This window comes from Pseudoxanthomonas sangjuensis (genome assembly GCF_010211755.1).
GTDB classification, from domain to species: domain Bacteria; phylum Pseudomonadota; class Gammaproteobacteria; order Xanthomonadales; family Xanthomonadaceae; genus Pseudoxanthomonas_A; species Pseudoxanthomonas_A sangjuensis.
Genome location: NZ_PDWR01000004.1, coordinates 1 through 112,224, shown reverse-complemented (window position 1 = coordinate 112,224; position 112,224 = coordinate 1). Strand labels below are relative to the sequence as shown.

At 67.9% G+C, this 112,224-nt stretch carries 109 protein-coding genes and 2 tRNA genes (1 of these 111 only partly in view); 27 read left to right on the top strand and 84 right to left on the bottom strand.

Going from position 1 to position 112,224, the window contains the following annotated elements; translation table 11 throughout:
- The 3 genes in view from CSC71_RS03325 to pilG are tightly spaced (at most 59 nt apart) and all read right to left on the bottom strand, a layout consistent with a single transcriptional unit that may run on beyond the window.
- Positions 1-1,362, bottom strand: the 5' portion of a protein-coding gene (locus CSC71_RS03325; RefSeq protein ID WP_162372928.1) for a methyl-accepting chemotaxis protein. The gene continues 675 nt to the left of window position 1, outside the view; the window shows 1,362 of its 2,037 coding nt (coding positions 1-1,362); it begins with the start codon at positions 1,360-1,362; its stop codon lies off the left edge, out of view.
- Between the two features lie 59 nt (positions 1,363-1,421).
- Positions 1,422-1,955, bottom strand: a complete 534-nt coding sequence (locus CSC71_RS03320) for a chemotaxis protein CheW (RefSeq protein ID WP_162372927.1) — start codon at positions 1,953-1,955, stop codon at positions 1,422-1,424.
- Positions 1,956-1,975: 20 nt separating this feature from the next.
- Positions 1,976-2,377: a twitching motility response regulator PilG gene (gene pilG / locus CSC71_RS03315; RefSeq protein WP_162372926.1), complete on the bottom strand. Its 402-nt coding sequence runs from the start codon at positions 2,375-2,377 to the stop codon at positions 1,976-1,978.
- A gap of 204 nt (positions 2,378-2,581) precedes the next feature.
- Here pilG and gshB point away from each other — a divergent pair, with 204 nt between their 5' ends.
- The 3 genes from gshB to CSC71_RS03300 are packed head-to-tail and all read left to right on the top strand — an operon-like array spanning position 2,582 to position 5,246.
- Positions 2,582-3,529 carry a glutathione synthase gene (gene gshB, locus CSC71_RS03310; protein ID WP_162372925.1) on the top strand — a complete coding sequence of 316 codons (948 nt, stop codon included), beginning with the start codon at positions 2,582-2,584 and terminating at the stop codon, positions 3,527-3,529.
- Positions 3,530-3,587: 58 nt separating this feature from the next.
- Entirely contained in the window at positions 3,588-4,466 is an 879-nt protein-coding gene (locus CSC71_RS03305; RefSeq protein ID WP_162372924.1) for an energy transducer TonB, read from the top strand.
- Between the two features lie 12 nt (positions 4,467-4,478).
- Complete coding sequence (locus CSC71_RS03300) at positions 4,479-5,246, top strand: GIY-YIG nuclease family protein (RefSeq protein ID WP_162372923.1); 768 nt, start codon at positions 4,479-4,481, stop codon at positions 5,244-5,246.
- Between the two features lie 309 nt (positions 5,247-5,555).
- Here CSC71_RS03300 and tsaB read toward each other — a convergent pair whose 3' ends face one another.
- The gene (tsaB, locus tag CSC71_RS03295) at positions 5,556-6,248 is read right to left on the bottom strand and encodes a tRNA (adenosine(37)-N6)-threonylcarbamoyltransferase complex dimerization subunit type 1 TsaB (RefSeq protein ID WP_162372922.1); all 693 of its coding nucleotides are present in this window, start codon (positions 6,246-6,248) and stop codon (positions 5,556-5,558) included.
- A 94-nt stretch (positions 6,249-6,342) separates the two neighbouring features.
- Positions 6,343-8,358, bottom strand: a complete 2,016-nt coding sequence (yoaA, locus tag CSC71_RS03290) for a DNA repair helicase YoaA (RefSeq protein WP_162372921.1) — start codon at positions 8,356-8,358, stop codon at positions 6,343-6,345.
- A gap of 270 nt (positions 8,359-8,628) precedes the next feature.
- Between yoaA and CSC71_RS03285 the strand changes: the two genes are divergently transcribed.
- The 8 genes from CSC71_RS03285 (at position 8,629) to dxs (ending at position 17,419) form a co-directional block, all read left to right on the top strand.
- Positions 8,629-8,829 carry a hypothetical protein gene (locus tag CSC71_RS03285; RefSeq protein ID WP_162372920.1) on the top strand — a complete coding sequence of 67 codons (201 nt, stop codon included), beginning with the start codon at positions 8,629-8,631 and terminating at the stop codon, positions 8,827-8,829.
- 161 nt (positions 8,830-8,990) lie between these two features.
- Positions 8,991-9,467, top strand: coding sequence for an LEA/WHy family protein (locus CSC71_RS03280; protein WP_162372919.1), 477 nt, complete (start codon positions 8,991-8,993; stop codon positions 9,465-9,467).
- A gap of 106 nt (positions 9,468-9,573) precedes the next feature.
- Positions 9,574-11,364, top strand: coding sequence for an acyl-CoA dehydrogenase C-terminal domain-containing protein (locus CSC71_RS03275; protein ID WP_162372918.1), 1,791 nt, complete (start codon positions 9,574-9,576; stop codon positions 11,362-11,364).
- A gap of 334 nt (positions 11,365-11,698) precedes the next feature.
- On the top strand, positions 11,699-12,760 hold the full coding sequence (locus CSC71_RS03270) for an alpha/beta fold hydrolase (RefSeq protein ID WP_162372917.1): 1,062 nt from the start codon (positions 11,699-11,701) through the stop codon (positions 12,758-12,760).
- A gap of 122 nt (positions 12,761-12,882) precedes the next feature.
- On the top strand, positions 12,883-13,662 hold the full coding sequence (mddA, locus tag CSC71_RS03265) for a methanethiol S-methyltransferase (protein ID WP_162372916.1): 780 nt from the start codon (positions 12,883-12,885) through the stop codon (positions 13,660-13,662).
- A gap of 69 nt (positions 13,663-13,731) precedes the next feature.
- Positions 13,732-14,604: an NAD-dependent protein deacetylase gene (locus CSC71_RS03260; protein WP_162372915.1), complete on the top strand. Its 873-nt coding sequence runs from the start codon at positions 13,732-13,734 to the stop codon at positions 14,602-14,604.
- Between the two features lie 89 nt (positions 14,605-14,693).
- Positions 14,694-15,362 (top strand): HNH endonuclease, encoded by a 669-nt coding sequence (locus tag CSC71_RS03255; protein WP_162372914.1) that lies wholly within the window; start codon positions 14,694-14,696, stop codon positions 15,360-15,362.
- 116 nt (positions 15,363-15,478) lie between these two features.
- Positions 15,479-17,419 carry a 1-deoxy-D-xylulose-5-phosphate synthase gene (gene dxs, locus CSC71_RS03250; protein ID WP_162372913.1) on the top strand — a complete coding sequence of 647 codons (1,941 nt, stop codon included), beginning with the start codon at positions 15,479-15,481 and terminating at the stop codon, positions 17,417-17,419.
- A 73-nt stretch (positions 17,420-17,492) separates the two neighbouring features.
- On the opposite strand, the gene CSC71_RS03245 is transcribed toward dxs, so the two are convergent.
- The 13 genes from CSC71_RS03245 to acnD all read right to left on the bottom strand — a co-directional run bounded on the left by CSC71_RS03245 (position 17,493) and on the right by acnD (position 30,569).
- Positions 17,493-17,963, bottom strand: a complete 471-nt coding sequence (locus CSC71_RS03245) for a cupin domain-containing protein (RefSeq protein ID WP_162372912.1) — start codon at positions 17,961-17,963, stop codon at positions 17,493-17,495.
- A 181-nt stretch (positions 17,964-18,144) separates the two neighbouring features.
- A tRNA-Pro gene (locus CSC71_RS03240) sits at positions 18,145-18,221 on the bottom strand.
- Between the two features lie 77 nt (positions 18,222-18,298).
- On the bottom strand, positions 18,299-18,655 hold the full coding sequence (locus CSC71_RS03235; protein WP_162372911.1) for a MerR family transcriptional regulator: 357 nt from the start codon (positions 18,653-18,655) through the stop codon (positions 18,299-18,301).
- Entirely contained in the window at positions 18,648-18,953 is a 306-nt protein-coding gene (locus CSC71_RS03230; protein WP_162372910.1) for an integration host factor subunit alpha, read from the bottom strand. The genes CSC71_RS03235 and CSC71_RS03230 overlap by 8 nt, the downstream gene beginning before the upstream one ends.
- 38 nt (positions 18,954-18,991) lie before the next feature.
- The gene (gene pheT, locus CSC71_RS03225; protein WP_162372909.1) at positions 18,992-21,367 is read right to left on the bottom strand and encodes a phenylalanine--tRNA ligase subunit beta; all 2,376 of its coding nucleotides are present in this window, start codon (positions 21,365-21,367) and stop codon (positions 18,992-18,994) included.
- A gap of 37 nt (positions 21,368-21,404) precedes the next feature.
- Positions 21,405-22,415: a phenylalanine--tRNA ligase subunit alpha gene (gene pheS / locus CSC71_RS03220; RefSeq protein ID WP_162372908.1), complete on the bottom strand. Its 1,011-nt coding sequence runs from the start codon at positions 22,413-22,415 to the stop codon at positions 21,405-21,407.
- Between the two features lie 121 nt (positions 22,416-22,536).
- Positions 22,537-22,896, bottom strand: a complete 360-nt coding sequence (gene rplT, locus CSC71_RS03215; RefSeq protein WP_162372907.1) for a 50S ribosomal protein L20 — start codon at positions 22,894-22,896, stop codon at positions 22,537-22,539.
- Positions 22,897-22,909: 13 nt separating this feature from the next.
- On the bottom strand, positions 22,910-23,107 hold the full coding sequence (gene rpmI / locus CSC71_RS03210; RefSeq protein WP_162372906.1) for a 50S ribosomal protein L35: 198 nt from the start codon (positions 23,105-23,107) through the stop codon (positions 22,910-22,912).
- Between the two features lie 279 nt (positions 23,108-23,386).
- The gene (gene infC, locus CSC71_RS03205) at positions 23,387-23,911 is read right to left on the bottom strand and encodes a translation initiation factor IF-3 (protein WP_211367838.1); all 525 of its coding nucleotides are present in this window, start codon (positions 23,909-23,911) and stop codon (positions 23,387-23,389) included.
- 97 nt (positions 23,912-24,008) lie between these two features.
- A complete protein-coding gene (gene thrS / locus CSC71_RS03200) occupies positions 24,009-25,907 on the bottom strand; it encodes a threonine--tRNA ligase (RefSeq protein WP_162372905.1) in 1,899 nt (632 codons plus the stop codon).
- A gap of 224 nt (positions 25,908-26,131) precedes the next feature.
- Entirely contained in the window at positions 26,132-27,328 is a 1,197-nt protein-coding gene (prpF, locus tag CSC71_RS03195; protein ID WP_162372904.1) for a 2-methylaconitate cis-trans isomerase PrpF, read from the bottom strand.
- 22 nt (positions 27,329-27,350) lie between these two features.
- Entirely contained in the window at positions 27,351-27,935 is a 585-nt protein-coding gene (locus CSC71_RS03190) for a 2'-5' RNA ligase family protein (RefSeq protein WP_162372903.1), read from the bottom strand.
- Positions 27,936-27,938: 3 nt separating this feature from the next.
- Positions 27,939-30,569, bottom strand: a complete 2,631-nt coding sequence (gene acnD, locus CSC71_RS03185) for a Fe/S-dependent 2-methylisocitrate dehydratase AcnD (protein ID WP_162372902.1) — start codon at positions 30,567-30,569, stop codon at positions 27,939-27,941.
- Positions 30,570-30,819: 250 nt separating this feature from the next.
- Here acnD and CSC71_RS03180 point away from each other — a divergent pair, with 250 nt between their 5' ends.
- The 4 genes from CSC71_RS03180 to CSC71_RS03165 all read left to right on the top strand — a co-directional run bounded on the left by CSC71_RS03180 (position 30,820) and on the right by CSC71_RS03165 (position 35,481).
- Positions 30,820-32,505: an electron transfer flavoprotein-ubiquinone oxidoreductase gene (locus CSC71_RS03180; RefSeq protein WP_162372901.1), complete on the top strand. Its 1,686-nt coding sequence runs from the start codon at positions 30,820-30,822 to the stop codon at positions 32,503-32,505.
- A gap of 135 nt (positions 32,506-32,640) precedes the next feature.
- The gene (locus CSC71_RS03175; protein ID WP_162372900.1) at positions 32,641-34,380 is read left to right on the top strand and encodes an ArnT family glycosyltransferase; all 1,740 of its coding nucleotides are present in this window, start codon (positions 32,641-32,643) and stop codon (positions 34,378-34,380) included.
- A gap of 19 nt (positions 34,381-34,399) precedes the next feature.
- Complete coding sequence (locus CSC71_RS03170) at positions 34,400-35,137, top strand: glycosyltransferase family 2 protein (protein WP_162372899.1); 738 nt, start codon at positions 34,400-34,402, stop codon at positions 35,135-35,137.
- A complete protein-coding gene (locus CSC71_RS03165) occupies positions 35,134-35,481 on the top strand; it encodes a lipid-A-disaccharide synthase N-terminal domain-containing protein (RefSeq protein ID WP_162372898.1) in 348 nt (115 codons plus the stop codon). The genes CSC71_RS03170 and CSC71_RS03165 overlap by 4 nt, the downstream gene beginning before the upstream one ends.
- An 85-nt stretch (positions 35,482-35,566) precedes the next feature.
- Here the strand turns inward: CSC71_RS03165 and CSC71_RS03160 are convergent, their stop codons facing one another.
- On the bottom strand, positions 35,567-36,064 hold the full coding sequence (locus CSC71_RS03160; protein ID WP_162372897.1) for a transcriptional repressor: 498 nt from the start codon (positions 36,062-36,064) through the stop codon (positions 35,567-35,569).
- Positions 36,065-36,074: 10 nt separating this feature from the next.
- Positions 36,075-37,481 carry a glutamate--tRNA ligase gene (gene gltX, locus CSC71_RS03155; RefSeq protein ID WP_162372896.1) on the bottom strand — a complete coding sequence of 469 codons (1,407 nt, stop codon included), beginning with the start codon at positions 37,479-37,481 and terminating at the stop codon, positions 36,075-36,077.
- Between the two features lie 114 nt (positions 37,482-37,595).
- On the opposite strand from gltX, the gene lpxH reads away from it, so the two are divergent.
- Positions 37,596-38,333 carry a UDP-2,3-diacylglucosamine diphosphatase gene (gene lpxH / locus CSC71_RS03150; protein ID WP_162372895.1) on the top strand — a complete coding sequence of 246 codons (738 nt, stop codon included), beginning with the start codon at positions 37,596-37,598 and terminating at the stop codon, positions 38,331-38,333.
- Positions 38,334-38,387: 54 nt separating this feature from the next.
- Here lpxH and CSC71_RS03145 read toward each other — a convergent pair whose 3' ends face one another.
- The 6 genes from CSC71_RS03145 to CSC71_RS03120 all read right to left on the bottom strand — a co-directional run bounded on the left by CSC71_RS03145 (position 38,388) and on the right by CSC71_RS03120 (position 44,491).
- Positions 38,388-39,185, bottom strand: coding sequence for a ferritin-like domain-containing protein (locus CSC71_RS03145; RefSeq protein ID WP_246191939.1), 798 nt, complete (start codon positions 39,183-39,185; stop codon positions 38,388-38,390).
- A 32-nt stretch (positions 39,186-39,217) separates the two neighbouring features.
- Complete coding sequence (gene purF, locus CSC71_RS03140) at positions 39,218-40,687, bottom strand: amidophosphoribosyltransferase (RefSeq protein ID WP_162372893.1); 1,470 nt, start codon at positions 40,685-40,687, stop codon at positions 39,218-39,220.
- Positions 40,688-40,723: 36 nt separating this feature from the next.
- Positions 40,724-41,356, bottom strand: coding sequence for a CvpA family protein (locus CSC71_RS03135; protein ID WP_162372892.1), 633 nt, complete (start codon positions 41,354-41,356; stop codon positions 40,724-40,726).
- A 63-nt stretch (positions 41,357-41,419) separates the two neighbouring features.
- Positions 41,420-42,358 carry an SPOR domain-containing protein gene (locus CSC71_RS03130; RefSeq protein ID WP_162372891.1) on the bottom strand — a complete coding sequence of 313 codons (939 nt, stop codon included), beginning with the start codon at positions 42,356-42,358 and terminating at the stop codon, positions 41,420-41,422.
- A 66-nt stretch (positions 42,359-42,424) separates the two neighbouring features.
- Positions 42,425-43,828, bottom strand: coding sequence for a bifunctional folylpolyglutamate synthase/dihydrofolate synthase (locus tag CSC71_RS03125; RefSeq protein WP_211367834.1), 1,404 nt, complete (start codon positions 43,826-43,828; stop codon positions 42,425-42,427).
- A gap of 18 nt (positions 43,829-43,846) precedes the next feature.
- Positions 43,847-44,491: a histidine phosphatase family protein gene (locus CSC71_RS03120; RefSeq protein ID WP_162372889.1), complete on the bottom strand. Its 645-nt coding sequence runs from the start codon at positions 44,489-44,491 to the stop codon at positions 43,847-43,849.
- A 160-nt stretch (positions 44,492-44,651) separates the two neighbouring features.
- Here CSC71_RS03120 and tdh point away from each other — a divergent pair, with 160 nt between their 5' ends.
- Complete coding sequence (gene tdh, locus CSC71_RS03115) at positions 44,652-45,686, top strand: L-threonine 3-dehydrogenase (RefSeq protein ID WP_211367832.1); 1,035 nt, start codon at positions 44,652-44,654, stop codon at positions 45,684-45,686.
- Between the two features lie 76 nt (positions 45,687-45,762).
- Here tdh and CSC71_RS03110 read toward each other — a convergent pair whose 3' ends face one another.
- From CSC71_RS03110 to CSC71_RS03085, 6 genes are all read right to left on the bottom strand, one after another.
- A complete protein-coding gene (locus CSC71_RS03110; protein ID WP_162372888.1) occupies positions 45,763-46,476 on the bottom strand; it encodes a TorF family putative porin in 714 nt (237 codons plus the stop codon).
- Between the two features lie 169 nt (positions 46,477-46,645).
- Positions 46,646-47,701: a sulfate/molybdate ABC transporter ATP-binding protein gene (locus CSC71_RS03105; RefSeq protein ID WP_162372887.1), complete on the bottom strand. Its 1,056-nt coding sequence runs from the start codon at positions 47,699-47,701 to the stop codon at positions 46,646-46,648.
- Positions 47,702-47,722: 21 nt separating this feature from the next.
- Positions 47,723-48,724 carry a sulfate ABC transporter permease subunit CysW gene (gene cysW / locus CSC71_RS03100; protein WP_246191938.1) on the bottom strand — a complete coding sequence of 334 codons (1,002 nt, stop codon included), beginning with the start codon at positions 48,722-48,724 and terminating at the stop codon, positions 47,723-47,725.
- The gene (cysT, locus tag CSC71_RS03095) at positions 48,721-49,566 is read right to left on the bottom strand and encodes a sulfate ABC transporter permease subunit CysT (protein WP_246191937.1); all 846 of its coding nucleotides are present in this window, start codon (positions 49,564-49,566) and stop codon (positions 48,721-48,723) included. Before cysT ends, cysW begins: the two co-directional genes overlap by 4 nt.
- Positions 49,567-49,576: 10 nt before the next feature.
- Entirely contained in the window at positions 49,577-50,602 is a 1,026-nt protein-coding gene (locus CSC71_RS03090; protein ID WP_162372885.1) for a sulfate ABC transporter substrate-binding protein, read from the bottom strand.
- A gap of 22 nt (positions 50,603-50,624) precedes the next feature.
- Complete coding sequence (locus CSC71_RS03085; RefSeq protein WP_162372884.1) at positions 50,625-52,076, bottom strand: OprO/OprP family phosphate-selective porin; 1,452 nt, start codon at positions 52,074-52,076, stop codon at positions 50,625-50,627.
- Between the two features lie 164 nt (positions 52,077-52,240).
- Here CSC71_RS03085 and kbl point away from each other — a divergent pair, with 164 nt between their 5' ends.
- Entirely contained in the window at positions 52,241-53,446 is a 1,206-nt protein-coding gene (kbl, locus tag CSC71_RS03080; protein ID WP_162372883.1) for a glycine C-acetyltransferase, read from the top strand.
- A 33-nt stretch (positions 53,447-53,479) separates the two neighbouring features.
- Here the strand turns inward: kbl and CSC71_RS03075 are convergent, their stop codons facing one another.
- The 3 genes from CSC71_RS03075 to CSC71_RS03065 all read right to left on the bottom strand — a co-directional run bounded on the left by CSC71_RS03075 (position 53,480) and on the right by CSC71_RS03065 (position 56,160).
- Entirely contained in the window at positions 53,480-54,235 is a 756-nt protein-coding gene (locus CSC71_RS03075) for a pseudouridine synthase (protein ID WP_162372882.1), read from the bottom strand.
- Between the two features lie 109 nt (positions 54,236-54,344).
- Complete coding sequence (locus CSC71_RS03070; protein ID WP_162372881.1) at positions 54,345-54,872, bottom strand: hypothetical protein; 528 nt, start codon at positions 54,870-54,872, stop codon at positions 54,345-54,347.
- A 262-nt stretch (positions 54,873-55,134) separates the two neighbouring features.
- A complete protein-coding gene (locus tag CSC71_RS03065; protein ID WP_162372880.1) occupies positions 55,135-56,160 on the bottom strand; it encodes an OmpA family protein in 1,026 nt (341 codons plus the stop codon).
- Between the two features lie 212 nt (positions 56,161-56,372).
- Here CSC71_RS03065 and CSC71_RS03060 point away from each other — a divergent pair, with 212 nt between their 5' ends.
- The 5 genes from CSC71_RS03060 to CSC71_RS03040 all read left to right on the top strand — a co-directional run bounded on the left by CSC71_RS03060 (position 56,373) and on the right by CSC71_RS03040 (position 62,142).
- The gene (locus CSC71_RS03060; protein WP_162372879.1) at positions 56,373-57,389 is read left to right on the top strand and encodes a zinc-binding alcohol dehydrogenase family protein; all 1,017 of its coding nucleotides are present in this window, start codon (positions 56,373-56,375) and stop codon (positions 57,387-57,389) included.
- Between the two features lie 6 nt (positions 57,390-57,395).
- On the top strand, positions 57,396-58,583 hold the full coding sequence (locus CSC71_RS03055; RefSeq protein ID WP_162372878.1) for a MalY/PatB family protein: 1,188 nt from the start codon (positions 57,396-57,398) through the stop codon (positions 58,581-58,583).
- A gap of 67 nt (positions 58,584-58,650) precedes the next feature.
- Positions 58,651-60,690: an NADPH-dependent 2,4-dienoyl-CoA reductase gene (locus CSC71_RS03050; RefSeq protein ID WP_162372877.1), complete on the top strand. Its 2,040-nt coding sequence runs from the start codon at positions 58,651-58,653 to the stop codon at positions 60,688-60,690.
- Between the two features lie 310 nt (positions 60,691-61,000).
- Positions 61,001-61,444, top strand: a complete 444-nt coding sequence (locus tag CSC71_RS03045; protein ID WP_162372876.1) for a cell wall hydrolase — start codon at positions 61,001-61,003, stop codon at positions 61,442-61,444.
- Positions 61,445-61,530: 86 nt separating this feature from the next.
- Positions 61,531-62,142 carry a glutathione S-transferase family protein gene (locus CSC71_RS03040; RefSeq protein ID WP_162372875.1) on the top strand — a complete coding sequence of 204 codons (612 nt, stop codon included), beginning with the start codon at positions 61,531-61,533 and terminating at the stop codon, positions 62,140-62,142.
- Between the two features lie 27 nt (positions 62,143-62,169).
- Here the strand turns inward: CSC71_RS03040 and CSC71_RS03035 are convergent, their stop codons facing one another.
- The 3 genes from CSC71_RS03035 to prpB form a co-directional block, all read right to left on the bottom strand.
- Positions 62,170-62,682, bottom strand: coding sequence for a hypothetical protein (locus CSC71_RS03035; RefSeq protein WP_162372874.1), 513 nt, complete (start codon positions 62,680-62,682; stop codon positions 62,170-62,172).
- Between the two features lie 288 nt (positions 62,683-62,970).
- Positions 62,971-64,122 carry a bifunctional 2-methylcitrate synthase/citrate synthase gene (prpC, locus tag CSC71_RS03030; protein ID WP_162372873.1) on the bottom strand — a complete coding sequence of 384 codons (1,152 nt, stop codon included), beginning with the start codon at positions 64,120-64,122 and terminating at the stop codon, positions 62,971-62,973.
- A 23-nt stretch (positions 64,123-64,145) separates the two neighbouring features.
- Positions 64,146-65,048 (bottom strand): methylisocitrate lyase, encoded by a 903-nt coding sequence (prpB, locus tag CSC71_RS03025; RefSeq protein WP_162372872.1) that lies wholly within the window; start codon positions 65,046-65,048, stop codon positions 64,146-64,148.
- Between the two features lie 141 nt (positions 65,049-65,189).
- Here prpB and CSC71_RS03020 point away from each other — a divergent pair, with 141 nt between their 5' ends.
- The gene (locus CSC71_RS03020) at positions 65,190-66,416 is read left to right on the top strand and encodes a citrate synthase family protein (RefSeq protein WP_162372871.1); all 1,227 of its coding nucleotides are present in this window, start codon (positions 65,190-65,192) and stop codon (positions 66,414-66,416) included.
- Between the two features lie 225 nt (positions 66,417-66,641).
- Here CSC71_RS03020 and prpE read toward each other — a convergent pair whose 3' ends face one another.
- From prpE to CSC71_RS03005, 3 genes are all read right to left on the bottom strand, one after another.
- Positions 66,642-68,543, bottom strand: a complete 1,902-nt coding sequence (gene prpE / locus CSC71_RS03015) for a propionate--CoA ligase (RefSeq protein WP_162372870.1) — start codon at positions 68,541-68,543, stop codon at positions 66,642-66,644.
- 243 nt (positions 68,544-68,786) lie between these two features.
- Positions 68,787-69,773, bottom strand: a complete 987-nt coding sequence (locus tag CSC71_RS03010) for a malate dehydrogenase (protein WP_162372869.1) — start codon at positions 69,771-69,773, stop codon at positions 68,787-68,789.
- 149 nt (positions 69,774-69,922) lie between these two features.
- Positions 69,923-70,417, bottom strand: a complete 495-nt coding sequence (locus CSC71_RS03005) for a peptidylprolyl isomerase (RefSeq protein ID WP_162372868.1) — start codon at positions 70,415-70,417, stop codon at positions 69,923-69,925.
- Positions 70,418-70,534: 117 nt separating this feature from the next.
- Between CSC71_RS03005 and typA the strand changes: the two genes are divergently transcribed.
- The 3 genes from typA (at position 70,535) to CSC71_RS02990 (ending at position 76,942) form a co-directional block, all read left to right on the top strand.
- Complete coding sequence (typA, locus tag CSC71_RS03000; protein ID WP_162372867.1) at positions 70,535-72,364, top strand: translational GTPase TypA; 1,830 nt, start codon at positions 70,535-70,537, stop codon at positions 72,362-72,364.
- A 123-nt stretch (positions 72,365-72,487) separates the two neighbouring features.
- Complete coding sequence (locus tag CSC71_RS02995) at positions 72,488-74,125, top strand: amidase (RefSeq protein ID WP_162372866.1); 1,638 nt, start codon at positions 72,488-72,490, stop codon at positions 74,123-74,125.
- A 99-nt stretch (positions 74,126-74,224) separates the two neighbouring features.
- Complete coding sequence (locus tag CSC71_RS02990; RefSeq protein WP_162372865.1) at positions 74,225-76,942, top strand: sensor domain-containing protein; 2,718 nt, start codon at positions 74,225-74,227, stop codon at positions 76,940-76,942.
- A gap of 16 nt (positions 76,943-76,958) precedes the next feature.
- Here CSC71_RS02990 and CSC71_RS02985 read toward each other — a convergent pair whose 3' ends face one another.
- The 43 genes from CSC71_RS02985 to tuf (CSC71_RS02775) all read right to left on the bottom strand — a co-directional run bounded on the left by CSC71_RS02985 (position 76,959) and on the right by tuf (CSC71_RS02775) (position 112,222).
- A complete protein-coding gene (locus tag CSC71_RS02985) occupies positions 76,959-78,356 on the bottom strand; it encodes a class II 3-deoxy-7-phosphoheptulonate synthase (RefSeq protein WP_162372864.1) in 1,398 nt (465 codons plus the stop codon).
- A 101-nt stretch (positions 78,357-78,457) separates the two neighbouring features.
- Positions 78,458-78,964: a disulfide bond formation protein B gene (locus CSC71_RS02980; RefSeq protein WP_162372863.1), complete on the bottom strand. Its 507-nt coding sequence runs from the start codon at positions 78,962-78,964 to the stop codon at positions 78,458-78,460.
- Between the two features lie 119 nt (positions 78,965-79,083).
- Entirely contained in the window at positions 79,084-79,455 is a 372-nt protein-coding gene (gene rplQ, locus CSC71_RS02975) for a 50S ribosomal protein L17 (protein WP_162372862.1), read from the bottom strand.
- Between the two features lie 191 nt (positions 79,456-79,646).
- On the bottom strand, positions 79,647-80,645 hold the full coding sequence (locus CSC71_RS02970) for a DNA-directed RNA polymerase subunit alpha (protein WP_162372861.1): 999 nt from the start codon (positions 80,643-80,645) through the stop codon (positions 79,647-79,649).
- Positions 80,646-80,700: 55 nt separating this feature from the next.
- Entirely contained in the window at positions 80,701-81,327 is a 627-nt protein-coding gene (gene rpsD / locus CSC71_RS02965; protein ID WP_162372860.1) for a 30S ribosomal protein S4, read from the bottom strand.
- 14 nt (positions 81,328-81,341) lie between these two features.
- Positions 81,342-81,737 carry a 30S ribosomal protein S11 gene (gene rpsK / locus CSC71_RS02960; RefSeq protein WP_162372859.1) on the bottom strand — a complete coding sequence of 132 codons (396 nt, stop codon included), beginning with the start codon at positions 81,735-81,737 and terminating at the stop codon, positions 81,342-81,344.
- 12 nt (positions 81,738-81,749) lie between these two features.
- On the bottom strand, positions 81,750-82,106 hold the full coding sequence (gene rpsM, locus CSC71_RS02955) for a 30S ribosomal protein S13 (RefSeq protein ID WP_162372858.1): 357 nt from the start codon (positions 82,104-82,106) through the stop codon (positions 81,750-81,752).
- Positions 82,107-82,450: 344 nt separating this feature from the next.
- Positions 82,451-83,803, bottom strand: a complete 1,353-nt coding sequence (gene secY, locus CSC71_RS02950) for a preprotein translocase subunit SecY (RefSeq protein ID WP_162372857.1) — start codon at positions 83,801-83,803, stop codon at positions 82,451-82,453.
- Positions 83,804-83,810: 7 nt separating this feature from the next.
- Positions 83,811-84,248, bottom strand: coding sequence for a 50S ribosomal protein L15 (rplO, locus tag CSC71_RS02945; protein ID WP_162372856.1), 438 nt, complete (start codon positions 84,246-84,248; stop codon positions 83,811-83,813).
- Between the two features lie 4 nt (positions 84,249-84,252).
- A complete protein-coding gene (gene rpmD / locus CSC71_RS02940; protein WP_162372855.1) occupies positions 84,253-84,441 on the bottom strand; it encodes a 50S ribosomal protein L30 in 189 nt (62 codons plus the stop codon).
- A complete protein-coding gene (rpsE, locus tag CSC71_RS02935; RefSeq protein WP_162372854.1) occupies positions 84,434-84,979 on the bottom strand; it encodes a 30S ribosomal protein S5 in 546 nt (181 codons plus the stop codon). The genes rpmD and rpsE overlap by 8 nt, the downstream gene beginning before the upstream one ends.
- 175 nt (positions 84,980-85,154) lie before the next feature.
- Complete coding sequence (gene rplR, locus CSC71_RS02930) at positions 85,155-85,511, bottom strand: 50S ribosomal protein L18 (RefSeq protein WP_162372853.1); 357 nt, start codon at positions 85,509-85,511, stop codon at positions 85,155-85,157.
- An 89-nt stretch (positions 85,512-85,600) separates the two neighbouring features.
- Positions 85,601-86,128 carry a 50S ribosomal protein L6 gene (gene rplF, locus CSC71_RS02925; protein WP_162372852.1) on the bottom strand — a complete coding sequence of 176 codons (528 nt, stop codon included), beginning with the start codon at positions 86,126-86,128 and terminating at the stop codon, positions 85,601-85,603.
- A 17-nt stretch (positions 86,129-86,145) separates the two neighbouring features.
- On the bottom strand, positions 86,146-86,544 hold the full coding sequence (gene rpsH / locus CSC71_RS02920; protein WP_162372851.1) for a 30S ribosomal protein S8: 399 nt from the start codon (positions 86,542-86,544) through the stop codon (positions 86,146-86,148).
- A gap of 148 nt (positions 86,545-86,692) precedes the next feature.
- Positions 86,693-86,998: a 30S ribosomal protein S14 gene (rpsN, locus tag CSC71_RS02915; RefSeq protein ID WP_162372850.1), complete on the bottom strand. Its 306-nt coding sequence runs from the start codon at positions 86,996-86,998 to the stop codon at positions 86,693-86,695.
- A 17-nt stretch (positions 86,999-87,015) separates the two neighbouring features.
- Positions 87,016-87,558 (bottom strand): 50S ribosomal protein L5, encoded by a 543-nt coding sequence (rplE, locus tag CSC71_RS02910; RefSeq protein WP_162372849.1) that lies wholly within the window; start codon positions 87,556-87,558, stop codon positions 87,016-87,018.
- A gap of 11 nt (positions 87,559-87,569) precedes the next feature.
- Positions 87,570-87,887, bottom strand: a complete 318-nt coding sequence (rplX, locus tag CSC71_RS02905) for a 50S ribosomal protein L24 (protein ID WP_162372848.1) — start codon at positions 87,885-87,887, stop codon at positions 87,570-87,572.
- A gap of 15 nt (positions 87,888-87,902) precedes the next feature.
- The gene (gene rplN / locus CSC71_RS02900) at positions 87,903-88,271 is read right to left on the bottom strand and encodes a 50S ribosomal protein L14 (RefSeq protein ID WP_162372847.1); all 369 of its coding nucleotides are present in this window, start codon (positions 88,269-88,271) and stop codon (positions 87,903-87,905) included.
- A 12-nt stretch (positions 88,272-88,283) separates the two neighbouring features.
- Entirely contained in the window at positions 88,284-88,550 is a 267-nt protein-coding gene (rpsQ, locus tag CSC71_RS02895; RefSeq protein WP_162372846.1) for a 30S ribosomal protein S17, read from the bottom strand.
- 12 nt (positions 88,551-88,562) lie between these two features.
- Complete coding sequence (gene rpmC / locus CSC71_RS02890) at positions 88,563-88,757, bottom strand: 50S ribosomal protein L29 (protein WP_162372845.1); 195 nt, start codon at positions 88,755-88,757, stop codon at positions 88,563-88,565.
- The gene (rplP, locus tag CSC71_RS02885; protein WP_162372844.1) at positions 88,757-89,170 is read right to left on the bottom strand and encodes a 50S ribosomal protein L16; all 414 of its coding nucleotides are present in this window, start codon (positions 89,168-89,170) and stop codon (positions 88,757-88,759) included. The genes rpmC and rplP overlap by 1 nt, the downstream gene beginning before the upstream one ends.
- A 6-nt stretch (positions 89,171-89,176) precedes the next feature.
- The gene (gene rpsC, locus CSC71_RS02880) at positions 89,177-89,902 is read right to left on the bottom strand and encodes a 30S ribosomal protein S3 (RefSeq protein WP_162372843.1); all 726 of its coding nucleotides are present in this window, start codon (positions 89,900-89,902) and stop codon (positions 89,177-89,179) included.
- Positions 89,903-89,920: 18 nt separating this feature from the next.
- Positions 89,921-90,256, bottom strand: coding sequence for a 50S ribosomal protein L22 (gene rplV, locus CSC71_RS02875; RefSeq protein WP_162372842.1), 336 nt, complete (start codon positions 90,254-90,256; stop codon positions 89,921-89,923).
- 12 nt (positions 90,257-90,268) lie between these two features.
- Positions 90,269-90,547, bottom strand: a complete 279-nt coding sequence (gene rpsS / locus CSC71_RS02870; protein ID WP_162372841.1) for a 30S ribosomal protein S19 — start codon at positions 90,545-90,547, stop codon at positions 90,269-90,271.
- Positions 90,548-90,553: 6 nt separating this feature from the next.
- Positions 90,554-91,381: a 50S ribosomal protein L2 gene (rplB, locus tag CSC71_RS02865; RefSeq protein WP_162372840.1), complete on the bottom strand. Its 828-nt coding sequence runs from the start codon at positions 91,379-91,381 to the stop codon at positions 90,554-90,556.
- 11 nt (positions 91,382-91,392) lie between these two features.
- Positions 91,393-91,692, bottom strand: a complete 300-nt coding sequence (rplW, locus tag CSC71_RS02860) for a 50S ribosomal protein L23 (protein WP_162372839.1) — start codon at positions 91,690-91,692, stop codon at positions 91,393-91,395.
- The gene (gene rplD / locus CSC71_RS02855) at positions 91,689-92,294 is read right to left on the bottom strand and encodes a 50S ribosomal protein L4 (protein WP_162372838.1); all 606 of its coding nucleotides are present in this window, start codon (positions 92,292-92,294) and stop codon (positions 91,689-91,691) included. Before rplD ends, rplW begins: the two co-directional genes overlap by 4 nt.
- Positions 92,295-92,305: 11 nt before the next feature.
- Positions 92,306-92,959 (bottom strand): 50S ribosomal protein L3, encoded by a 654-nt coding sequence (gene rplC / locus CSC71_RS02850; RefSeq protein ID WP_162372837.1) that lies wholly within the window; start codon positions 92,957-92,959, stop codon positions 92,306-92,308.
- Positions 92,960-92,970: 11 nt separating this feature from the next.
- Positions 92,971-93,282, bottom strand: coding sequence for a 30S ribosomal protein S10 (gene rpsJ, locus CSC71_RS02845; protein ID WP_011036122.1), 312 nt, complete (start codon positions 93,280-93,282; stop codon positions 92,971-92,973).
- 412 nt (positions 93,283-93,694) lie between these two features.
- Complete coding sequence (tuf, locus tag CSC71_RS02840) at positions 93,695-94,885, bottom strand: elongation factor Tu (RefSeq protein ID WP_162372825.1); 1,191 nt, start codon at positions 94,883-94,885, stop codon at positions 93,695-93,697.
- Positions 94,886-94,935: 50 nt separating this feature from the next.
- The gene (fusA, locus tag CSC71_RS02835; protein ID WP_162372836.1) at positions 94,936-97,026 is read right to left on the bottom strand and encodes an elongation factor G; all 2,091 of its coding nucleotides are present in this window, start codon (positions 97,024-97,026) and stop codon (positions 94,936-94,938) included.
- 175 nt (positions 97,027-97,201) lie between these two features.
- Positions 97,202-97,669: a 30S ribosomal protein S7 gene (gene rpsG, locus CSC71_RS02830; protein ID WP_162372835.1), complete on the bottom strand. Its 468-nt coding sequence runs from the start codon at positions 97,667-97,669 to the stop codon at positions 97,202-97,204.
- A gap of 18 nt (positions 97,670-97,687) precedes the next feature.
- Positions 97,688-98,062 carry a 30S ribosomal protein S12 gene (gene rpsL / locus CSC71_RS02825; RefSeq protein WP_162372834.1) on the bottom strand — a complete coding sequence of 125 codons (375 nt, stop codon included), beginning with the start codon at positions 98,060-98,062 and terminating at the stop codon, positions 97,688-97,690.
- Between the two features lie 245 nt (positions 98,063-98,307).
- Positions 98,308-102,528: a DNA-directed RNA polymerase subunit beta' gene (gene rpoC / locus CSC71_RS02820; RefSeq protein ID WP_162372833.1), complete on the bottom strand. Its 4,221-nt coding sequence runs from the start codon at positions 102,526-102,528 to the stop codon at positions 98,308-98,310.
- Between the two features lie 80 nt (positions 102,529-102,608).
- Positions 102,609-106,763 (bottom strand): DNA-directed RNA polymerase subunit beta, encoded by a 4,155-nt coding sequence (gene rpoB / locus CSC71_RS02815; protein ID WP_162372832.1) that lies wholly within the window; start codon positions 106,761-106,763, stop codon positions 102,609-102,611.
- Between the two features lie 338 nt (positions 106,764-107,101).
- Positions 107,102-107,473 (bottom strand): 50S ribosomal protein L7/L12, encoded by a 372-nt coding sequence (gene rplL / locus CSC71_RS02810; RefSeq protein WP_162372831.1) that lies wholly within the window; start codon positions 107,471-107,473, stop codon positions 107,102-107,104.
- Positions 107,474-107,521: 48 nt separating this feature from the next.
- Positions 107,522-108,049: a 50S ribosomal protein L10 gene (gene rplJ / locus CSC71_RS02805; protein WP_162372830.1), complete on the bottom strand. Its 528-nt coding sequence runs from the start codon at positions 108,047-108,049 to the stop codon at positions 107,522-107,524.
- Positions 108,050-108,474: 425 nt separating this feature from the next.
- Positions 108,475-109,173, bottom strand: a complete 699-nt coding sequence (rplA, locus tag CSC71_RS02800) for a 50S ribosomal protein L1 (RefSeq protein ID WP_162372829.1) — start codon at positions 109,171-109,173, stop codon at positions 108,475-108,477.
- A 4-nt stretch (positions 109,174-109,177) separates the two neighbouring features.
- The gene (gene rplK, locus CSC71_RS02795) at positions 109,178-109,606 is read right to left on the bottom strand and encodes a 50S ribosomal protein L11 (protein WP_162372828.1); all 429 of its coding nucleotides are present in this window, start codon (positions 109,604-109,606) and stop codon (positions 109,178-109,180) included.
- Positions 109,607-109,826: 220 nt separating this feature from the next.
- On the bottom strand, positions 109,827-110,384 hold the full coding sequence (nusG, locus tag CSC71_RS02790; protein WP_162372827.1) for a transcription termination/antitermination protein NusG: 558 nt from the start codon (positions 110,382-110,384) through the stop codon (positions 109,827-109,829).
- 10 nt (positions 110,385-110,394) lie between these two features.
- Complete coding sequence (gene secE, locus CSC71_RS02785) at positions 110,395-110,790, bottom strand: preprotein translocase subunit SecE (protein ID WP_162372826.1); 396 nt, start codon at positions 110,788-110,790, stop codon at positions 110,395-110,397.
- A gap of 70 nt (positions 110,791-110,860) precedes the next feature.
- Positions 110,861-110,936: transfer RNA gene (locus CSC71_RS02780), tRNA-Trp, on the bottom strand.
- Positions 110,937-111,031: 95 nt separating this feature from the next.
- On the bottom strand, positions 111,032-112,222 hold the full coding sequence (tuf, locus tag CSC71_RS02775; protein WP_162372825.1) for an elongation factor Tu: 1,191 nt from the start codon (positions 112,220-112,222) through the stop codon (positions 111,032-111,034).
- Between the last annotated feature and the right edge of the window lie 2 nt (positions 112,223-112,224).

Sequence of the window (112,224 nt, the reverse complement as noted above, 5' to 3'; positions counted from 1 at the left end):
CGAGTTCCTCGACACCTGGCCGATGGACGCCGCGATTTCGGTGATGCGCTCGGAGGCGTTGTTGATCTGGTCGGCCTGGTGGCCGGCGGCCTCGGCCAGCTGCAGCGCGGTGGCCTGGGTTTCCTGGGTCGATGCGGCCACCTGCACGGTGGCGTCGTTGATCGTGGTCACCAGGTTGCGCAGCTCGTCGACGGCGTAGTTGATGGCGTCCGCGATCGCGCCGGTCATGTCCTCGGTCACCGACGCCTTCACGGTCAGGTCGCCTTCGCCGAGCGAGGAGATTTCGTCCAGCAACCGCATGATCGCCTGCTGGTTGCGGCTGTTGAATTCCACCTGCGCCTGGTAGCGCGCTTCCTGCTCGCGCTGGCGGCTGCGGTAGAAGCTGTACAGGAAGCCGCCGATCGAGATCAGCAGCATGACGCCGCCGACCACCGACCACCAGAAGTTCGGGAAGATGCGCGTGTCGCGGGTCGAGCCGAACGCGGAGAACGCATCGAACACGCGGCCGCTGTCGGCGAGCATGCCGTCCGAGCCGGCGACCAGCGCGGCCGCCGCTTCCTGCGCGGCGAACAGCGGCTTGGAGTTGTCCTGGATGTTCTTCAGGTCGACGGCGATCGTCGTCCACTGCGCCTGCGCCGCGCGCACCGCGGCCTGCGCCGCGGGGCTGCGCAACGGCGCGATGCCCAACTGCGGGTTGCCCTTGCCGAGGCCGTCGAGCACGCGCCCGAACAGCACCGAGTCGCGCGCCAGCGACTCGCCGGCGCCGGCCGCGCCGGCGCCGCCCGCGCGGATTTCGGTCACCCGGCGCGCCATGGTGCTGGCCACGCCCACCTGCTGCAGCGCGGTGTACAACTGCGCCGAGGTCGCGCCGCCCTCGCTCATCGCGCGCAGCATTTCGCTCAGCTGCGACTGCAGCATCGGCATGCGCCCGGCGAACTGGTCGGCGGCGGCCGACACCTTCGACACCGCCTCGCGGCTGGCCAGCACGCGGTCGGCGCTGGTGCGCAGCGGCGCCCAGGTATCGACCAGGCGCTTGATCGGCCCGGATACGGTCGGCTCGCTGCCGTAGCGGCTGTTCAGCGTGGTGATGGCCTTTTCGATGCCGTCGCGGGTTTCCTTGAAGGAGGCGAACGCCTCGATCCGGCCGTCCACCGCCTCGCGGCCCTGGTTGGCCAGCTGCTGCGACAGCACGCGCAAGTCGGACGCGCCGGCGCTGGCGCCGGACAGGCGGCTGCCCATCCACGCCGACACCGCGGTGTTGGCGCCGAACAGGATCACCGAGATCGCCAGCAGGACCAGCCAGAAACTGGTGCCGAGGCCGCCGGTTTTCCTGGCGTTGGCGGTATCCGGTGCAGTGCTCATTTTTTTCGCTTCCCCAGTACTACGAAATTGAACGAATGTCGGTCAGTGCGCCCGCCGCGTCACAACGCGGCCTGGCGGAATTCGGGCGTGCGCGCCAGCAGCGACAGCGCGAACACGCCCCAGTCGTGGTCCTCGCTGCGGTACGCCTGCTTGACGAAGTTGGCGTAGCGGCCGCCGGCCAGTTCGCCCGGCTCGACCGCCTGCTCGGGATCGAAGCCGCGCTGGCCGTACAGTTCGTCGATGGTCAGCGCCACGTCGCCGCCGGGCTGGCGCATCACCAGCACGCGCTGGCCCTCGTGCAGCACGGTGCGCTCGCCCTCGAGGAACTGCTTCAGGTCGATCACCGGGAACAGGTTGCCGCGCAGGTTGCCGATGCCCAGCAGCCACGGCTGCGCCCCCGGCACCGGCGTGGTCGGCGGCAGGCGCACGATTTCGACCACTTCGTCGAAGCCGGAAACCAGGCGGCGGCGGCCGATGCGGTAGCCGACCCCGCGCCACTGCTCGCGCGCGGCCTCGCGCGCCGGCTGGGCCACGGCGTGGGCCAGGCTGCGGCGTTCGAAGTCCTCGAGGATGTCGAACGGCGATCGGTTCATGGCGCTGCCCCCTGCGGCGCTCAGTGGCTTACGTGGGTGCGGATCGCGTCGAGCAGTTCCTCGCGCGTGAACGGCTTGGTGAGGTACTGCTCGGAGCCGACGATGCGCCCGCGCGCCTTGTCGAACAGGCCGTCCTTCGACGACAGCATGATCACCGGCGTCGACTTGAAGACCTGGTTGTTCTTGATCAGCGCGCAGGTCTGGTAGCCGTCCAGGCGCGGCATCATGATGTCGACGAAGATGATCTGCGGCTGCTGGTCGGCGATCTTGGCCAGGGCCTCGAAGCCGTCGGTGGCAGTGACTACCTCGCAGCCCTCGCGCTTGAGCAGGGTTTCCGCGGTGCGACGGATGGTCTTGGAATCGTCGATCACCATCACCCTGAGGCCGCTGAACGCGCCGGCCGGGCTGTCTTTCTCGGTCATTAGCCTTCTCTGTTCCCCATGCATGGCGCCGTGCATCCCCGGCGCCATTGCGACAAGGCTTTATATTCCAGTCTTGGCACATACTGTCAAGACACGCGTTCCGGGGCCGCCGGGCCGGCCGCCGGGAAAACGAGAACTGCGTCGCAGTTGCCGCCTGCTACCATTTTCGCCCGTTTTCGTTGCCGGAATAAGGCGAAACCAGCCATGACCCTCGACGTCGTCGTCGTGATGGACCCGATCGGCTCCATCAAGATCGCCAAGGACACCACCTTCGCCATGCTGCTGGAAGCGCAGCGCCGCGGCCACCGCCTGTGGTACGTGCGGCCGGGCGGGCTGGCGGTGCGCGGCGGCACGCCGCTGGCCACGGTCGCGCCGCTGGCGGTCAAGGACGACAAGGCCGGCTGGTTCAGCCTGGGCGACTGGCGCGAGCTGGCCTTCGGCCCCGGCCAGGTCGTGCTGATGCGCAAGGACCCGCCGGTCGACGCCGAATACCTGCACGACACCCACATCCTCGACCTGGCCCGGCACGCCGGCGCGCTGGTGCTCAACGACCCGCGCGGCCTGCGCGACTACAACGAGAAGCTGGCGGCGCTGCTGTTCCCGCAGTGCTGCCCGCCGAGCCTGGTCAGCCGCCACGCCGGCGAGCTGAAGGCGTTCGTGCACGAGCATGGCGATGCGGTGCTGAAGACCCTGGACCTGATGGGCGGGCAGTCGATCTTCCGCGCCCGCACCGGCGACCCCAACCTCAACGTGATCCTGGAAACGCTGACCCACGGCGGCCGCAGCCTGGCGCTGGCGCAGCGCTACATCCCGCAGATCAGCGAGGGCGACAAGCGCATCCTGCTGATCGACGGCGAGCCGGTCGACTACGCGCTGGCGCGCATCCCGCAGGGCGACGAGTTCCGCGGCAACCTGGCCGCAGGCGGCCGCGGCGAAGGCCGCCCGCTCGGCGAGCGCGACCGCTGGATCGCCGCACAGGTCGGCCCGGAAATGAAGCGCAACGGCATGCTGTTCGTCGGCCTGGACGTGATCGGCGACTACCTGACCGAGGTCAACGTCACCAGCCCGACCTGCGTGCGCGAACTGGACGCACAGTTCGGCCTGAACATCTGCGCGAAACTGTTCGACGCGATCGAGGCGAAGGTAGGATGAGCGTCGACCGCCCTTCCCGCTTGCGGAAGGGACTGGCCCGAACGAACCCGTAGCCGCAATGTCCGCCACCGCCCCCGTCGCCCCGCCCAAGATCGGCGAGAACGAGCGCTTCAGCGCCACCCTGGCGCTGTCGCTGGTCGTGCACGGCATCCTGGTGCTGGGCACGGGCTTCGCGCTGGGCGAGGCCGCGCCGGTGCTGCCGACGCTGGACGTGATCCTCAGCCAGACGCAGACCCCGCTGACGCCGAAGGAAGCGGACTTCCTCGCCGCGGCCAACCAGCAGGGCGGCGGCGACAGCGACATCGCCAAGCGCCCGCGCGACAGCCAGGCCGGCTGGGTGCCGCAGGCGCAGACCGGGCTGGCGCCGCAGCCGCTGCGCGCGCAGTCGCCGGACGCGGTGCCGCCGCCGGAAGCGCGGGTGCTGACGACGAAGGACAGCGAGCTGAAGGTGCCGCCGCAGCAGACAAAGCCGCAGCCGGACACGCCGGACCTGCCGAAGGGCGAGGCGAAGATCGAGCACGATGCGGAGATGGCGCGGCTGGCGGCGGAGATCCACCTGCGCAGCGAACTGTACGCGAAGCGGCCGAAGCGCAAGTTCGTGTCGGCCAGCACCCGGGAATACGTGTACGCGAACTACCTGCGCGCGTGGGTCGACCGCGCCGAGCGCGTGGGCAACCTGAACTATCCGGACGAGGCGCGGCGCAAGCGCCTGGCCGGGCAACTGGTCATCACCGTGGCGGTGCGCCGCGACGGCTCGGTGGAACAGACCCACATCATCCAGTCCAGCGGCATCCCGCTGCTCGACTCGACCGCGCTGCGCATCGTCAAGCTGGCCGCACCATTCCCGCCATTGCCGGAAACCAGCGAAAACGTCGACATCCTGCACGTCACCCGCACCTGGCAGTTCCTGCCGGGCGGCGAAGTGCGGGACGAGTAGGGGGATTTGCTTATGGCGAATGATACGAGCGCCCCGCACGATCGAGCCGCTGAGGTCGAACGCTTGCTGGATTCAGACGAAACCATGCTCGGAAGGTTTTGGCAGTACGAAAAGCTCGGCCTGACCCCGCAGGAAATGGCGGAGCAAGAAGAAACCGCGACTTTCGGTTGGGTATATAACTGCAGGCGCCTAGTCCGAGTCCTCCGTGACGGCGAGGTTCCAACTGCCCCGGCAGTCGCACAACAAGCAGCCCGCAAAGTAAGAGCTTGGCTAAAGAACAACAGCCTTAGCAATCAGCTACGACTTCAGCTCGAAGACCAGGAAAAATTGCTTTCTTCCCGCGCGGAAGATCGTCAGGCCCAGACCGAAGAGACCGTAGCTGCGGTAAAGGCTTCCGAGTCTGCGGAGGCCGCAGGCACACCTGGAATTTACGTCTATACCTTGCCGCACTATCTACGGCACCCTATCGATCCAGACACTGGAAAAACGCTTCTTAAGGTTGGGCATTCGACCAAGGACGCCTATTACCGTGCCGGCTCTGCAAATCGCCTCACGGCTTTACCCGAAGACCCGATCTTGCTTCGCATCTATCCAACATCAGAGTCATCCGCAGCAGAGAAAGAATTCCACACATGGCTGCGTTCAGCCGACCATTCTGGTGCGCGCGGCAATCGGACTGGCACAGAGTGGTTTGTCACATCCCTTAAATTTCTTGACCGGATCGCCGCGAGTCTCAAGCTAGAAATTAGGGCAATTACTGACTTTGATCTTGTCGAGTAGCAAGAGCGTCATCGCACGCGGAACGGAAAGCAACCGAGCAAGTCCGGCTCTACAAAGAAGCCAGTGAAGGTGATAGCGGATTCTGGCGTCCTCCATCCCAACAACGGAGCCAGAGCAAATATTCGTTTCCATCCAAGAATTCACTTGGACCCAATTCAGCCACGCTCCGACTCGCCCACCGTGCGCAGCTCATCGACGTGGCACTGCAGTTCCGGCTGCCTCGCCAGCGGCCTCTTCCTTTGCCACGCGCAGACGGCTGCGCGGCCATGCGATGCGTACGGCGACGCGGCGTCCTTGCCGGCGCTTCGTTCACCTGGCGCGCAATGCCTTCTGCTCTTCCAGCGTCAACGCCACGTTGTTGCGAAGGTACGCCGGTTCGATCAGCTCCGCCGCAACCGCTTCGCCGCGCGCGTAAGCCAGTGCCGCCAGCTTCGCCACGTCGGCGGCATGCGGCAGCGAAGAGGCGTCGATGCGACTGAAACGGTCGTGCAGGCGCGACTGCAGCGCAGCGGATTCGGCGGCGAAACCGGTGCCGACACCGATCCAGTCGTCGTCCTGCCCCGGCAGCGCGCAATCCGCCGGTGCGACCACCACTTCGTCGCCGGTCGCCAGCACGTCGTCGCCATCGCGGCGGAAGGTGGCGGCATAGACCTCGCCCATGCGCGCGTCGATCGCGGCGAGGATGCGCCCGCCCTGCCCCTGCGCGGCCAGCGCACGCAGCGTCGACACCGGCACCACCGGCCGGTCCAGCGCCAGCGCGATGCCCTGCGCCAACGCGATCGCCAGGCGCACGCCGGTGAACGCGCCGGGGCCGCGGCCGACCGCGATGGCGTCGAGCTGCGACTTCTTCACGCCCGCCCCGGCCAGCAATTGCTCCGCCCACGGCAGCGACAGTTCCGCGTGCCGGCGCGGCGCGACCTCGAAACGCTCGACGACTTCGCCATCCAGGTAGAGAGCGACCGAACAGGCTTCGGTGGCGGTTTCGAAGGCGAGGAGTTTCATTGGCCAGAGGATCGTTATCGATTCGGGAGATTATCGCTTTTGCCCGTCGTTCCCGCTTTCGCGGGTATGACGGGCCGGAGATCGCAGGCCGCCGCTACCGGCCGCCGGCTACCGGTTCCTCTCTCGCATCCTCGCCTGCCATTGCGAAGAACGCCTCCACGTCGCGCACGTCCCGCGTCCGCGCGAACGGCGGCAGCGAGTCGAGGAACACCTTGCCGTAGGACTTGCCGCTCAGCCGCGGGTCGGCCAGCACCAGCACGCCGCGGTCGGTTTCGCTGCGGATCAGCCGGCCCACGCCCTGCTTCAGCGCGATCACCGCCTGCGGCAGCTGCTCGTCGCGGAACGGGTTGCCGCCGCTGCGGCGGATCGCGTCCAGGCGCGCCTCGAACACCGGATCGTCGGGCGCCGCGAACGGTAGCTTGTCGATCGCGACCACGCTGAGCGCATCGCCGACCACGTCGACGCCCTCGCGGAAACTCGCGGTGCCCAGCAGCACGCCGTTGCCGGATTCGCGGAAGCGCTGCAGCAGCGTCGCGCGCGGCGCCTCGCCCTGCACGAACAGCGGCCATGGCGCGTCGCGCAGCGACTCCGCCGCCTCGCGCAGCGCGCGGTGCGAAGCGAACAGGACGAAGGCACGGCCTTCCGACGCATGCAGCACCGGCAGCAGCGCCGCGACCAGCGCGGTGCCGTAGCCGCGCGAATTCGGCTCCGGCAGGTCCGCCGGGAAATAGCACAACGCCTGGTGCGCCCAGTCGAACGGGCTCGGCTGCAGCAGCGTATGCGGATCGTCCAGGCCCAGGCGCAGCGACAGATGGTCGAAGCTTTCGCCGACCGCCAGCGTCGCCGACGTGAACACCCACGCCGCGCGCGATTTCTCGCGGTGCTCGCGCAGCGGCCCCGACACGTCCAGCGGCGTGCGCTGGCAGCGGAAGCCGCGCTGGCTCAATTCGTACCAGTAGACGTCGCTGTCCTTCGGCTCGGTCCTGCGCTCGTCGAACTCCTCGTCCTCGCCGATCTCGAAGACGCGCTGCCCGCCCTCCATCCAGCGCTCGAGGCGCGACACGACGTCGACGTTCCGCGCAAGGCAGGAATCGAACCCCGGGGACGCTTCCTTCAGGGATTCCAGCACGTCGCGCAACTCGACCAGCGCCTCGAACAGGTTGTCGAAACCGGCCTCGACTTCGCGCTTCCCGAGCGCGCGCCCACGCGTCCCGCGCACCGGCAGGCCTTCCATCGCCGCGCGCAGCTCGCGCAGCGCCTGTTCGACCGCGCGCACGGCCGGCTGCATGCTTGCGAGCGCGCCGGGCACGTCCCTGCATTCGCCGAGGCAGTCGCGCAGCAGTTCCTGCAGCGGGCGCATGCCGAAGCTTTCGCCGAAGAAGTTCGCCGCCAGTTCCGGCAGCTGGTGCGCCTCGTCGATGACGAAGGCCTGCGCGCCGGGCAGGATCTCGCCGAAGCCCTCCTGCTTCAGCGCCAGGTCGGCGAGCAGCAGGTGGTGGTTGACCACGACCACGTCGGCGGCCTGCGCGCGCTGCCGCGCCTGCACCACGAAGCACTCCTCCCAGAACGGGCACTCGCTGCCCAGGCAGTTGTCGGTGGTCGAGGTGACCATCGGCAACAGCGGCGAATCGTCGGCCAGGCTGTCGAGTTCGGCCATGTCGCCGAACTGGGTGCGCCCGGCCCAGGCGACGATGCGCTGGAACTGGCCGATCTGCTCGCGCGTGGTGAAGCGCGGCTCGCCCCGGGTCTTTTCCAGCCGGTACTTGCAAAGGTAATTCGCGCGCCCCTTCAGCAGGGCCGACTTGTGGCCCACGCCCAGCGCCTTGCGCACGCGCGGCAGGTCGCGGTGGTAGAGCTGGTCCTGCAGCGCGCGGGTGCCGGTCGAGATGATCGTCTTCATCCCCGACAGCAGGGTCGGCACCAGGTAGGCGAAGGTCTTGCCGGTGCCGGTGCCGGCCTCGGCCAGCAGGGTGTCGCGCGCATCGAAGGCGTCGGCGATGGCCTCGGTCAGGCGCAGCTGTGCCTCGCGCGGGGCGAAGCCGTCGAGTTGGCTGGCGAGTGCGCCACCGGCGCTGAGCGCTTCGCGGCTGGCGGCGGCGAGACGGGACATGTTGCGGGGGAACCGGAAACGGAAAACCCCGGAAGCTTATCGCTTCCGCCCCGGCCGCGCCCCGGCCGCGCACGGCCGGGGCCTGCGCATTCGGATTTTTCCTACACGAGCCGGCAGCTTTTTCCGATACCCCGGCGGCGGCGGCGCGGCGATGCTTCGCCACGCCCCGCCGCCTTTACCGGCACGGACGTCCAGCAACAGGGATTCGGTGGAAAACCCTTCCACGGCTGGCCGGGGCGCTTCCTTCTTCCGTCCGGGTGGAGCATGTCCGTGTCCGTACTGCAGATCGTCGAATCCTGGGGCGGCTGGAGCCTGATCGACGACGGCAAGCCGTCGCTGTGGTTCCCCGAGCGCGAAAAAGCGCTGGAAATCGCCCACATCATGGCCGACGCGCGCAACCTGTTCGGCGGCATCAGCACCATCGTCCAGAGCGTGCACAACGGCAAGGTCGAAGTGCTGGCGAAGTACTGAGGCCGCGCCGGCCGGCACCGGCTAAGCAGCCTGCGTCCAGCCAGGACCCGCGGCGGCCGCGCGGGCCATGCTGCAGCACACCATCGCGCCGCCGGCAGCGTCGGGCCGCCTCCGCCATACGCCGTAGTATCCTTTGGCCTCCCCGGTCATGGAATCGCGGCATGTCGAACCTCTGGCGCCTGGCAATCCCGTCCGTCCTGTTGCTTGCGCTCGCCGCCTGTAGCGGCGGCCCGGTGCGGCGCGTCTCCGAGCCCGCGGCCAGCATCCAGCAACTGACCGTCAACGCCGATGGCAGCTGGAAGGTCGCGCTGCGCCTGCAGAACTACAGCAGCATCCCGATGCGCTTCGACAGCGTGGACCTGGCCGTCAGCGTCGGCGAACAGGACGCCGGCCGGCTGCGCGTCGCGCCCGCGATCTCGATCGGCCCCGAGTCCGCCGACGTGGTCGACGCCACGCTGGCGCCGTCGGCGATGGCGAAGATCGTCGTGGCCGACGCGCTGGCCGCGCGCCGCACCCTGAACTACGCGCTGAAGGGCAGCGTCACCGCGACGCCGGAAGAGCGCAAGGCCAGGACCTTCGACGTCGATTCGCACAACAGCCTCAACCCGGCGCCGGGCCTGGACGGCGTGTTGCGGTAAAGACGGAAATGCGTGGAGAGGCGTGAGGAACGAGAGAACCGTCCCTACCCTGCCTTCCGCTCCCTCACTTCCCACTCCCCTCCACTCACTCCTCACTCCGCACGACATGAGCACCTACAAAGCACCGCTGACCGACCTCCGTTTCGCCCTGTACGACGTGCTCGGCGTCGAGCGGCAGTTCGCCGAACTCGGCTACGAGGAAGCCAGCCGCGACGTCGTCGACGCGGTGCTGGACGAAGCCGCGCGCTTCGCCGAAACCGTGCTCGCCCCGCTCAACGCGGTCGGCGACGAAGCCGGCAGCAAGTTCGACAAGGCGACCGGCGACGTGACCGCGGCGCCGGGCTTCAAGCAGGCCTTCGCGCAGTTCGTCGAAGGCGGCTGGACCGGCCTGACCGATTCGCCCGAATACGGCGGCATGGGCATGCCGAAGGTCCTCGGCGGCGTGCTGACCGAGATGGTCGACGCGGCCAACCTGGCCTGGGGCAACTTCCCGATGCTGTCGCACGGCGCGGTCGAGGCGCTGAAGCGCTACGGCCAGGACTGGCAGAAGGAGTTCTTCCTGAAGCCGCTGGTCGACGGCCGCTGGACCGGCACGATGTGCCTGACCGAGCCGCACGCCGGCACCGACCTGGGCCTGCTGAAGACCCGCGCCGAGCCGAATGCCGACGGTTCGTATTCGATCACCGGCACCAAGATCTTCATCACCTGCGGCGAGCACGACCTGGCGCCGAACATCGTGCACCTGGTGCTGGCGCGGCTGCCGGACGCGCCGCCCGGGCCGAAGGGCATCTCGCTGTTCGTCACGCCGAAGTTCAAGGTCGGCCAGGACGGCGCGGTCGGCGAACGCAACGCGCTGCGCTGCGGTTCGATCGAACACAAGATGGGCATCCACGGCTCGGTGACCTGCGTGATGAACTTCGACGGCGCGCAGGGCTGGCTGGTCGGCGAGGCGAACAAGGGCCTGCAGGCGATGTTCGTGATGATGAACTCGGCGCGCCTGGGCGTCGGCGTGCAGGGCCTGGGCCTGAGCGAACGCGCCTACCAGAACGCGTTGCGTTACGCCCGCGAACGCCTGCAGACGCGGTCGCTGTCGGGCGCGAAGTTCCCCGACAAGCCGGCCGATCCGATCATCGTGCACCCGGACGTGCGGCGCATGCTGCTGGCGCAGAAGTCGCTGGTCGAAGGCGGCCGCCTGCTGTCGCTGCACGCGTACTCGCTGCTCGACGAGGCCGAGCACGCGAGCGACGCCGCACAGCGGGAGAAGGCCGAGACGCTGGTCAGCTTCCTCACCCCGATCTCGAAGGCCTGCCAGACCGAGTGGAGCATCGAGAACACCTACAACGCGATCCAGTGCTTCGGCGGCCACGGCTACATCCGCGAGCACGGCATGGAGCAGCTGGCGCGCGACGCGCGCATCACCACGCTGTACGAAGGCACCACCGGCATCCAGTCGCTGGACCTGATGGGCCGCAAGACCGCGGCCACGCAGGGCGCGGGACTGAAGATCTTCCTCGGCATGGTCGAGGAATTCGCCAAGGCGCACGAAGGCGACGCGGAACTGGCCGAGTTCATCGGCCCGCTGCACGCCAAGGCCGCCGAGTGGGCGCAACTGACCACCGGCATCCTGCAGCGCGCGGCGCAGAATCCCGAGGAAATCGGCGCAGCCAGCACCGACTACCTGTTCTATTCCGGCTACGTCGTGCTCGCCTACTGGTGGGCGCGCAGCGTCGCCGCGGCGCAGGCGTCGTCGCAACCCGAGGCGTTCAGGCAGGCCAAGCTGGAAACCGCGCGCTTCTACTTCGCCCGCATGCTGCCGCGCACGCTGGCGCACAAGGCCGCGATCGAAGCCGGCGCCGAGCCGTTGATGGCGATGGCAGCGGAGCGGTTCGGCGATTGAATCGCACGGGCAACGATCCGCATCCAACGGACCCCGGAGCACCGCCGGCTTGCAGCGGCGGCTTTCTTGCCTGCCGGCCCGCTTCGGCAATGCCGAAGCCGGGTAATTGGCCGTGGCCGGTTGTTTCAGCCGCCGCCTCCACGACCCGCGGCCCGGATGCCTGAACCGCGCGAGCCGAACGTACTCCACGGCTTCATCGATCGTCTCGCGCACCTGTTCATGATTGCCTGCGGCGATCCGCACCTCCCCGTCTCCACCAAGACCGTCCGAGACCGCAACCTTCGTTGATCATTAGGGACATACTGTCCGGGCAGGGACTTTGCGAGGATCGGCGATGAAGCAGCATGTCCGCTATGTCACTTCCTCCGACGGCGTCAACGTGGCCTGGGCCGAGCTGGGCCGCGGCATGCCGCTGGTCAAGGCGGCAACCTGGCTGACCCACCTGCAATACGACCTGGAAAGCCCGGTCTGGTCGCACTGGACCGGTTTCCTCGGCGAGCACTTCCGCTACATCCGCTACGACGAACGCGGCTGCGGCATGTCCGATTGGCAGGTGCCCGACCTCGCTTCGTCGACACACTGGCTCGACGACCTCGAGGCGGTGGTCGACGCGGCCGGCATCGACCGGCCGTTCGCGCTGCTCGGCATCAGCCAGGGCGCCGCCACCGCGATCCGCTACGCGGTGAAGCATCCGCATCGCGTTTCCCACCTGATCCTGTACGGCGGCTACGCGCTGGGCTGCAACCTGCTGGACGATCCGCCGAACGCGCGCGACACGTTCCGCGCCGTGCGCGAGGCGATGCGCGTGGGCTGGGGCAGCAACAACCCGGCTTTCCGCCAGTTGTTCACTTCGCGCTTCCTTCCGGACGGCACCCAGGCGCAACTGGACTGGTTCAACGAACTGTGCCGGCGCACGGTGCCGCCCGGCAATGCCTGCGCGCTGATGGACGCACGCGGCGATGTCGACGTCCACGGGTTGGTGCCGCAGGTGCGCGTGCCGACCCTGGTGCTGCACGCCCCGAGGGACGCCGTCGTGCCGTTCAGCCAGGGGCGCTACCTCGCCGGCAATATCCCCGGCGCCGGATTCGTCGAGCTCGACTCGGGCAACCACGTCCTGCTGGAGAACGAGCCGGCATGGGCCGAATTCCGCCGCGCCGTGCTCGAATTCACCGGTCTTGCCGCAACGGCGGATCAGGAGTCGTCGGCGCTGAGCCGCCGCGAACGCGAAATCCTCGCACTGCTGTGCGAAGGCGCCAGCAACGCGCAGATCGGCTGGAAGCTGGGCATTTCCGAGAAGACCGTGCGCAACCACGTGTCGCACCTGTACGCGAAGATCGGGGTGCGCAGCCGCAGCGAAGCCATCGTCCGCAGCCACCGCCACGGCCTTCCGGCCTGAACCGGGACATTTGTCCCGCGCTGGCGGGCACGGATGCCGGGAACGGGACAAATTTCATCTTGGCGCGCATTCGTTCGGCGCCCAGGCTGGCCGGGTCCGTTTCCGATCCCGAGACCGTTCCGATGTCCCGCTTCTTCGCCCTGCTCTACGGTGCCGCCTGCTATGCGGTGTTCTTCCTCACCTTTCTCTACGCGATCGGTTTCGTCGCTGGCCTGGGCGTGCCCAAGCACGTCGACAGCATCGCCACCGGCGATTTCGCCACCGCGCTGCTGGTCGATGTCGCCCTGCTCGGCACGTTCGCGCTGCAGCACAGCGGCATGGCCCGTCCCGGCTTCAAGCGTTGGTGGACGCGGCTGGTACCCGGGCCGATCGAACGCAGCACCTACGTGTTGCTGTCGAGCCTGGCGCTGATCCTGTTGTTCTGGCAATGGCGGGCGCTGCCGCAGGCAATCTGGCGCTTCAACGACGAAACCGTCCGGCTGGCGCTGTACGGGCTGTCGGCCATCGGCTGGCTGCTGGTGCTGAGCGGCACCTTCATGATCAACCATTTCGACCTGTTCGGCCTTCGGCAGGTCTGGCGCTACAGCCGGGGCCGGCACGAAGACGGCAGCATCCCGCCATTCGTCACCCGCGCCTGCTACCGCATCGTCCGCCACCCGCTGATGCTGGGTTTCCTGATCGCGTTCTGGTCCACGCCGACGATGACCCTTGGCCACCTGCTGTTCGCGCTGGCGACCACCGGCTACATCCTGATCGCGGTGAAGTTCCTCGAGGAACGCGACCTGGTCGCGACATACGGCGATACCTACCGCGAATACCAGCGCAACGTACCGATGATCCTGCCGCTGCCGAAGCGCAACCGTTCGGCGCGGGGCTTGCATGGCACGCCACAGGCACGATGAGCCGGACCGAATGACCGGTGCGGCGGCGATGCAGGCGCATCGCACCGGTTCGCGGCAGAATGGCGGCGCATGCACCACGTGGCCGCCGCCAACCTCGATGCCCTGCACGCCTTCATCGAAGGCCACTCGCGCCTGTTCGTGATCACCGGCGCCGGGGTCAGCACGGATTCCGGCATCCCCGACTACCGCGACCGCAACGGCGAGTGGAAGCGCACGCCGCCGGTAAGCTTCCAGGCTTTCATCGGCGACGATGCGACGCGCCGCCGCTATTGGGCGCGCAGCCTGGTCGGCTGGTCGCACTTCCGTCGCGCGCGTCCGAACACCGTGCACCGTGCGCTCGCGGCCCTCGAAGCGCGCGGCAAGGTCGAACTGCTGCTGACCCAGAACGTCGACGGCCTGCACCAGCACGCCGGCAGCCGGCACGTCGTCGACCTGCACGGCCGCCTCGACACCGTGCGCTGCCTGCGCTGCGAAGCGCGCACGCCGCGCGAAGCCCTGCAGCGCGAACTGCTCGCACGCAACCCGCAATGGGCCAAGTTCGACGCCGGCATCGCCCCGGACGGCGACGCCGACCTCGACGGCCACGATTTCTCGCGCTTCGACGTGCCCGACTGCGCAACCTGCGGCGGCATGCTGAAGCCGGACGTGGTGTTCTTCGGCGAGAACGTGCCGCGCGAGCGCGTGGCCGACGCCAGCCGCCACCTGGCGCTGGCCGATGCCGTGCTGGTCGTCGGCTCGTCGCTGATGGTGTATTCGGGTTTCCGCTTCGTGCATGCGGCGTCGAAGGCCGGCCTGCCGATCGCGGCGGTCAACCTGGGCCGCACCCGCGCCGACGGCCTGCTGTCGCTGAAGATCGAATCGCCCGGCGCCGAGGCGTTGCAATACCTGCTCGGGAACGCCGCCGCAATGGGCGACCGGCCGCAACGGGCGGCGCGGGCCTGAAACCGATGCGCTGGCGCGGCCTCGCTCCGAACGCCTTCGTTCCAAGCGATTCACAAAATGCAAGCATTCGGGTATAACCTGTTTCCCCGATGGAAGCAGACCTAGCTCAGCTTCGCCCGATCGGACCCGGGGACAGTTCCTTCCCGGCCGATTTCCCGTCCTCGGTCACCCCTCTTCATTCCTCGCGTGGCCGCGCCGCGGTGCGGCTGCTGTCGCTCGACGCGCAGGGCCGCGTGCTCGACTGGATCAACTGGCAGGACGCGACCTGCCTGTACGCGCGCGGCGCGGTGGCATGGACCCTGGGCGAACCCTGCCTGCGCGTGCACGGCGGCACCAACCGCTTCAGCGGCGAACAGAGCGTCATCGACCTGCACCCGATCGTCGCCTCGCGCGGCCACGCGCGCTCGCACGCGCTGTCGCCGACGCCGACGCTGACCAACACCGCGCTGTTCGCCCGCGATGCGCACATCTGCATGTATTGCGGCAGCGAATTCTCGCGCCCGCACCTGACCCGCGACCACGTGCTGCCGCTGTCCAAGGGCGGCCGCGACGTGTGGGAGAACGTGGTGACGGCGTGCTTCCACTGCAATTCGCGCAAGAGCAACCGCACCCCGCAGCAGGCCAACATGCCGCTGCTGGCGGTGCCGTACCGGCCGAGCTGGATCGAACACCTGATCCTGTCCAACCGCAACATCCTGGCCGACCAGATGGCCTTCCTGAAGGCGCAGTTGCCGAAGCGGTCGAAGCTGTCGGCCTGATGCGGGGCGCACGGCGCGCCGTGTCGTGCCCCTGCCCGGCTCCCGGCCTTGCCCCACCCCCCCGCTGGTAGGAAAATGGTCGGCCAAGCCCGGACAACGGGCCAGTTGCCGCCAAGATGATCGATCCCGACCGCTATCCGCGTCTTTCCCGCATCGACTCGCCCGCCGACCTGCGCGGATTCGACGAAGCCGAGCTTCCCGCCATCGCCGAGGAGCTGCGTGCGTTCCTGATCGAGTCGGTCGGCAAGAGCGGCGGCCACTTCGGCGCCGGGCTCGGCGTGATCGAGCTGACCGTGGCCCTGCACTGGCTGTACGACACGCCCGACGACCGCATCGTCTGGGACGTCGGCCACCAGACCTACCCGCACAAGATCCTGACCGGCCGCCGCGACCGCATCCACACGGTCAAGCAGAAGGACGGCGTGGCGCCATTCCCGAAACGCGAGGAAAGCGAGTACGACACCTTCGGCGTCGGCCATTCGTCGACCTCGATCTCGGCCGCGCTGGGCATGGCGATCGCGAACGGGCTCCTCGCTGCCGGGCAGGCCGGCGACGGCGACAAGGCGGCTTCGCGGAAGGTTGTCGCGGTGATCGGCGACGGCGCGATGACCGCGGGCATGGCCTACGAGGCGCTGAACCACGCCGGCGGCATGGACCAGGAACCCGACCTGCTGGTCGTGCTCAACGACAACCGCATGTCGATCAGCGAGAACGTCGGCGGCCTGACCAAGATGCTCGGCCGCCTGTCCGGCAGCCGCACGCTCAACGCGATCCGCGAGGGCGGCAAGAAGCTGCTCGGCGACAAGCACAACGCGCCGGCGCGCTTCGTCAAGCGCTGGGAAGAACACTGGAAAGGCATGTTCGTGCCATCCACGCTGTTCGAGGAAATGGGCTTCCACTACACCGGCCCGATCGACGGCCACGACATCCCCGCCCTGCTCGGCGCGTTGAAGACGCTGAAGAACCTCAAGGGCCCGCAGCTGCTGCACATCGTCACCACCAAGGGCAAGGGCTACGAACTCGCCGAAGGCGACCAGATCGGCTACCACGCGGTCGGCCCGTTCGATCCCGAGAAGGGCGTGGTCGGCAAGGCCGGCGCGAAGAAGCCGACCTATACCGACGTGTTCGGCGACTGGCTGTGCGACATGGCCGCGGCCGAGCCGAAGCTGCTCGGCATCACCCCGGCGATGCGCGAGGGCTCCGGCCTGGTCCGCTTCAGCAGGGAATACCCGCAGCGCTACTTCGACGTCGCCATCGCCGAGCAGCACGCGGTAACGCTGGCCGCGGGCATGGCCTGCGAAGGCGCGAAGCCCGTCGTCGCGATCTATTCGACCTTCCTGCAGCGCGGCTACGACCAGTTGGTGCACGATGTGGCGATCCAGAAGCTCGACGTGCTGTTCGCGATCGACCGCGGCGGCGTGGTCGGCCCGGACGGCGCCACCCATGCCGGCAACCTCGACCTGAGCTACCTGCGCTGCGTGCCGAACATGGTGGTGATGGCGCCGGCGGACGAGAACGAGTGCCGGCAGATGCTTTCGACCGGTTTCCGGCACGAAGGCCCGGCGGCGGTACGCTATCCGCGCGGCACCGGCCCCGGCGTGGCGATCGATGCGGCGATCACCGATACGCTGCCGATCGGCAAGGCGGAAGTCCGCCAGCGCGGTTCGCGCATCGCCCTGCTCGCCTTCGGCGCGACCGTGGCCGCTGCCGAACAGGCCGGCCGCGAACTCGGCCTGACCGTGGTCAACATGCGCTTCGTGAAGCCGCTGGACCGCGCCCTGCTGCTGGAACTGGCGCAGTCGCACGCAGGCTTCGCCACCATCGAAGACAACGTCGTCGCCGGCGGCGCCGGTTCCGGCGTGGCCGAATTGCTCAGCGACGCCGGCCTCGCGTTGCCGGTGCTGCACCTGGGCCTGCCCGACGCCTTCCAGCACCACGCCAGCCGCGAAGACCTGCTGGCCGAAGCCGGCATCGATGCCGCCGGCATCCGCGCGTCGCTGCTGAAGCGCTGGCCGGAACTGGCGGATTCCGCCCCGCCGCGCATCGCCGCGGTTTGAGGCCTTTGCAGGGCGGGGCCCGCTCCGCCGCTTTTCGATCCTGCCTCGCCGGGGCAGTCCATCGGGCCCGACCCTACGGCAACGGCGCGCCCAGCGCATGCAGGCGCGCGGCGATGTCGCTGCCTGCGTCGAGCAGTTCGAAGCCTTCCCAGGCGAATCCCGGCGCCACCGTGCAAGCGACCAGCGCGTAATCGCCCAGCGGGCGCGCCGCCTGCCAGCTGCCGGCAGGAACGACCTGCATCGGCTGCAGGCCGCGTGCGGAATCGCCGAGCGTCGTCGCCTGCAGCCGGTTCGACGCCGGATCGAACTGCAGCAGCGCCAGCGCGTCGCCTTCCTGCCAGTGCCAGCCTTCGTCGGCATCGACGCGGTGCCAGCGGCTGCATTCGCCGCGCGCGAGCAGGTAGCGGATCGCGGTCAGCGCGGGGCGCCTGCGGCCGTTCGCGACCAGCTGCGTCGTCGATGCGTAGACGCGGCGGAAGTGCCCGCCTTCGGGATGCGGCTCCAGTTCGAGGACACGGATCAGTTCTTCGGCGCGCGGATGCATGCGCCGATGTTACCCGCCGCGACGGCCGCGCAGCCGGGGCGCTGCGGCGCCGGCAGTCCCGGCGGCGGTCGCCTTGCGATCCTCCCGCCGCGGAAAAGGGCCATCGCCGCGACGCGGGCCGGCGTAGAGCCGGGCGGAAACGAAAAAGCCCGCGCGGAGCGGGCCTTCCGATACTGCGAATTGGTCGGGGTAGCCGGATTCGAACCGACGACCACCAGTCCCCCAGACTGGTGCGCTACCAGGCTGCGCTATACCCCGAAGCGGTAAAACAAACAGCCCCGCGTTGGCGGGGCCGGAATTATAGCCGGTTTGCCGTCCGGCGGCTTCCGGTCGGTTCAGCGCCGCAACAGGTGCAGGATTTCCTCGAGCTCCATCCGCACCTGCTTCACGATCTGGTTGCTGAGCGCCGATTCCTGCTTCGCGCCCTCGCCTTCCAGGCGCAGCCGCGCGCCGCCGATGGTGTAGCCCTGTTCGTACAGCAGGCTGCGGATCTGCCGCACCATCAACACGTCGTGGCGCTGGTAATAACGGCGGTTGCCGCGGCGCTTGACCGGTTCGAGGCTGGGGAACTCGGTTTCCCAGTAGCGCAGCACATGCGGCTTGACGTCGCACAGCTCGCTGACCTCGCCGATGGTGAAATAGCGCTTGGCCGGGATCGGCGGCAATTCGCGGTTGCTGCCGGGATCAAGCATGGGCGGCGCCTCCGGCGTAGGCCTCGACGCGCTCCTTCAGCTTCTGCCCGGGGCGGAAAGTGACCACGGTGCGCGCGGAGATCGGGATCTCCTCGCCGGTCTTCGGATTGCGGCCGGGACGCTGGTTCTTGCGGCGCAGGTCGAAGTTGCCGAAGCCCGACAGCTTGACCTGCCGGCCCTGCTCCAGCGCCTCGCGCAGCACGTCGAAATAGGCGTCGACGAATTCCTTGGCCTCGCGCTTGTTCAGGCCGACCTCGTCGAACAGGCGTTCGGCCATTTCCGCTTTAGTCAGTGCCATCGATTTCCCCTGTGCCTCCGCTTTCCATGCCTTCCCACTCAACCGCGGATGCGGGCGCCGTGGTCGTTCCCCAGCGCGGCCACCACCGCAGCCACTACCGCATCCACGTCGTGGTCGGTCAGAGTGCGCGAGTTGTCCTGCAAAATCAAGCCTGTAGCCAGACTTTTCTGCCCAGTTTCGACACCCGGCCCGACGTACCGGTCGAACGGTAACAAATCGCGCAGCAGCGGACCGGCCGCCGCCCGGATGGTGCGCGAAATTGCGGCCCAGCTCACAGTCTCGGCGACGGTGAACGCCAGGTCGCGGCGCACCGACGGGAAGCGCGACTGCTCCGCGGCGCGCGGCAATGCGCGCGCGGCCAGCGGCGCCAGCTCCAGTTCGAACGCGTACACATCGCCGTCCAGGTCCAGCGCGCGCTGCAGACGCGGATGCAACTGGCCGATCCAGCCGATCCTTGCGCCGTCGCGGCAGATGTCGGCGGAACGGCCCGGATGGGCGAAAGCGGCCGTCGGGGGGCGGAACTCGAGCGCCGCGCCGGACGCGGCGGCCAGCGATTCGAGATCGCCCTTCAGGTCGTGGAAATCGACCTGGCGCGCCTTTTCGCCCCATTGCTCGGCCTGCGCGTCGCCGCAAACCGCCGCGGCAATGCGCAAGGTCTCGGCCGGTGCGCCGCCATCGGCGCCCGTGGCGAACGTGTTGCCGATCTCGAACAGGCGCACGCGCCCGGCCTGGCGCGCCAGGTTGCGCTGCACCGCGGCGACCAGCCCCGGCAGCAGCGACGGGCGCATCACCGCCAGTTCGGCGCTGAGCGGGTTGGCCAGCGGCACGGTGCCGGCGTCGAGGCCCCACGGCTTCAGCCACTGCGCATCGACGAAGGCGAAGTTGACCGTTTCCAGCATGTCGCGCGCGACCAGCTGGCGGCGCAGGTCGGCTTCGTCGAGGCGGGCCTCGCTCGGCGCCGCGATGCGGACCGCCGCACCCGGCAGCGTGGTCGGGATGCGCTCGTGGCCGGGGAGGCGCGCCAGTTCCTCGACCAGGTCTTCCTCGATGGCGATGTCGAAGCGGCGGCTCGGCGCGACGTCCTTCCAGCCTTCGCCGGCCGCCTCGACCGCCATGCCCAGCGCGCGCAGGATGCGCTCGACCTCGGCATCGGCGATCCCGACGCCGAGCACGCGGGCGATGCGCGAGCGGCGAAGGACGATCGGCCGTGGCTGCGGCAGGTGCTGCGGCAGCACCGCTTCGATCACCGGGCCCGGCGCGCCGCCGGCCAGCTCGACGACCAGGCGCGTGGCCACCTCGATCGCCTGCCGCGGCAGTTCCGGATCGACCCCGCGCTCGAAACGGTGCGAGGCATCGGTGTGCAGGCCCAGCTTGCGGCCGCGGCCGATGATCGCCGACGGCGCGAAGTGCGCGGCCTCGAGGAACACGTTGCGGGTGGCCGCGCCGACCTTGGTGTCGTCGCCGCCCATGATCCCGGCCAGGCCGACCGCGCGGTCGGCGTCGGCGATGACGAGGAATTCCGGATCGAGCCTGGCGTCGTCGCCGTTCAACAGTTTCAGGGTTTCGCCGTCGCGCGCCTTGCGCACGCCGACCGGCCCCTCCAGCAGGTCGCGGTCGTAGGCGTGCATCGGCTGGCCGAGCTCCAGCATCACGTACTGGGTGACGTCGACCAGCAGCGACACCGGGCGCACGCCGCTGCGGCGCAGGCGCTCGGCCATCCACACCGGCGTCTTCGCCGCGGCGTCGACGCCCTCGATGACGCGGCCGCAGAAACGCGGCGCATCGGCGCCTGCGTTCAGTTCGATCGGCAAGACCCGGCCGGTCAGCGCCGGCATCGGCGTCGCGTCGAAAGCGACGACCGCGCTGCCGGTGGCGGCGGCGACGTCGTAGGCGATGCCGCGCACGCTGAAGCAGTCGGCGCGGTTCGGGGTCAGCTTGATCTCGATGCTGGCGTCGGGCAGGCCGAGGTAGTCGGCTATCGCCGTCCCGACCGGCGCGTCGTCCGGCAGTTCGAGCAGGCCCGACGCATCGGCGTCGATGCCCAGTTCCTTCGCCGAGCACAGCATGCCGTTGGACTCGACGCCGCGCAGCTTCGCCGCCTTGATCGAGAAATCGCCGAACCGGGCCCCGACCAGCGCCAGCGGCGCGACCAGCCCGGCGCGTGCGTTCGGCGCGCCGCAGACGATCTGCAGCAACTCGCCGTTGCCGGCGTCGACCTTGCACACCTGCAGGCGGTCGGCTTGCGGATGCCTTTCGGCGGAGACGATGCGCGCGACGACGACCTTGTCCAGCGACTCGCCCAGCGGCACCACGTCCTCGACCTCGAGGCCGATCGCGGTCAGCGTCGCCGCGAGCTCCTCGCGCGAAGCGCCGGTCGGCACGTGGCTGCGCAGCCAGTTTTCGGAGAATTTCACTTTCTGCCCCTTTCGAGACGGGCCAGGCCCGCCTTGCTCATGCGAATTGCCTCAGGAAGCGCACGTCGTTGTCGAAGAACGCGCGCAGGTCGTTGACGCCGTAGCGCAGCATCGCGAAGCGTTCCACGCCCAGGCCGAAGGCGAAGCCGGTGTAGCGCTCCGGATCGATGCCGACGTTCTTCAGCACGTTCGGGTGGACCATGCCGCAGCCCAGCACCTCGAGCCAGCGCTTGCTGCCGTCGGGCTGGTGCCAGGCGATGTCCACTTCCGCGCCGGGTTCGACGAACGGGAAGTAGCTGGGGCGGAAACGCATCTCGAAGTCGCGCTCGAAGAAGGCGCGGACGAATTCGGCCAGCGTGCCCTTGAGGTCGGCGAAGGTGGAATGCTCGTCGACCAGCAGGCCTTCGCACTGGTGGAACATCGGCGAATGGGTCTGGTCGCTGTCGGAACGGTAGACCTTGCCCAGCGCGATCATCCGCAGCGGCGGCTTGTGCCCGCCCATGTAGCGCACCTGCACGCCGCTGGTATGCGTGCGCAGCAGGCGGGCGACGCCGCGGCCGTCGGGCGGGAAATAGAAGGTGTCGTGCATCGCCCGCGCCGGGTGGTGCGGCGGGAAGTTCAGTGCCTCGAAGTTGTGCCAGTCGTCCTCGATCTCCGGGCCATCGGCGAGCTCGTAGCCGAGCCGGCCGAAGATGTCGGCGATGCGTTCCATGGTGCGGCTGATCGGGTGCAGGCCGCCGCGGCCGCCGTTGCGCCCCGGCAGGGTCACGTCGACGCTTTCGCCGGCCAGGCGCGCGTCCAGCGCGGCGTCTTCCAGCACGGCCTTGCGCGCCGACAGCGCCTCGCCGATGGCATCGCGGGCGCGGTTGATCGCCTCGCCCGCGGCCTTGCGCTGGTCGGCGGGCAGCGTGCCCAGCGACTTCAGCTGCGCGGTGATGCTGCCGTGCTTGCCGAGCAGGGCGACGCGCAACTGCTCGAGCGCATCCGGCGACGACGACGCCGCGATGTCGGCCAGCGCCTGCGCGGAAAGGGTTTCGATTTGGCTCATTTGCAAAGTGTTCCGTGCGTTCGCCGACCATGAAAAACAAATGGGGAAGGACTCGCGCCCTTCCCCACGTGTGCCCGGCGGTGGACTGCCGGTCATGCGTTCTGCAGTGGAGACGCGGCCATCAGGCCGCGAGTGCGCCCTTCGCCTTTTCCGCCAGGGCCGCAAAACCCGCCGCATCGTGCACGGCGATGTCCGCCAGCACCTTGCGGTCCAGGGTGATGCCGGCCTTCTGCAGGCCGTTCATGAAACGGCTGTAGCTCAGGCCGTTGATGCGGGCAGCCGCGTTGATGCGGGTGATCCACAGCGAGCGGAAGTTGCGCTTCTTCTGCTTGCGGCCGATGTAGGCGTACTGCTGCGCCTTGATGACCGCCTGCTTGGCGACGCGGAAAACCTTGCGGCGGGCGTTGTAGTAGCCCTTCGCACGGCTGATGATCTTCTTGTGACGACGACGCGCCGTCACGCCACGCTTGACTCGTGCCATGGTTCAGTCCTCCTCAGAGATACGGCAGCATGCGATCCAGGCGGCCGGAATCTTCCTTGCGGACGATCTGGCCGGCGCGGGCTTCGCGCTTGGTCTTGGTCGCTTTCTTGGTGAGGATGTGGCTGCGGTTGGCCGAGCCAGCCTTGTACTTGCCGGAAGCGGTCTTGCGGAAACGCTTGGCCGCGGCCCGGTGGGTCTTGATCTTGGGCATTGTGGAATCCTTGCTTGGATTGTCGATTACTGGCCGGGCGACGCACGGGGCGCACTTTCCATCCTGCCCAAACCGGTTTTTAAGTCGTTGATTCAAAAAGAAATCAAGACGGGTTCCCTGCTGTCGCGACCGTTTCCGGCGACGACTCCCGGCGAACCGGGCCGCACATTATGCCGGTGGGCCGAATCCTTTGCAAATCAGGGGGTTCTGCGGGAGGGAGCGCCGCAACGGCGAAGGGCGCCTTGCGGCGCCCTCCTGCATTCGGATGAACCCGGCCGGTTACTTCTTCTTCGGCGCGATCATCATGACCATCTGCCGGCCTTCCAGGCGCGGGCGCGACTCGACGACGATCTCGTCGCCCAGTTCGGCCTCGATGCGCGCGGCCATCTGCCGGCCCAGCTCCTGGTGGCTCATCTCGCGGCCGCGGAAGCGGATGTTGACCTTGACCTTGTCGCCTTCCTCGAGGAAGCGGCGGATGTTGCGCATCTTGATCTGGTAGTCGCCCTCGTCGGTGACCGGGCGGAACTTCAGTTCCTTGATCTCGACCTGCTTCTGCTTCTTCTTGGCCTCGTTGGCCTTCTTCTGCTGCTCGAAGCGGAATTTGCCGAAGTCCATGATCTTGCAGACCGGCGGCTCGGCATTGGGCTGGATCTCGACCAGGTCGAGGCCTTCCTCCTCGGCCATCGCCAAGGCTTCGTCGCGCGAAAGCACGCCGATCATCTCGCCGTCGCTGCCGATCACGCGCACGCGCGGCACGCGGATTTCATGGTTCTTGCGGTTCTGCTTATTGTCGGGGGTACTGATGTGAGGGTCTCCAAGGGTCGTCCCGCTGGTCGGGCGGGCGGATGCCGGCCAGGGCGCGATCGTCGCCCCGGCCGGGACTGGCCGAGCTTCCGCCGGCTTACGCCCGTTCGTTACGCAACCGCTCGGCGAAGGCGGCCAGGCTCATCGTGCCCAGATCTTCTCCCGAACGCGTACGAACGGCAACGGCGCCATTTTCCTTCTCGCGGTCTCCAACCACCAGCAGGTACGGCACCCGTTGCAGCGTGTGTTCGCGGATTTTATAGCCGATCTTTTCGTTGCGCAAATCGGAAACGACCCGGAACCCTTGATTCACAAGGGTTTTCCGGACTTCCTCGACCCAGTCGGCCTGGGCGTCGGTGATGTTGGCGACCACCGCCTGCACCGGGGCCAGCCAGGCCGGGAAAGCGCCGGCATGGTGCTCGATCAGGATGCCGATGAAGCGCTCCATCGAGCCGACGATGGCCCGGTGCAGCATCACCGGATGCCGCTTCTGGCTGTTTTCGTCGACGTACTCGGCGCCCAGGCGCCCCGGCATCATGAAATCGACCTGCATCGTGCCCAGTTGCCAGGTGCGGCCGATGGCGTCCTTGAGGTGGTACTCGATCTTCGGGCCGTAGAACGCGCCCTCGCCCGGCAGTTCCTGCCATTCGACGCCGGCGTTGCGCAGCGCCGAGCGCAGCGCATCCTCGGCCTTGTCCCAAGTGGCGTCGTCGCCGAGGCGCGGCTCCGGGCGCAGCGCGATCTTGATCTGGATGTCGGAAAAGCCGAAGTCCGAGTAGACCTTCAGCGCCTGCTCGTGGAACGCGGTCACTTCCGACTCGATCTGTTCCTCGGTGCAGAAGATGTGGCCGTCGTCCTGGGTGAAGCCGCGCACGCGCAGGATGCCGTGCAGCGCGCCGGACGGCTCGTTGCGATGGCAGGAACCGAACTCGCCGTAGCGGATCGGCAGGTCGCGGTAGCTGTGCAGGCCCTGGTTGAACACCTGCACGTGGCCCGGGCAGTTCATCGGCTTGACCGCGTAGGTGCGCTTCTCCGACTCGGTGAAGAACATGTTGTCCTTGTAGTTGTCCCAGTGGCCGGACTTCTGCCACAGCGACACGTCGAGGATCTGCGGGCAGCGCACCTCGCCGTAGCCGGTCTCGCGGTAGACCTTGCGCATGTACTGCTCGACCACCTGCCAGATCGCCCAGCCCTTCGGGTGCCAGAACACCAGGCCCGGCGCCTCTTCCTGCAGGTGGAACAGGTCCTGCTGCCTGCCGATCTTGCGGTGATCGCGCTTTTCGGCTTCCTCGATGCGCTGGATGTAGGCGTCGAGCTGCTTCTTGTCGGCCCAGGCGGTGCCGTAGATGCGCTGCAGCTGCTCGTTCTTCGAATCGCCGCGCCAGTACGCGCCGGAGATGCGGGTCAGCTTGAACGCCTTCAGGAAGCGCGTGTTCGGCACGTGCGGGCCGCGGCACATGTCGACGTATTCCTGGTGGTAGTACAGGCCCATCGCCTTCTCGTCGGGCATGTCGTCGATCAGGCGCAGCTTGTAGTCCTCGCCGCGCGACCTGAACACCTCGATGACCTCGGCGCGCGGGGTCATCTTCTTGACCACGTCGTAGTCCCGGTCGATCAGCTCCTTCATGCGCTGCTCGATCGCGACGAGGTCTTCCGGCGTGAACGGGCGCTCGGAGTAGATGTCGTAATAGAAGCCTTCCTCGATCACCGGGCCGATCACCATCTTCACGTCCGGATACAGCTGCTTGACCGCATGGCCGACCAGGTGCGCGCAGGAGTGGCGGATGATCTCGACGCCTTCGGCGTCCTTCGGAGTGATGATGCGGAGGGACGCGTCGTGGTCGATGACGTCGCTGGCATCGACCAGCTTGCCGTCGACCGCGCCGGCGAGGGTGGCCTTGGCCAGGCCGGCGCCGATCGACTGCGCGACCTGCATGACGGAAACGGGGTTTTCGAATTCGCGGCGGCTGCCGTCCGGGAGCGTGATCGTGATCATGGGTTTCTTGGTTCGATGGGCGCGGCGCATGGCCGCCCAAAATGCAAAAGGCGCCGCGAGGGCGCCTTTCCGGTGTCCTCGGGTCGAATCAGCAGTGGGCGGTGGTAGTGCTCATGTCGCACGCTCGGCCAGCGTTTCCGCGGGCCACCTTGGTCTGCGTCGGTTGGCGCCATTCTAAGCCAAATCCGGGCCAGCGTTCCCGGGGGCGGGGACCGCCCGGCACATCAAAAGGCGTCCGCCGGGACCCGGACCCAGCCTTCCATCAGCACGCGGGCGCTGCGGCTCATGATCGCCTTGGCCACGGTCCACTGGCCGTCGACCTGCCTGGCCTCGGCCCCGACCCGCAGGGTGCCGGAGGGGTGGCCGAAACGCACCGCATTGCGCCCGCCGCCGCCCGCCGCGAGGTCGACCAGGGTCCCGGGAATCGCCGCCGCGGTGCCGATAGCGACAGCGGCCGTGCCCATCATCGCGTGGTGCAGCTTGCCCATCGACAGCGCGCGGACCAGCAGGTCGATGTCGCCGGCAGCGACGGGCCGGCCGCTGGAGGAAACGTAGTCCTTCGGCGGGGCGACGAAGGCGACCTTCGGCGTGTGCTGGCGGGTCGAGGCTTCGGAGAGGTCCTTTATCAATCCCATCTTCAGTGCACCGTGGGCGCGGATGGTTTCGAATTTGGCCAGCGCGGCCTTGTCTTCGTTGATGTCGCCCTGCAGTTCGGTGCCGGCGTAGCCGATGTCGGCGGCATTGACGAAGATCGTCGGGATGCCGGCGTTGATCAGCGTCGCCTTGAGGGTGCCGACGCCAGGCACCTCGAGATCGTCGACCAGGTTGCCGGTCGGGAACATGGCACCGCCCTCGCCCTCGCCTTCGCCCTCGTCGGCGGGATCGAGGAACTCCAGCTGCACCTCGGCCGCCGGGAAAGTCACGCCGTCGAGCTCGAAATCGCCGGTTTCCTGCACCTGGCCGTTGCCGATCGGCACGTGCGCGACGATGGTCTTGCCGATGTTGGCCTGCCAGATGCGCACGGCGACCGTGCCGTTGTCGGGGATGCGGCCGGGATCGACCAGTCCGTCGGCGACCGCGAACGGCCCGACCGCGGCGGACAGGTTGCCGCAGTTGCCGCTCCAGTCGATGAAGGGCTTGTCGATCGACACCTGGCCGAACAGGTAGTCGACGTCGTGGTCCGGGCGCTTGCTCTTCGACAGGATCACCACCTTGCTGGTGCTCGAGGTCGCGCCGCCCATGCCGTCGACCTGCTTGCCGTAGGGATCGGGCGAACCGATCACCCGCAGCAGCAGCTTGTCGCGCGCGGCGCCGGCCTTCTGCGCGGACTGCGGCAGGTCGCGCTGGCGGAAGAACACGCCCTTGCTGGTGCCGCCGCGGATGTAGGCGGCGGGAATCTTGATTTGCGGTACGAAGGGCATGGCGGACTCCCGGGTCAAACGACTAGAACAGGCCCATCTGCGTGGCGGGCGGATCGACTTCCGGCAACAACGGCCAGCGCCCGACGATTTCGTAAGCGTAGGGTTTGCCGCCGCCGATGACCAGCAACAACTCGTCGATGGTCCAGCGGACCCACGGATCGACCCGGATCGTTTGCCCCAGCGGTTCGGTGGCGTCGTAGCTGAGCGTGATGTGTGGCGATGGGTTGTGCAGCATGCGCGTTTCGCCGGCGATTTCGATCCGCTTGCGTACATGCGTGCGCAGCGCTTCGAACGACTTCGGCAGGCCATGCCCCTGCAAGGTCCAGTGGATCCGTCCCTCCGGGTCCACCTGGCTGTTGATCCGGTTGAACGCCAGCGTGCAGGCGTGTGCGGAAGCCGCGATCGCCGCGCCGACCGGCAACATCGCATCGCACTCCTGCGCGGTCGGCGAATAGATCCGTTCGGACAACGACTGGTGCCAGTTCGATGGCGCGAACAGGCGCCCGCCCAATCGCTGTTCCAGCCGATCCCTTGCCATGGCCGAGCGGATCGCCTCGACCACCTGCAACGGGGGCAACGCCAGGAACAGCAACCGCGCCTTGGACATCCGTCATGCCGCCTTCGACGACTCGAGGAAATCCTGCGCGAAGCGCTGCAGCACGCCGCCGGCTTCGTAGATCGAAACCTCTTCGTCCGAGTCGAGCCGGCAGGTCACCGGCACTTCGACCGTTTCGCCGTTGCCGCGATGGATGACGAGCGTCAGGTCGGCGCGCGGCTTGCGCTGGCCAACGACGTCGAAGGTCTCGGTGCCGTCGATGCCGAAGGTCTTGCGGTTCTGCCCCGGCTTGAACTCCAGCGGCAGCACGCCCATGCCGATCAGGTTGGTGCGATGGATGCGCTCGAAACCCTCGGCGACGATGGCCTCGACGCCGGCCAGGCGCACGCCCTTCGCCGCCCAGTCGCGCGACGAACCCTGGCCGTAGTCGGCGCCGGCGACGACGATCAGCGGCTGCTTGCGCTGCATGTAGGTTTCGATCGCTTCCCACATGCGCACGACCTCGCCTTCCGGTTCGACGCGCGCCAGCGAGCCCTGCTTGACCTGTCCATCGACCACCGCCATTTCGTTGACCAGCTTCGGGTTGGCGAAGGTGGCGCGCTGCGCGGTGAGGTGGTCGCCGCGGTGCGTGGCGTAGGAATTGAAGTCTTCTTCCGGCAGGCCCATCTTCGCCAGGTATTCGCCGGCGGCGCTGTCGGCGAGGATCGCATTCGACGGCGACAGGTGGTCGGTGGTGATGTTGTCGCCGAGCACGGCGAGCGGGCGCATGGCGCGCAGCGTGCGTTCGCCGGCCAGCGCGCCTTCCCAGTACGGCGGGCGGCGGATGTAGGTCGACATCGGGCGCCACGCGTACAGCGGATCGGTCTTCGCGCCGGTCTCGACCGCGAACCTGAACATCGGCTCGTAGACCTGGCGGAAATGTTCCGGCTTGACGCTGCTCTTCACGATCGCGTCGATTTCCTCGTCGCTGGGCCAGATGTCCTTCAGCGTGACCGGCTTGCCGTCGGCATCGAAACCGAGCGTATCCTTCTCGATGTCGAAGCGCACCGTGCCGGCGATCGCGTAGGCGATCACCAGCGGCGGCGAGGCGAGGAAGGCCTGCTTGGCGTAGGGATGGATGCGGCCGTCGAAGTTGCGGTTGCCCGACAGCACCGCGACCGAATACAGGTCGCGATCGACGATTTCCTGCTGGATCTTCGGGTCCAGCGCGCCGCTCATGCCGTTGCAGGTGGTGCAGGCGAAGGCGACCACGCCGAAGCCGAGTTTCTCCAGTTCCGGCAGCAGCTTCGCTTCTTCCAGGTACAGCTGCACCGCCTTCGAACCCGGCGCGAGCGAAGTCTTCACCCACGGCTTGCGCACCAGGCCCTTCGCGTTCGCATTCCGTGCAAGCAGGCCGGCGGCGATGACGTTGCGCGGGTTCGACGTGTTCGTGCACGACGTGATCGCGGCGATGATCACCGCGCCGTCCGGCAGCCGGCCCTGCGCCTCTTCGGCCCTGGCGGCCTCCAGCTTGGCCTCGTCGGCGATACCGCGCTCGTGCAGCGCCGACGTCGGCAGGCGCTTGTGCGGGTTCGACGGGCCGGCCATGTTGCGCACGACGCTGGACAGGTCGAAACGCAGCGTGCGTTCGTATTCGGCGGTCTTCAGCGCATCGGCCCACAGGCCGGCGGTCTTCGCGTAGGTTTCGACCCGCCCGACCTGCGCCTCGTCGCGGCCGGTCAGGCGCAGGTAGTCCAGCGTCTGCTGGTCGATGAAGAACATCGCCGCGGTCGCACCGTATTCCGGCGCCATGTTCGAGATCGTCGCGCGGTCGCCCACGGTCAGCGCCGCCGCGCCTTCGCCGCGGAATTCGAGGTAGGCGCCGACGACCTTTTCCTTGCGCAGGAATTCGGTCAGCGCAAGGACGACGTCGGTCGCGGTGATGCCCGGCTGCGGCTTGCCCGACAGTTCGACGCCGACGATGTCCGGCAGGCGCATCCACGAGGCGCGGCCCAGCATCCCGTTCTCGGCTTCCAGGCCGCCGACGCCGACCGCGCTCACGCCCAGCGCGTCGACGTGCGGCGTGTGGCTGTCGGTGCCGACGCAGGTATCGGGGAAGGCGATGCCCCGGCCGTTATCAGTTTGTTGCACGTAGACCACCGGCGACATCTTCTCCAGGTTGATCTGGTGCATGATGCCGTTGCCCGGCGGGATCACGTCGACGTTGCGGAACGCCTTCTTGGTCCAGTCGATGAAGTGGAAGCGGTCCTCGTTGCGGCGGTCCTCGATGGCGCGGTTCTTGGCGAACGCGTCCTTGTCGAAGCCCGGCGCTTCCACCGCCAGCGAGTGGTCGACGATCAGCTGCACCGGCACCACCGGGTTGACCTGGGCCGGATCGCCGCCGCGGTCGGCGATGGCGTCGCGCAGGCCGGCGAGGTCGACCAGTGCGGTCTGGCCGAGGATGTCGTGGCACACCACGCGCGCCGGGAACCACGGGAAGTCGAGGTCGCGCTTGCGGCCGATCAACTGGCCCAGGTAGGCGGCGATCTTCCCCGGCTCGGCCCTGCGCACGATGTTCTCGGCGTGGACGCGCGCGGTGTACGGCAGCTTGTCCCAGGCACCGGGGACGATGTCCTCGACGGCCGCCCGGGCGTCGAACCAGTCGAGGGACGAACCGGCAAGCGGCTTGCGGTATTTCGTGTTCATGGCGGGCATCCGGAATCTGGGCTGGCATGCGCGGTGGGAACATGTTGCTCCCGCCGCGATTACGGGAACGGAAATCCTCCCGCGGTCGTTGCGCACAATCTGGCACCAACGAAACCATTGATCAATCTTGATCAAATCAATCAATACGATGGTGCAGCACGGCCGTTCACGCCCCTGTCGCGACCGGCCCCGGGCCGACCATACGGGGCCGTTGGTATCATGTCGGCCTTGCCCAGCCACGAGCCACGCCATGACCCCGGAACAACTGCTATCCACCTATGGCCCGCGCGAATCGATGGAATACGACGTGGTCGTGGTCGGCGCAGGTCCCGGCGGCCTGGCGACCGCAATTCGACTGAAGCAGCTGGCCGCCGAGGCCGGCCGCGAAGTCTCGGTCTGCGTGCTGGAGAAAGGCTCCGAACCCGGCGCGCACATCCTGTCCGGCGCGATCATGGACCCGAAGGCGCTGGCCGAACTGTTCCCGAACTGGAAGGAACTGGGCGCCCCGCTCAAGCAGGCGGTGACCAGGGACGAATTCCTGTTCCTCGACGAAACCTCCGCCCGGGCCACGCCGAACTGGCTGCTGCCGGAATGCTTCCACAACGAAGGCAACTACATCGTCAGCCTGGGTGCGGTGGTGCGCTGGCTGGCGCAGCAGGCCGAGAGCCTGGGCGTGGAAATCTTCCCCGGCTTCGCCGCCGCGGAAATCCTCCATGCCGACGACGGCGCGGTGAAGGGCGTCGCCACCGGCAACATGGGCATCGGCAAGGACGGCGAGCCGACCGACCAGTTCCAACTGGGCATGGAGCTGCACGCGAAGTACACGATCTTCGCCGAAGGCGCGCGCGGCCAGCTCGGCCGGCAGCTGATCGACAAGTTCAAGCTCGACGAAGGCAAGGATCCGCAGAGCTACGGCATCGGCATCAAGGAACTGTGGCAGGCCGATCCGGCCAAGCACCAGCCCGGCCTGGTGGTGCACACCGCCGGCTGGCCGCTGGATGCCGACACCTACGGCGGTTCGTTCCTGTACCACGCCGAAGACGGCAGGATCGCGATCGGCTTCGTCGTCGGCCTCGATTACAAGAACCCGTGGCTGAGCCCGTTCGAGGAATTCCAGCGCTTCAAGACCCACCCGGCGATCCGCAAGCACCTGGAAGGCGGCAAGCGCATCGGCTACGGCGCGCGCGCGATCACCGCCGGCGGCATCCTGTCGCTGCCGAAGACCGTGTTCCCCGGCGGCGCGCTGGTCGGCTGCGAGGCCGGCTACCTCAACGCCAGCCGCATCAAGGGCAGCCATGCCGCGATCAAGACCGGCATGCTGGCCGCCGAGGCCGCCTTCGCGGCGCTGGGCGAAGGCCGCGCGCAGGATGAGCTGAGCGCGTATCCGGCCGCGTTCGAGAAGAGCTGGCTGTTCGCGGAACTGCGGCAGTCGAAGAACTTCAAGCAGTGGTTCAAGAAGGGCCGTTCGCTGGCGACGCTGATGACCGGCATCGAGCAGTGGCTGCTGCCGAAGCTTGGCATCCGCAATCCGCCGTGGACGATCCGCCACCACACGCCGGACCATGCGACGCTGCTGCCAGCCGCGCAGTGCGAGAAGATCGCGTATCCGAAACCCGATGGCGTGCTCAGCTTCGACCGCCTGAGTTCGGTGTTCCTGTCCAGCACCAACCACGACGAGGACCAGCCCAGCCACCTGACGCTGAAGGACGCAGCGGTACCGGTGAACGTCAACCTGAAGGAATACGCCGGCCCCGAGGCGCGCTACTGCCCGGCCGGCGTGTACGAATTCGTCGGCGTCGACGAAGGCAATCCGCGGCTGCAGGTCAACGCGCAGAACTGCGTGCACTGCAAGACCTGCGACATCAAGGACCCGACCCAGAACATCGTCTGGGTCGCGCCGCAGGGCGGGGGCGGGCCCAACTACGCCGGCATGTAATGCCGGCGCAGGAAACGGGCGCATCACGCGGGGATGCCGTGCCCGCCCTCTCCTCTTCGCGGGCGGGGCAAGCGCTCCGACGGACCGCTAACGGAACGGATGCAGAATAGCCCGGCCCTCCCACCAGAACCCGATATGCCGACTCCCGCCAGCGCCGCACCCGAAGGACTTTCCCGCCGTACCTTCTGGATCCTGCTCGCACTGGCCGTGCTGAGCATCGCCGCCGGCATCGGCCTGCGCGAACCCACCCCGCCGGACGAACCGCGCTTCGTGCTGGCCGCGAAACACATGGTCGAATCCGGGCAGTGGCTGTTCCCGCACCGCGGCAGCGAGTTGTACGCGGAGAAGCCGCCGACCTTCATGTGGTTGCAGGCGGCTTCGTACGAAGTCGTGCGCAACTGGCGCATCGCCTTCCTGCTGCCGTCGCTGCTGTCGGCGCTGCTGGTGCTGTGGCTGGTCCACGACCTCGGCAAGCGCCTGTGGAACGAGCAGACCGGCCGCTACGCCGCGCTGGCGGTGTTCGTGGCGCTGCAGTTCGGGCTGATGGCCAAGCGCGCGCAGATCGACATCACCGTGGTCGGGATGATGACACTGTCGCTGTGGGGCCTGCTGCGCCACCTGCTGCTCGGCCCCGACTGGCGCGCACTGTGGCTGGGCTGCTTCGCCGCGGGACTGGGCACCGTGACCAAGGGCGTCGGCTTCCTGCCGCTGCTGGTGCTGGTGCCGTGGCTGGTGCTGAGGCTGGCGCATGGCCCGAAACCGGAATGGAGCGGCGCGAACCTCGGACGCAGTGCGCTGGGGGTGCTGTTCTTCGCGCTCGGCGCCGGGGTCTGGGTGTTCCCGATGGCGTACGCGGCCTACGCCGGCAGCGACCCGGCGCTGCAGCGCTACGCCAACGAAATCCTGTTCCGGCAGACCGCCACGCGCTACGCCAACGCCTGGCACCACGTGAAGCCGTGGTGGTACTTCGGCCAGGTGATCCTGACCCTGTGGTTGCCGCTGTCGTGGCTGCTGCCGTGGCTGGCGCCGGCGTGGTGGCGCGAGCTGAAGCGTTTCGACGCGCGCTACGTGCTGCTGCTGGGCTGGGCGCTGCTGGTGCTGCTGTTCTTCAGCGCCAGCCCGGGCAAGCGCGAGGTCTACATCCTGCCGGCGTTGCCCGCGTTCGCGCTGGCCGCCGCGCCGCTGCTGCCGGGACTGCTGCAGCGCAAGGGCGTGCGCCGGCTGCTGCTCGGCTACCTGTTCGCGTTCGCCGCGGTGTTCCTGCTGGGCTCGTTGGCCGCGCTGACCGGGCACGGCCACTGGGCCGACAAGCAGGCGTCGATGCGCGGCATGGACGCTTCGACCGTGCGCGCGATGCTGCTGTGGCTGCTGGCGCTGGGTATCGCCTGGCTGGCCGCGGCGCTGTACGGCTGGCGCCGCAAGACCTGGCCGGCCGTGGTCGCGGCGACCGCGGTGCTGTGGATCATCTTCGGCATCGGCCTGACCCCGACGCTGACCGCCGACAGTTCGGCGCGGGCATTGATGGAGAAAGTCGGCCGGCGCATCGGCCCCGGTGCCGAGCTGGGCATGGTCGGCTGGAAGGAACAGAACCTGCTGCAGGCCGACCGCCCGGCGCGCGATTTCGGCTTCAAGAAATCGTGGCAGCAGCAATGGGCCGGCGCCGAGGCGTGGCTGGCGGAAAAGCCCGAAAAACGCTGGGTGTTCGTGCTCGACGAGGCGATGAGTCCCTGCGCCGACCCGGGGCAGGTGGTGGCGATCGGCCAGTCGAACCGGCGCAACTGGCTGCTGGTGCCGGGCACGGCGTGGAAGCCGGGTTGCCGGACGCCGGAACTGGCGGGGCAGGCCGCTTACGAGATCGACGATAATGACGACTGACGCCTCGCCCGATCCGAGCATGAGCCAGCTTCCCCTTTCCGTCGTCGTCCCGGTCTACAACGAACGCGACAACGTCGCGCCGCTGGTGAACGAGATCGTCGCGGCATTGCGCGGCAACGCGCTGCTGAATGGCGGCGGCTTCGAAATCGTCTACGTCGACGACCATTCGACCGACGACAGCCTGCAGGTGCTGCAGTCGCTGAAGTCGACGACGCCGGAACTGCGCGTGCTGCACCACGTGAAGAACAGCGGCCAGAGCACCGCCATCCGCACCGGCATCAAGGCCGCGCGCGGCGAGTGGATCGCCACGCTCGACGGCGACGGCCAGAACGATCCGGCCGACATCCCGAAACTGCTGGCCGCGCGCGACGCGGACACGACCGGCACGCGGATGTTCGCCGGCTGGCGCGTCAACCGCCAGGACAGCGGCAGCAAGCGCTGGGCGTCGAAATGGGCCAACGCGATCCGCTCGCGCCTGCTGCAGGACGACACGCCGGATACCGGTTGCGGGCTCAAGCTGTTCGAACGCGCCGCCTTCCTCGACCTGCCCTACTTCGACCACATGCACCGCTTCCTGCCGGCGCTGATGCAGCGCGCGGGCTGGAAGACGGTCAGCGTGCCGGTCAACCACCGCCCGCGCGGCAGCGGCGTGTCGAAGTACAACAACCTCAACCGCGCGCTGGTCGGCATCCGCGACCTGCGCGGCGTGGCGTGGCTGATCGCGCGCAGCAAGCGCACGCCGGTGGAAGAACTGTGAGCGCGGACGTCCACTGGCTGAACCAGGAAATCGTGTGGCTGGGCTGGACCGGCCTGCACGTCACCGGCTGGAAGCTGATCGGCTACACCGGTGCCTTCATGTTCGGCGGGCGCTGGCTGGTGCAGTTCATCGCCTCGAAGCGCGCGCGCAAGCCGGTGATCCCGCGGCTGTTCTGGTACATGAGCGTGGTCGGCAGCCTGATGACGCTGAGCTACTTCCTGTTCTCCGCCAAGCAGGACTCGGTCGGCGTGCTGCAGAACCTGTTCCCGGCATTCACCGCGCTGTACAGCCTGTACCTGGACATCAGGCACCGCGGGTGGAAGCGCAACAAGGCGACGCATTAGGCGCAATGCTTTTGTAGAGTCGAGCTTGCTCGACCGTTCCGGGTTTATCGCACGGGGAACGAAAAGCGGTCGAGCGAACCCGACCCTACGCAGCACACCGCGCACAAAGCCCGTGCACTTCCAGCGTCTGCGCCTGCGGCCTGAAGCCGAGCGCCTTGGCGCGGTCTTCCAGCTGCGAGACGACTTCGACGTCTTCGAGTTCGACGGCGCTGTGGCAGCGGTCGCAGATCAGGAACGGCACCGAGTGCTGCGCGCTGTTGGGATGGTGGCAGGCGACGAAGGCATTGACCGATTCCAGCTTGTGCACGAAGCCGTTGGCCATCAGGAAGTCGAGCGCGCGATACACCGTCGGCGGGGCGTCGGCGCCGACGCCCTTGCTTTCGCGCACCAGCTCCAGCAGTTCGTAGGCCTTCACCGGCTTGCCGGCTTCCGCGATCAGTTCCAGTACCCGCGAACGGATCGGCGTCAGCCGCAGCCCGCGCTCAAGGCAGGCCGCCTCGACCGCGCGCACGAAGCCGCCCGCGTCGTCGACGTGGTGCGACGGGTCGGTGCAGGCTTCGTGATGGGCGTGCTTGCGGGCCATGTTCGGGTATTTAGGCGCTTTTCCCCGCGATTTCAACCGCGGCGGCAATGCGCTTCAGCGCCTCGTCCCGGCCGGCCAGGTACACCGTCTGCGAAATGTCCGGGCTGACCTGGGTGCCGGTGATCGCCACGCGCAGCGGCTGCGCGACCTTGCCCATGCCCACGCCGAGTTGCGCCGCCACGTCGTGCAGCGCGACGGAAACCGCTTCGACAGTCCATTCGGGCAACACGGCGAGCAGCTCGCGCGCCTTGGACAAGGACACCGCGGCTTCCGGCTTCAGGTGCTTGGCCACCGCGGCCTCGTCGTAGGTTTCCAGCGGCACGAACCACACCGCCGACTTCTCCGCCATTTCCTTCAGGGTCTGCACGCGCTCGCGCAGGGCAACGACGATGTCGGCGGCCTTCGGCCCCTTCGACGGGTCGAGGCCCAGCTTCCGCAGCTGGTATTCGAGCTGCGGTGCGATGCTCTCCGGCGCGTCGGTCTTCAGGTAGTGCTGGTTGACCCAGCCCAGCTTGGCCATGTCCAGGCGCGCGGCCTTGCTGTTCACGTCCTTCACGTCGAACAGGTCGATCAGTTCCTGCCGCGTGAACAATTCCTGGTCGCCGTGCGACCAGCCAAGCCGCGCCAGGTAGTTGATCAGCGCGTGCGGCAGGTAGCCGGCGTCCTTGTACTGCATTACGTCGGCCGCGCCGGTGCGCTTGGACAGCTTGGCGCCCTGCTCGTCCAGGATCATCGGCATGTGCGCGAACTTCGGCACCGGCGCGCCGAGCGCTTCGTACAGGTTGATCTGGCGCGGCGTGTTGTTGATGTGGTCGTCGCCGCGGATGACTTCGGTGATGCCCATGTCCCAGTCGTCGACCACCACCGCGAAGTTGTAGGTCGGGTAGCCGTCCGGGCGGAAGATCACCATGTCGTCGAGCTCGCTGTTGGCGATCTCGATGCGGCCCTTGATCAGGTCGTCGAACGCGACCACGCCGTCGAGCGGATTCTTGAAGCGGATGACGCGGTTGGGATCGTCGCGGTACGGCAGGTTCAGGGCGCGCGCGGCGCCGTTGTAGCGCGGCTTCTCCTGCCTGGCCATCGCCGCCTCGCGCATCGCGTCGAGCTCTTCCTTCGACTCGTAGGCGTAGTAGGCCTTGCCCTCGGCGACCAGCTGCTCGGCGACTTCCCTGTAGCGGGCGACGCGATCGGTCTGGTAGATCGGGCCTTCGTCGTAGTCCAAGCCCAGCCAGTCCATCGCCTCGAGGATCGCGTCGATCGCCGCCTGCGTGCTGCGCTCGCGGTCGGTGTCCTCGATGCGCAGGATGAACTGGCCGCCGCGATGGCGCGCCTCCAGCCAGCAATACAGCGCGGTGCGCGCGCCGCCGATGTGCAGGTAGCCGGTGGGACTGGGGGCGAAACGGGTGCGGCAGGTCATGGGGGACTCGGATTGCGGAATCCGCTGATTTTACCCTGTAGGAGCGGCGTGAGCCGCGATGGGGCTTTCCCATGAACGCTCCATCGCGGCTCACGCCGCTCCTACAATAGGGCCATGACCACCCTTTTCATCTCCGACCTGCACCTCGACCCCGCCCGGCCTGCGGTCACCGAACTGTTCGGCCGCTTCCTGCGCGAGGAGGCCCGCCGCGCCGACGCGCTGTACATCCTCGGCGACCTGTTCGAGGCCTGGGTCGGCGACGACGACACCTCCGAGGTCGGCGCCTACACTGCTGCCCGCCTGCGCGAAGTGGCGGACGCCGGCGTGCCGGTGTTCTTCATCCGCGGTAACCGCGATTTCCTCGTGGGGACCGATTACGCGCGCCGCGCCGGGTTCCGCATCCTGCCCGACCCGGCCGTGGTCGCGCTGTACGGCAAGCCGACCCTGCTGATGCACGGCGACCTGCTGTGCACCGACGACGTGCCCTACCAGCAGTTCCGCGCGCAGACCCGCAATCCGGCGTGGCAGGCGCAATTCCTGTCGCAACCGCTGGCGGCGCGGCTGGCCTTCGCCGCGAAGGCGCGCGAGGCGAGCATGGCGCGGCAGAAGGAGATGCTGGGCAGCGACAAGGCGCAGTTCGAGACGGTCACCGACGTGACCCCGGCGACGGTCGAAGCGACCTTCGCGCGCTACGGCATCGACATGCTGATCCACGGCCATACGCATCGTCCGGCGATCCACGGACTCGACGTTGCTGGCCACGCATGCAAGCGCGTGGTGCTGGGCGACTGGTACGAGCAGGGGTCGGTGTTGCGGGCGGATGCGGGCGGAATGAAGCTGGAAAAGCTGTAGGCCGGCGCTTTCTTGGACCGTCATCCCCGCGAAAGCGGGAATGACGAACGAACGCTACGGGGCTTCCAGCGCCGCCAACTCGTCTTCGTCGAACCCCGCCGACAACCGCGCCTCGAGATTGAACGGCCCGTGCAGGTAACCACCTGCATACTCGCGAAGCAATTCGCGGAATCTTGAACGCGGGTCGATACCGCGCTGCCCGCAATACCAGCGGTACCAGCGCGAACCGGCGGCGACGTGGCCAACCTCTTCGCGCAGGATGACGACGAGGATGTCGGCGGTGGCGTCATCGCCGAGTGAACGCAGCTTGGCAATCATCCCCGGCGTCACGTCCAGGCCGCGCGCCTCCAGCACGCGCGGCACCAGCGCCATCCGCGCCAGGCCGTCGTGCGCGGTCTTCTCGCACATTTCCCACAGGCCGTTGTGCGCGTCGAAGTCGCCGTAGTCGTAGCCGAGTTCCTGCAACCGCTTGCGCAGCATGGCGAAGTGGCGCGATTCGTCGTTGGCCACCGAAACCCAGTCGGCGTAAAACTCCCGCGGCAACCCGCGGAACCGATACGCCGCATCCCAGCCCAGATCGATCGCGTTGAGTTCGATGTGGCAGACCGCGTGGATGAAGGCGGCGCGGCCCTCGACCGTGCCGAAGCCGCGCCGCGGCAGGTCGCGCGGATGCACCAGCCTGGGCTTCGACGGCCGACCCGGCATGCGGATCGGTTCGGGCACGGGGGCGTCTTCGGGAATGGCCAGTTCGCCGCACGCGAACGCCGCCGCGCAGCGCTGCGTCAGCGCGGCCTTTTCGCCGGGATCGGCGGTGGCGAGACAGAGGGCGGCGGCGTCGAAAAGGGATTGCATGTTTCCGCAGGGCACGGCGCGCCGCCCCCCCATCAACCGACGCGGCGCTTGTGCTTGGCTTCGTCGCTGCGCAGCTGCTGGATGCGGTCGAAATAGCCGTCCTCGATGCCGGTGACGTATTCGCCGTTGAAGCACGACGAGTCGAACCGGGCCAGCTCGCGGTTGCCCTCGCGCACCGCGGCCTCCAAGTCCTCGAGGTCCTGGTAGATCAGCCAGTCGACGCCGAGCAGCTTCTCGATTTCCTCGATGCTGCGGCCGTTGGCGACCAGCTCGTCGGCGGCCGGCATGTCGATGCCGTAGATGTTCGGGTAGCGCACCGGCGGCGCGGCGGAGGCGAGGTAGACCTTGCGCGCGCCGGCGTCGCGGGCCATCTGCACGATCTGCTGCGACGTGGTGCCGCGCACGATCGAATCGTCGACCAGCAGCACCACGCGGTTGCGGAACTCCAGGTTGATCGGGTTCAGCTTGCGGCGCACCGACTTAACGCGCTCGCCCTGCCCCGGCATGATGAAGGTGCGGCCGACGTAGCGGTTCTTGATGAAGCCTTCGCGGTATTTCACGCCGAGCACGTTGCTGATTTCCAGCGCCGCGTCGCGCGAGGTGTCCGGGATCGGGATGATCGTGTCGATGTCGTGGTCCGGGCGCAGGCGCAGGATCTTCTCGCCCAGCTTGACGCCCATGCGCATGCGCGCCTTGTGCACCGAGACGTTGTCGATCATCGAGTCGGGACGGGCGAAGTACACGTATTCGAAGATGCACGGCGCGTGCTGCTGCGGCCCGGCGCAGACTTCGCTGAACAGTTCGCCGCGCGCGGTGATCACCAGCGCCTCGCCCGGCATCACGTCGCGCACGCGCTGGAAGCCGAGGATGTCGAGCGCCGCGGACTCCGACGCGACCATGTATTCGGCGCCTTCGTTGTGCTCGCGCTTGCCCAGCACCAGCGGACGAATGCCGTGCGGGTCGCGGAAGGCGACGAGGCCCAGGCCGAGCACGGTGCTGACCACCGCATAGCCGCCCTTCACCCGCTTGTGCACGCCGGCGACCGCGCGGATCGCCGCGTCCGGCGACAGCGTGCGCTGCTTGTCCAGTTCGTGCGCGAACACGTTCAGCAGCACTTCGCTGTCGGATTCGGTGTTGATGTTGCGGCGGTCGGTGGCGAACACTTCCTGGCGCAGCGCGTCGGTGTTGATCAGGTTGCCGTTGTGCGCCAGCGCGATGCCGTACGGCGAATTGACGTAGAACGGCTGCGCCTCGTCCAGCCCCTCGGAACCGGCGGTCGGGTAGCGGCAGTGGGCGATGCCGACCCGGCCTTCGAGCACGCTCATCGACTGCGCGTTGAACACGTCGCGGACCAGGCCGGTGCCCTTGTGCACGCGCAGGCGGCTGCCGTCGGCGGTGGCGATGCCGGCCGCGTCCTGGCCGCGGTGCTGCAGCACCGTCAGGCCGTCGTACAACTGCCCGGCGACGTTCTGCGCGCCGACGATACCGACAATGCCGCACATGGTCTGGGGATTCTCCGGCTGGTTCTGTTCGCCCGCTCAGTTGGGGGCGGATGACCCCGGATCCAACGGTTCCGGGGCGGACGGTTGCGTTCGTTCTGGCGGTTGCTGGACGCCTTCGTCCAGCGGCACGGGCAACGGCAGGTTCGCGTGGCCGTCATTATCGCCTGCCGGCGCGGCATTGCCAAAGACGATCCGTTCAGCCACCCAGTCCGGCAGCCAGCCGCGCAGCCACAGCGCGCCCGGCAACAGGGCCGGAACGACCCGTGAGCGCTGCCAGGACGATTCCTGCGGCATCCGGGTGAAACCCAGCAGCAGCAACAGCGCGCAGGCGACGAAGACGCCGCGGACCAGCCCCAGGCCGAGCCCCAGCACGCGATCCAGCCCGGACAGGCCGACGCCCTTGACCAGCTTGCCGACCACCCAGCCGGCCAGGCCGACGAAGACCATCACCGCAACGAAGCACAGCGCGTAGCCGCCGAACAGCTCCGTCAGCGCCGGCTGGCCGTCGTCCGAGAGCATGAAGGCGACCTCGCCGCCGTAACGGAACGCCACCCAGCTCGCCAGCACCCAGGCCAGGATCGACGCAACCACGCCGACGAAGCCGCGCAGCAGGCCGAGCACGGCCGAAACGCCGACCAGCGCCAGCAGGGTGACATCAAGCAGCGGCATGCGAACCCGTATCCGGTTGCACCGGGCGAAGGCGGCCAGCTACCGGTTTCCGGCTCCCCGTCTTCAAGGGTGCGGGCGCACCATGCCATTGACGCCGAGCTTGGCCGCGACCTGCGCCTTCAGCTTGTCGGCGTCGTCGCGGCTGGCCACCGGACCCACGCGCACGCGGCTGAGCGTGCCCTTGTCGGTGCGGACCTGCTCGACGAAGGCGCTGAACCCGCTGGCGCGGGCCTTGTCGCGCAACGCGATGGCGTCGGCGCTGCTGCTGAAGGCGCCCAGTTGCACGGCGAAGCCGGTGCCCGAGGCGGCCGGCTTGGCCGGTTCCGGCCTGGGTGCCGGCGGTTGCGGCGCGGCGGCGACGGGCTTGGCCGGCTCGGCCTTCGCCGGCGCGGGCCTGGCGGGTTCGGGAGGCAGTGCCTCGGTCCGCACCGGCTGCGCCGCGACCGCGGGCCGGGGCGCGGATGCGGATTCCGCATCGGCATCGAGCACGACCACCTGCGCCTTGACGTCGTCGCGCACCTTCACCGCTTCCAGCCGTACGATCTCGGCCTGGGCGCGGTCGGCGTAGGGGCCGATGCGCACCCGCCACGCCGGCTGGCCGTTGACCAGGTCGGCGACGCTGTAGCCCGGCAGCCGCGACTGCTTCAGCCGGGCGATCACCGCATCGGCATCGGCCTGGCTGGCATAGGCGCCGAAGCTGACCGCGTAATCGCCGCCGGCGACGGCGGCCGGCAGCATCGCGCCGGGGTTTTCCGCGGGCGTGGCAGGCGCCGCATCGTCCACCGGCGCCTGCAGGCCGACCGCGCCGCCCTCCGGCGCGTTGCCGGGCGCGTTCAACGGGATTTCGACGAATTGCCCCGCCGGCTCTTCCGGCACCTTCAGCGGCACGTCGGAGACGCCGCTGTCGGGCGCGGGGCCCTTGATCAGCATCGGCAGGAAGATCACGGCCAGCGCCACCAGCACGACGGCGCCGATCAGGCGTTGTTTCAGGGGTGTATCCATCGATTTCCCGGAAGCGCGGCGGGGGATGCCGGGGCGATTATAGGCACGGGCCGGCGCCCTTCCCCATCACCGGCCTGAATCCAGATGCGCCAGCGCCGCGGCGGCGGTATGGAACGAACCGAACGCCAGCACGCGGTCGCCCGGCCGTGCCCGCGCCAGCGCCGCATCCAGCGCCTGCGCGACGCCGGCGTGGCGTTCGCCGCCGCCGGCCGCGGTACCGGCGAGCTTCGCCGCCAGCGCATCGGCGGTCTGCGAACGCGGACCGGCGTCGTCGATGCCGGCGAGGAACCAGCGCGCGACCGCGTCGTCGAACGCGGCGACGACCTGCGCCGCGTCCTTGTCGGCCAGCGCCGCGTACACCGCGAACGTGTGCGCGCCACGCGGCTGCAAGTCGAGCCACGCGGCGAGTTCGCGCGCCGCCTGCGGGTTGTGGCCGACGTCGACGAAGACGTCGACGCCGTTGCGTTCGAAGTGCTGCAGCCGCCCCGGCAGGCGCACGTTGGCGATGCCCGGCGCGAAGGCGGAATCGGGCGGCGGAACCGGCAACGCCCGCAGCGCCGCGATCGCGGCGGCGGCGTTGTGGCGTTGCGCCGGCGCGGGCAGCGGCGGGTCCGGCAGTTCCAGTTCGGCGCCGACCTCGCGCCAGCGCCAGTGCCCGTCGCCGGCGGGTTCGGCGAAGAAGTCGCTGCCCAGGCGCAGCGCGTTGGCGCCGATCGCGTAGGCGCGGCGCAGCACGCTGGACGGCGAGTCGATCTCGCCCAGTACCAGCGGCTTCCACGCGCGGGCGATGCCCGCCTTCTCCGCGCCGATGCTTTCGCGGTCTTCGCCCAGCCAGTCGGCGTGGTCGATGTCGACCGTGGTGATCACCGCGACGTCGGGGTCGACGATGTTGACCGCATCGAGGCGGCCGCCGAGCCCGACCTCGAGCACGGCGAGGTCGAGGCCGGCCTGCTGGAACAGCCGCAACGCGGCCAGCGTGCCGAATTCGAAATAAGTCAGCGGGACGCTGTCTCCTTCTCCCTCCGGGAGAAGGTGCCCCGAAGGGGCAGATGAGGGTACGGCGGAGCCAGCAATGCCTGAACCATCGTCGCTTCGCCGTACCCTCACCCCAACCCCTCTCCCGCCGGGAGAGGGGCTCAAGCGCGCGTGCTCGACCGTCTCGAACGCTTCGATCAGCACTTCGTCACTCACTTCCACGCCGTCGATGCGCACCCGCTCGTTGTAGCGCAACAGGTGCGGCGAGGTGTAGGTGCCGACCTTCCAGCCGGCGGCGCGCGCGATCGATTCGACGAAGGCGACCGTCGAGCCCTTGCCGTTGGTGCCGGCGACGGTGACGACCTGTTTCGCCGGCTGGCCGAGGCCCATCCGCGCGGCGACCTCGCGCACGCGGTCCAGACCCATGTCGATGGACTTCGGGTGCTGGCGCTCGATGAAGTCGAGCCAGTCGGCGAGATCGCGCTTCATGGCCATGGACTACACGCCGCGGGATTACAACGCGCGGTGCTTGGCCTCGCCGAAGAACGGCGTGTGGTGCGCGCAGTCGTTCAGGCGCACGACTTCCAGTTGTTCGACCGTCGGGCCCTCCAGCAGGTTGATCGTGGTCGGCGCCTGCCGGAACGACCAGACGCGCGAGATCGGCAGGCCCATGATCCGGCACAGCAGCACGCGGTTGACCGCATCGTGCGCGACCAGCAGCAGGGTGTCGTCGTCGCCGAGCCCGTCGACGGCGCGCGCCAGTCCGCGCCAGGATCGGTCCAGCACCTGGCGCAGCGACTCGCCGCCGGGCATCAGCACGGTTTCCGGTTCCTCGCGCCACGCGCGCAGGCGCGCGGGGTCCTTTTCGTCGATCTCGCTGGCCAGCAGGCCTTCCCATTCGCCGTGCGCGATCTCCTGCAGGTCGGCGTCGAGGCCGAGCATGTCCACGCGCGCCTCGCCCAGCGCCAGTTCGGCGGTGCGGCGCGCGCGCGCCAGCGGCGAGGCCACCGCGCGGTCGATGCGCAGGTCGTTCAGGCGGCTGCCGAGGGCCCGGGCCTGGGCCTCGCCGACCGGCGAAAGCGGGATGTCGATCTGGCCCTGGTAGCGGCCTTCGGCGTTCCACGGCGTTTCGCCGTGGCGGGCAAGCAGGATGCGCATGCAGCGGTGTTTCCTTGGGTGGGGGCCGCCTGCGCCCGACGAACGGGCGAAACGGGAGCGGCATGATACATGGGCCCGGCCCCGGCTCCCCACAACCGGGGGCGGCAGGCCGGCGGCGTATAATCCGCGCCCTCTTTTCCGCACAGGCGTGGCCGTTCCCATGACGCAAACGATGAAGGCGCTGGTCAAGCGCGAGGCCGGCAAGGGCATCTGGATGGAACAGGTGCCGGTGCCGGCGCCCGGCCCGAACGAGGTGCTGATCAAGGTCGAGAAGGCCGCCATCTGCGGCACCGACCTGCACATCTACCTGTGGGACGAATGGAGCCAGCGCACGATCAAGCCCGGCCTGACCATCGGCCACGAGTTCGTCGGCCGCATCGCCGAACTCGGCCCCGGCGTCAGCGGCTACACGGTCGGCCAGCGCGTCTCCGCCGAAGGCCACATCACCTGCGGCCACTGCCGCAACTGCCGCGGCGGCCGCACCCACCTGTGCCCGTACACGGTCGGCATCGGCGTCAACCGCAACGGCGCCTTCGCCGAATACATCGTGATGCCGGCCAGCAACCTGTGGCCGATCCCCGACCCGATCCCGTCGGAACTGGCCGCGTTCTTCGATCCCTACGGCAACGCCGCGCACTGCGCGCTGGAATTCGACGTGGTCGGCGAGGACGTGCTGATCACCGGCGCCGGCCCGATCGGCGTGATCGCCGCCGGCATCTGCAAGCACATCGGCGCGCGCAACGTCGTGGTCACCGACGTCAACGACTACCGGCTGAAGCTGGCCGCCGACATGGGCGCCACGCGCGTGGTCAACGTCGCCAACACCTCGCTGAAGGACGTGATGGCCGACCTGCACATGGAAGGCTTCGACGTGGGCCTGGAGATGAGCGGCAACCCGCAGGCGTTCAACGGCATGCTCGACTGCATGTACCACGGCGGCAAGATCGCGCTGCTCGGCATCCTGCCCAAGGGCGCCGGCATCGACTGGGACAAGATCATCTTCAAGGGCCTGACCGTGCAGGGCATCTACGGCCGCAAGATGTACGAGACCTGGTACAAGATGACCCAGCTGGTGCTGGGCGGCTTTCCGCTGGGCAAGGTGCTGACCCACCAGCTGCCGGCCGACGAATTCCAGAAGGGCTTCGACCTGATGGAAAGCGGCAAGGCCGGCAAGGTGGTGCTGAGCTGGCCGTGAGCCCGCTTCGGCAAGGCGGAAAAAAAGGGCGCCTTGCGGCGCCCTTTCCGTTGCAGGGTGGGTACCGGCCGGGTGGTTACGGCGCTTCCACCGAAATCGTGAGCACCACGCGGCTGTCGGCCAGGTAGTCGAAATTCTCGAAGCCGGCGCTGTTGGTGTCGTAGTAACCCAGGCTTACCGAAGCGGGGCCGAAGCTCCTGCTCAGGCTGACCGAGTAATCGGTGTAGTCCTCGAGGCCGACATCGTCGCCGAAGGTACTGCGGCCGACGCTGACGTCCAGGCCGAAATCGGCGGGCAAGCTCCAGCTGCCGCCCAGCGCATAGTAGATGCCGGTATCGTCGGTGCCGCCGAAGTCGTTGGTGTACGCCAGGGTGAAGCTGTAGTCCTCGAAGAACGTGGTCTTGGTGATCAGCTCGCCGAAATTCAGCTCGCTCGCACCCGGATAGCTGTACTCGTTGTACATGATGTCGAAGTTGACGTTGTCGCCGAAATCGACGTTGTAGCCGATATAGCCATCGACCTCGAAATCCGGATCGCCCGCGCCGAAATCCACGTTCGAGGCCCACACGCCGGCGTACACACCGACCGGCGAGGTGTAGGTCAGGCCGGTCTGGAAAGCCGGGTCCTCGTCGGTCTGGCTCACGCCGCGCCAGACGTAGTCGCTGGTCGCCGCCGCGCTCCAACTCCACGGCGAGGATGCTTCTTCTTCGGTCGCTTCCTGCGCAAAAGCAGCCAGCGGCATCGCCGCCAGCATGAGAGCTACTGCAAGACTGAGTTTGACGGGCTTCATTCCGGGGTCTCCTGTTGCGTGCTGCGACGGTGGGGAAGGACGAAGCCGGCGACGTAACGAGACCGCAATCGCAGGCTCACGTTTTTTTAACCAAACCGATAGTGCGACGCAACATGCAGGCCGTCAAGCCCGCAAAACCTTAGTTTTCTTTGTTTCTTTTGAAACGGAATCAAGGGGTTGGAGATGCCGGGAACACCCCGTAGCGCCGCGGCGCCAGGCGCACCCGATCGCCCGGGCGCGGGACGCCGGGCGCATGCGCGTCCGCCGGCGGCAAGTCGATCTCGACCTCGTCCTGCGTACCCTCGTCCAGCCTCGCGCGCAGGCGCAGGCGCGGACCGCTGCGCAGGCTGGACAACACCGTCGCCGCCCAGCCGGGGCCGTCGCCCCCCACGCACAGGTCTTCCGGGCGCACGTACAGCTCGACCGGGCCGTCGCCGGCATCGGCGGCGAAGTCCAGCCCGGCCACCTGCACCCTGCCCTGTTGCGCCCGGCCCGGCAGGCGGTTGACCTCGCCGACGAAGGAATACACGAACGGCGTACGCGGCCGGTCGTAGGCCTCGGCCGGACTGCACAGCTGCTCGATGCGGCCGCGGTTGAGAATGGCGACGCGATCGGCCAGTTCCAGCGCCTCTTCCTGGTCGTGGGTGACGAACACCGTGGTCAGCCCGGTGCGGTCGTGCAACTCGCGCAGCCAGCGGCGCAGGTCGCGGCGCACCTGCGCGTCGAGCGCGCCGAACGGTTCGTCCAGCAGCAGCACGCGCGGCTCGATCGCCAACGCGCGCGCCAGCGCCACGCGCTGGCGCTGGCCGCCGGAAAGCTGCGCCGGATAGCGTTCCTCCAGCCCTTCCAGTTGCACCAGTTGCAGCAGTTCGCGCACGCGTTCGCGGATGCGCGCGTCGGGCCAGCGCTCGCGCCCGCGGCGCACGCGCAGGCCGAAGGCGACGTTCTCGCGCACGTTGAGGTGGCGGAACAGCGCGTAGTGCTGGAACACGAAACCGGCGCGACGCGCCTGCACGCTCAGCCGCGTCGCGTCCTGCCCGTCGAGCAGCACGCGCCCGCCGTCGGCATGTTCCAGCCCGGCGATGATCCGCAGCAGCGTGGTCTTGCCCGAGCCGGACGGCCCGAGCAGGGCGAGCAGTTCGCCCTGGCGGATTTCGAGGTCGACGTCGTCCAGCGCAACGAAATCGCCGAAGCGCTTGGCCAGGTTCTCGATCTTGATGCCCATGTGGTCGTTTCCGGAAGAAATTCAGTGCCGGTGCGTGGCCGACAGCGCCTCGCCGTGGTGTCGCTCCAGCCACGCCTTCAGCGCCAGCGTGGCCAGCGCGCTCAACGCCAGCAGCGCGGCGCAGGCGAACGCGGCGCTGTAGGCGTATTCGTTGTAGAGGATTTCCACGTGCAGCGGCAGCGTGTTGGTGCGCCCGCGGATGTGCCCGGACACCACCGACACCGCGCCGAACTCGCCCATCGCGCGCGCGCCGCACAGCAGCACGCCATACAGCAGCGCCCAACGGATGTTCGGCAGCGTCCCCCGCCAGAACGTCTGCCAGCCGTTGGCGCCCAGACTGAGCGCGGCCAGCTCCTCGTCGTTGCCCTGCTGCTCCATCAGCGGCATCAGTTCGCGGGCGATGAACGGGAAGGTGACGAACACCGTCGCCAACACGATGCCCGGCAGGGCGAAGATGATCCTCGGCAGCTTCAGCGTGAACTCGCCGAGCAGCGGCAACGTCGCGTGCCAACCCTCGTCGACCAGCGCGTACGCCCAGCCCTGCGCGCCGAACACCAGCACGTAGATCAGGCCGGCGACCACCGGCGACACCGCGAACGGCAGGTCGATCAGACTGACCAGCACGCGCTTGCCGGGGAATTCGTGCTTGCTGACCGCCCACGCCGCGGCGACGCCGAACAGCAGGTTCAGCGGCAGCACGATCGCGGTGACCAGCACGGTCAGGCGGATCGCCGCCAGCGCGTCGGCCTCGCCGATCGCGGCGACGAAGCCCTGCACGCCGCCGCGCAAGGCCTCGACGAACACCAGCAGCAGCGGCAGCAGCAGGAACGCGAGCAGGAAACCGAGCGCGGCCGCGACCAGCAGCGCGCGCACCCAGCGCGGCTCGGTGACGGCGGAAGCAGGGTGCGGCTTGCGGTCGGCTCGATCCACGCGGTTGGGTTCCAGTGTGCGCTCCGGTGACGCCGGCCCCGGTGCCGCATGCCGCGGCAGGCCGGGAGCCATGGTGGAAGCGGCTTCGCTCATCTGCGGCCCCTGCGTTCGGAACGCAGCAACCGCGACTGCAGGGTGTTGACGGCGAACAGCAGCGCGAACGACAACAGCAGCATCGCCGCCGCGATCGCGGTGGCGCCAGCATAGTCGAACTCTTCCAGCTTGATCACGATCAGCAGCGGCGCGATCTCCGACACGTTCGGCAGGTTGCCGGCGATGAAGATCACCGAGCCGTATTCGCCGACGCCGCGGGCGAACGCCAGCGCGAAGCCGGCCAGCACCGCCGGCCACAGCGACGGCAGCACCACCCGCCACACCGTCTGCCAGCGACTCGCGCCCAGCGTGGCCGCGGCCTCCTCGAATTCGCCCTCGATGTCGGCCAGCACCGGCTGCACCACCCGCACCACGAACGGCAGGCCGATGAACACCAGGGCGACGACGATGCCGAGCGGCGTGTACGCGACCTTGATGCCCGCCGTTTCGAGCCAGCGCCCGAGCCAGCCGTTCGGTCCGTACAGCGCGGCCAGCGCGATGCCGGCCACGGCGGTCGGCAACGCAAACGGCAGGTCGATCATCGCGTCGAACAGGCGCTTGCCGGGGAAGCGATAGCGCACCAGCACCCACGCCACCAGCGTGCCCAGCGCCGCGTTGAACGCCGCGGCGGCCAACGCGGTGCCGAAGCTGACCGACAGCGCTGACAGCACGCGCGGCTCGCTCCAGATCCGCCAGATCCCGTGCCAACCCAGCCCGGCGCTCTTGAGGAACACGCCGGCCAGCGGGATCAGCACGATCAGGCCGAGCCAGAACAGGGTGTAGCCCAGGCTCAGGCCGAAGCCGGGGATCACCCGGCGCCGGCGCGGCGTTGGCAGGCGCACGACCGCCATCTCAGCGTCCGGACTGGATCTGGTCGAACACGCCGCCATCGGCGAAGTGCTTCTTCTGCGCCTGCTCCCACGAACCGAAGGTGCCCTCGATGGTCACCAGCTCCAGCTTCGGGAAGCGCGCGACGTCCTTCGGGTCGGCGTATTCCGGCTTGCGCGGGCGGTAATAGTGCTTCGCCGCGATGCGCTGCCCTTCCGGCGAATACAGGTACTGCAGGTAGGCCTGCGCGACCTCGCGGCTGTCGTGCCGGTCGACGTTCCTGTCGACCAGCGCCACCGGCGGCTCGGCCAGGATGGACAGCGACGGCACCACGATGTCGAACTTGTCCGGGCCCAGTTCCTCGATCGACAGGAAGGCTTCGTTCTCCCACGCCAGCAGCACGTCGCCGATGCCGCGCTGGACGAAGGTGGTGGTGGCGCCGCGCGCGCCGGTGTCGAGCACCGGCACGTGCTTGAACAGCGCCTCGACGTACATCCGGGTCTTGGCTTCGTCGCCCTTGAAGATCTTCAGCCCGTAGGCCCACGCCGCCAGGTAGTTCCAGCGCGCGCCGCCGGAGGTCTTCGGGTTCGGCGTGATCACCGAGACGCCGCGATGGATCAGGTCGTTCCAGTCGCGGATGTTCTTCGGGTTGCCCTTGCGCACCAGGAACACGATCGTCGAGGTGTACGGCGCGCTGTTGTCGGGCAGGCGTTTCTGCCAGTCGGCGGGGAACAGCTTCGAGCGCTGGGCGATGTTGTCGATGTCGTAGGCCAGCGCCAGCGTGACCACGTCGGCCTCGAGGCCGTCGATCACCGCGCGCGCCTGCTTGCCGGAGCCGCCGTGCGAGGTCTCGATCTCGACCTTCTGGCCCCTGGTTTCCTGCCAGTGCTTCGCGAACGCGGCATTGAAGTCGCGGTACAGCTCGCGGGTCGGGTCGTAGGACACGTTGAGCAGCTTCAGGTCCTTCGCCGTCGCGGCGAAAGCCAGGACCAGCACGAAGCCGGCCAGCAACGGAAACAGGTGGCGGAGGATGCGTGGGGTGGTTTTCATTTGCGGTTCTCCGTCATCGGGTTCAGAAGGCGACCTGCAGGCGGGCGAACACGGCTTTCTCGTCCTCGCGATCCGCACCATTAGCATTTCCGCCTTCGAAACTTGTATCCAAATAGTTAAGTACCAGTTTCAGGTTGCTGTTGAGATACCAGTTCAAGCCCAGCACCCAGGCCCTGGCCTCGCCGGCGGATGCCGTCGGGTCGGCGAACAGCGGGAAACTGTCCTCGTCGACTTCCAGCACGCCGTAGCGGCCGACCAGTTCCCACGCCCCCCAGCCGCCCTTGCCTGGCGCGAACGGATGCGACGGCCTGACCACGCCGCGGTAGTTGGCGTCCTCGCCGGTCAGCACGTAGCTGGCGGTGGCCTGCCACGACCTGTTCTCCAGTTCGGCGCGGGTTTCGCCGACCAGCAACTCCTGCTTCGCCACGATGTATTCGGCGAGCAGGCCGAAACGGTTGCGATAGAAATAGCCCTGCGGCGACCAGCGGACATGGCGGCCGTCGGCGGCCACCGCACCGCGGTAGGCGAAGAACTGCTGCTGTCCCGGCGTGCGATAGCGCGGCAGGAAGTTGTTGCCGCTGCCTTCCACGTCGCCGACGCCGGCGCCGAGGCCGAAGCCCAGCCCCGACCAGAATCCCGGGCCGTTCTTGAACGGCTCGAAGAACACGCGGCCGGCGTATTCGAAATTGTCGTCGGGGTTGCTGGTGACCGCGTCGCGGCCGTCGACCGTGCCGTTGAACACGCCAATCGCGTAGCCGACGCGGCCCTGCGCCAGCTCACCCTGCAACTGCACGCCGATGTCGCGGTTCGGCGCGATCTCGCTGGGCAGCGCACGCTCGACGTCGGACAGCGCCGACGACGACTGCAGGCGTTCCAGGCCCACCGGCGAGGTGAACTTGCCCAGCCGCACGGTCGCGGCCGGGCTGAACTTCAGGTCCGCGTAGGCATCGACGATGCTGGCGCTGTCGCCGGCGAACTCCGGGGTGAAGCGGAAGCCGACCCACTTGCCCAGCGTACCTTCGATGGTCGGGCGCGCCGTGCGCAGCAGGAAAGTGTCGTTGGCCGATGCCGGGACGCCGCTGTCGAAGAAGCGGCCGTCGCCCTGCAGCAGGCCGCGGATCCTGACTTCGTAGGCGCCATCGGCCGACTTCAGCGCCGCGCCCTTGTCGTTGACGGCTACCACCGACGCCTCCTTGGCCTTGGCGACGCGGTCTTCTTCCTGCAGTTCGAGCCTGCGCTCGAGGATGCGCAGGCGCTGGTCGAGGTCGGCGAGGCTGGCCTCGCCCTGCCCGTCCTCGCCGACGGCGGCATCGCCGCCCAGCCGGCGTTCGAGCGCTTCGAGCCTGCGCTGCAACTCCTCCACCGTCGGCTTGTCCTGCGCGAACGCCGGAACCGCCAGCGAACACAGCGCCGCCCCCATCAACCTGAGGCCGCGCTTCCCGCCCCTGGCACCCGTGGACGACTTCGCCCGCATTTCGATTTCCCCGCATGTTGGCCGACGGCCGGAAGTGGAATACTCCCTATTCAGTTTCGCAGGCGGAAATGACTTCGCGCTAGCCGCTGATAGCCAGCGCGCATGACGTGACGGGCACCGGCGCCGTCCCGGCTAAAATGGCGCTTTCCCCAATCGATGCCCGCATGCCCACGCCGACCGCCCCCGCCCTCACCGGACGCTACGCCGCCGAACTGGAATCCATCCGCGCCCAGGGCCTGTTCAAGTCCGAACGCATCATCACCAGCCCGCAGTCGGCGGAGATCGAGCTGGCCGACGGCCGCAAGGTGCTGAATTTCTGCGCCAACAACTACCTCGGCCTGGCCGACCACCCGGACATCATCGCCGAGGCCAAGAAGGCGCTGGATAGCCACGGCTTCGGCATGGCCTCGGTGCGCTTCATCTGCGGCACCCAGGACCTGCACAAGCAGCTGGAGGCGAAGATCGCCGAGTTCTTCGGCACCGAGGACACGATCCTCTACGCCGCCTGCTTCGACGCCAACGGCGGCCTGTTCGAGCCGCTGCTGGACGAGACCGACGCGATCGTCTCCGACGCGCTCAACCACGCCTCGATCATCGACGGCGTGCGCCTGTGCAAGGCGAAGCGCTACCGCTACGCCAACTGCGACATGGCCGACCTGGAGAAGCAGCTGCAGCAGGCCCGTGCCGACGGCGCCCGCACGATCATGATCACCACCGACGGCGTGTTCTCGATGGACGGCTTCATCGCCCCGCTGGATGAGATCACCGCGCTAGCCAGGAAGTACGACGCGCTGGTGCACATCGACGAATGCCATGCCACCGGCTTCCTCGGCGCCACCGGCCGCGGCTCGGCCGAGGTCAAGGGCGTGCTCGACCGGATCGACATCTTCACCGGCACCCTCGGCAAGGCGATGGGCGGCGCACTGGGCGGCTTCACCACGGCGAAGAAGGAAGTGGTCGAGCTGCTGCGCCAGCGTTCGCGGCCGTACCTGTTCTCCAACTCGCTGCCCCCGCACGTGGCCGCCGCCGGCATCAAGGCGTTCGAGATGCTGTCCTCGGCCGGCGAGCTGCGCACCCGCCTGCAGGAGAACACCACCTACTTCCGCGAGCGCATGACCGCCTCCGGCTTCGACATCAAGCCGGGCGTGCACCCGATCTGCCCGGTGATGCTGTACGACGCGCCGCTGGCGCAGCGCTTCGCCGAGCGCTTGCTGGAAGAAGGCATCTACGCGATCGGCTTCTTCTTCCCGGTCGTGCCGAAGGGCCAGGCGCGCATCCGCACGCAGATGAGCGCGGCGCACACGCGCGAGCACCTGGACCGCGCCATCGATGCCTTTACCCGCATCGGCAAGGAACTCGGCGTGGTGTGACGCGCGCCGCGGGGGCACGGCGCGCCGTGCCCCCTACGACAACATTTCGATTTCCGCCGCGCTCAGTTCGCGCCACTGGCCTTTCGGCAAATCGCCAAGCCGCAATCCGCCGATGGCCACGCGCACCAGCCGCAGCACGTTGATGCCGAAAGCGGCGAGCAACCGGCGGATCTGCCGGTTGCGGCCTTCGTCAAGCACGATTTCCAGCCATGAGTTCTTTTCGCCGGCGCGCAACAGCGTCGCCGCCTTCGCCGACAGTCGTTCGCCATCCGCATCGACGCCTTCCAGCAACCGCGCAAGCAACGCTTCATCGGGTATCGCATCGACCTGCACGTGGTAGGTCTTGTCCGGGCCGCCGGCCGGATCGGTGATGCGCGCCGCCCACTGCGGGTCGTTGCTGAACAGCAGCAGGCCCTCGCTGGCCTTGTCGAGGCGCCCGACCGGCGCGATCCAGCCGATTTCCTTCCCGTCCCGGCGCGCACCGTCGAAGCAGCGGTACACCGTGTCGCGGCCGCGCTCGTCGCTGGCCGTGGTGACCAGCCCGCGCGGCTTGTTGAGCATCAGGTAGACGCGATCCACCCTGGTTGCATCGCCGATCCCGCGGCCGTCCACGGCGATGCGCCGGCCCGCGTCGATCGGGAATTCGGCATCGCGCACGATCCTGCCGTCGACGCTGACCCGGCCGGCGGCGATCCAGCGCGCCGCCTCGCTGCGCGAGCATAGGCCCCGCTTCGACAATACCCGCGCCAATCCGTGGCGCGGCGGACGGGCGCGCGTGGCGCTGTTCATGCATCGATCCTCCGGGAGCGGCGCCACACGCTAGCAAATCCGGCCAACGCAAACACGAACGGCCGGGTTCGCCCCGGCCGTTCGTGTGTCGCGACTTCCCCTGGAAAGCTTACTTTTTCTTCTTCTTGCCCTTCTTGTCGGTCGGTTCCGGCTCGGCAACCGGCGTTTCGACCGGCTTGGGGGCGGTATCGGCACGACGGCCGGCGCTGTAACCGGTGGCCTTCAGCCAGGCGTCGAAGTCGTCGGCGGTCATCTTCTTGCCGTTCTGGGTCATGCTGAAGCGGTACGGCGTGTTGTCGTACTGGGTCTTCGGCTTGTAAGCGGTCGGATCGTTGGCCTTGGGCGCTTCCGCCGGCTGCTTGGCATCGTCGGCGGCCGCCACCTGCTTGCAGGCCTCCACGCGCTGGCGCAACAGCACCCGGTCGACCGACAGGGTCTCGTCGTAGGCGCTGGCCAGCACGCCGCTGGGCGCGCCCAACCGGGTATTGGCGCCGACCAGTTCGCCCGACAGCGGCGAAGCCAGCGTGGCGCGCGCCGGCACGGGCTGCGCGGCGGCCATTTCGGCGCAATTCGACGCGGCCTGCGCCGCCGAAGCGATGCCCAGAAGCGACAGACCGGCAAAAACGAACTTGCGCATATCGATGGATCCCCGAGGTTTGGACGGCCCGAAGTTTGGTCGGGCTTTTGCGCGAGGGCAAGCGGCGGAATGTGACAACGTGACTCCAGTTCGAATATTGCCCGCGCCGCGTGCGGCAAGCGTGGACTGCGTCACGGCCGTTTCGGCGCACCGCAGCGATACGATGCCGCAGACGCACGAAACCCGGCACGGGGCCGGGTTTCGTGGGATTGCCTGGCGGGCGACCGATGCGATCGGCTGCCCGTTGAGGAACGCCTGAAAATCAGTTCAGGACGTTCAGCTCGGTGCGGCGGTTCTTCTCGCTCTTGCAGCCCGGCAGCGTCTGCTCGGTCGGCTCCAGCGGACGGCTTTCGCCGTAACCGATCGGGCCAGACAGGCGGCCGGCATCGATGCCCTTGCCGGTCAGGTAGTCGTACACCACGCGGGCGCGACGCTCCGACAGGCTCTGGTTGTACGCATCCTTGCCGCACAGGTCGGTGTGGCCGGCGACTTCGACGCGCAGATCCGGGTAGCGGGTCAGGATCTCGGCCGCGGTGTCGAGGATCTCGATCGAATCGGGACGCAGCGTGTCCTTGTCGAAATCGAAGTTCACGCCGTTCAGGTCGATCGTGATCTTGTCCGGGGCCGGCGGCGGCGGCGGCGGGGCCGGAGCGGGCTCCGGAGCCGGCGGCGGCGGCGGGGCGGCCTTTTCGCCCAGCGGGATCACGATGCCGACCGAAGCCAGCAGGTCGCCGAAGCTGTCGGCGTCGTCGACCGAACCGTCGTACGACGGGCCGATCGCCGAGTCGTCGAAGTCGATGCGGTAGGCCAGTTCGGCGCGCACGCCGACCTTGCCCAGTTCCGACTGGATACCGCCGCCCAGCTTGGCGGCGAAACCGCCTTCCTCACGCTGCCCCGGCGAATCCGGGCTCGGGAACGCGTCGAACTCTTCTTCGGCACGCTGGTAGCCCAGGCCCGCAAGCAGGTACGGGTGCCAGTTGCGATCGGCCATCATGAAGTGGCGGCGCAGGTCCAGCGAGATGCCGTACTGGCTCCAGTTCAGGTTCGGATTGGTCGACAGGCTCGGGTTCTGGTAGTTGAGTTCGCCGTCGACCGACCAGTTCGGGCTGATGAACTTGCCCAGACCCAGCGCACCGAACGCGGCGTCGTCGGTGTTGCGGTCGTTGTCCTGCACGTTGACGCCGACGGCGCCCGTCAGGTACCAGCGATCATCGAACTCCTGGGCGGATGCGGCCTGCGCCACGCCCAGCCCCGCGAGCAACGCGGCACAGAGAAGTTTCTTGTTCATTTGCAGCTCCTTTTACCAATGAAAACAGAGGGGGGTTGTTAAGACGTCCCAGGTACAACTCGGGTGGTTCCGAAATTACTTTTCCGACCGCCAGACGACCATGTCTGCATGCCATCGTCGTCAAACATTATGCGTGACGAAGTGAAGGCTTCGTTAACGTTAACATAACAGTACCGTCGGATAAACAGTCTTCCGACCAAGGGTTTTGCCCCATGAAATCCGTCGTCCTGACCCGTTATCTGCCCATAGACGACCCCGGCTCGCTGCTCGATGCGGACCTGCCCGTGCCCATCCCTGGCCCGCGCGACCTGCGGGTCCGGGTCGAGGCGGTTTCGGTCAACCCGGTCGACGCCAAGGTCCGCGCGCCGAAGCCGCAGGTCGAACCGCAGCCACGCGTGCTGGGCTATGACGCCGCCGGCACGGTCGACGCGATCGGCGCCGAAGTGACCGGTTTCGGGCCGGGCGATGCAGTCTACTACGCGGGCGACGTGACCCGCCCCGGCAGCAATGCCGAGTTCCAGCTGGTCGACGAACGGCTGGTGGCGAAGAAGCCGGCCTCGCTCGACTTCGCCCAGGCCGCCGCCTTGCCATTGACCGCGATCACTGCCTGGGAGCTGTTGTTCCAGCGCATGCCCTACGCCTTCGAGGGCGGCGGCGCGGGCAGGACCCTGCTGGTGATCGCCGGCGCCGGCGGCGTCGGCTCGATCGCGATCCAGCTGGCGAAGCTGGCCGGATTCCGCGTCGTCGCCACCGCCTCGCGCACGGAATCCATCGACTGGTGCCGGCGGATGGGCGCCGATGCGGTGGTCGACCACCGCCAGCCGCTGGCGCCGCAACTGCAGGCGCTGGGCCTGGCGCAAGTGGAGGCGGCACTGAACCTGGCCGACACCGACCGCTACTGGCAGGAACTGGGCGAACTGCTCGCGCCGCAAGGCCATGTCGGCCTGATCGTCGAGCCGGCCGGCGCGTTGCGCATCGGCGACCCGTACAAGGCCAAGTGCATCGGCATCCACTGGGAATTCATGTTCGCCCGCCCCCGCTTCCGTACCGCGGACATGGACGAACAGGGCCGCATCCTCGCCCGGGTGGCCGAACTGGTCGACGCCGGCAGGCTGCACGGCACGCAGACCCGCAACCTGTCGCCGATCAATGCCGCCAGCCTGCGCGAGGCGCACCGCCAGCTGGAATCGGGCACGACGATCGGCAAGCTGACCCTGTCCGGCTGGTGACCCGGCATGCCGACCCCATCCGAAAACGGACTGCACGCCGCCTTCGACGCGATCGGCGTCGAACAATTGCGCGCCGGCGGCGGCATGAAGTGGACGACGTTCCCCGACTGCATCGGCGCCTTCGTCGCGGAAATGGATTTCGGCACGGCGCCGGCGGTGAGCGCGGCGCTGCACGAAGCCGTCGACCGCGGCCGCACCGGCTACCCGACCGCCGGGCTGTTCCACGAACTGGCGGAAGCGACCGCCGGCTGGCAACTGTGCCGTTACGGCTGGTCGCTGCCGCCCGACGCGGTGCAGCCGGTGCCGGACGTGATCAAGGCGCTGGAAGTGATGCTGCGCTTCTACCTGCCGGAAGGCGCGCCGGTCGTGGTGCCGACGCCGTGCTACATGCCGTTCGTGCCGCTGATCGAACAGCTGGGGCATCCGGCCGTGCAGGTCCCCGCGCGCCGCGACGGTGCGCGCTGGCGCTTCGACCATGAACGCATCGATGCCGCCTTCGCCGCCGGCGCGCGCGCCCTGCTGCTGTGCAACCCGCACAACCCGCTCGGCCGCGCATACGAACGCGCAGAACTGGAACGACTCGCCGAAACCGTCGAACGCCACGGCGCGCGCGTGCTCGCCGACGAAATCCACGCGCCGCTGGTTTTCGACGATCGCCGGCACGTGCCGTATGCGACGATCTCGCCGGCGGCGGCCGCGCACAGCATCACCACCGTTTCCGCGTCGAAGGCGTGGAACCTGCCGGGCGTGAAGTGCGCGCAATTGCTGTTCACCCGCCATGACGACCGGCGGACGTGGCACAAGCTTGGCCACCTGCTGACCAGCAACAGCGTCAGCACGCTCGGCATTCACGCCCACATCGCCGCGTACCGCGACGGCGGGGCGTGGCTGGAATCGTTGCTCGGCTATCTGCAGGGCAACCGCGACCTGTTGACCGGCTTCCTGCGCGAACGGTTGCCGCGGATCGGTTACGCGGAACCGGAAGGCACCTACCTGGCATGGCTGGATTGCAGCGCACTGGAACTGCCGCCGCCGTTGGGGCGCTGGTTCCGATCGGCAGCGAAGGTCGCGATGACCGACGGCCGCGAATGCGGCGCCGGCTTCGAGAACTACGTGCGATTCAATTTCGCGATGCCGCGGCCGTTGCTGGTGCAGGCGCTGGAACAGATCGAGCGGGCGGTCGCCGAATGCTGATTCGGGCCTTGCCCCACTCCCCGATTCCCGGCACCCTTCGCGCACCGTACGCCAGCGTAGCCACCTGATGTCCTTGCCCGCCGACGCGCCCAACCCGCACTACCCCCACCTGTTCGCCCCGCTGGACCTGGGTTTCACCACGCTCCGCAACCGCGTGTTGATGGGCAGCATGCACACCGGCCTCGAAGACCGCGCCCGCGACTTCCCGCGGCTGGCCGCCTACTTCGCCGAGCGCGCCGCGGGCGGCGTCGGCATGATCGTCACCGGCGGCTTCGCGCCGAACGTCGTTGGCTGGCTCAAGCCGTTCGGCAGCAAGCTGTCGTGGCCGTGGGAAGTGCGCCCGCACAAGTTCCTGACCAAGGCCGCCCACGACGGCGGCGCGAAGATCTGCCTGCAACTGCTGCACGCCGGCCGCTACGGCTACCACCCGCTGCAGGTCGCGCCGTCGAAGATCAAGGCGCCGATCAATCCGTTCACCCCGCGCGCCATTTCCGCGCGCGGCATCGAGCGGCAGGTCGACGCCTACGCCCACAGCGCGAGACTCGCGCGCGAAGCCGGCTACGACGGCGTCGAGATCATGGGCTCGGAAGGCTACTTCATCAACGAATTCACCGCGCCGCGCACCAACCGGCGCAACGACGCCTGGGGCGGCACGCCGGAGAAGCGCATGCGCTTCGCGGTGGAGATCGTGCGCCGCGTGCGCGAAGCCTGCGGCCCCGACTTCATCATCGTCTACCGGCTGTCGCTGCTGGACCTGGTCGAGGACGGCAACCAGTGGGACGAGATCGTCGCGCAGGCGCAGGCGATCGAGAAGGCCGGCGCCACCATCATCAACACCGGCATCGGCTGGCACGAAGCGCGCATTCCGACCATCGTCACCAGCGTGCCGCGCGCGGCCTTCGTCGACGTCACCGCCAAGCTGAAGCCATGCGTGTCGCTGCCGCTGGTGACCAGCAACCGCATCAACATGCCCGACGTGGCCGAAGGCGTGCTCGCCGCCGGCAAGGCCGACCTGGTGTCGATGGCGCGACCGCTGCTGGCCGACCCGCAATGGGTCGAGAAGGCCCGCGCCGGGCAGCCGCAGCGCATCAATACCTGCATCGCCTGCAACCAGGCCTGCCTGGACCACGTGTTCGAGAACAAGGTCGCGAGCTGCCTGCTCAACCCGCGCGCCTGCCACGAAACCGAGCTGGTCTACAGGAAGACCTACTCGCCGAAGCGGATAGCGATCGTCGGCGCAGGCCCGGCCGGCCTGGCCTGCGCCACCGTCGCGGCCGAACGCGGGCACCGCGTGACCCTGTTCGACGCGGCCGGCGAGATCGGCGGCCAGTTCAACTACGCGAAGCGGATCCCCGGCAAGGAGGAATTCCACGAGGCGATCCGCTATTTCGCCAACCGGCTGGAGCAAACCGGCGTCGACCTGAAGCTGGGCACCACCGCCACGGCGGAGATGCTGCGCGACTTCGACGAAGTGGTCGTCGCCACCGGCATCGTCCCGCGCAAGGTCTCGTTCCCGGGCTCCGACCACGCCAAGGTCGTGGGCTACCTCGACGTGCTCTCGGGCAAGGTCGCGGTCGGCCGGCGCGCGGTCATCATCGGCGCCGGCGGCATCGGCTTCGACGTGGCCGAGTTCCTGACCGTCGAAGGCGAGTCGCCAACCCTCGACAAGGCGCGCTGGATGGCGGAATGGGGCGTGGACCCCGGCTTCGAGGCCCGCGGCTCGCTGGCCAGGCCGCGGCCGGAACCGCCGGCGCGCGAGGTCTGGCTGCTGCAGCGCAGCCCCGGCGCCCCCGGCAGGAAACTGGGCAAGACCTCCGGCTGGGTGCACCGGGCCACGCTGAAGGCCAAACGGGTGCAGATGCTGGGCGGGGTCGAGTACCTGGGCGTCGACGACGCCGGCCTGCGCATCCGCGTCGGCGATGTCGAGCAGGTCCTGCCGGCCGACCACGTGGTGGTCTGCGCCGGCCAGGAGCCGCGCCGCGAGCTGCAGGCCGCCCTGCAGGCGCTGGGCAAGGCGGCGCACCTGATCGGCGGCGCCGACGTCGCCACGGAACTGGACGCCAAGCGCGCCATCGACCAGGGCAGCCGGCTGGCCGCGGCCTTGTGAGGCCGAGCTCGGGCAGCGCCTGAACTGCATTCGCGAGCACGCAACAAATCCATTCCCGATCAAACAGTTAGGCCGCCTGTCAAGTCACCGGGTTCAGCCACAGTTCGGCTTCGTAACCGTACCGTGCGCACACTTTTCCGGCCCGCCACCCAGTTCCGGCAGGCCAACCCGGCCCCTCTGCACCTTGGCCGGACCCGGGCGACCCGTGTGAAGGTCGCCTCCCCATGACGCCCCATCCGTGTCCCACCCGTACCGTCTCCCCCGTTGGAGAAGGCAGGGACGCACGAGCAAGACGGAGCAAGGAGTAACGATGAAACTGGCCTGGATCCTTTGGCTGTCGCAATTGCTGCCGCAGCCGGCCGCCGACTCGCTGTGCCTCAGCACCACGGTTTACCTGGAAGCCCGCGACCAGACCCTGCGCGGCCAGCAGGCCGTGGCCGAGGTCGCCCTGCGCCGCCTCGACAGCGGCCTGTGGGGCGACTCGATGTGCGAGGTCGTCACCGCACGCAAGCAGTTCGCGCCGAGCCTGGTCGCCCCCGGCACCCGCCTGAAGAACGGCGATGCCTGGGCGCGCTCGATCAAGGTCGCGCTGGGCGCCGAGCGCAACTGGGCCCTGCCCGCCGGCCAGCGCCAGGAGATCGTGCCCGGCGCCAGCCACTTCGCCGCCCACGCCATCGCCGCGCCGAGCTGGCGCAACGCCTACCAGGTGGCGACGATCGGCGACCACACGTTCTATCGCGTGCAGAAGCTCTGACGGCACCCGGCCGGTCGACTACGGTCGCATCGACGCAAGCGGAGGGTCTGGGATAATTCCCGGACCCTTTTTCGTCAGGATCCCGCATGAAGCTCTACTGCAAGCCCGGCGCCTGCTCCACCGCCGACCACATCGCCCTGGAATGGACCGGCCAGCCCTACGAACTGGAGCTGATGACCGCCGAAGCGATGAAGGCGCCGGCCTACCTCGCGATCAATCCGGGCGGGACGGTGCCGGCGATCGTCGATGGCGACTTCGTCCTGACCCAGAACGTGGCGATCCTCGGCTACATCGCCGACCGGCATCCGCAGGCCGGACTGGCCGGCGACGGCAGCCCGCGCCAGCGCGCCGAGGCCATGCGCTGGCTGGCCTTCGTCAACTCCGACCTGCACCCGGCCTACAAGCCGCTGTTCGTACCCGGCGCGTTCCACGCCGACGCAAGCCAGCACGAGGCCGTGCGCGCGGCGGCGCGGCGGCGCCTGCGCGGGCTGTACGAGGCCGCCGACCGGCAACTGGCGGGCAAGCAATGGCTGGCCGGTTTCCGCAGCTTCGCCGACCCGTATCTCTACGTGACCCTGCGCTGGGCCGATCGCACCGGCGTGGATCTTTCCGGACTGGAAAACATCGCCGCGTTCCGCCAGCGCATGGAAGCCGACCCGGGCGTGCGGGCCGCGTTGAAGGGCGAAGGCTTGGCCTGAGCCGGGCAGTCCGGCTCCGTCGGCAGCCTATGCCGGCGCTGTTCCCGTGCCGAGTGCGGCGCGCGCGTCGGCCAGCCAGCGCCGGCCGAGGGCGTCGCTCTTGGCTTTGGCCAGGGCCTCGGCCACGTCCGGCAGCAACGCCTCGAGTTCCTCCACGGTCGAGCAGCGCTCGACCTTCAACTGCAGGAAATAGCCCTTCAGGCCGAGGTGGGCGCGGATGGCTTCGCTGGCCAGGTTGTACAGCGCGGTGTAGCGGTCGGCCGCCGCGGCCGGGACGCCCGCCGCCTGCACCGGCGCGGCTTCCGCGCCAACGCCCGCGGCGCCGGCCGGCGAACGCAGTTCGATCAGCCCCTGCTCCTGCAATTGCTGCAACGTGTCGGCCGGCGCGCGCAGCGACTCGATCAGCGTCGCCAGGTCCGACGCGCTGCGCTGGCCATCGACCATCAACAGGATCGAACGCACGCTGGCGGGCAACTTGCGCGAGCGCTGCTCGATCTCCTGCCGGCCGGCATCGGTCTTGAAATACTGCATGTCTGCCATGTTTTCCCCTGATATCAGGCCGGGGACCCCTCCCCGCCGCACTGCGGCACGCCTGCTAGCGTATTTTGGCCGCGCGACCCCATCGTATACCGGAATGACGTCACATTCCGGCCCGGGCACGGTTTCCCCGCCCCGGCACCGGCCAGGCGCGACAAGCGGGTGCGGATTCCCGTGGTGGCCTGCCGCGCATCACGCGGGCCAGGTCTTCCGGCCCGGCGGAAAACGCCCTCGCCCCTGCCCCTCCCGCAGGGCGGGAGGGGAGTCGGCGCCGTGCGCGTCCGGCGTCGGTCAGCGCCGATCCAGCGGGACGAATGCCAGGTCTTCCGGCCCGGTGTAATTCGCGCTGGGGCGGATGATCTTGCCGTCGATGCGCTGCTCGATCACGTGTGCGCTCCAGCCGCTGGTGCGGGCGATGACGAACAGCGGGGTGAACATGGCCGTCGGCACGCCCATCATGTGGTAGCTGACCGCGCTGAACCAGTCCAGGTTGGGGAACATCTTCTTGATGTCCCACATCACCGATTCCAGGCGCTCGGCGATGTCGTACATCTTCATGTTGCCCTGCTCTTCCGACAGCTCCTTCGCGACCTGCTTGATCACCTTGTTGCGCGGGTCGGACACCGTGTACACCGGGTGGCCGAAACCGATCACCACTTCCTTGCGCTCGACGCGGGCCTTGATGTCGGCCTCGGCCTCGTCCGGGGTCTCGTAGCGCTTCTGCACCTCGAACGCGACCTCGTTGGCGCCGCCATGCTTCGGCCCGCGCAGCGCGCCGATGCCACCGGCGATGCAGCTGTACATGTCGCTGCCGGTGCCGGCGATGACGCGGCAGGTGAAGGTGGAGGCGTTGAACTCGTGCTCCGCGTACAGGATCAGCGAGGTGTGCATCGCGCGCACCCAGCTCTCCGGCGGCGTCTCGCCGTGCAGCAGGTGCAGGAAGTGGCCGCCGATGGAGTCGTCGTCGGTCTCCACGTCGATGGCGCGGCCGTTGTGGCTCCAGTGGTACCAGTACAGCAGCATCGAACCCAGCGACGCCATCAGCTTGTCGGCGATGTCGCGCGCGCCCGGGTGGTTGTGGTCGTCCTTCTCCGGCGACACGCAGCCCAGCACCGACACGCCGGTGCGCATCACGTCCATCGGGTGCGCCGACGGCGGCAGTTCCTCCAGCGCGGCCTTGACCGCCGCCGGGATGCCGCGCAGCGACTTCAGCTTGGCCTTGTAGGCGCGCAGCTCGGCCTTGTTGGGCAGCTTGCCGTGCACCAGCAGGTGGGCGATTTCCTCGAACTCGCTGGTGGTGGCCAGGTCGAGGATGTCGTAGCCGCGGTAATGCAGGTCGTTGCCGGTGCGGCCGACCGTGCACAGCGCGGTGTTGCCGGCGGCGGTGCCGCTGAGGGCGACGGACTTCTTCGGCTTGAAGGCGGTGGTGGTGGCTTCGCTCATGGCATTCTCCACTTGTCTCGGAATCATTTCTTCGCCGCGAACAGCGCGTCGAGCTTCTGTTCGAAGGCGTGGTAGCCGATGCGGTCGTACAGTTCCTCGCGGGTCTGCATCAGATCGACGACGTTCTTCTGGTGGCCGTCGCGGCGGATCGCGGTGTAGACGGCTTCGGCGGCCCTGTTCGCCGCGCGGAACGCCGACAGCGGGTAAAGCTGGATCGCGACGCCGACCGACGCGAGTTCGTCGCGGCTGAACAGCGGGGTCGCGCCGAACTCGGTGATGTTGGCCAGCACCGGCACCTTCACCGCGTCGACGAACCTGCGGTAGGTCTCCAGGTCGTACGAGGCCTCGGCGAAGATGCCGTCGGCACCGGCCTCGACGCAGCGCACCGCGCGCTCGATCGCCAGGTCGACGCCTTCGGACTGGATCGCGTCGGTGCGCGCGATCAGGAAGAAGTCGGGATCGGTCTTCGCGTCGGCCGCGGCCTTGATGCGGTCGACCATCTCCGCGAGGGCGACGATTTCCTTGCCGGGCCGGTGGCCGCAGCGCTTGGCGCCGACCTGGTCCTCGATGTGGCAACCGGCCGCGCCGGCCTTGATCAGCGACTTCACCGTGCGTTCGATGTTGAACGCGCTGGGCCCGAAGCCGGTGTCGATGTCGACCAGCAGCGGCAGGTCGCAGACGTCGGTGATGCGACGCGTGTCGACCAGCACGTCCTCCAGCCCGGTGATGCCCAGGTCGGGAATGCCGAGCGAACCCGCGGCGACACCGCCGCCGGACAGGTAGATCGCGCGGAAGCCGGCGCGCTGGGCCAGCAGCGCGTGGTTTGCGTTGATCGCGCCGATCACCTGCAGCGGTTTCTCGGCGGCGAGCGCGGCACGGAACTTCGCTCCCGGAGTTGCGGGGGCGCCGGCGGATGCGTGGGTCATGCGGGGAGGCTCCTTGCTGGTCGGCGGCACGATACGCCGGACGGGCGGGAGCGGTGCGCGATTGGCATGCTCTCGCCGGGCGCAAATCTGGCACTATCCCGAAGGTTGATCAATCTTGATCGGATAAATCAATCTATCCACATGCCCGCCGACCTGCTGTCCGCCCGCGAAACCTGCCGCATCCTCGGCATCAGCCAGGCCACGCTGTACGCCTACGTCAGCCGCGGCCTGCTGGAATCGCGCCCCGGCAAGGACCACCGCAGCCGCCTGTACCCGCGCCAGGACGTGGAGCGGCTGGCGCAGCGCAAGCGCGCCGGGCGCGGCGCGGCGCGCGGCGCGGCGCAGAGCCTGGACCGCGGCCTGCCGGTGCTGGAAACGCGGATCTCGCTGATCCGCCCGGACGGCCCGTACTACCGCGGGCGGTCCGCCATCGACCTGGTCCGCGAAGGCGCCACGCTCGAGGGCGTGGCGCGCCGGCTGTGGGATTGCGGCGACCACGACCCCTTCGGCGTGCCGTTCGCCGAACGATGGCCGGACCGGGTCGCGGCCATCGCCGGCGATGCCGACCTGCCGCCGCTGGAGCGCGCGATGTCGGCGATCCCGCTGCTGGCGCTGGACGTGCGCCATTCGTTCAACTCGGCGCCGCGCGTGCGCAATGAAATCGCCGCGACCCTGCTGCGCCACAACGCCGCCCTGCTGGTCGCGCAGCCGCCCTCCGCCGGTCCCGTGCACCGATTGCTCGCGCAGCGCTGGAAGCCGGGCGACGAAGGTTTCGCCGAGCTGGTGCGCGCCGCGCTGATCGTCTGCGCCGACCACGAGCTCAACGTGTCGGCGTTCGCCGCGCGCGTGGTCGCCTCGACCGGCGCGCACCTGCACGCCACGGTCTGCAGCGGCCTGGCGGCGCTGTCCGGCCCGCGCCACGGCGGCGCCACCGCGCGCGCCTACGCGCTGATCGGCGACGCGCGCGAAGCGGCCACCGCGCGCGATTTCATCGCCGCGCGCTGGCAGCGCGGCGACGACCTGCCCGGCTTCGGCCATGCGCTGTATCCGCATGGCGACCCGCGCGCGGCCGAGCTGCTTGCGCACGTGCGCAAGCAGCATGCAGGCACGCCTGGACTGGCTGCGCTCGAAGCGCTGATCGCCGCGACCGAGGAAATCAGCGGGCAGCGGCCGAACATCGACTTCATGCTCGCGGCGCTCTGCCGCCTCAACGGCCTGCCCGCCACGCCGGCGCTGGTGATGTTCGCGGCCGCACGCCTCGCGGGATGGCTCGCGCATGCGCTGGAACAACAGGCGCAGGGACGGCTGATCCGGCCGCGCGCGAGCTATGCGGGCATCGCCCCGGAGAATGCGGCGCCGGCGGAATGACCGCGTACGGCAGCACGCCAGCGAAAGGCACACCGGCCCCCATGGCGGCGCGGCGGGTCGTGCGGCGTCCCGCTTCGGTGCTTCGTGTGCCCACCCCGCCTGCGTTGCTGGTGGCGCTGTCGATTTCGCGACCCGGAAGGCCGCGACGTCGCCTGGTCGCCGGAAGACGACGCCGATCCCGCGCGCCTGCGCCCGCCGGTCGCGGGCGACGACTGGGCGCGGATGTCAGCTCCCGACCTCGGGGCCGCGCTGCAGCGCGCGCTTCACTTCCTCCAGCGCGTTCGGATCGTCGAGCGTGGAGAGATCGCCCGGATCCGAACCCTGCGCCAGCGCCTGCAGCGAGCGCCGCAGCAGCTTGCCCGAGCGCGTCTTGGGCAATGCATTGACGATGTACACCCGCGCGGGGCGCGCGACCGCGCCGAGGGTCCGCTCGACGGTCTTGCGCATGCCGTCGGCGGCCTGCACGCGCGCGGCCTGCTCGTCGGTGGCCTGGCGCAACGTGGCGAACACCACCGGTACCTGGCCTTTCAGTTCGTCGTTGACGCCGATCACCGCCGCTTCGGCGACGGCCGGGAAGCCCGACACCGATTCCTCGATCTCGCGCGTGCCCAGGCGGTGGCCGGCGACGTTGATCACGTCGTCGGTGCGGCCGAGGATGAAGGTGTAGCCGTCCTCGTCGCGGATCGCCCAGTCCAGCGAGCTGTACAGCAGTTCCTTGAAGTGGCTGAAGTAGCTGCTGAGGAAGCGCTGGTCGTCGCGCCACACCGTGGTCATGCAGCCCGGCGGCAGCGGCGGCTCGATCACCAGCACGCCCTTCTCGTTCGCCTTCGCCTCGAGGCCGGTGGTCTCGTCGATCACGCGCAGCTTGTAGCCGAGGTTCGGCAGGCCCGGCGAACCGAACTTCACCGGCTTCAGGTCCAGGCCCGGCAGCAGGCACAGCACCGGCCAGCCGGTCTCGGTCTGCCAGTAGTTGTCGATCACCGGCTTGCCGAGGGCGTCGTGGATCCAGGTCGCGGTCGGCTCGTCCAGCGGCTCGCCGGCGAGGAACAGCCACTTGAGCCTCGACAGGTCGTGGTCGCGGATGAACGATGCGTCGTGCTTCTTCAGTACGCGGATCGCGGTCGGCGACGAGAACATGGTGCGCACGCCGTACTTCTCGCACAGCGCCCACCAGATGCCGGCGTCGGGGTTGACCGGCAGGCCTTCGTACAGCAGCGACGTTGCGCCGACGATCAGCGGGCCGTAGATGTTGTACGAATGTCCGACCGCCCAGCCGACGTCGGAAGTGGAAAACATCACCTGGCCCGGGCCGACGTCGAACACGGTGCGCATCGACAGGGCGAGCGCGACCGCATGGCCTCCGACATCGCGCTGCACGCCCTTCGGGCGGCCGGTGGTGCCGCTGGTGTAGAGCAGGTAGCTGGGCTCGTTCGATTCCAGCCACTCGACCGGCACTTCGGCGTCGCCGACTTCCGCGCGCAGCGTCGCGTAGTCGACGTCGCGGCCTTCGACGCGCGGCTCCGCCGGATCGAGCCCGCGCGAAACGATCAGCACCTTCGGCGGCGGCGTGGCCGCCTTCGCGCAGGCCTCGTCGACCAGCGGCTTGTACGGAACGACCTTGCCGCCGCGGCTGCCGGCGTCGGCGGCGATCAGCAGCTTCGGCTGCGCGTCGTCGATGCGCACGGCGAGGTTGTGCGCGGCGAAACCGCCGAACACCACCGAATGGATCGCGCCGATGCGCGCGCAGGCCAGCACCGCGAACACCGCTTCGGCCATGTTCGGCATGTAGACGACGACGCGGTCGCCGCGACCGACGCCAAGCTGCTTCAGCACCGCGGCGAAGGCGTTCACCTCGCGGTACAGCTCGCGATAGGTGATCTCGCGGGTGACATCGGTCTCGGTGGAGACCGCGACCAGCGCCAACTGGTCGGGACGCTCGGCCAGGTGCCGGTCGACCGCGTTGTAGCAGAGATTGGTCTGCCCGCCGACGAACCATTTGCGGAACGGCGGGTCGTAGTAGTCGAGGATCTTCTGCGGCGGCTTGTGCCAATGGATGGCCTTGGCCTGCTCGGCCCAGAAGGCCTCCGGCTGCTCCACGGAGCGCTGGTACTCGGCTTCGTAACCCATTTCCCTCTCCCGGGGCTGGAACGGGAAAGAGCGTAGCGCCGGTGCGCGCGGAAGTATCGTCGCCTTTGGTATGAATGATCGGTCCGATCAACCATTCGGACCGGCCTTCCCGCCCCGCCCCGGCCGGCCGCGGCCGGGACGGGACGGTCGAACCCCGCCGGCGATCTTCCCCGGAAGCGGTTTCGCGAAAAGAAAACGCCGGGCAGGCCCGGCGTTTTCGGTAACCGCGGATGCGCTCGCGGATCAGAGCAGGTGGGCGACGCCGCCGCGCTCTTCTTCCAGTTCGGCCAGGGTCTTGTCGATGGCCTTCTGGCTGAACTCGTCGATCGGCAGGTCCTTGACCAGGGTGTACTCGCCGTTCGCGGTGGTCACCGGGAAGCCGAAGATCACGCCTTCCGGGATGCCGTAGGAACCGTCGGACGGGATGCCCATGGTCACCCACTTGCCGTTGCTGCCCAGCACCCAGTCGCGGACGTGGTCGATCGCGGCGTTGGCGGCCGAGGCGGCCGACGACAGACCGCGGGCCTCGATGATCGCGGCGCCGCGCTTGCCGACCTGCGGGATGAAGGTGTTGGCGTTCCAGTCGGCGTCGCCGATCTTGTCCTTCAGCGAGGCGCCGTTGACGGTGGCGAAGCGGTAGTCCGGGTACATGGTCGGGCTGTGGTTGCCCCACACCACCAGCTTCTCGATGTCGCCGACGGCGACGCCAGCCTTGGCCGACAGCTGCGACAGCGCGCGGTTGTGGTCCAGGCGCAGCATCGCGGTGAAGTTCTTCGCCGGCAGGTCCGGCGCCGACTTCATGGCGATGTAGGCGTTGGTGTTGGCCGGGTTGCCGACCACCAGCACCTTGACGTCGCGGCTGGCGACCTTGTTCAGCGCCTTGCCCTGGACGGTGAAGATCTCGGCGTTCTTCAGCAGCAGGTCCTTGCGCTCCATGCCCGGGCCGCGCGGCATCGCGCCGACCAGCAGGGCCACGTCGGCGTCCTTGAACGCCACTTCCGGATCGCCGGTGCCGAACACGCCGGCCAGCAGCGGGAACGCGCAGTCTTCCAGTTCCATGATCACGCCCTTCAGCGCGGCCTGCGGCTTTTCCAGCGGCAGGTCGAGCAGTTGCAGGATCACCGGCTGGTCCTTGCCGAGCATTTCGCCGGAGGCGATGCGGAACAGCAGGGCGTAGCCGATCTGGCCGGCGGCGCCGGTCACGGCAACACGAACGGGGGCTTTGGACATCGAAACTCTCCAGTGGGGATGGTGCCGGAGGCCGGGCACGAGCGTCCCGGGCCCGGAAAAACGGCGCGGAATTTTAGCACGCGGCCCTTGGCAGGCCGGCTACGCCATTGGTCGGTAGGGGCACGGCGCGCGCGCGCCCGCGAGGGTCGTCAGGCGTCGAGCAGCTTGTTCCACTCCGCCACGCGGTCGGCCTTGGCGGCCAGCGCGGCGTCGGCGTCGCCTTCGATGACCACCGACTCGATCCCGTCGCCCTGCTGGACCGCATCGACGACCTCGATGCCCGACAGCACCTTGCCGAACACGGTGTGGCGTCCGTCCAGCCACGGGGTGGCGACGTGGGTGATGAAGAACTGGCTGCCGTTGGTGTTCGGGCCGGCGTTGGCCATCGACAGCACGCCGCGCTCGTGGGCCACGCCGTTGCCGGTTTCGTCCTCGAAGCGGTAGCCCGGGCCGCCGCGGCCGGAACCCTCGGGGCAGCCGCCCTGGATCATGAAGTCGGCGATGACGCGGTGGAAATTCAGGCCGTTGTAGAAGCCGCGCCTGGCCAGGTTGACGAAATTGGCCACGGTCAGCGGGGCCTTGTCGGCCAGCAGTTCGACCTTGATCGGGCCGCGGGCGGTGTTGAAGGTGGCGGTCAGGGACATTTTTCGCTCCGGTTCGATCCAAATTCAGGGGGAAAGCCCCGGCTCCGGGGCGCAGCCGGTTATAATACGCCGCTTTCCTCTCCTACTCCCGACGCGCACCTCGGCGCGCCTTTCCGCATGTCCATCGAAAACCTCCGCAACATCGCCATCGTCGCCCACGTCGACCACGGCAAGACCACCCTCGTCGACCAGCTGCTGAAGCAGTCCGGCACCCTGTCCGAGCGCACCGTGCTGGCCGAACGCGTGATGGACAGCAACGACCAGGAAAAGGAACGCGGCATCACCATCCTGGCCAAGAACACCGCGATCACCTGGCAGGGCAACCGCATCAACATCGTCGACACCCCCGGGCACGCCGACTTCGGCGGCGAGGTCGAGCGCGTGCTGTCGATGGTCGACACCGTGCTGCTGCTGGTCGACGCGATGGACGGCCCGATGCCGCAGACCCGCTTCGTCACCCAAAAGGCCTTCGCGATGGGCTTCAAGCCGATCGTGGTGGTCAACAAGATCGACCGCCCCGGCGCGCGCCCGGACTGGGTTGTCGAGCAGGTCTGGGACCTGTTCGACCGCCTCGGCGCCACCGCCGAGCAGATGGACTTCCCGATCGTCTACGCCTCGGCGCTGAACGGCTACGCCAGCCTGGATCCGGAAGCGCGCAGCGGCGACATGACCCCGCTGTACGAGGCGATCATGCAGCACGCGCCGCGGCCGCCGGTGAACCTGGACGGCCCGTTCCAGATGCGCATCTCGCAGCTGGACTACAACAGCTTCGTCGGCGTGATCGGCATCGGCCGCATCCAGCGCGGCAAGCTGAAGAAGAACATGCCGGTGACGGTGATCGACCGCGAGGGCAAGCAGCGTCCCGGCCGCGTCGGCCAGGTGCTGGGCTTCCTCGGCCTGGAACGCATCGAGCAGGAAGAGGCCGAGGCCGGCGACATCGTCGCGATCTCCGGCATCCCGGAGCTGACCATCTCCGACACCGTCACCGCGATCGACGCGCCCGAGGCGCTGCCGGCGCTGACCGTCGACGAGCCGACGATTTCGATGACCTTCCAGGTCAACAACTCGCCGTTCGCCGGGCAGAAGGAACATTCCGGCGGCAAGTTCCTGACCAGCCGCCAGATCCGCGAGCGCCTGGACCGCGAGAAGGTGCACAACGTGGCCCTGCGCGTCGAAGACGGTTCGGACGCGGACAAGTTCCTGGTTTCCGGCCGCGGCGAGCTGCACCTGTCGGTGCTGATCGAGACCATGCGCCGCGAGGGCTACGAGCTGGCGGTGTCGCGCCCCGAAGTGATCATCAAGGAGATCGACGGCCAGCTGATGGAGCCGTTCGAGCAGTTGGTGGTCGACGTGGAGGAAGAGCACCAGGGCCCGGTCATGGAGCGCCTGGGCATCCGCAAGGGCCAGCTGAAGAACATGGAGCCGGACGGCAAGGGCCGCGTGCGCCTGGAGTACATGATCCCGGCGCGCGGCCTGATCGGCTTCCAGAACCAGTTCAAGACCCTGACCCAGGGGTCCGGCCTGCTGTTCCACGTCTTCGACCACTACGGCCCGAAGGAAGAAGGCCAGATCGCCAAGCGCCCGAACGGCGTGATGATCTCCAACGGCACCGGCCCGACCCCGGCCTACGCGCTGAACATGCTGCAGGAACGCGGCCGGCTGCTGGTCGGCGACGGCGACGAGGTCTACGAGGGCCAGCTGGTCGGCATCCACGCCAAGGACAACGACCTGACCGTCAACGCGCTGCGCGCCAAGCAGCTGACCAACATCCGCGCCGCCGGCAAGGACGACGGCATCCAGCTGACCCCGCCGATCCGCATGTCGCTGGAACAGGCGCTGGACTTCATCGACGACGACGAACTGGTCGAGGTCACGCCGAAGGCGATCCGCCTGCGCAAGAAGTTCCTGACCGAGAACGACCGCAAGCGCGCCGGCCGCGCGGCCTGACCTCCCCCCGCCGCCGGCCGGGCCGACCGACCGGCGCGGCTCCCTGAACAGCGGCGGCGACCGGCGTTGCGCGCGGCGCCGCGGCTGGGTAGCCTGCGTGCGTTCTGCTCGGGGAATGCATCCATGCGGCGATCGATCCTGACATCGGCGACGTTGTTGCTCGCGCTGGGCGCGTGCCGGCCGGAAACGCCGGCGCCGCCGCAGGCCGGGCCGATCCAGGCGCCGCCCGCGGCCGAATCCGCGCCGACCGATTTCATCTTCGCCGAACTCGACATCGCCGACCTGCAGGAACGCATGCAGCGCGGCGAACTCGACAGCCGCACCCTGACCCAGGCCTACCTCGACCGCATCGCCGCGATCGACAAGGCCGGGCCGCACCTCAACGCGGTAATCGAGCTCAATCCCGACGCGCTGAAGGAGGCCGCGCTGCGCGACCGCGAGCGCAAGGGCAAGGCGGTGCGCGGCCCGCTGCACGGCATCCCGATCCTGCTGAAGGACAACATCGACGCCGTGCCGATGGTCAATTCCGCCGGCTCGCTGGCGCTGAAGGACTTCCATCCGAAGAACGACGCCTTCCTGGTCCGGCGCCTGCGCGAGGCCGGCGCGGTGATCCTGGGCAAGACCAACCTCAGCGAATGGGCCAATTTCCGTTCGATCCGCTCCACCTCGGGCTGGAGCGCGCGCGGCGGGCAGACCAGGAACCCCTACGTGCTGGACCGCAATCCCTGCGGCTCGAGCTCCGGCAGCGCGGTCGCGGTGTCGGCCAACCTCGCGGCGGCGGCCATCGGCACCGAAACCGACGGCAGCATCATCTGCCCGGCTTCGGTCAACGGCATCGTCGGCCTGAAGCCGACAGTCGGCCTGGTCAGCCGCGACGGCATCATCCCGATCTCGCACAGCCAGGACACCGCCGGGCCGATGGCGCGCAGCGTCGCCGACGCCGCGGTCCTGCTCGGCGCGCTGGCCGGCCGCGACGAGGCCGACCCGGCCACCGCCAACGCCACCTGGAACACGGTGCTGGACTACCACGCGCACCTGCTTCCCGACGCGTTGCAGGGCGCGCGCATCGGCGTGCTGCGCAGCAAGTTCTCGATGCATCCGGACGCGGCGGCGGCGATGGAGGGTGCGCTCAAGGTGCTGCGCGACGCCGGCGCGACCGTGGTCGACGCGGAGATCCCCACCGACGGGCAGTGGAACGACGACGAAATGCAGCTGCTGCTGTACGAGTTCAAGGCCGGCCTGAAGCGCTATTTCGACGCGCACCCGGAAGCGCCGGTGCGTTCGCTGGCGCAGCTGATCGGCTACAACCAGCGCAACGCGGCGGCGGAAATGCCCTACTTCGCCCAGGAACTGTTCGAACAGGCCGAGGCCAAGGGCGGGCTGAGCGATACCGAATACATCGCCGCGCGCAACCGCGCCCGGCGCCTGGCCGGGCCGGAAGGCATCGACGCGGCGCTGAAGGCGCAGCAACTCGACGCGCTGATCGCGCCGGCCACCGGCCCGGCATGGCTGACCGACCCGCTGACCGGCGACCATTTCGCCGGCGAAGGCTACGGCGCGGCCGCGGTGGCGGGCTATCCCAGCCTGACCGTGCCGATGGGCAACAGCAACGGCCTGCCGCTCGGGATCGTGTTCATCGGCGGCGCCTGGAGCGAACCGCGCCTGATCGAACTGGGTTATGCCTATGAGCAGCTGACCCGCGCGCGCAAGCCGCCGGAATACCGCCCCCACCTGTCCTCGAACGCGCCCGCAGTACGTTAATTCGGGTAGGCACGCCGTTTCACATTAGTGCCGGCCCGGGCGTAGGATTGAACCGGGGATTGTCTCGCCGTGTTCACTTCCGGGGCGAATGCCAGATCGATGGGTGCGAACGCCGACCGTGCTTCGGAACTGCGCGTGCCGCGAGGATTGCACGCGGGCGCCGTCGCGCGGTTGCACCGCCTGCACGCGCTGTCGTGGCTGGTGCTGGTGCTGGGCTGCCTGATTTCGATCCTGTTCGGCTGGCTGGTCTGGGGCCTCGCGCGCGACGGCACGGCATCGCCGGGGGCGCTGCCCATCGTCGCCATGAGCGCCTGCGGCGTGTTCTTCTCCGCCCTGGTGTCGGCGTTGCTTCGGCAACTCGCGCGCGCCTACCGGCGCAACCGCGCCATGGTCGATGCGGTCGCCGACCACCTGCCCGCGCTGATCGCCTACATCGGCCGCGACGGCCGCTACGGCTTCACCAACCGCGCCGTGCGCGACTGGTTCTCCGCGGCCGAAAACTGGAGCGGGCGTCACTTCGCCGAGGCGCATGCCGGCGACCCCGTGTTCCGCGCTTCGCTGCAACGCGCGATGGACGACTGCACGCCCGAGCACTGGATCTGCTGGCAGGCCGAACTGGGCGCGCCGCCGCGCCCGGTACAGGCCTACCTGGTGCCGGACCTGGACAAGAACCGGCGCATCGCCGGCTGGTACCTGATGGCCTGCGACACCAGCGAGCAACAGCAGGCCTACCGCGAGCTGGCGCAGGCGCGCGACCAGCTGCAGCGCGTCACCGACATCATGCCCGCCTACCTGGCCGAGTACGACCGCGACGGCACGCTGGTGTTCTTCAACCGCGCCTGCGCCGAGTCCGAGGTCTGGAGGGCGCGCTACCGGCCCGGGGTGACCATGCGCGAACTGATCGGCGAGCGCCTGTACCGGGACTGCGAACCGCAGGTCGAGTCGGCGCTGGCCGGCCAGACCGCCGAATACGAAAACGTCGTGCCGGGCGGTTCCGGCTTCCGCCGCCTGCATTCCTACTTCACCCCGGACGTCGACGAGGACGGCAGGGTCCGCGGCCTGCTGGTGCTGACCACCGACATCACCGAGAAGATCCAGCTGGAGCAGGCGCTATACGACGCCAACGAGCGCGCCCAGGTCACCCTGAGCTCGATCCGCGAGGCGGTGGTCAGCATCGACGTCGATTCCTGCGTGACCTACATGAACCCCGCCGCCGAGCAATTGAGCGGCTGGAGTTGCGACGAGGCGCTGGGCCAGCCGCTGCAGCGGGTGCTGCCGCTGCGGCCGGCGCAGCAGGCCGAGAACGGCGATGGCCTGCAGTCGTATGCCGTGGCCGGCGACCAGGAACTGGTGCGCCGCGACGGCCGCCACATCCTGGTCGAACACTCGCAGTCGCCGCTGCACGATCGCGACGAGGCACGGGTCGGTTCGGTGCTGGTGCTGCGCGACGTGACCGAAGCGCGCGCGCTGACCGCGCGCATGGCCTACCTGGCCCACCACGACCCGCTGACCGGCCTGCCCAACCGCCTGCAGCTCAACGACACCCTCGGCCAGCTGATCGGCACGGCCACCCGGCACGGCCACGGCCTGGCGGTACTGTTCATCGACCTCGACCTGTTCAAGCACGTCAACGATGCGCTCGGCCACCACATCGGCGACCAGTTGCTGCAGCAGGTCGCGCGTCGCATCCAGCGCAGCGTCGGCCGCGACGGCAGCGTCTACCGCACCGGCGGCGACGAGTTCGTCGTGCTGCTGGACAACGTGGTCACCCGCAACAAGGTGAACCAGATCGTCGAGCTGCTGCTCGAGATCGGCGCGACCCCCTACGCGCTGGCCTCGCACGAACTGCACCAGGCCTTCAGCATCGGCGTCGGTCTGTTCCCCGACGACGGCTACGACGCCGCCACGCTGATGATGCGCGCCGACGCGGCGATGTACCTGGCCAAGCGCAGCGGGCGCAACGTCTGCCGCTTCTACACCCGCGAGCTGGCGGCCAGCGTCGACGCGCGCATCGAACTGGAGAACAGCCTGCGCCGCGGCCTGCGCAACGGCGAACTGAGCCTGCACTACCAGCCGCAGATCAGCGGCATCGACGGCCGCGTCGTCGGCGTCGAGGCGCTGCTGCGCTGGCAGCGCCGCGACCGGCTGGTGCTGCCGGCGGAGTTCCTGCCGATCGCCGAGGAGACCAACCTGATCGTCGAGATCGACCAGTGGGCGATCCGCGCCGCATGCCGGCAGAACCGCCTCTGGCAACAGGCCGGCCTGCCGCCGATCCGGGTTTCGGTCAACATCGCCGCGGCCAACTTCGACACCGACAACCTGATGCAAACGGTGCTCGCGGCGCTGGAGGAAAGCGGCATGCCGGCCGAACTCCTGGAGCTGGAGGTCACCGAGACCACGCTGATCCGCGACGTGCAGCGCACCGACCGCAGCCTGCGCGCGCTGAAGGCGCTCGGCGTAGGCATCGCCATCGACGACTTCGGCACCGGCTTCTCCAGCCTCAGCTACCTGGGCAACTACGGCTTCAACGTGCTGAAGATCGACCGCTCGTTCGTGCACGACGTGGTCGAGCCCAGCCAGGGCGCGATCACCCGCGCGATCATCGGCCTGGCCAACCAGTTGCAATGCCGGACCATCGCCGAAGGCGTCGAGACCGAGGAACAGCTGCAATGGCTGGTCGACAACAGCTGCGACGAACTGCAGGGTTATCTGTTCAGTCCGCCGCTGCCGGCCGACGAAATCGCGCGCTTGCTCGCCAGCGGCAGGGCCTGGCCGATCCCCGACACCAACGCGGTGCAGCCGGTGCCGTGGGGGTGAACGCGGGCGCTGCGGTTCAGCGCGCCGCGGGAGTCGTGGCCGCCCGGCCCTGCTTGCGCACGATCGCCAGCGCGATTTCCAGCGACTGCTCGTAGTTCAGGCGCGGATCGACGGTGGAGCGGTAGCAGCGCTCCAGGTCGGCATCGGTCAGTTCGCGCGCGCCGCCGGTGCATTCGGTCACGTCTTCGCCGGTCAGCTCCAGGTGCACGCCGCCCAGGCGCGTTCCGGCCGCGGCATGCAGGTCGAACGACTGCTCGACTTCGCCGAGGATGTTGTCGAAGCGGCGGGTCTTGTAGCCGTTGCTGGTGCTCTCGGTGTTGCCGTGCATCGGGTCGCAGACCCACAGCACGCGGCGGCCGTCGCGGCGCACCGCTTCCAGCAGCGGCGGCAGCTTCTCGGCGATCTGCTTCGCGCCCATGCGGTGGATGAAGGTCAGCCGGCCCGGCTCGTCGTCCGGGTTCAGCACGTCGATCAGGCGCAGCAGCTGGTCCGGCTGCACCGACGGGCCGACCTTGATCGCGATCGGGTTGCGCACGCCGCGCAGGTATTCGACGTGCGCGCCGTCGGTCGCGGCGGTACGCATGCCGATCCACGGGAAGTGCGTGCTCAGGTTGAACCAGCCCCACTGCCGCGGCACCTCGCGGGTCAGCGATTCCTCGTAATGCAGCAGCAACGCCTCGTGCGAGGTGTAGAAGTCGATGCGGTTGAGGTTGTGCACCTCCGAACCCGACAGCGTCTCCATGAAGCGAACCGCGTCGCCGATCGATTCGACCATCCGCTGGTATTCGCTGGAGCGCGACGACAGCTTCATCCAGCTCAGGTTCCAGTATTCCGGGTGGTGCAGGTCGGCGAAGCCGCCGTCGACCAGCGCACGGACGAAGTTCATCGTCATCGCCGAGCGCGCGTGCGCCTTGATCATCAGCCGTGGGTCCGGCACCCGCGCCTCGGCGGTGAATTCCGGGCGATTGACCACGTCGCCGCGATAGCTGGGCAAGGTCGTGTCGCCACGGGTTTCGGTATCGGCCGAACGCGGCTTGGCGTACTGGCCGGCAAAGCGCCCCACGCGCACTACCGGCTGGCGCAGGCCGTGCACCAATACCAGCGACATTTGCAGCAGCACCTTCAGCCGGTTGGTGATCGTGCCGGCTTCGCAGTCGCTGAAACTTTCGGCGCAATCGCCGCCCTGCAGCAGGAAGCGCTTGCCTTCCTGCGCCTCGGCCAGCTGCTGCTTGAGCGCGAAGATTTCCCACGAAGTGACCAGCGGCGGCAACTGGCGCAGTTCGGCCAGCGCCGATTCCAGCGCGGCGGCATCCGGATAGGTCGGCATCTGCAGCGCGGTGCGCGAGCGCCACGAATCCGGTTTCCAGTTCGCGGGAGGGTTCACGGCGCGGAGGTTACGGTCGGCACTGCTCATGGCGGAAGCTGCGGGGAAACGCGTGGGGATTGGCCATGTTGCCAGATTCCCGCTCCACGCGAAAATTTCGTTACCGCTGCAACGCCCCCCGCTGCCGGCGATCAGCGGCGCCCCGGCCGGAACGCCGCCCACAGGGCCCAGGCCAGCAGCGCGATGAACCACAGCAGGCTCCATTCCGGCATCGACAGGCCGAGGAAGGTCCAGTCGACCTTGGCGCACTCGCCCGAACCGGTGAACACGCGGCGCAGCACGTCGCCCAGCGGGAAGGCCTGCAGCATGAAATTCAGGTCCGGGCCGCAGGCCGGCACCTGGTCCGGCGGCAGGTGCTGCAACCAGACGTGGCGACCGGCGATGGCGATGCCGAGGCCGGCCGCGAGCAGCACGAGGACGCCGTGGGCGCCGCGGCCCGTCCGCCCGCGCGGCCCGTGCAGGGCACCGGCCAGGAAGACGAGGCCGAGCAGGATGAAGGCGCCGCGCTGGAAGCTGCACAGCGGGCACGGCACCAGGCCCAGGAAGTATTCCGTGTACAGCGCGAAGGCCAGCAGGCCGGCGCAAACGGCGAAGCCCAGCAGGTACTGCGCGCGGAAAGACCAGCGGAACGGATTCATCGCCTGCACGTCGTTGTCGAAGTCGCCGCGATTATCGCAAGCGCCGGAAAAAACGAAACCCCGGACCTGCCGGGGTTTCGCGAACGGTTCGTGCCGCCGGATCGACGGTTGCCGTGCGGTTACTCGACCGCTTCCGGACGGTCGACCAGCTCCACGTAGGCCAGCGGCGCGTTGTCGCCGGCGCGGAAGCCGCACTTCAGGATGCGGGTGTAGCCGCCCGGGCGCGACTGGTAGCGCGAGCCCAGCGTGGTGAACAGGGTGCCGACCGCTTCCTTGTCGCGCAGGCGCGAGAAGGCGAGGCGGCGATTGGCGACGCCGTCGGTCTTGGCCAGGGTGATCAGCGGCTCGACGACGCGGCGCAGTTCCTTGGCTTTCGGCAGGGTGGTCTTGATCAGGCCGTGCTTGATCAGCGAGGCGGCCATGTTGCTGAACATCGCATCGCGATGGGCGCTGGTGCGGCTGAATTTGCGGCCGGATTTCTGGTGGCGCATGGGAATGATTCCTTACGGGTGAATGTTGGAACTCTGGACTTCGTTGTCGCCATCGTGGCGTTGTTGCCTGGACTGCGGTTGGCCCTGGTCCGGCATCCCTTGCCGGACGTGCCGCGAACTTCTGTTCGTCGGCGATGGTGTTGCATGGTGGAGCAGCCGTGGCCCGCATCGCCGCGGGCCACGGAAAGGCGTCAGCCGAGCATGCCGTGGGCCGAGACGCCGGCCGGCGGCCAGTTCTCCAGCTTCATGCCGAGCGAAAGGCCGCGCTGGGCGAGCACTTCCTTGATTTCGGTCAGCGACTTCTTGCCCAGGTTCGGGGTCTTGAGCAGCTCCACTTCGGTCTTCTGGATCAGGTCGCCGATGTAGTAGATGCTCTCGGCCTTGAGGCAATTGGCCGAACGCACGGTCAGCTCGAGGTCGTCGATCGGGCGCAGCAGCACCGGATCCACGCCGGCCGTCTGCTGCTTGGCCGGGCCGCGGTCGCGGTGGGTGAAGTCGCCGAACACCGACAGCTGGTCGCTGAGGATGTCGGCGGCGGTGCGCACGGCTTCCTCGGCGTCGATGGTGCCGTTGGTCTCGATGTCGATGATCAGCTTGTCCAGGTCGGTACGCTGTTCGACGCGCGCGGCCTCGACCGCGTAGGCGACCTTGCGCACCGGCGAGAACGAGGCGTCGAGGACCAGGCGGCCGATGGCGCGGGACTCCTCGTCCGGGCGACGACGGGCGGCGGCCGGCTGGTAGCCGAAGCCGCGCTCGATCTTCAGGCGGATGTTCAGCGCCGTGTCCTTGGTCAGGTGGGCGATGACGTGGTCCGGGTTGAGGATCTCGACGTTGTGGTCGGTCTTGATGTCGCCGGCGGTGACGAGGCCCGGGCCCTGCTTGGACAGGGTCAGGGTGGCGTTGTCGCCGGTGTGGATGCGGATCGCCACGTCCTTGAGGTTCAGCAGCACTTCGAGCACGTCTTCCTGCAGGCCCTCGATGGTGCTGTACTCGTGGAGCACGCCGTCGATTTCGACCTCGGTGATCGCGAAGCCGGGGATGGACGACAGCAGGACGCGACGCAGCGCGTTGCCGAGGGTATGTCCGTAACCGCGCTCCAGCGGCTCGATCACGACCTTGGCGCGGTTGTCGGTGATGCGTTCGATTTGCGGGCCGCGCGGGCGCAGCACCTGCTGGTTGGTAACCGTCATGTAGCGGGGTCTCCTGCCAACCCCGGTCGGGGGAACCGGGGGTGCGTGAAATGGATTACTTCGAGTACAACTCGACGATCAGCGCCTCGTTGATGTCGGCGGGCAGATCCGAACGCTCCGGCACGGCCTTGAACACGCCGCTGAACTTCTTCGAATCCACTTCGACCCACGACGGGCTCAGGTCCAGCTGCTCGGCGACGGTCAGCGATTCCTGCACGCGCAGCTGCTTCTGCGCCTTTTCCGACAACGCGATCGCGTCGCCGGCCTTGACCTGGTACGAAGGCAGGTTGACCGGCTTGCCGTTGACCAGCACGCCACGGTGCGAGACCAGCTGGCGGGCCGACGGGCGGGTCACCGCGAAACCCATGCGGTAGACGACGTTGTCGAGGCGGGTTTCCAGCAACTGCAGCAGGTTCTCGCCGGTGTTGCCCTTCTTGGTGCTGGCCTTCTTGTAGTAGTTGCGGAACTGGCGCTCCAGCAGGCCGTAGATGCGCTTGACCTTCTGCTTCTCGCGCAGCTGGGTGGCGTAGTCGGACAGCTTGCCCTTGCGCGCGGCGCCGTGCTGGCCGGGCTTCTGCTCCAGCTTGCACTTGGAGTCCAGCGCGCGCGCCGGGCTCTTCAGGGACAGGTCGGCGCCTTCGCGGCGCGCGAGCTTACAGGTAGGACCGATATAACGAGCCATTTCTTATCGCCCCCTTAGACGCGACGCTTCTTCGGCGGACGGCACCCGTTGTGCGGGATCGGCGTCACGTCGATGATGTTGGTGATCTTGTAGCCGACGTTGTTCAGCGAACGCACGGCCGACTCGCGGCCCGGACCCGGGCCCTTGATGCGCACTTCCAGCGACTTGACGCCGTAGTCCAGCGCGGCGCGGCCGGCCTTCTCGGCGGCGACCTGCGCGGCGAACGGGGTCGACTTGCGCGAGCCGCGGAAGCCCGCGCCGCCCGAGGTCGCCCACGACAGCGCGTTGCCCTGGCGGTCGGTGATGGTGACGATGGTGTTGTTGAACGAAGCGTGGACGTGGGCGACGCCGTCGGTGACGACGCGCTTGATCTTCTTCTTAGGTGCCTTGGCGGCGGACGGCTTGGCCATGTTGGTCGCCCCTTACTTCTTGATGGCTTTGCGCGGACCCTTGCGGGTACGGGCGTTGGTACGGGTACGCTGGCCGCGCAACGGCAGGCCGCGACGGTGGCGCAGGCCGCGATAGCAGCCCAGGTCCATCAGGCGCTTGATCGCCATGCCGACTTCGCGGCGCAGGTCGCCCTCGACCGTGTACTTGCCGACTTCGGCGCGCAGGCGCTCGACTTCCGGCTCCGACAGGTCGCGGATCTTGGTGGTCACAGGCACGCCCGCGGCTTCGCAGACCTGCTTGGAACGGGTACGGCCGATGCCGTAGATGCTTTGCAGCCCCACCCAGACGTGCTTCTGGGCAGGCAGGTTGACACCTGCAATACGCGCCATGACGCGGTTCTCCAAACTGTGGTGTTGGCCCGAAACGCACGAAACCCGCGAGGTTTCGCGCAGACGGACGGAGTGAACTGATAAGTTTAGCAAGGTCCCGGGTTACTTGGAAGTCCAAGCCCGTCCACGGACGGGTCTGGACCCGGCATGGGGAGTGTGCCCATGCTCCGGCGCCGGAATCGGCCTGGGACCGGTCCGGCCGGCTTGCGCCGGCCTTCCCCGCCCCGCCCCGCGCTACTCCGGCGCAGGGACTGGCTGGTTCTCACCCGTGCACGAGACCGCTGCACGGGCCGCCCATCATTGCCGGCCTGCCGTCGCGGAGGACGGGGCCGGCGTTGCATTCATCAGCCGCGCGGCAAACCGCGCGAGCCGCCTTTCAGGTTCGCCTTCTTCAGCAGGCTTTCGTACTGGTGCGACATCAGGTGCGCCTGGATCTGCGCGATGAAGTCCATCACCACCACCACCACGATCAGCAGCGAGGTGCCGCCGAAGTAGAACGAGGTGCCGAGCTGGGTACGCATGATCTCCGGCAGCAGGCACACCGCCACCAGGTACAGCGCGCCGGCGCCGGTCAGGCGGGTCAGCACGCCGTCGACGTAGTCGGCGGTGGCCTTGCCCGGACGGATGCCAGGGATCAGCGCGCCCGACTTCTTCAGGTTCTCGGCGGTTTCCTGCGAGTTGAACACCAGCGCCGTGTAGAAGAACGCGAAGCCGATGATCAGCGCCGCGAACACGATCATGTGCAGCGGCTCGCCCGGGGCCAGCGCGTTGGAGATGCGCTGCAGCCAGGTGGCCGAGGTCGACTGGCCCGACCACATCGCCAGCGTGGCCGGGAAGGCCAGGATGCTGGAGGCGAAGATCGGCGGGATCACGCCCGACATGTTGAGCTTCAGCGGCAGGAACGAGGTCTGGTTCATGTACGCGTTGCGGCCGCCCTGGCGTCGCGCGTAGTTGACCGTGATCCGGCGCTGGCCGCGCTCGACGAACACCACGAACCAGGTGAAGCCCAGCACCAGCAGCGCGATGACGACCAGCGCGATGAAGCTCATCGTGCCTTCCTGCACCGCGCCGAAGGTCTGCACCACGGCGCCCGGCAGGCCGGCGACGATGCCGGCGAAGATGATCAGCGACACGCCGTTGCCGATGCCGCGCTCGGTCACCTGCTCGCCCAGCCACATCAGGAAGATGGTGCCTGCGGTCAGCGCGACCACCGCGGTCAGCACGAAGCCCAGGCCCGGCGCGTAGACCACCGGCGCGCCGCCCGGCGCCACCTGGTTCTGCAGCGCCAGCGCGATGCTGCCGCCCTGCACCACCGCCAGCAGCACCGCGCCGATGCGCGAATACTGAGTGATCTTGCGGCGGCCGGACTCGCCTTCCTTCTGCAGCGCCTTCAGGCTGGGGAAGATGTGCACGCCCAGCTGCATCACGATCGACGCCGAGATGTACGGCATCACGTTCAGCGCGAAAATGCTGAAGCGGTGCAGAGCGCCGCCCGAGAACATGTTGAACATGTCCACGATGCCGCCACCCTGCTGCTGCATCATCGCCAGCATGGCCTCGGGGTTGACGCCCGGCACCGGCACGTAGCAGCCGATGCGGTAGACGACCAGCGCGCCCAGCACGAACAGCAGGCGCTGGCGCAGTTCGGTGAACTTGCCCAGACCGCCGGCGATGCCGCCCACGTTGCCCTGCGCCATGCGCCGCTTACTCCTGCACGCTGCCGCCGGCAGCCTCGATGGCCGCCTTGGCGCCGGCGGTGACCAGCACGCCCTTCAGCGCGAAGGCCTTGCTCAGCTCGCCCTTCTTCACGATCTTGGCCCGCTTGGCCTTGGCCGGAACCAGCTTGGCCTCGCGCAGCACGGCGAAGGTGATCTCGCCGGCGGCCAGCTTGTCCAGCTGGTACGACAGCACTTCGGCGGTGTCGTCCTTCAGCTTGGAGCGGAAGCCGACCTTCGGCAGGCGCTTGATCAGCGGCATCTGGCCGCCTTCGAACTTGGCCTTGATCTTGCCCTTGCCCGCGCGCGCGAACGAACCCTTGTGGCCGCGGCCGGCGGTCTTGCCCAGGCCGGAACCGATGCCGCGGCCGACACGGACGCGTTCGGTGCGGGCGCCCTCGGCGGGCTTGAGAGTATTGAGACGCATGTGATTACTCCTCGACCTTGACGAGGTAGTGAACCTTGGCGATCAGGCCGCGCACCTGCGGGCTGTCCTTCAGTTCACGCACGTCGTTGAGCTTGTTCAGACCCAGCGCCTTCACCGACAGGCGGTGACGCGACTGGGAACCGCGCAGGCCGCGCACCAGGCGCACCTTGACCGTCTTGGACTGCTCAGACATGGGTCAGTTCCTCCACCTTCTTGCCGCGCTTGGCCGCGATGCGGGCCGGCGACTGCATTTCGCTCAGGCCCTTCAGGGTGGCGCGGACCAGGTTGATCGGGTTGCGCGAACCGGTGGCCTTGGCCAGCACGTTCTTGACGCCGACCGCTTCCAGCACGGCGCGCATCGCGCCGCCGGCGATCACGCCGGTACCTTCCGAGGCCGGCTGCATGAACACGCGTGCCGCGCCGTGGCCGGACTTCACCGAGTGCCACAGGGTGCCGTTGTTCAGGTCGACGGTCATCATGCCCTTGCGGGCGTATTCCATCGACTTCTGGATCGCGACCGGGACTTCGCGGGCCTTGCCGTAGCCGAAGCCGATCTTGCCGTTGCCGTCGCCGACCACGGTCAGCGCGGTGAAGGTGAACTGGCGGCCGCCCTTGACCGTCTTGCTGACGCGGTTGACCGCGACCAGCTTCTCGATCATGCCGTCGTCGATTTTTTCCTCGCGGGGCGCGCGATCACGGTCGCGGCCACGCGGTGCACGTTCTTCTGCCATTTCCGAATACCTTTGTGAGTGGATTGATTACGGCTGCTGCCGCTTATGGTTGTGGACTGTCGCGGTGTTCCGCGTTCGCGAAGCAGAAGTCGCGGCGCGTCCGATACATTCCCCTATCGGCGGGGGTGCTGCCACTGCAAGAGCCTGCATGGGGACGGACCCCATGCATTGCAAATCAGAACTGCAGGCCGCCTTCGCGGGCGGCGTCGGCCAGCGCCTTGACGCGGCCGTGGTAGCGGTAGCCCGAGCGGTCGAAGGCGACCTTCTCGATGCCTGCGGCCTTGGCGCGCTCGGCGATGATCTTGCCGACGCGCGTGGCGGCGTCGCTGTTCTTGCCGTTCTTCAGGCCTTCCTTGACGTCCGCCTGCAGGGTGTTGGCCGAGGCCAGCACCGTGGAGCCGTCGGCGCTGAAGATCTGCGCGTACAGGTGCTGGCCGGTGCGCAGCACGCTCAGGCGCGGCACGCCTAGTTCGCGGATGTGCGCGCGGGTCGACTTGGCGCGGCGCAGGCGGGCTTGGTTCTTGATGCTCATGATTAAGTACCTTTAGAAGCGGATTGGCGCGGGCTTTCCCCTTTTGAATCCCCGGCCTTGGCTGGCCGGGCTTTCGCGGGGGCCCCGCATTACGCCTTCTTGGCTTCCTTGCGGATGATGGTTTCGTCGGAGTACTTCACGCCCTTGCCCTTGTACGGCTCCGGCGGGCGGAAACCGCGGATCTTGGCGGCGACTTCGCCGACGCGCTGCTTGTCGGCGCCCTGTACCAGGATCTCGGTCTGCGTCGGGGTGGCCAGGGTGATGCCTTCCGGCGCCTTGAACACGACCGGATGCGAGAAGCCCAGCGACAGGCTCAGGTCCTTGCCCTGCATCGCGGCGCGGTAACCCACGCCGACCAGCTCGAGCTTGCGCTCGAAGCCTTCGGACACGCCCTTGACCGTGTTGGCCAGGATGGCGCGGACGGTACCGGTGATGGCGTCGTCCCCGGCCGTGACCGGCGACAGGTTGACCACGCCGTTCTCGACCTTGACTTCGACGCCGGCCGGCTTGGCCAGCGACAGGGCGCCCTTCGGGCCCTTGACGTTCAGGGCATCGCCCTGGGTATTGATTTCCACGCCCTTCGGCAGGGCGATCGGCTTCTTGGCTACGCGGGACATTGGTTCGGCTCCTTCGCTTAGGCCACGATGCACAGGACTTCGCCGCCGACGCCCTGCTGGCGCGCCTGCGCATCGGTCAAGATGCCCTTGGAGGTGGAGATGATGGCGATGCCGAGGCCGCCGAGCACCTTCGGCAGCTCGTCCTTGCCACGGTACTGGCGCAGGCCCGAGCGCGAGACGCGCTGCAGCTTCTCGATGACCGGCTTGCCCTCGAAGTACTTGAGGACGATCTCGAGTTCGGACTTGTTGTTCTGGCCCTGCACGACGCGCAGGTCGGTGATGTAGCCCTCGTCCTTCAGGACCTTGGCGATGGCGACCTTCGTCTTCGACGACGGCAGCTTCACCGTGGGCTTGCCGACGGCGGCGGCATTCTTGATGCGCACCAGCAGGTCGGCGATGGGATCAGTCATGCTCATGGATTCACCTTATGAGTAGCACCGATATCCGCTTTCGCGAAAATCTGTTCGGGTTGTGGGTACAGCTTGCTCGGAACCGCCGGCCCCGGAAGGCCGGCGCGGAGCCGGGCATTGTACCCGGTTCCGCGGGATTTTGCCCGCCCGGCTTTTACCAGGAGGCCTTGCGCAGGCCCGGCACGTCGCCGCGCATGGTGGCTTCGCGCAGCTTGTTGCGGCCCAGGCCGAACTTGCCGTAGACGCCGCGCGGGCGGCCGGAAAGCTCGCAGCGGCTGCGCTGGCGGCTCGGCGAGGAGTCGCGCGGCAGCTTCTGCAGCTTGGTCGACGCTTCCAGCTTCTCCTCGTACGAGGCGTCGGCGCTGGAGATGATCTTCTTCAGCGCCTCGCGCTTGGCGGCGTGCTGCTTGGCGAGTTTGGCCCGCTTGATATCGCGGTTAACCATCGAGGTCTTGGCCATAATCGGTTTCCTGCGACTTAGTTGCGGAACGGGAACTTGAACGCCTCGAGCAGCGCCTTGGCTTCGGCGTCGGTCTTGGCGGTGGTGGTGATGGCGATATCCATGCCGCGGACCGCGTCGACCTTGTCGAAGTCGATTTCCGGGAAGATGATCTGCTCCTTCACGCCCATGTTGTAGTTGCCGCGGCCGTCGAACGAACGGCCGGACACGCCGCGGAAGTCGCGGACGCGCGGCAGCGCGATGGTGATCAGGCGATCGAGGAATTCGTAGGCGCGAGTGCGACGCAGGGTGACCTTGCAGCCGATCGGCCAGCCGTCGCGGATCTTGAACGAAGCCACGGAGACGCGCGACTTGGTCGTGATCGGCTTCTGGCCGCTGATCGCGGCCAGGTCGGCCACGGCGTTTTCCAGGATCTTCTTGTTGGTGGCCGCTTCACCCACACCCATGTTGATGGTGATCTTGGTGATCTTCGGCACTTCCATCGGATTGGCGTAGCCGAACTTCTTGATCAGAGCCGGCACCACCTCTTCCTTGTAGATTTTTTCCAGACGAGTGGTCATGACCTCATTCCTCAGGCGTCGAGCGCCTCTCCGCTGGAGCGGAACACACGCAGTTTGCGTCCATCCTCCAGCACCTTGAAGCCAACGCGCTCGCCCTTGCCCGTGGCCGGGTTCAGGACCTGCACGTTGGAGATATGGATCGAGGCTTCGCGCTCGACCACGCCGCCGGCGATGCCCGCCTGCGGGTTCGGCTTGGTGTGGCGCTTGACGACGTTCACGTTCGACACGACCACGCGGTCGCCGTCGACGCGGACGATTTCGCCCTGCTTGCCCTTGTCCTTGCCGGCGATGACGACCACCTGGTCGCCCTTCTTGATACGGTTAGCCATTGTTCTGTCCTCCGCTCACAGCACTTCGGGCGCGAGCGAAACGATCTTCATGAACTTCTCGGAGCGGAGTTCGCGGGTGACCGGCCCGAAGATGCGGGTACCGATCGGCTCCTGCTTGTTGTTCAGCAGGACCGCGGCGTTGCCGTCGAAGCGGATCAGCGAGCCGTCGGCGCGGCGCACGCCCTTGCGGGTGCGCACGACCACGGCATCGTAGACCTCGCCCTTCTTGACCTTGCCGCGCGGGATCGCGTCCTTCACGGTGACCTTGATGATGTCGCCGATGCCGGCGTAGCGGCGCTTCGAGCCGCCCAGCACCTTGATGCACATCATTTCCTTGGCGCCGGAGTTGTCGGCGGCTTCGAGGTAGCTTTGCACCTGGATCATGTTTAAGCCCTCTTATTCAGCCGCGCGGGTGACGATTTCCACCACGCGCCAGTTCTTGGTCTTCGAGATCGGGGCGACCTCGACCACGCGGACGATGTCGCCTTCCTTCGCACTGTTGTCGGCGTCGTGGGCGTGGAGCTTGGTCGAACGCTTGATGTACTTGCCGTACAGGGCGTGCTTGACCTGACGCTCCACCAGCACGGTGACGGTCTTGTCCATCTTGTTGCTGACGACGCGGCCTTCGATGGTGCGTTGCGCTTTGTCTTTGTTATCGCTCATCTCGGGCGCTCCTTACTTCGACTGGCCGAGCAGCATGTTGACGCGAGCGATCTCGCGCCGCACGCGGCGGGCCTCGTGGGTCTTGGCCGGCGGCAGCTGGCCGGTGGCCTTCTGCATGCGCAGGGAGAACTGCTCCTTGCGCAGGTCGGTCAGGTGGGCGTTCAGCTCTTCGGCGGACTTGCCGCGCAGTTCGTTGATGTTGGCCATTAGCGCACCGTCCGGCTCACGAAAGTGGTGGTGACCGAGAGCTTGGCGGCGGCCAGGCGGAACGCCTCGCGCGCGGTCGTCTCGTCGACGCCCTCGATTTCATAGATCATGCGGCCCGGCTGGATCTGCGCGACCCAGTACTCGACGTTGCCCTTGCCCGAGCCCATGCGGACTTCGATCGGCTTCTTGGTGATCGGCTTGTCGGGGAACACGCGGATCCACATCTTGCCGCCGCGCTTGACGAAGCGGCTGATGGCGCGGCGCGCGGCCTCGATCTGACGCGCGGTCAGCTGGCCGGTCGCGGTCGCCTTCAGGCCGTATTCGCCGAAGCTGACGGCGTTGCCGGACCAGCTCAGGCCGTCGTTGCGGCCCTTGTGCATCTTGCGGTACTTGGTTCGTTTCGGTTGCAGCATGACTGATTACCTCGCATCACGATCGCGGGACGGACGCGAGGGACGTTCGCTGCGCTCGGAGCGCGGGGCGTTGTCTTCCTGCTTTTCCTGGCCCACCTGGCTGAAATCGAAGATTTCGCCCTTGTAGATCCACACCTTGATGCCGATGATGCCGTAGGTGGTCTTCGCTTCGGCAAAGCCGTAGTCGATGTCGGCACGCAGGGTATGCAGCGGCACGCGGCCTTCGCGGTACCACTCCGAACGCGCGATCTCGGCGCCGTTCAGGCGGCCGGCGACGTTGACCTTGATGCCCAGGGCGCCGAGGCGGATCGCATTGCCCACGGCGCGCTTCATCGCGCGGCGGAACATGATGCGGCGCTCAAGCTGCTGGGCGATCGACTCGGCCACCAGCTGCGCGTCGAGCTCGGGCTTGCGCACTTCGGTGACGTTGATGTGCGCCGGGACGCCCATCAGGTCGGACACTTCCTTGCGCAGCTTCTCGATGTCCTCGCCGCGCTTGCCGATCACCACGCCCGGACGGGCGGTGTGGATCGTCACGCGCGCGGTCTTGGCCGGACGCTCGATCAGGATCTTGCTGATGCCGGCCTGGGCCAGCTTCTTGCGCAGCATCTCGCGAACCTTCAGGTCGGCCGCCAGGTAACCGGCGTATTCCTTCTTGTTGGCGAACCACTTGGAATTCCAGTCCTTGGCGATGCCCAGGCGGATTCCGGTCGGATGAACTTTGTGACCCATCGTTTTCTTCCTTCCGCCTTACTTGCCTTCGCCCACGACCACGGTGATGTGGCTGGTGCGCTTGAGGATACGGGTGCCGCGGCCCTTGGCGCGGGCCATGAACCGCTTCAGCACCGGGCCTTCGTCGACCATGATGGCCTTGACCTTGAGCTCGTCGATGTCGGCGCCCTGGTTGTTCTCGGCATTGGCAATCGCCGACTCGACCACCTTCTTGATCAGGTGGGCGGCCTTCTTGTCCGAGAACTTCAGCAGGTTGACCGCGCGCTCGGCCTGCAGGCCGCGCACCTGGTCGGCGACCAGGCGGGCCTTCTGCGGGGAGATGCGCGCGGTGCGCAGGATGGCTTTCGCTTCCATTGTCATCGCTCCTTACTTCTTCGCCGCGGCGGCTTTCTTGTCGCCACCGTGGCCCTTGAAGGTGCGGGTGATGGCGAACTCGCCGAGCTTGTGGCCGACCATGTTCTCGTTGACCAGCACCGGAACGTGGTTCTTGCCGTTGTGCACGGCGATGGTGAAGCCCACCATTTCCGGCAGGATCATCGAACGGCGCGACCAAGTCTTGATCGGCTTCTTGCTGCCGCCGGCGGCCTCCACCTTCTTGATGAGGTGGTGATCGACGAACGGGCCCTTCTTGAGTGAACGTGCCATGGTCGATTAGCCCCTACGATCGCGGACGATGAATTGCTGAGTGCGCTTGTTCTTGCGCGTCTTGTAGCCCTTGGTGGGCACGCCCCACGGGGTGACCGGGTGCGGGTTGCCCTGGCCGGCCTTGGCCTCGCCGCCACCGTGCGGGTGGTCGACCGGGTTCATGGCCGCGCCGCGGACGGTCGGGCGCACGCCGCGCCAGCGCTTGGCGCCGGCCTTGCCCAGCTTCTCGAGGCTGTGCTCGTCGTTGCCGACTTCGCCGACGGTGGCGCGGCATTCGACCTGCACCTTGCGCACTTCGCCGGAACGCAGGCGCAGCGTGGCGAAGCCCTGCTCGCGCGCAACCAGCTGCACCGCGGCACCCGCGGCACGGGCGATCTGCGCGCCCTTGCCCGGCTTCAGCTCGATGGCATGGATGGTCGTGCCGACCGGGATGTTGCGCAGCGGCAGCGTGTTGCCGGTCTTGATCGGCGCGTCGCTGCCCGCGATCACCTGGTCGCCGGCCTTCAGGCCCTTCGGCGCGATGATGTAGCGGCGCTCGCCATCGACGTAGCACAGCAGCGCGATGTGCGCGGTGCGGTTCGGGTCGTACTCGATGCGCTCGACGCGCGCCGGGATGCCTTCCTTGTCGCGCTTGAAGTCGATCAGGCGGTAGTGCTGCTTGTGGCCGCCGCCGATGTGACGGGTGGTGATGCGGCCGTGGTGGTTGCGGCCGCCGGTCTTGCCCTGCTTCTCCAGCAGCGGCGCGTACGGCGCACCCTTGTGCAGGTCCGGCGTCACGACGCGCACCGCGGAGCGGCGGCCGGCGGACGTGGGCTTGAATTTCATCAGAGACATGGGTCGTTACCTCAGGCCGTGGCCGACACGTCGATGGCCTGGCCATCGGCCAGACGCACGTACGCCTTGCGCCAGTTGCCGCGGCTGCCACTGCGGCCGCGGAAGGACTTGTTCTTGCCCTTCACGTTGACCACATTGACATCCTCGACCTTGACGGCGAACAGCTGCTCGACCGCGGCCTTGACGTCGGCCTTGGTGGCGTCGTTCGACACTTCGAAGACGTACTGGTTGGTGACTTCCTGCAGGCGCGCGGTCTTTTCCGAGACACGCGGGGCGCGCAGCACGCTGAAAATTTTGGCAGACGCGCTCATGCCAGCCACTCCTCGATCTTCTTGACCGCCTCGGTGGTGACGACGACGGAGTCGGCGCCGACCAGCGAGACCGGGTCCAAACCCTGGACGTCGCGCACTTCCACGTACGGGAGGTTGCGGGCGGACAGGTACAGGTTTTCCGAAGCGTCCTCGGTGACGATCAGCGGGCGCTGACCGACTTCCAGACCCTTCAGCTTGGCCAGCAAGCCCTTGCTCTTCGGGGCGTCGACGTCGAAGCCCTCGACGACCTTCAGGCGGCCCTGGCGGTTCAGTTCCGACAGGATCGCGGCGATCGCGGCGCGGTACTGCTTGCGGTTGACCTTCTGCTCGAAGCTGCGCGGCTTCGCGGCGAAGCTCACGCCGCCACCGACGAAGATCGGCGCGGTCAGCGCACCGTGGCGGGCGCCGCCGCCCTTCTGCTTCTTCGACTTCTTGGTGGTGCCGTTGACCTCGGCGCGGGTCTTCTGCGCCTTGGTGCCGGCGCGGCCGGCGTTGCGATAGGCGACGACGACCTGGTGGACCAGGTCTTCGCTGAATTCGCGGCCGAACACTTCGTCGGAGACCGACAACTTGCTGGCGCTACCGTTGATGGCGAGTTCCATGATGTTTCTCCTTACGCCTTGCTCGCCGGACGCACGATCACGTCGCCACCCGGGGCACCCGGGACGGCGCCGCGCACGGCGATCAGGCCACGCTCGGCATCGACGCGAACCACTTCCAGGTTCTGCGTGCTCTGCTGCACGGCGCCCATGTGGCCGGCCATCTTCTTGCCCGGGAACACGCGGCCCGGCGTCTGGCGCTGGCCGATCGAACCCGGAGCACGGTGGCTCAGCGAGTTACCGTGGGTGGCGTCGCCCATGGTGAAGTTGTGGCGCTTGATGGTGCCCTGGAAGCCCTTGCCCTTGGTCACGCCCTGGACGTCGACCTTCTGGCCCACCGAAAAGATGTCGGCCTTGATTTCGCCGCCGACCTGAAAATCGCCCAGCTTGTCGGCTTCGACGCGCAGCTCCCACAGGCCGCGGCCGGATTCGACCTTGGCCTTGGCCAGGTGGCCGGCTTCCGGCTTGGTCAGCAGCGACGCGCGGCGCGTGCCCACGGCGACCTGCACGGCGGAATAGCCGTCGGTTTCCGGGGTCTTCACCTGGGTGATGCGGTTCGGGGTGGCTTCGATCAGGGTGACCGGGATGGACTGGCCGTCCTCGGTGAACACCCGGGTCATGCCGGCCTTGCGGCCGACGATGCCCAACGAATATTTCTTCGCAGTCATGGTCGCAGGCCTCAGGTCAGCTTGATCTGGACGTCGACGCCGGCCGCGAGTTCGAGCTTCATCAGCGCGTCCACGGTCTTGTCGTTGGGGTCGACGATGTCGAGCACGCGCTTGTGCGTGCGGGTTTCGTACTGGTCGCGCGCGTCCTTGTCGGCGTGCGGCGACACCAGGATGGTGTAGCGCTCGATCTTGGTCGGCAGCGGGATCGGGCCGCGCACCTGCGCGCCGGTCCGCTTGGCCGTTTCGACGATCTCGCTGGCCGAGCGGTCGATCAGGCGATGATCGAAAGCCTTGAGCCGGATCCGGATCTTTTGGTCCGCCATGACGGAATTCCTATCGTTGAAAAGAGCGACGGGCGCGGCCTCTGGGATGCCTTGCCCCGGTGGCCCGGCCGCGGTGGCCGGGTTCTTCCTGAAAAACTAGGCAGGCCGGAAATCCGGCCCGCCCAGACAAAAAAGTATAGAACGCGCGAACAGGCCCGTCAACACCTCGACGATGCCGAAAGCGCGGGACGGCCATGCCGCCCGCGGGATCGCGCGACCCCTCCATGTCTGGCGAACACGAGGAACTTCCCTGCCCCTCTTTTCGCGGTAGTCGGCGACCTCCCAGGGCCGCCTTGGTCCGTCTTTTGCGACTTCCGGCCCCCCCAGGGGCCTGGTCGCTGGCTCCCCGGCAAAAGCACCCGGGGACGACGTTCCAGCAAGGCATCCGCGTTGCCGCGGACGCGCCGTCACGTCACTTGATGATCTTGGCCACCACGCCGGCGCCGACCGTACGGCCGCCCTCGCGGATCGCGAAGCGCAGGCCCTCGTCCATCGCCACCGGGTTGATCAGCGCCACGGTCATCTTGATGTTGTCGCCCGGCATCACCATCTCCACGCCTTCCGGCAGCGTCACCGCACCGGTGATGTCGGTCGTGCGGAAGTAGAACTGCGGACGGTAGCCCTTGAAGAACGGGGTATGACGGCCGCCCTCGTCCTTCGACAGCACGTACACCTCGGCCTCGAACTCGGTGTGCGGGGTGATCGTGCCCGGCTTGGCCAGCACCTGGCCGCGCTCCACTTCGTCGCGCTTGGTGCCGCGCAGCAGCAGGCCCGCGTTGTCGCCCGCCTGGCCCTGGTCCAGCAGCTTGCGGAACATCTCCACGCCGGTCACCGTGGTCTTGGTGGTCGGGCGGATGCCCACGATCTCGATTTCGTCGCCCACCTTGATCACGCCGCGCTCGATGCGGCCGGTCACCACGGTGCCGCGGCCCGAGATCGAGAACACGTCTTCCACCGGCATCAGGAACGGCTTGTCAACGTCGCGCTCCGGGGTCGGAATGTAGTCGTCCAGCGCCTGCACCAGCGCAATGATCGACGGCACGCCGATCTCCGACTGGTCGCCTTCCAGCGCCTTCAGCGCCGAACCCTTGATGATCGGGGTGTCGTCGCCCGGGAACTCGTACTTGGACAGAAGCTCGCGCACTTCCATCTCCACCAGCTCCAGCAGCTCGGCGTCGTCCACCATGTCCGCCTTGTTCAGGTAGACCACGATGTACGGCACGCCCACCTGGCGCGCCAGCAGAATGTGCTCGCGGGTCTGCGGCATCGGGCCGTCCGCGGCCGAGCACACCAGGATCGCGCCGTCCATCTGCGCCGCACCCGTGATCATGTTCTTCACGTAGTCGGCGTGCCCCGGGCAGTCCACGTGCGCATAGTGGCGGGTCGGGCTTTCGTATTCGACGTGCGCCGTCGAAATCGTGATGCCGCGCGCCTTCTCCTCCGGCGCCGCGTCGATCGACGAGTAGTCCTTGAACTCACCGCCGAAACGCTCCGCGCCCACCTTCGTCAGCGCCGCCGTCAGCGTCGTCTTGCCGTGGTCCACGTGGCCAATCGTGCCCACGTTCACGTGGGGCTTGGTGCGCTCGAATTTACCCTTTGCCATGGTTTGACTACCTTCTTATCTGTGATTCGGAACTTTGGTTGGCGAAGGCCTCAGGCCTTCTTGACGACCGCGTCGGCGATGTTGGCCGGGGCCTCGGCGTAGTGGTCGAACTCCATCGAGAACGTGGCGCGGCCCTGCGACATCGAACGCAGCGTGGTGGCGTAGCCGAACATTTCGCCCAGCGGCACCATCGCGTTGATGACCTTGCCCGACGGGCTGTCGTCCTGGCCCTGCAGGATGCCGCGGCGGCGGCTCACGTCGCCCATCACGTCGCCCAGGTAATCCTCCGGCGTGACGATCTCGACCTTCATCATCGGCTCGAGCAGGACCGGCTGGGCCTTGCTGAAGCCTTCCTTGAACGCCATCGAGCCGGCGACCTTGAACGCCATTTCGTTCGAGTCGACGTCGTGGAACGAACCGTCGACCGCCTTGATCGCGATGTCCACCACCGGGTAGCCGGCCAGCGGACCGTTGCGCATCGCTTCCTCGATGCCCTTGCCGGCGGCGGCGACGTATTCCTTCGGCACCACGCCGCCGACGATGGCGGATTCGTAGCTGAAGCCCGCGCCGCGCTCGACCGGCGACATCTCGATGACGATGTGGCCGTACTGGCCGCGACCGCCGGACTGGCGCACGAACTTGCCTTCCTGCTTGACCGCCTTGCGGATGGTCTCGCGGTAGGCGACCTGCGGCTTGCCGACGTTGGCCTCGACGTTGAACTCGCGCTTCATGCGGTCGACGATGATCTCGAGGTGCAGCTCGCCCATGCCGGAGATGATGGTCTGGCCGGACTCTTCGTCGGTGGCGACGCGGAACGACGGGTCTTCCTGCGCCAGGCGGCCCAGCGCCAGGCCCATCTTCTCCTGGTCGGACTTGGTCTTCGGCTCGACCGCCATCGAGATCACCGGATCCGGGAACACCATGCGTTCCAGGGTGATGACGTGGTCCTGCGCGCACAGGGTGTCGCCGGTGGTGACGTCCTTCAGGCCCACCGCAGCGGCGATGTCGCCGGCGCGCACTTCCTTGATCTCGTCGCGGTTGTTGGCGTGCATCTGCAGGATGCGGCCGATGCGCTCCTTCTTCGACTTGACCGGGTTGTAGACCTGGTCGCCGGAGTTCAGGGTGCCGGAGTAGACGCGGAAGAAGGTCAGCGAACCGACGAACGGGTCGGTCATGATCTTGAACGCCAGCGCCGAGAACGGCTCGTTGTCGCCGGCCTTGCGGCTGGCTTCCTTGTCGTTCTCGTCGATGCCCTGCACCGGCGGACGGTCGATCGGCGACGGCAGCAGCTGGATCACGGCGTCGAGCATGGCCTGCACGCCCTTGTTCTTGAACGCGGTGCCGCAGTAGACCGGGATCACCTCGGTCTTCAGGGTGCGCTCGCGGATGCCGGACAGGATCTCGGCCTCGGACAGGTCGCCCTCTTCCAGGTACTTGTTCATCAGCTCTTCGCTGGCCTCGGCCGCGGCCTCGACCATGAAGCTGCGCGCCTCGGCGGCCTTGTCGGCCAGGTTCGCCGGGATGTCGCGGTACTCGAACTTGGTGCCCTGCGAGGCGGCATCCCAGTGGATCGCCTTCATCTTGACCAGGTCGACGACGCCTTCGAAGTTGTCCTCGGCGCCGATCGGCACCTGCATCGGCACCGGATAGGCGCCCAGGCGGGTCTTCAGCTGGTCGACGACCTTGTCGAAGTTGGCACCGGTGCGGTCCATCTTGTTGACGAACGCGAGGCGCGGCACGGCGTACTTGTTGGCCTGGCGCCACACGGTCTCGGACTGCGGCTGCACGCCGCCGACCGCGCACAGCACGAACACCGCGCCGTCGAGCACGCGCAGCGAACGCTCGACCTCGATGGTGAAGTCGACGTGCCCGGGGGTATCGATGATGTTGAAGCGGTGCTCCGGCATCGAGGCATCCATACCCCTCCAGAACGCGGTGGTCGCGGCGGAGGTGATGGTGATGCCGCGTTCCTGCTCCTGCTCCATCCAGTCCATCGTCGCGGCGCCTTCGTGCACCTCGCCGATCTTGTGGTTGACGCCGGTGTAGAACAGGATGCGCTCGGTCGTCGTGGTCTTGCCCGCGTCGATGTGGGCCATGATGCCGAAGTTGCGGTAACGCTCGATGGGGGTAGTACGGGCCACAATCGCCTCTCAAATATCTCTGTTGGAAGCCGGCGCATCGGCGCAGGCTTTGTGGGAATCCCACATGGCCGAATGCCGCCTCGCGGCGGCCTTCGGATTCGTCGCGCGGCGCCGCGGCCGCGATGGCGCCTGTCAGGCAGCGCCGGGGACCCCTCGAAACCGAGGGGCGAGGACATTACCAGCGATAGTGCGCGAACGCCTTGTTGGCTTCCGCCATGCGGTGGGTTTCTTCGCGCTTCTTGATCGCGCCGCCGCGGTTTTCCGAAGCGTCCAGCAGCTCGGCCGCCAGCTTGCGCGGCATCGAGTTCTCGCCGCGCTTGCGCGCCGATTCGATCAGCCAGCGCATCGCCAGGGCCAGGCGGCGCGAGGCGCGCACTTCGACCGGCACCTGGTAGGTGGCGCCGCCGACGCGACGCGACTTGACCTCGACGGTCGGGGCGACGTTGTCCAGCGCCTTCTCGACCAGCTCAAGCGGGTTCGGATTCTTCTCGCCAATGACGTCCATGGCGCCATAGACGATCGACTCGGCGACCGACTTCTTGCCGCTCAGCATCACCATGTTGATGAAGCGGGCGATGGTCTGGCTGCCGTGCTTCGGGTCGGGCAGGACGGTACGTTGGGGGGCGGAACCTTTACGCGACATGATTCTGTTTCCTTAACCTTAGGCCTTCGGACGCTTGGCGCCGTACTTCGAGCGGCTCTGGCGGCGCTTGGCGACGCCGGCGGCGTCCAGCGAACCGCGCACGGTGTGGTAGCGCACGCCCGGCAGGTCCTTGACGCGGCCGCCGCGGATCAGCACCACCGAGTGCTCCTGCAGGTTGTGGCCTTCGCCGCCGATATAGCTGATGACCTCTTCCTGGTTGGTCAGGCGCACCTTGGCCACCTTGCGCAACGCCGAGTTCGGCTTCTTCGGGGTGGTGGTGTAGACGCGGGTGCACACGCCGCGACGCTGCGGGCACTTGTCCAGCGCCGGCGAGGCGCTCTTGTAGGTGGTCGCCTGCCGCGGCTTGCGGACCAGCTGGTTGATGGTTGCCATTTTTCGGGATTCTTCGACGAATGGGGCGCAGACCCGGGCGGACTGGGCTTTGCGCGTGAAAACGACGGCAGGCCGCAACCGGCCTGCCGAGACAGGAAAGTATAGCGGGCAGCGCCAAATCCCGTCAACCGGGGCCTCGCCCTGCCTGGCCCCTCCCGGGCCGGAACACGGGGCGCATCCTGCACCCCATTTCACCTGGTACTACCCTGCCCGACCGGCAACCGGCCGGGCAGTTGTTGCGGACCTTACTCTTCCGCGCCAGTAGCCGGCTCGGCGGCCTCCTCGACCGCAGCCGGAGCCGCGGCCGGGGCGGCCAGCGCCTCGACCTCGGCTTCGGTCAGGCCGGAAGCGGTGCGGCGACGCTGGTTGTGGTAGGCCAAGCCGGTGCCCGCCGGGATCAGGCGGCCGACGATCACGTTCTCCTTCAGGCCGCGCAGGCTGTCGCGGGTGCCGCGTACGGCGGCCTCGGTCAGCACGCGGGTGGTCTCCTGGAACGAGGCCGCGGAGATGAACGATTCGGTCGCCAGCGAGGCCTTGGTGATGCCCAGCAGCACCGGCTCGTACTTCGCCGGCAGCTCGTTGCGCGCGGCCAGCTTGGCGTTTTCCTCGATCACCCGCTGCTTCTCGACCTGCTCGCCGGCCAGGAACTTGCTGCCTCCGGCGTCGGTGATCTCGACCTTGCGCAGCATCTGCCGGGTGATGACCTCGATGTGCTTGTCGTTGATCTTCACGCCCTGCAGGCGGTACACGTCCTGGATCTCCTTGACCAGGTAGGCCGCCAGCGGCTCGACGCCGAGCAGGCGCAGGATGTCCTGCGGGCTCGGTTCGCCGTCGACGATGGTTTCGCCCTTGGCCACGTGCTCGCCCTCGAACACGGTGATGGCCCGGTACTTCGGGATCAGCTCCTCGTGCTCGTTGCCGTCGCTGTCCTTGATGATCAGGCGCTGCTTGCCCTTGGTGTCCTTGCCGAAGCTGACCACGCCCGAGCGCTCGGCCAGGATCGCCGGATCCTTCGGCTTGCGCGCCTCGAACAGGTCGGCCACGCGCGGCAGACCGCCGGTGATGTCGCGGGTCTTCGACGCTTCCTGCGGCACCTTGGTGACCACGTCGCCGACGCCGACGGGCGCGCCGTCCTGCAGGTTGACGATCGAGCGCGGCGGCAGCAGGTACTGCGCCGGCAGGTCGGTGCCCGGGATGCTCAGGTCCTTGCCGTCCTTGTCGACGATGCGGACGATCGGGCGCAGGTCCTTGCCGGTGGAACCGCGGCGCTTCGGGTCGGTGATCTCGCGCGAGGCCAGGCCGGTCAGTTCGTCGGTCTTCTCGATGACGGTGACGCCGTCGACGAAGTCGACGAAGCGGACGAAGCCGGCCACTTCCGACACGATCGGGTGGTTGTGCGGATCCCAGTTGGCCACGGTCTGGCCGGCCTTGACCGCATCGCCGTCCTTGACGGTGATGTTGGCGCCGTACGGCAGCTTGTAGCGCTCGCGCTCGCGGCCGTGGGCGTCGAGCACCGAGACTTCGCCCGAGCGCGACACCGCGACCAGGTTGCCGCTGGCGTGGTCGACGGTCTTGAGGTTGTTGAACTTGACCGTGCCGGTGGTCTTGACCGTGACGTTGTCCACCGCCGCCGCACGCGAGGCCGCGCCGCCGATGTGGAAGGTACGCATGGTCAGCTGCGTGCCCGGCTCGCCGATCGACTGCGCGGCGATGACGCCGACCGCTTCGCCGATGTTGACCAGGTGGCCGCGCGCCAGGTCGCGGCCGTAGCAGTGCGCGCAGACGCCGAACTCGGATTCGCAGGTGATGGTGGAACGCACCTTCACCGACTGCACGCCGGCGTCCTCCAGCTTCTGCACCCAGACTTCGTCGAGCAGGGTGTTGCGGGTCACCACCGGATCCTCGTCGTCGCCCGGCAGGAACACGTCCTCGGCCACGATGCGGCCGAGCACGCGGTCGCGCAGCGGCTCGACCACGTCGCCGCCTTCCACGATCGGGGCCATGGTCAGGCCGTCGTGGGTGCCGCAGTCGTTCTCGGTGATCACCACGTCCTGCGCCACGTCGACCAGGCGGCGGGTCAGGTAACCCGAGTTCGCGGTCTTCAGCGCGGTGTCGGCCAGGCCCTTGCGCGCGCCGTGGGTGGAGTTGAAGTACTCCTGCACGTTCAGGCCTTCGCGGAAGTTCGCCTTGATCGGCGTCTCGATGATCGAGCCGTCCGGGCGCGCCATCAGGCCGCGCATGCCGGCCAGCTGGCGGATCTGCGCCTGCGAACCGCGCGCGCCGGAGTCGGCCATGATGTACAGCGAGTTCATCGACTTCTGGTCGATGGTCTCGCCCTTCGCGGTCTGCACCTTGTCGGTGCCGATGGTGTCCATCATCGCCTTGGCGATGCGCTCGTTGGTGCGCGACCAGATGTCGACGACCTTGTTGTAGCGCTCGCCGGCGGTGACCAGGCCGCTCTGGTACTGCTCCTGGATCTCCAGCACTTCCTGCTCGGCTTCGCCCAGGATCGCCTTCTTCTCGGCCGGGATCAGCATGTCGTCGATGCCGATGGAGACGCCGGCGCGGGTGGCGAAGGCGTAGCCGGTGTACATCAGCTTGTCGGCGAAGACGACGGTGTCCTTCAGGCCCAGCATGCGGTAGCTGGAGTTGATCAGGCGGCTGATCGCCTTCTTGTTCAACTCGGTGTTGGCCAGCGCGAACGGCAGGCCGTCCGGCAGGATCTCGGCCAGCAGCGCACGGCCGACCGTGGTGTCGACGATCGAGGTCGCCTTGGAACGCGTGCCGTCCTCGGCGACCACGGTCTGGTTGATGCGCACCTTGACCTTGGCATGCAGCTCGACCGCGCGGTTGTCGTAGGCGCGGCGCACTTCGGCGACGTTGGCGAACGCCATGCCCTCGCCCTTCTTGTTCTCGAGGGCGCGGGTCATGTAGTACAGGCCGAGCACGACGTCCTGCGACGGCACGATGATCGGCTCGCCGTTGGCCGGCGACAGGATGTTGTTGGTCGACATCATCAGCGCGCGCGCTTCCAGCTGCGCCTCGAGGCTCAGCGGCACGTGCACGGCCATCTGGTCGCCGTCGAAGTCGGCGTTGAACGCGGTGCAGACCAGCGGGTGCAGCTGGATCGCCTTGCCTTCGATCAGCACCGGCTCGAACGCCTGGATGCCGAGGCGGTGCAGGGTCGGGGCGCGGTTCAGCAGCACCGGATGCTCGCGGATCACCTCTTCGAGGATGTCCCACACCTCGGCCTCTTCACGCTCGACCAGCTTCTTGGCGGCCTTGATCGTGGTGGCCAGGCCGCGGCGTTGCAGCTTGGCGAACACGAACGGCTTGAACAGCTCCAGCGCCATCTTCTTCGGCAGGCCGCACTGGTGCAGCTTCAGGTACGGGCCGACCACGATGACCGAACGGCCGGAGTAGTCGACGCGCTTGCCGAGCAGGTTCTGGCGGAAGCGGCCCTGCTTGCCCTTGATCATGTCGGCCAGCGACTTCAGCGGGCGCTTGTTGGTGCCGGTGATGGCGCGACCGCGGCGGCCGTTGTCCATCAGCGCGTCCACCGACTCCTGCAGCATGCGCTTCTCGTTGCGCACGATGATGTCGGGCGCGTTGAGCTCGAGCAGGCGACGCAGGCGGTTGTTGCGGTTGATGACGCGGCGGTACAGGTCGTTCAGGTCGGAGGTCGCGAAGCGGCCGCCGTCCAGCGGAACCAGCGGGCGCAGGTCCGGCGGCAGCACCGGCAGCACGGTCATGACCATCCATTCCGGGCGGTTGCCGGATTCGAGGAAGGCCTCGACCAGCTTGATCCGCTTGGTCAGGCGCTTGAGCTTGGTTTCCGAGCCCGTGCTGGCGATTTCCTCGCGCAGGTTGGCCATCTCGGACTGCAGGTCGATGGTGCGCAGCAGTTCGTACACCGCCTCGGCGCCCATCGCGGCGTCGAAGTCGTCGCCGTGCTCCTGGCGCGCCTGCAGGTACTGCTCTTCGGTCAGCAGCTGGCGGCGCTCGAGCGGGGTCAGGCCCGGCTCGGTGACCACGTAGGCTTCGAAGTACAGCACGCGCTCGATGTCGCGCAGGGTCATGTCCAGCATCAGGCCGATGCGCGACGGCAGCGACTTGAGGAACCAGATGTGCGCGACCGGCGAAGCCAGGTCGATGTGGCCCATGCGCTCGCGGCGCACCTTGGCCAAGGTCACTTCGGTGCCGCACTTTTCGCAGACCACGCCGCGGTGCTTCATGCGCTTGTACTTGCCGCACAGGCACTCGTAGTCCTTGATCGGGCCGAAGATCGCGGCGCAGAACAGGCCGTCGCGCTCGGGCTTGAAGGTGCGGTAGTTGATCGTTTCCGGCTTCTTCACTTCGCCGAACGACCACGAGCGGATCAGGTCCGGCGAGGCCAGGGCGATCTTGATCGCGTCGAAGTCGACGGTGGTGCGCTGCTGGTTGAACAGGTTGAGCAGGTCTTTCATTAGTTTTCTCCGTCAGGAGGAATTCTTGGGGGCGGGAAGTGGAAAGTCCGGCCGGGAGGCGCGTCTCCCGGCCGTCCGGATCAGTTCTCTTCCAGCTCCATGTTGATGGCCAGCGAGCGGATCTCCTTCACCAGGACGTTGAAGGATTCCGGCATGCCCGCGACCATCTCGTACTCGCCGTCGACGATGTTCTTGTACATCTGGTTGCGGCCCTGCACGTCGTCCGACTTCACGGTCAGCATTTCCTGCAGGGTGTGCGCCGCGCCGTAGGCTTCCAGCGCCCAGACTTCCATTTCGCCGAAGCGCTGGCCGCCGAACTGCGCCTTGCCGCCCAGCGGCTGCTGGGTGACCAGCGAGTACGGGCCGGTGGAGCGCGCGTGCATCTTGTCGTCGACCAGGTGGTTCAGCTTCAGGTAGTGCATGTAGCCGACCGTGGTCTGGCGATCGAACGGTTCGCCGGTGCGGCCGTCGTACAGCTGGGTCTGGCCGCTGCTCGGCAGGTCGGCCAGCTGCAGCATGTACTTGATCTCCGACTCGGCGGCGCCGTCGAACACCGGAGTGGCCATCGGCACGCCGTCGGTCAGGTTCTTCGCCAGCGCGATCAGCTCGTCGTCGTTGAACTGCGACAGGTCGACGCGCTGTTCGCCGGTGACCTTCTGGTCGTGGTTGTAGATCTGCTCGAGGAACGCGCGCAGGTCCTTGACCGCGGCCTGGGCGTCGAGCATCTGCTGGATCTTCTTGCCCAGGCCCTTCGCCGCCCAACCGAGGTGGACTTCGAGGATCTGGCCGATGTTCATGCGCGACGGCACGCCCAGCGGGTTCAGCACGATGTCGACCGAGGTGCCGTCGGCCATGTACGGCATGTCCTCGACCGGCACCACGTTCGACACCACGCCCTTGTTGCCGTGGCGGCCGGCCATCTTGTCGCCCGGCTGGATGCGGCGCTTCACCGCCAGGAACACCTTGACCATCTTCAGCACGCCCGGGGCGAGGTCGTCGCCCTGGGTGATCTTGGCGCGCTTGTCGGCGAAGCGCTTCTCGAACTCCTTCTCGTGCGCGGCGATCTGCTTCTGCGCGCGCTCGATGGCTTCCGAGGCGTCGTCGTCCTTCATCCGGATCGAGAACCAGTCGGACTTCTTCAGGCCGTCGAGGAAGGCGTCGCTGACCGTGTCGCCCTTCTTCAGGCCGGCGCCGCCGTTGGCGACCTTGCCGACGATCTGCGAGCGCAGGCGGGCGTAGATGGCGCTTTCCAGGATGCGGAACTGGTCGTCGAAGTCCTTCTTGACGCGCTTGATCTCGTTTTCCTCGATCTGGCGCGCGCGCTTGTCCTTCTCGATGCCGTCGCGGGTGAATACCTGCACGTCGATGACCACGCCGTCCATGCCCGGCGGCACGCGCAGCGAACTGTCCTTAACGTCGCTGGCCTTCTCGCCGAAGATCGCGCGCAACAGCTTCTCTTCCGGGGTCAGCTGGCTTTCGCCCTTCGGCGTGACCTTGCCGACCAGGATGTCGCCGGCGCGCACTTCGGCGCCGATGTAGACCACGCCCGACTCGTCGAGGCGGTTCAGCGCGCTCTCCGACACGTTGGGGATGTCGGCCGAGATCTCTTCCGGGCCGAGCTTGGTGTCGCGGGCCTGCACGGTCAGCTCTTCGATGTGGATCGTGGTGTAGCGATCCTCTTCGACCACGCGCTCGGACAGCAGGATCGAGTCTTCGAAGTTGTAGCCGTTCCACGGCATGAACGCGATCAGCATGTTCTGGCCCAGCGCCAGCTCGCCGATGTCGGTCGAGGGGCCGTCGGCCAGCACGTCGCCGCGCGCGATCACGTCGCCCACGTTCACCAGCGGACGCTGGTTGATGCAGGTGTTCTGGTTGGAACGGGTGTACTTGATCAGCGAGTAGATGTCGACGCCGGCATCGTGTTCGCCGGAGATCTCGTCCTCGTTGACCTTGACCACGATGCGGCCCGCGTCGATCTGCTCGACCACGCCGCCGCGCTTGGCGTTGACGGTCACGCCCGAGTCGCGCGCAACGGCGCGCTCGATGCCGGTGCCCACCAGCGGCTTCTGCGAGCGCAGGGTCGGCACGGCCTGGCGCTGCATGTTCGCGCCCATCAGCGCGCGGTTGGCGTCGTCGTGCTCGAGGAACGGCACCAGCGCCGCGGCGACCGACACGGTCTGCATCGGCGACACGTCCATGAAGTGCACTTCCGCCGGCGGCTTCAGCAGCGACTCGCCCTGGAAGCGGCACGGCACGAACTGTTCGGTCAGCTTGCCCTTGGCGTCGTGCAGCGCGTTGGCCTGGGCGATGACGTATTCGTTCTCCTCGATCGCCGACAGGTACTCGATTTCGTCGGTGATCTTGCCGTCCACGACCTTGCGGTACGGCGTCTCGAGGAAGCCGTACTGGTTGGTGCGGGCGAATACCGCCAGCGAGTTGATCAGGCCGATGTTCGGGCCTTCAGGCGTCTCGATGGTGCAGACGCGGCCGTAGTGGGTCGGGTGCACGTCGCGCACCTCGAAGCCGGCACGCTCGCGGGTCAGGCCGCCCGGGCCCAGCGCGGAGACGCGGCGCTTGTGGGTGACTTCCGACAGCGGGTTGTTCTGGTCCATGAACTGCGACAGCTGCGAGGAGCCGAAGAACTCCTTGATCGCGGCGGCCACCGGCTTGGCGTTGATCAGCTCCTGCGGGGTCAGGCCCTCGGACTCGGCCATCGACAGGCGCTCCTTGACCGCGCGCTCGACGCGGACCAGGCCCACGCGGAACACGTTCTCGGCCATTTCGCCGACCGAACGCACGCGGCGGTTGCCCAGGTGGTCGATGTCGTCCACCGTGCCGCGGCCGTTGCGGATCTCGGTCAGGACCTTGATCACTTCCAGGATGTCGGAAGTCTCGCCGTTGGTGCCGACCAGACGCTTGGCCTCCTCGTCGCTGCGCTGGCTGAAGTACTTGTGGTCGTACAGCACGGCCTCGCCGGTGACTTCCTTGCGGCCGACGCGGCGATTGAACTTCATCCGGCCCACGGCCGACAGGTCGTAGCGCTCGAAGGTGAAGAACAGGTTGTGGAACAGGTTCTGCGCCGCGTCCTTGGTCGGCGGCTCGCCCGGGCGCATCATCCGGTAGATCTCGACCAGCGCTTCCAGCTGGGTCTTGGTCGGGTCGATGCGCAGAGTGTTCGACAGGTACGGGCCGCGGTCGAGGTCGTTGACCCACAGCGTGCCGACGCTGTCGATGCCGGCCTTGCGGAACTTGTCCAGCTGCTCGACGGTGATCTCGTCGTTGGCGTTGGCCAGCAGCTCGCCGGTGTTGGCGTCGATGACGTCGTGCGAGAGGATGCGGCCGACGATGTATTCGTCCGGCGCGGCCACGGCGGCGATGCCGGACTGCTCCAGCTGCTTGACGTGGCGCGCGGTGATGCGCTTGCCGGCCTCGACGATCACGCGGTCGCCGTCGGCCAGGTCGAAGTTCAGGGTCTCGCCGCGCAGGCGCTCGGCCACCAGCTCCAGCTGCACGCCTTCCGGCAGGATGTGGAAGGTGTTGATGTCGAAGAAGGTGTTGAGCATCTCCTCGTTGGAGTAGCCCAGCGCGCGCAGCAGGATGCTGACCGGCAGCTTGCGGCGGCGGTCGATGCGGGTGAACAGCGCGTCCTTCGGGTCGAACTCGAAGTCCAGCCACGAGCCGCGGTAGGGGATGATGCGGGCGCTGTACAGCAGCTTGCCCGAGCTGTGGGTCTTGCCGCGGTCGTGGTCGAAGAACACGCCCGGCGAGCGGTGCAGCTGCGAGACGATGACGCGCTCGGTGCCGTTGACGATGAAGGTGCCGTTGTCGGTCATCAGCGGGATCTCGCCGAGGTAGACCTCCTGCTCCTTCACGTACTTGATCGCCTTGGTCGGCGATTCGCGGTCGTAGATCACCAGGCGCACGGTCACGCGCAAAGGCGCGCCGTAGCTCATGCCGCGCTGGCGGCACTCGCGCTCGTCGAAGGCCGGCTCGCCGAGCTTGTAGCCGACGTATTCCAGCGCGGCGTTGCCGCTGTAGCTGACGATCGGGAACACCGACTTCAGCGCGGCGTGCAGGCCCTTGTCCTCGCGCTTGGCGGGATCGGTGTGCTCCTGCAGGAACTCGCGGTAGGAGTCGACCTGGATGGCGAGCAGGAACGGGACCTCGAGGATCGAGCGCTGCTTGCCGAAGTCCTTGCGGATGCGCTTCTTCTCGGTGAACGAATACGTCGTCATGTGGCTGTGCCTCTGGCATCTGGGAGCCGCGCGCCGGCGGCTCCGGGGGGATGTTCGTTGCCGTTTCCTTGTCGCAAGGAAAAGCGGGAAATCGTCAGTTGGAAGCCGCTGGTATTGCCGGCACCAGCACGCCTGTCTGAATCTGCTTCCAACTACCAACTCGGGATTTTGTGGTTCCTGGTTGTTGGTTCTTGGTTGCCGGGAAGGGCGTTATCCGTCTTCCCCAACAACCAGAAACCAAGAACCTGCAACCGCACTTCAACAACGGCCAAAGGCCAGGGGCTTGCGCCCCCGGCCTCGGCTTGCCGTCACGATGTTGCGCGGACGGCGTGCAACGATTACTTGACTTCGACGGTCGCGCCGGCAGCCTCGAGGTCCTTCTTGAACTTCGCCGCGTCGTCCTTCGACGCGCCTTCCTTCACGATGCCGCCGGCCTCGGTCAGGTCCTTGGCTTCCTTCAGGCCCAGGCCGGTGATGGCGCGGACGGCCTTGATGACTTCGACCTTCTTGTCGCCGGCCGACTTCAGCACGACGGTGAACTCGGTCTGCTCTTCGGCCGGGGCGGCGGCGGCGGCCGGACCGGCGGCCACGGCGACCGGGGCGGCGGCGGAAACGCCGAACTTCTCTTCGATGGCCTTGACCAGCTCCATCACTTCCATCAGGTTCTTTTCGGCGATCGCGTCGACGATCTGTTCGTTGGTAAGGGACATGTGATTACCTTTGAATGATTTCTGGGTTAAGGATTACGGACGTCGAACTCAGGCTTCGGCCGCGGCTTCGGCGACGGCTTCCTCGCCGCCACCCTGCTTGTCGGCCACGGCCTTGACGGCGCGGGCGAACATACGGGCCGGCTCGGACAGCACGCTGGCCAGCATGGCCAGGGCCTGTTCGCGGGTCGGCAGCGAAGCCAGCACGTCGACGTGGCTGGCCGGGTACAGCTGGCCATTCAGCGCAACGAGCCTGGGCTGCAGCTTGTCGTTGCCCTTGGCGAATTCCTTGATCAGGCGGCCGGCGGCGCCGGGCTCCTCGGTCGAGAACGCGTACAGCAGCGGACCGACGAGCTTGTCCTTGACAACCTCGTATTCCGTGCCTTCGACGGCGCGCGCGGCCAGCGTGTTCTTGACGACTTTCAAGTACACGCCGGTTTCGCGGGCCTTCTTGCGCATCGCGGTCATCTGCGAGACCGTGGTGCCAGCGTATTCGGCGGCGATCAAGGAGTGGGCCTTGGCGGCGACGTCTGCCAGTTCGGCGACAACTTCTTGCTTCTGGGACAGATTCAGAGCCATTTACACTCCTCCGATTGAATTCCGCTCGCGGCTCCTGCCGCTCGCGGTCCAGGGCGGCGTCCTTCCTGGACGCCGGGGACGCCGATCGGCATCCCGGTGGTGGCCTTTCCGACTCTCGTCCCAATCGCGTTGGAACCAGAAACTTCCAGAAGGCGGCACCATCTGCGCAGGCTTCTCCGCTGTTACGCGGATGGATCAAGCGACCCCGCTTGCCCCGACGGCGACTCCGTGCAATGCACCGAGCTTCCCTGCCCGTCGTCGTGGCGCGCTGACCGCACCTGCGGTCTTTGACGGCTGTCGCTTCGGGCCTGCTCGGCCATCCGCGACTGCCCCCAAAATTTGGTTGCGCCCTTCCCCGTCGCCGGGGGAGGGGTGAAGCATTCTTCCGGCAAACGCGTCCGCGCAAGCGCGGACGCGCCGCCACGTCACTTCAGGCTCAGCGAAGCCTGGTCGACGATCACGCCCGGACCCATGGTCGAGCTGATCGAGATCTTCTGCAGGTACTGGCCCTTGGCCTGCGACGGCTTGGCCTTGACCAGGTCGGCGAGCAGCGCCTGCAGGTTCGACTTCAGCGCCTCGTCCTCGAAGCTGGCCTTGCCGATCGTGCAGTGGATGATGCCGGCCTTGTCGGTGCGGTAGCGCACCTGGCCCGACTTGGCGTTCTTCACCGCCTCGGCCGGGTTCGGCGACACGGTGCCGACCTTGGGGTTCGGCATCAGGCCGCGCGGGCCCAGCACGGTGCCGAGCTTGCCGACCACGCGCATCGCGTCCGGCGTGGCGATGACCACGTCGTAGTTGATGTCGCCGGCCTGCATCTTCTCGGCCAGGTCGTCCATGCCGACCACGTCGGCGCCAGCGGCCAGGGCCTCGTCGGCCTTCGCGCCGGCCGGGGCGAACACCGCCACGCGCACGCTCTTGCCGGTGCCGGCCGGCAGCACGGTCGAACCGCGCACCTGCTGGTCGGACTTCTTCGCGTCCACGCCCAGGCGCACGGCGACGTCGACGGACTCGACGAACTTTGCCTTGGTCGCGGTCTTGATGATCTTCAACGCCTCATCGATGGCGTAGGCCTTGCCCGGGGTGACCGCGGCGAGGATCGCTTTCTGTCGCTTGTTCAATGCCATGTCCTCAACCCTCCACCGTCAGGCCCATCGAACGGGCCGAGCCCGCGATGGTGCGCACCGCCGCATCCAGGTCGGCCGCGGTCAGGTCGGGCTCCTTCGCCTTGGCGATGTCCTCGAGCTGCTTGCGGGTGACCTTGCCCACCTTCTCGGTGTTCGGGCGCTTGGAGCCGGACTGGATGCCGGCCGCCTTCTTGAGCAGCACGGTGGCCGGGGTGCTCTTGGTGATGAAGGTGAAGGTACGGTCGGAATAGGCCGTGATGATGACCGGCACCGGGATGCCCGGCTCCAGCTTCTGCGTGGCGGCGTTGAACGCCTTGCAGAATTCCATGATGTTCAGGCCGCGCTGGCCCAGCGCGGGACCGACCGGCGGCGAGGGGTTGGCCTGGCCGGCCTTCACCTGCAGCTTGATGTAGCCGATTACTTTCTTTGCCATTTCGATTGTCTCCGGGTGCTAGCGCCCGAACCTCGGGCTCCCCATCGCGCCGGAAAAATCACGCGTCCCGGCACCGCGTAAAACCATGATTCACAAGGACTTTCGCCCCACGGCACGAACGGCCGCAACAGGTGCGGCCGGCGTTTCGCCCGGTCCAGCGGGCACAGTGAGCCGCTTAATATAGCAGCTTTTGGCGGCCCGTGGGGCCGCCGGGCCCGGCTCAGGCCTTCTCGACCTGGCCGAATTCCAGTTCCACCGGGGTGGACCGGCCGAAGATCAGCACCGCCACGCGCAGGCGGCTCTTCTCGTAATTGACCTCTTCGACCACGCCGTTGAAGTCGTTGAACGGGCCGTCGGTGACGCGAACCATCTCGCCCGGCTCGAACAGTACCTTCGGCCTGGGCTTCTCGACGCCTTCCTGCACGCGATCGAGGATGGCGGCCGCCTCTTCGTCGCGGATCGGCAGCGGACGGTCGGCGGTGCCGCCGATGAAACCGAGCACCTTGCTGGTCTCCTTGACCAGGTGCCAGCTCTCGTTGTCCATGCGCGGTATGCCGGCTTCGTCGTGGGTTTCGATCTGGACCAGCACGTAGCCGGGGAAGAACTTGCGCTCGGAACGGCGCTTCTGGCCGGAGCGCATCTCCACCACTTCCTCGGTCGGCACCAGCACGTCGCCGAACCGGTCCTGCATGCCGGCGCGCGCGATGCGGTCGCGCAGGGCCTGCGCCACCGATTTCTCGAAGCCCGAATAGGCGTGAACGACGTACCAACGCTTCAAGGCATTCTCCTTACGCGGCGCGACCGGAACCGAGGAGCCACTCGATCGCGTTCTTGATGACCAGGTCGAAGCCGGCCAGGATCAGGCTGAGGATGACGACGGCCACGATCACCACCCAGGTCATGCGCCAGGCCTCCTGGCGAGTCGGCCAGACCACCTTGCGCAGCTCGAAGCGCGACTCGCCGAGGAACTCGCGGGTCTGGCGGCCCTTGGCCGTGGTCAGGAACACGCCCGCGCCGAGCACCAGCCCGGCGACCACCGCCAGCGCACGCAGGGGCGTGTTCCACTGGCCGGCGAAATACCACCAAGCGGCCAGACCGGCCGCCAGCAGCGCCAGCGCCAGCACGTACTTGGCGATGTCGGCGGCGGAAGCGCCGGCTTTCGGATTTTCGACCTTGCTGTTCAAGATGACGCCAACTCTTCGATGATGTGCGGCCGGCCACGAGGGCCGGGACCGCCGCGGCAGGCCGCGGGTTTGGCACGCCAGGAGGGACTCGAACCCCCAACCTGCGGTTTTGGAGACCGCTGCTCTGCCAATTGAGCTACTGGCGTAAATTGTGGAACCGCTTAGACGGCGACGGCGAGCCGTCTCCGACTCGCCCTTCGACGCGGCAAAGCCGCCTTGCGGCGACCCTGCCAGATACAGCTTACTTGATGATCTTGGCCACCACGCCGGCGCCGACCGTACGGCCGCCCTCGCGGATCGCGAAGCGCAGGCCCTCGTCCATCGCCACCGGGTTGATCAGCGCCACGGTCATCTTGATGTTGTCGCCCGGCATCACCATCTCCACGCCTTCCGGCAGCGTCACCGCACCGGTGATGTCGGTCGTGCGGAAGTAGAACTGCGGACGGTAGCCCTTGAAGAACGGGGTATGACGGCCGCCCTCGTCCTTCGACAGCACGTACACCTCGGCCTCGAACTCGGTGTGCGGGGTGATCGTGCCCGGCTTGGCCAGCACCTGGCCGCGCTCCACTTCGTCGCGCTTGGTGCCGCGCAGCAGCAGGCCCGCGTTGTCGCCCGCCTGGCCCTGGTCCAGCAGCTTGCGGAACATCTCCACGCCGGTCACCGTGGTCTTGGTGGTCGGGCGGATGCCCACGATCTCGATTTCGTCGCCCACCTTGATCACGCCGCGCTCGATGCGGCCGGTCACCACGGTGCCGCGGCCCGAGATCGAGAACACGTCTTCCACCGGCATCAGGAACGGCTTGTCAACGTCGCGCTCCGGGGTCGGAATGTAGTCGTCCAGCGCCTGCACCAGCGCAATGATCGACGGCACGCCGATCTCCGACTGGTCGCCTTCCAGCGCCTTCAGCGCCGAACCCTTGATGATCGGGGTGTCGTCGCCCGGGAACTCGTACTTGGACAGAAGCTCGCGCACTTCCATCTCCACCAGCTCCAGCAGCTCGGCGTCGTCCACCATGTCCGCCTTGTTCAGGTAGACCACGATGTACGGCACGCCCACCTGGCGCGCCAGCAGAATGTGCTCGCGGGTCTGCGGCATCGGGCCGTCCGCGGCCGAGCACACCAGGATCGCGCCGTCCATCTGCGCCGCACCCGTGATCATGTTCTTCACGTAGTCGGCGTGCCCCGGGCAGTCCACGTGCGCATAGTGGCGGGTCGGGCTTTCGTATTCGACGTGCGCCGTCGAAATCGTGATGCCGCGCGCCTTCTCCTCCGGCGCCGCGTCGATCGACGAGTAGTCCTTGAACTCACCGCCGAAACGCTCCGCGCCCACCTTCGTCAGCGCCGCCGTCAGCGTCGTCTTGCCGTGGTCCACGTGGCCAATCGTGCCCACGTTCACGTGGGGCTTGGTGCGCTCGAATTTACCCTTTGCCATGG

Coding starts and splice junctions, on each gene's coding strand:
- thrS (WP_162372905.1), bottom strand. CDS start 25,907: ATGATCACGATCACGCTCCCGGACGGCAGCCGCCGCGAATTCGAAAAC.
- CSC71_RS03275 (WP_162372918.1), top strand. CDS start 9,574: ATGAGCACCTACAAAGCACCGCTGACCGACCTCCGTTTCGCCCTGTAC.
- rplK (WP_162372828.1), bottom strand. CDS start 109,606: ATGGCAAAGAAAGTAATCGGCTACATCAAGCTGCAGGTGAAGGCCGGC.
- CSC71_RS03180 (WP_162372901.1), top strand. CDS start 30,820: ATGACCCCGGAACAACTGCTATCCACCTATGGCCCGCGCGAATCGATG.
- CSC71_RS03105 (WP_162372887.1), bottom strand. CDS start 47,701: ATGGGCATCAAGATCGAGAACCTGGCCAAGCGCTTCGGCGATTTCGTT.
- yoaA (WP_162372921.1), bottom strand. CDS start 8,358: ATGTCCCGTCTCGCCGCCGCCAGCCGCGAAGCGCTCAGCGCCGGTGGC.
- CSC71_RS03135 (WP_162372892.1), bottom strand. CDS start 41,356: ATGCCGCTGCTTGATGTCACCCTGCTGGCGCTGGTCGGCGTTTCGGCC.
- CSC71_RS02980 (WP_162372863.1), bottom strand. CDS start 78,964: ATGAATCCGTTCCGCTGGTCTTTCCGCGCGCAGTACCTGCTGGGCTTC.
- prpF (WP_162372904.1), bottom strand. CDS start 27,328: ATGCCCTTCGTACCGCAAATCAAGATTCCCGCCGCCTACATCCGCGGC.
- prpC (WP_162372873.1), bottom strand. CDS start 64,122: ATGAGCGAAGCCACCACCACCGCCTTCAAGCCGAAGAAGTCCGTCGCC.
- prpB (WP_162372872.1), bottom strand. CDS start 65,048: ATGACCCACGCATCCGCCGGCGCCCCCGCAACTCCGGGAGCGAAGTTC.
- rplO (WP_162372856.1), bottom strand. CDS start 84,248: ATGCGTCTCAATACTCTCAAGCCCGCCGAGGGCGCCCGCACCGAACGC.
- dxs (WP_162372913.1), top strand. CDS start 15,479: ATGATCGATCCCGACCGCTATCCGCGTCTTTCCCGCATCGACTCGCCC.
- CSC71_RS02995 (WP_162372866.1), top strand. CDS start 72,488: ATGCGGCGATCGATCCTGACATCGGCGACGTTGTTGCTCGCGCTGGGC.
- CSC71_RS03320 (WP_162372927.1), bottom strand. CDS start 1,955: ATGAACCGATCGCCGTTCGACATCCTCGAGGACTTCGAACGCCGCAGC.
- prpE (WP_162372870.1), bottom strand. CDS start 68,543: ATGGGTTACGAAGCCGAGTACCAGCGCTCCGTGGAGCAGCCGGAGGCC.
- CSC71_RS03255 (WP_162372914.1), top strand. CDS start 14,694: ATGGAAGCAGACCTAGCTCAGCTTCGCCCGATCGGACCCGGGGACAGT.
- rpsK (WP_162372859.1), bottom strand. CDS start 81,737: ATGGCCAAGCCGTCCGCCGCCAAGGCACCTAAGAAGAAGATCAAGCGC.
- rpmC (WP_162372845.1), bottom strand. CDS start 88,757: ATGGCCAACATCAACGAACTGCGCGGCAAGTCCGCCGAAGAGCTGAAC.
- pilG (WP_162372926.1), bottom strand. CDS start 2,377: ATGACCGAGAAAGACAGCCCGGCCGGCGCGTTCAGCGGCCTCAGGGTG.
- rplX (WP_162372848.1), bottom strand. CDS start 87,887: ATGGCTAACCGTATCAAGAAGGGCGACCAGGTGGTCGTCATCGCCGGC.
- tuf (WP_162372825.1), bottom strand. CDS start 94,885: ATGGCAAAGGGTAAATTCGAGCGCACCAAGCCCCACGTGAACGTGGGC.
- rplC (WP_162372837.1), bottom strand. CDS start 92,959: ATGACTGCGAAGAAATATTCGTTGGGCATCGTCGGCCGCAAGGCCGGC.
- CSC71_RS03125 (WP_211367834.1), bottom strand. CDS start 43,828: ATGGCCATGAAGCGCGATCTCGCCGACTGGCTCGACTTCATCGAGCGC.
- CSC71_RS03055 (WP_162372878.1), top strand. CDS start 57,396: ATGCCGACCCCATCCGAAAACGGACTGCACGCCGCCTTCGACGCGATC.
- CSC71_RS03070 (WP_162372881.1), bottom strand. CDS start 54,872: ATGCGCAAGTTCGTTTTTGCCGGTCTGTCGCTTCTGGGCATCGCTTCG.
- CSC71_RS03040 (WP_162372875.1), top strand. CDS start 61,531: ATGAAGCTCTACTGCAAGCCCGGCGCCTGCTCCACCGCCGACCACATC.
- gltX (WP_162372896.1), bottom strand. CDS start 37,481: ATGACCTGCCGCACCCGTTTCGCCCCCAGTCCCACCGGCTACCTGCAC.
- CSC71_RS03020 (WP_162372871.1), top strand. CDS start 65,190: ATGCCCGCCGACCTGCTGTCCGCCCGCGAAACCTGCCGCATCCTCGGC.
- secY (WP_162372857.1), bottom strand. CDS start 83,803: ATGGCGCAGGGCAACGTGGGCGGCATCGCCGGCGGTCTGGGCAAGTTC.
- pheS (WP_162372908.1), bottom strand. CDS start 22,415: ATGAGCCAAATCGAAACCCTTTCCGCGCAGGCGCTGGCCGACATCGCG.
- CSC71_RS03235 (WP_162372911.1), bottom strand. CDS start 18,655: ATGCTTGATCCCGGCAGCAACCGCGAATTGCCGCCGATCCCGGCCAAG.
- purF (WP_162372893.1), bottom strand. CDS start 40,687: ATGTGCGGCATTGTCGGTATCGTCGGCGCGCAGAACGTCGCCGGGCAG.
- CSC71_RS03010 (WP_162372869.1), bottom strand. CDS start 69,773: ATGTCCAAAGCCCCCGTTCGTGTTGCCGTGACCGGCGCCGCCGGCCAG.
- typA (WP_162372867.1), top strand. CDS start 70,535: ATGTCCATCGAAAACCTCCGCAACATCGCCATCGTCGCCCACGTCGAC.
- rplV (WP_162372842.1), bottom strand. CDS start 90,256: ATGGAAGCGAAAGCCATCCTGCGCACCGCGCGCATCTCCCCGCAGAAG.
- CSC71_RS02990 (WP_162372865.1), top strand. CDS start 74,225: ATGGGTGCGAACGCCGACCGTGCTTCGGAACTGCGCGTGCCGCGAGGA.
- CSC71_RS03145 (WP_246191939.1), bottom strand. CDS start 39,185: ATGCAATCCCTTTTCGACGCCGCCGCCCTCTGTCTCGCCACCGCCGAT.
- rpsL (WP_162372834.1), bottom strand. CDS start 98,062: ATGGCAACCATCAACCAGCTGGTCCGCAAGCCGCGGCAGGCGACCACC.
- rpoC (WP_162372833.1), bottom strand. CDS start 102,528: ATGAAAGACCTGCTCAACCTGTTCAACCAGCAGCGCACCACCGTCGAC.
- rpsQ (WP_162372846.1), bottom strand. CDS start 88,550: ATGAGCGATAACAAAGACAAAGCGCAACGCACCATCGAAGGCCGCGTC.
- rpsD (WP_162372860.1), bottom strand. CDS start 81,327: ATGGCTCGTTATATCGGTCCTACCTGTAAGCTCGCGCGCCGCGAAGGC.
- rpsS (WP_162372841.1), bottom strand. CDS start 90,547: ATGGCACGTTCACTCAAGAAGGGCCCGTTCGTCGATCACCACCTCATC.
- rplA (WP_162372829.1), bottom strand. CDS start 109,173: ATGGCATTGAACAAGCGACAGAAAGCGATCCTCGCCGCGGTCACCCCG.
- lpxH (WP_162372895.1), top strand. CDS start 37,596: ATGACCACCCTTTTCATCTCCGACCTGCACCTCGACCCCGCCCGGCCT.
- CSC71_RS03170 (WP_162372899.1), top strand. CDS start 34,400: ATGAGCCAGCTTCCCCTTTCCGTCGTCGTCCCGGTCTACAACGAACGC.
- tuf (WP_162372825.1), bottom strand. CDS start 112,222: ATGGCAAAGGGTAAATTCGAGCGCACCAAGCCCCACGTGAACGTGGGC.
- rplD (WP_162372838.1), bottom strand. CDS start 92,294: ATGGAACTCGCCATCAACGGTAGCGCCAGCAAGTTGTCGGTCTCCGAC.
- rplR (WP_162372853.1), bottom strand. CDS start 85,511: ATGAGCATCAAGAACCAAGCCCGCCTGCGCCGCGCCAAGTCGACCCGC.
- CSC71_RS03245 (WP_162372912.1), bottom strand. CDS start 17,963: ATGCATCCGCGCGCCGAAGAACTGATCCGTGTCCTCGAACTGGAGCCG.
- rpoB (WP_162372832.1), bottom strand. CDS start 106,763: ATGACGACGTATTCGTTCACCGAGAAGAAGCGCATCCGCAAGGACTTC.
- CSC71_RS03270 (WP_162372917.1), top strand. CDS start 11,699: ATGAAGCAGCATGTCCGCTATGTCACTTCCTCCGACGGCGTCAACGTG.
- CSC71_RS03035 (WP_162372874.1), bottom strand. CDS start 62,682: ATGGCAGACATGCAGTATTTCAAGACCGATGCCGGCCGGCAGGAGATC.
- rpsC (WP_162372843.1), bottom strand. CDS start 89,902: ATGGGTCACAAAGTTCATCCGACCGGAATCCGCCTGGGCATCGCCAAG.
- rpsH (WP_162372851.1), bottom strand. CDS start 86,544: ATGAGCATGACTGATCCCATCGCCGACCTGCTGGTGCGCATCAAGAAT.
- CSC71_RS03075 (WP_162372882.1), bottom strand. CDS start 54,235: ATGAACAGCGCCACGCGCGCCCGTCCGCCGCGCCACGGATTGGCGCGG.
- CSC71_RS02985 (WP_162372864.1), bottom strand. CDS start 78,356: ATGAGCAGTGCCGACCGTAACCTCCGCGCCGTGAACCCTCCCGCGAAC.
- CSC71_RS03260 (WP_162372915.1), top strand. CDS start 13,732: ATGCACCACGTGGCCGCCGCCAACCTCGATGCCCTGCACGCCTTCATC.
- rplE (WP_162372849.1), bottom strand. CDS start 87,558: ATGACCACTCGTCTGGAAAAAATCTACAAGGAAGAGGTGGTGCCGGCT.
- CSC71_RS03060 (WP_162372879.1), top strand. CDS start 56,373: ATGAAATCCGTCGTCCTGACCCGTTATCTGCCCATAGACGACCCCGGC.
- CSC71_RS03130 (WP_162372891.1), bottom strand. CDS start 42,358: ATGGATACACCCCTGAAACAACGCCTGATCGGCGCCGTCGTGCTGGTG.
- rpsN (WP_162372850.1), bottom strand. CDS start 86,998: ATGGCCAAGACCTCGATGGTTAACCGCGATATCAAGCGGGCCAAACTC.
- rplL (WP_162372831.1), bottom strand. CDS start 107,473: ATGTCCCTTACCAACGAACAGATCGTCGACGCGATCGCCGAAAAGAAC.
- cysW (WP_246191938.1), bottom strand. CDS start 48,724: ATGAGCGAAGCCGCTTCCACCATGGCTCCCGGCCTGCCGCGGCATGCG.
- rplJ (WP_162372830.1), bottom strand. CDS start 108,049: ATGGCTCTGAATCTGTCCCAGAAGCAAGAAGTTGTCGCCGAACTGGCA.
- rpmD (WP_162372855.1), bottom strand. CDS start 84,441: ATGTCTGAGCAGTCCAAGACGGTCAAGGTGCGCCTGGTGCGCGGCCTG.
- rplB (WP_162372840.1), bottom strand. CDS start 91,381: ATGTCTCTGATGAAATTCAAGCCCACGTCCGCCGGCCGCCGCTCCGCG.
- CSC71_RS03065 (WP_162372880.1), bottom strand. CDS start 56,160: ATGAACAAGAAACTTCTCTGTGCCGCGTTGCTCGCGGGGCTGGGCGTG.
- CSC71_RS03190 (WP_162372903.1), bottom strand. CDS start 27,935: ATGTCCAAGGCGCGGTTGCTGTTCCTGGCGTTGCCCCCGTTGCAGGTG.
- acnD (WP_162372902.1), bottom strand. CDS start 30,569: ATGAACACGAAATACCGCAAGCCGCTTGCCGGTTCGTCCCTCGACTGG.
- CSC71_RS03090 (WP_162372885.1), bottom strand. CDS start 50,602: ATGAAAACCACCCCACGCATCCTCCGCCACCTGTTTCCGTTGCTGGCC.
- CSC71_RS03005 (WP_162372868.1), bottom strand. CDS start 70,417: ATGTCCCTGACCGCCACCTTCAACACCGCCCGCGGCCCGATCAAGGTC.
- CSC71_RS03305 (WP_162372924.1), top strand. CDS start 3,588: ATGTCCGCCACCGCCCCCGTCGCCCCGCCCAAGATCGGCGAGAACGAG.
- rpsJ (WP_011036122.1), bottom strand. CDS start 93,282: ATGGCGGACCAAAAGATCCGGATCCGGCTCAAGGCTTTCGATCATCGC.
- rpsM (WP_162372858.1), bottom strand. CDS start 82,106: ATGGCGCGTATTGCAGGTGTCAACCTGCCTGCCCAGAAGCACGTCTGG.
- rplP (WP_162372844.1), bottom strand. CDS start 89,170: ATGCTGCAACCGAAACGAACCAAGTACCGCAAGATGCACAAGGGCCGC.
- CSC71_RS03045 (WP_162372876.1), top strand. CDS start 61,001: ATGAAACTGGCCTGGATCCTTTGGCTGTCGCAATTGCTGCCGCAGCCG.
- rplN (WP_162372847.1), bottom strand. CDS start 88,271: ATGATCCAGGTGCAAAGCTACCTCGAAGCCGCCGACAACTCCGGCGCC.
- CSC71_RS03280 (WP_162372919.1), top strand. CDS start 8,991: ATGTCGAACCTCTGGCGCCTGGCAATCCCGTCCGTCCTGTTGCTTGCG.
- CSC71_RS03230 (WP_162372910.1), bottom strand. CDS start 18,953: ATGGCACTGACTAAAGCGGAAATGGCCGAACGCCTGTTCGACGAGGTC.
- CSC71_RS03160 (WP_162372897.1), bottom strand. CDS start 36,064: ATGGCCCGCAAGCACGCCCATCACGAAGCCTGCACCGACCCGTCGCAC.
- rpmI (WP_162372906.1), bottom strand. CDS start 23,107: ATGCCCAAGATCAAGACCCACCGGGCCGCGGCCAAGCGTTTCCGCAAG.
- rplF (WP_162372852.1), bottom strand. CDS start 86,128: ATGTCCCGCGTAGCCAAGAAGCCGATCGCCCTGCCGAAGGGCGTGGAA.
- CSC71_RS03120 (WP_162372889.1), bottom strand. CDS start 44,491: ATGCGCATCCTGCTTGCCCGCCACGGCGAAACGCCGTGGAACGCCGAA.
- CSC71_RS03110 (WP_162372888.1), bottom strand. CDS start 46,476: ATGAAGCCCGTCAAACTCAGTCTTGCAGTAGCTCTCATGCTGGCGGCG.
- CSC71_RS03085 (WP_162372884.1), bottom strand. CDS start 52,076: ATGCGGGCGAAGTCGTCCACGGGTGCCAGGGGCGGGAAGCGCGGCCTC.
- rplQ (WP_162372862.1), bottom strand. CDS start 79,455: ATGCGCCACCAGAAATCCGGCCGCAAATTCAGCCGCACCAGCGCCCAT.
- mddA (WP_162372916.1), top strand. CDS start 12,883: ATGTCCCGCTTCTTCGCCCTGCTCTACGGTGCCGCCTGCTATGCGGTG.
- CSC71_RS02970 (WP_162372861.1), bottom strand. CDS start 80,645: ATGACGGTTACCAACCAGCAGGTGCTGCGCCCGCGCGGCCCGCAAATC.
- rpsG (WP_162372835.1), bottom strand. CDS start 97,669: ATGTCGCGTAAAGGTTCCGCCCCCCAACGTACCGTCCTGCCCGACCCG.
- rplT (WP_162372907.1), bottom strand. CDS start 22,896: ATGGCACGAGTCAAGCGTGGCGTGACGGCGCGTCGTCGTCACAAGAAG.
- CSC71_RS03300 (WP_162372923.1), top strand. CDS start 4,479: ATGGCGAATGATACGAGCGCCCCGCACGATCGAGCCGCTGAGGTCGAA.
- rplW (WP_162372839.1), bottom strand. CDS start 91,692: ATGAGCGCGTCTGCCAAAATTTTCAGCGTGCTGCGCGCCCCGCGTGTC.
- tsaB (WP_162372922.1), bottom strand. CDS start 6,248: ATGAAACTCCTCGCCTTCGAAACCGCCACCGAAGCCTGTTCGGTCGCT.
- kbl (WP_162372883.1), top strand. CDS start 52,241: ATGCCCACGCCGACCGCCCCCGCCCTCACCGGACGCTACGCCGCCGAA.
- tdh (WP_211367832.1), top strand. CDS start 44,652: ATGACGCAAACGATGAAGGCGCTGGTCAAGCGCGAGGCCGGCAAGGGC.
- gshB (WP_162372925.1), top strand. CDS start 2,582: ATGACCCTCGACGTCGTCGTCGTGATGGACCCGATCGGCTCCATCAAG.
- CSC71_RS03050 (WP_162372877.1), top strand. CDS start 58,651: ATGTCCTTGCCCGCCGACGCGCCCAACCCGCACTACCCCCACCTGTTC.
- rpsE (WP_162372854.1), bottom strand. CDS start 84,979: ATGGCAGAAGAACGTGCACCGCGTGGCCGCGACCGTGATCGCGCGCCC.
- CSC71_RS03175 (WP_162372900.1), top strand. CDS start 32,641: ATGCCGACTCCCGCCAGCGCCGCACCCGAAGGACTTTCCCGCCGTACC.